This is a genomic window from Bacillus proteolyticus (assembly GCF_001884065.1).
Classification (GTDB): domain Bacteria; phylum Bacillota; class Bacilli; order Bacillales; family Bacillaceae_G; genus Bacillus_A; species Bacillus_A proteolyticus.
The window spans coordinates 1-115,343 of the sequence record NZ_MACH01000153.1; the positions used below are offsets into that span (position 1 = coordinate 1).

The 115,343-nt window shown below is 36.0% G+C and carries 120 protein-coding genes, 3 pseudogenes and 6 riboswitches (1 of these 129 running past the window's edge); of the genes and pseudogenes, 83 read left to right on the plus strand and 40 right to left on the minus strand.

Annotated elements, in window-relative coordinates:
- Positions 1-129 precede the first annotated feature (129 nt).
- Complete coding sequence (locus tag BAQ49_RS26795; RefSeq protein ID WP_071747759.1) at positions 130-549, plus strand: CBS domain-containing protein; 420 nt, start codon at positions 130-132, stop codon at positions 547-549.
- A gap of 272 nt (positions 550-821) precedes the next feature.
- Entirely contained in the window at positions 822-1,973 is a 1,152-nt protein-coding gene (locus BAQ49_RS26800; protein WP_071747760.1) for a DUF3965 domain-containing protein, read from the plus strand.
- Between the two features lie 241 nt (positions 1,974-2,214).
- Here BAQ49_RS26800 and BAQ49_RS26805 read toward each other — a convergent pair whose 3' ends face one another.
- Together BAQ49_RS26805 and BAQ49_RS26810 are read right to left on the minus strand one after the other, a co-directional pair.
- Complete coding sequence (locus tag BAQ49_RS26805; protein ID WP_071747761.1) at positions 2,215-2,547, minus strand: hypothetical protein; 333 nt, start codon at positions 2,545-2,547, stop codon at positions 2,215-2,217.
- A gap of 5 nt (positions 2,548-2,552) precedes the next feature.
- Complete coding sequence (locus BAQ49_RS26810; RefSeq protein ID WP_071747762.1) at positions 2,553-3,713, minus strand: SH3 domain-containing protein; 1,161 nt, start codon at positions 3,711-3,713, stop codon at positions 2,553-2,555.
- A 259-nt stretch (positions 3,714-3,972) separates the two neighbouring features.
- A riboswitch (TPP riboswitch) is annotated at positions 3,973-4,084 on the plus strand.
- A 60-nt stretch (positions 4,085-4,144) separates the two neighbouring features.
- Positions 4,145-4,247: riboswitch (TPP riboswitch) on the plus strand.
- An 82-nt stretch (positions 4,248-4,329) separates the two neighbouring features.
- Between BAQ49_RS26810 and tenA the strand changes: the two genes are divergently transcribed.
- The 18 genes from tenA to kdpDN all read left to right on the plus strand — a co-directional run bounded on the left by tenA (position 4,330) and on the right by kdpDN (position 19,774).
- Positions 4,330-5,025 carry a thiaminase II gene (gene tenA / locus BAQ49_RS26815; RefSeq protein WP_071747763.1) on the plus strand — a complete coding sequence of 232 codons (696 nt, stop codon included), beginning with the start codon at positions 4,330-4,332 and terminating at the stop codon, positions 5,023-5,025.
- On the plus strand, positions 4,994-5,743 hold the full coding sequence (locus tag BAQ49_RS26820; protein ID WP_071747764.1) for an ABC transporter ATP-binding protein: 750 nt from the start codon (positions 4,994-4,996) through the stop codon (positions 5,741-5,743). The genes tenA and BAQ49_RS26820 overlap by 32 nt, the downstream gene beginning before the upstream one ends.
- Positions 5,743-6,495, plus strand: a complete 753-nt coding sequence (locus tag BAQ49_RS26825) for an ABC transporter permease (RefSeq protein ID WP_071747873.1) — start codon at positions 5,743-5,745, stop codon at positions 6,493-6,495. Before BAQ49_RS26820 ends, BAQ49_RS26825 begins: the two co-directional genes overlap by 1 nt.
- Positions 6,492-7,493 (plus strand): ABC transporter substrate-binding protein, encoded by a 1,002-nt coding sequence (locus BAQ49_RS26830; protein ID WP_002201728.1) that lies wholly within the window; start codon positions 6,492-6,494, stop codon positions 7,491-7,493. The genes BAQ49_RS26825 and BAQ49_RS26830 overlap by 4 nt, the downstream gene beginning before the upstream one ends.
- Positions 7,494-7,503: 10 nt before the next feature.
- Positions 7,504-8,124: a thiazole tautomerase TenI gene (tenI, locus tag BAQ49_RS26835; RefSeq protein ID WP_071747765.1), complete on the plus strand. Its 621-nt coding sequence runs from the start codon at positions 7,504-7,506 to the stop codon at positions 8,122-8,124.
- Positions 8,117-9,226, plus strand: a complete 1,110-nt coding sequence (thiO, locus tag BAQ49_RS26840) for a glycine oxidase ThiO (protein WP_071747766.1) — start codon at positions 8,117-8,119, stop codon at positions 9,224-9,226. Before tenI ends, thiO begins: the two co-directional genes overlap by 8 nt.
- A 15-nt stretch (positions 9,227-9,241) precedes the next feature.
- A complete protein-coding gene (gene thiS / locus BAQ49_RS26845; protein WP_071747767.1) occupies positions 9,242-9,445 on the plus strand; it encodes a sulfur carrier protein ThiS in 204 nt (67 codons plus the stop codon).
- A 2-nt stretch (positions 9,446-9,447) separates the two neighbouring features.
- Positions 9,448-10,218, plus strand: a complete 771-nt coding sequence (gene thiG / locus BAQ49_RS26850; protein ID WP_071747768.1) for a thiazole synthase — start codon at positions 9,448-9,450, stop codon at positions 10,216-10,218.
- Entirely contained in the window at positions 10,211-11,230 is a 1,020-nt protein-coding gene (thiF, locus tag BAQ49_RS26855) for a thiazole biosynthesis adenylyltransferase ThiF (RefSeq protein ID WP_071747769.1), read from the plus strand. The genes thiG and thiF overlap by 8 nt, the downstream gene beginning before the upstream one ends.
- A gap of 15 nt (positions 11,231-11,245) precedes the next feature.
- Positions 11,246-12,058 carry a bifunctional hydroxymethylpyrimidine kinase/phosphomethylpyrimidine kinase gene (gene thiD, locus BAQ49_RS26860; RefSeq protein ID WP_071747770.1) on the plus strand — a complete coding sequence of 271 codons (813 nt, stop codon included), beginning with the start codon at positions 11,246-11,248 and terminating at the stop codon, positions 12,056-12,058.
- Positions 12,059-12,609: 551 nt separating this feature from the next.
- A riboswitch (cyclic di-AMP (ydaO/yuaA leader) is annotated at positions 12,610-12,757 on the plus strand.
- 93 nt (positions 12,758-12,850) lie between these two features.
- The gene (locus BAQ49_RS26870) at positions 12,851-13,237 is read left to right on the plus strand and encodes a hypothetical protein (RefSeq protein ID WP_071747772.1); all 387 of its coding nucleotides are present in this window, start codon (positions 12,851-12,853) and stop codon (positions 13,235-13,237) included.
- A 17-nt stretch (positions 13,238-13,254) separates the two neighbouring features.
- Positions 13,255-13,485: a hypothetical protein gene (locus tag BAQ49_RS26875; RefSeq protein WP_071747773.1), complete on the plus strand. Its 231-nt coding sequence runs from the start codon at positions 13,255-13,257 to the stop codon at positions 13,483-13,485.
- Between the two features lie 262 nt (positions 13,486-13,747).
- Positions 13,748-13,893, plus strand: a riboswitch (cyclic di-AMP (ydaO/yuaA leader).
- A 98-nt stretch (positions 13,894-13,991) separates the two neighbouring features.
- Positions 13,992-14,096: a SipW-dependent-type signal peptide-containing protein gene (locus BAQ49_RS26880; protein ID WP_000887889.1), complete on the plus strand. Its 105-nt coding sequence runs from the start codon at positions 13,992-13,994 to the stop codon at positions 14,094-14,096.
- Positions 14,093-14,173, plus strand: coding sequence for a K(+)-transporting ATPase subunit F (gene kdpF, locus BAQ49_RS26885; protein ID WP_000972378.1), 81 nt, complete (start codon positions 14,093-14,095; stop codon positions 14,171-14,173). The genes BAQ49_RS26880 and kdpF overlap by 4 nt, the downstream gene beginning before the upstream one ends.
- A gap of 19 nt (positions 14,174-14,192) precedes the next feature.
- Positions 14,193-15,860 (plus strand): potassium-transporting ATPase subunit KdpA, encoded by a 1,668-nt coding sequence (kdpA, locus tag BAQ49_RS26890; RefSeq protein WP_071747774.1) that lies wholly within the window; start codon positions 14,193-14,195, stop codon positions 15,858-15,860.
- Positions 15,861-15,873: 13 nt separating this feature from the next.
- Positions 15,874-17,964, plus strand: a complete 2,091-nt coding sequence (gene kdpB / locus BAQ49_RS26895) for a potassium-transporting ATPase subunit KdpB (protein WP_071747775.1) — start codon at positions 15,874-15,876, stop codon at positions 17,962-17,964.
- Positions 17,965-17,981: 17 nt separating this feature from the next.
- Positions 17,982-18,563, plus strand: a complete 582-nt coding sequence (kdpC, locus tag BAQ49_RS26900) for a K(+)-transporting ATPase subunit C (protein WP_071747776.1) — start codon at positions 17,982-17,984, stop codon at positions 18,561-18,563.
- 56 nt (positions 18,564-18,619) lie between these two features.
- Entirely contained in the window at positions 18,620-19,774 is a 1,155-nt protein-coding gene (gene kdpDN, locus BAQ49_RS26905) for a KdpD-like non-kinase potassium sensor (RefSeq protein ID WP_084667579.1), read from the plus strand.
- Between the two features lie 221 nt (positions 19,775-19,995).
- Here kdpDN and BAQ49_RS26910 read toward each other — a convergent pair whose 3' ends face one another.
- Entirely contained in the window at positions 19,996-20,493 is a 498-nt protein-coding gene (locus BAQ49_RS26910) for a DinB family protein (protein WP_071747778.1), read from the minus strand.
- A 544-nt stretch (positions 20,494-21,037) separates the two neighbouring features.
- On the opposite strand from BAQ49_RS26910, the pseudogene BAQ49_RS26915 reads away from it, so the two are divergent.
- Positions 21,038-21,250, plus strand: a pseudogene (locus tag BAQ49_RS26915) (tubby C-terminal domain-like protein); the annotation flags it as partial.
- A gap of 330 nt (positions 21,251-21,580) precedes the next feature.
- On the plus strand, positions 21,581-22,435 hold the full coding sequence (locus BAQ49_RS26920; RefSeq protein ID WP_071747779.1) for a patatin-like phospholipase family protein: 855 nt from the start codon (positions 21,581-21,583) through the stop codon (positions 22,433-22,435).
- A gap of 38 nt (positions 22,436-22,473) precedes the next feature.
- On the opposite strand, the gene BAQ49_RS26925 is transcribed toward BAQ49_RS26920, so the two are convergent.
- The 4 genes from BAQ49_RS26925 to BAQ49_RS26940 all read right to left on the minus strand — a co-directional run bounded on the left by BAQ49_RS26925 (position 22,474) and on the right by BAQ49_RS26940 (position 27,633).
- Positions 22,474-23,469: an ABC transporter permease gene (locus tag BAQ49_RS26925; RefSeq protein WP_071747780.1), complete on the minus strand. Its 996-nt coding sequence runs from the start codon at positions 23,467-23,469 to the stop codon at positions 22,474-22,476.
- Positions 23,453-24,940 (minus strand): sugar ABC transporter ATP-binding protein, encoded by a 1,488-nt coding sequence (locus BAQ49_RS26930; RefSeq protein ID WP_071747874.1) that lies wholly within the window; start codon positions 24,938-24,940, stop codon positions 23,453-23,455. The genes BAQ49_RS26925 and BAQ49_RS26930 overlap by 17 nt, the downstream gene beginning before the upstream one ends.
- Entirely contained in the window at positions 24,937-26,049 is a 1,113-nt protein-coding gene (locus BAQ49_RS26935) for a sugar ABC transporter substrate-binding protein (protein WP_071747781.1), read from the minus strand. Before BAQ49_RS26935 ends, BAQ49_RS26930 begins: the two co-directional genes overlap by 4 nt.
- 88 nt (positions 26,050-26,137) lie before the next feature.
- A riboswitch (SAM riboswitch) is annotated at positions 26,138-26,243 on the minus strand.
- A gap of 88 nt (positions 26,244-26,331) precedes the next feature.
- On the minus strand, positions 26,332-27,633 hold the full coding sequence (locus tag BAQ49_RS26940) for an NCS2 family permease (RefSeq protein WP_071747782.1): 1,302 nt from the start codon (positions 27,631-27,633) through the stop codon (positions 26,332-26,334).
- A 224-nt stretch (positions 27,634-27,857) separates the two neighbouring features.
- Here BAQ49_RS26940 and BAQ49_RS26945 point away from each other — a divergent pair, with 224 nt between their 5' ends.
- The 3 genes from BAQ49_RS26945 (at position 27,858) to BAQ49_RS26955 (ending at position 30,148) form a co-directional block, all read left to right on the plus strand.
- A complete protein-coding gene (locus BAQ49_RS26945; protein ID WP_071747783.1) occupies positions 27,858-28,724 on the plus strand; it encodes an SDR family oxidoreductase in 867 nt (288 codons plus the stop codon).
- Positions 28,725-28,947: 223 nt separating this feature from the next.
- The gene (locus tag BAQ49_RS26950) at positions 28,948-29,709 is read left to right on the plus strand and encodes a L,D-transpeptidase (RefSeq protein ID WP_071747784.1); all 762 of its coding nucleotides are present in this window, start codon (positions 28,948-28,950) and stop codon (positions 29,707-29,709) included.
- Between the two features lie 187 nt (positions 29,710-29,896).
- The gene (locus BAQ49_RS26955) at positions 29,897-30,148 is read left to right on the plus strand and encodes a hypothetical protein (protein ID WP_000834189.1); all 252 of its coding nucleotides are present in this window, start codon (positions 29,897-29,899) and stop codon (positions 30,146-30,148) included.
- 32 nt (positions 30,149-30,180) lie between these two features.
- Here BAQ49_RS26955 and BAQ49_RS26960 read toward each other — a convergent pair whose 3' ends face one another.
- The 9 genes from BAQ49_RS26960 to BAQ49_RS27000 form a co-directional block, all read right to left on the minus strand.
- A complete protein-coding gene (locus BAQ49_RS26960) occupies positions 30,181-30,396 on the minus strand; it encodes a DUF1540 domain-containing protein (protein ID WP_071747785.1) in 216 nt (71 codons plus the stop codon).
- 72 nt (positions 30,397-30,468) lie between these two features.
- Positions 30,469-30,921, minus strand: coding sequence for a thioredoxin family protein (locus tag BAQ49_RS26965; RefSeq protein ID WP_071747786.1), 453 nt, complete (start codon positions 30,919-30,921; stop codon positions 30,469-30,471).
- Between the two features lie 12 nt (positions 30,922-30,933).
- Entirely contained in the window at positions 30,934-31,353 is a 420-nt protein-coding gene (locus BAQ49_RS26970; RefSeq protein WP_071747787.1) for a disulfide formation protein C, read from the minus strand.
- Positions 31,354-31,517: 164 nt separating this feature from the next.
- Positions 31,518-31,766: a YhdB family protein gene (locus BAQ49_RS26975; RefSeq protein ID WP_001195459.1), complete on the minus strand. Its 249-nt coding sequence runs from the start codon at positions 31,764-31,766 to the stop codon at positions 31,518-31,520.
- Positions 31,767-31,887: 121 nt separating this feature from the next.
- Positions 31,888-32,397: a PCYCGC domain-containing protein gene (locus BAQ49_RS26980; protein WP_071747788.1), complete on the minus strand. Its 510-nt coding sequence runs from the start codon at positions 32,395-32,397 to the stop codon at positions 31,888-31,890.
- Between the two features lie 45 nt (positions 32,398-32,442).
- Entirely contained in the window at positions 32,443-33,552 is a 1,110-nt protein-coding gene (locus BAQ49_RS26985; RefSeq protein WP_071747789.1) for a GerAB/ArcD/ProY family transporter, read from the minus strand.
- 12 nt (positions 33,553-33,564) lie between these two features.
- Positions 33,565-34,647: a spore germination protein GerYC gene (gerYC, locus tag BAQ49_RS26990; protein ID WP_071747790.1), complete on the minus strand. Its 1,083-nt coding sequence runs from the start codon at positions 34,645-34,647 to the stop codon at positions 33,565-33,567.
- Positions 34,644-36,149, minus strand: coding sequence for a spore germination protein (locus tag BAQ49_RS26995; RefSeq protein ID WP_071747791.1), 1,506 nt, complete (start codon positions 36,147-36,149; stop codon positions 34,644-34,646). The genes gerYC and BAQ49_RS26995 overlap by 4 nt, the downstream gene beginning before the upstream one ends.
- Before the next feature lie 276 nt (positions 36,150-36,425).
- Positions 36,426-37,022: a hypothetical protein gene (locus BAQ49_RS27000; RefSeq protein WP_071747792.1), complete on the minus strand. Its 597-nt coding sequence runs from the start codon at positions 37,020-37,022 to the stop codon at positions 36,426-36,428.
- Positions 37,023-37,255: 233 nt separating this feature from the next.
- On the opposite strand from BAQ49_RS27000, the gene BAQ49_RS27005 reads away from it, so the two are divergent.
- The 14 genes and pseudogenes from BAQ49_RS27005 to BAQ49_RS27070 all read left to right on the plus strand — a co-directional run bounded on the left by BAQ49_RS27005 (position 37,256) and on the right by BAQ49_RS27070 (position 48,763).
- Positions 37,256-37,816 (plus strand): nitroreductase family protein, encoded by a 561-nt coding sequence (locus tag BAQ49_RS27005; RefSeq protein WP_071747793.1) that lies wholly within the window; start codon positions 37,256-37,258, stop codon positions 37,814-37,816.
- A gap of 184 nt (positions 37,817-38,000) precedes the next feature.
- On the plus strand, positions 38,001-38,789 hold the full coding sequence (locus BAQ49_RS27010) for a hypothetical protein (protein WP_071747794.1): 789 nt from the start codon (positions 38,001-38,003) through the stop codon (positions 38,787-38,789).
- 21 nt (positions 38,790-38,810) lie between these two features.
- Complete coding sequence (locus BAQ49_RS27015) at positions 38,811-39,407, plus strand: hypothetical protein (RefSeq protein WP_244159147.1); 597 nt, start codon at positions 38,811-38,813, stop codon at positions 39,405-39,407.
- Between the two features lie 124 nt (positions 39,408-39,531).
- The gene (spoVR, locus tag BAQ49_RS27020; protein ID WP_071747796.1) at positions 39,532-40,950 is read left to right on the plus strand and encodes a stage V sporulation protein SpoVR; all 1,419 of its coding nucleotides are present in this window, start codon (positions 39,532-39,534) and stop codon (positions 40,948-40,950) included.
- Positions 40,951-41,058: 108 nt separating this feature from the next.
- On the plus strand, positions 41,059-42,336 hold the full coding sequence (locus tag BAQ49_RS27025) for a neutral/alkaline non-lysosomal ceramidase N-terminal domain-containing protein (RefSeq protein WP_071747797.1): 1,278 nt from the start codon (positions 41,059-41,061) through the stop codon (positions 42,334-42,336).
- A 146-nt stretch (positions 42,337-42,482) separates the two neighbouring features.
- On the plus strand, positions 42,483-44,147 hold the full coding sequence (gene cdr, locus BAQ49_RS27030; RefSeq protein WP_071747798.1) for a CoA-disulfide reductase: 1,665 nt from the start codon (positions 42,483-42,485) through the stop codon (positions 44,145-44,147).
- Between the two features lie 227 nt (positions 44,148-44,374).
- The gene (locus BAQ49_RS27035) at positions 44,375-44,638 is read left to right on the plus strand and encodes a metal-sensitive transcriptional regulator (RefSeq protein WP_002063885.1); all 264 of its coding nucleotides are present in this window, start codon (positions 44,375-44,377) and stop codon (positions 44,636-44,638) included.
- Between the two features lie 73 nt (positions 44,639-44,711).
- Entirely contained in the window at positions 44,712-45,287 is a 576-nt protein-coding gene (locus BAQ49_RS27040; protein ID WP_116733511.1) for a sulfurtransferase TusA family protein, read from the plus strand.
- Positions 45,288-45,325: 38 nt separating this feature from the next.
- Positions 45,326-46,462, plus strand: coding sequence for an MBL fold metallo-hydrolase (locus tag BAQ49_RS27045; protein WP_071747800.1), 1,137 nt, complete (start codon positions 45,326-45,328; stop codon positions 46,460-46,462).
- 21 nt (positions 46,463-46,483) lie between these two features.
- Complete coding sequence (locus BAQ49_RS27050) at positions 46,484-46,714, plus strand: sulfurtransferase TusA family protein (protein WP_071747801.1); 231 nt, start codon at positions 46,484-46,486, stop codon at positions 46,712-46,714.
- 36 nt (positions 46,715-46,750) lie between these two features.
- A pseudogene (locus tag BAQ49_RS27055) lies at positions 46,751-47,106 on the plus strand (rhodanese-like domain-containing protein).
- 16 nt (positions 47,107-47,122) lie between these two features.
- Complete coding sequence (locus tag BAQ49_RS27060; RefSeq protein WP_071747802.1) at positions 47,123-47,419, plus strand: rhodanese-like domain-containing protein; 297 nt, start codon at positions 47,123-47,125, stop codon at positions 47,417-47,419.
- A gap of 72 nt (positions 47,420-47,491) precedes the next feature.
- A complete protein-coding gene (locus BAQ49_RS27065; protein ID WP_071747803.1) occupies positions 47,492-47,971 on the plus strand; it encodes a DsrE/DsrF/DrsH-like family protein in 480 nt (159 codons plus the stop codon).
- Between the two features lie 33 nt (positions 47,972-48,004).
- Positions 48,005-48,763 (plus strand): sulfite exporter TauE/SafE family protein, encoded by a 759-nt coding sequence (locus tag BAQ49_RS27070; protein ID WP_071747804.1) that lies wholly within the window; start codon positions 48,005-48,007, stop codon positions 48,761-48,763.
- Between the two features lie 39 nt (positions 48,764-48,802).
- On the opposite strand, the gene BAQ49_RS27075 is transcribed toward BAQ49_RS27070, so the two are convergent.
- Positions 48,803-49,237, minus strand: coding sequence for a YbjN domain-containing protein (locus tag BAQ49_RS27075; protein ID WP_071747805.1), 435 nt, complete (start codon positions 49,235-49,237; stop codon positions 48,803-48,805).
- Between the two features lie 148 nt (positions 49,238-49,385).
- The gene (locus BAQ49_RS27080; RefSeq protein ID WP_116733512.1) at positions 49,386-50,672 is read right to left on the minus strand and encodes an LCP family protein; all 1,287 of its coding nucleotides are present in this window, start codon (positions 50,670-50,672) and stop codon (positions 49,386-49,388) included.
- 279 nt (positions 50,673-50,951) lie between these two features.
- On the opposite strand from BAQ49_RS27080, the gene BAQ49_RS27085 reads away from it, so the two are divergent.
- A complete protein-coding gene (locus BAQ49_RS27085) occupies positions 50,952-51,950 on the plus strand; it encodes a YhdH/YhfP family quinone oxidoreductase (RefSeq protein WP_071747807.1) in 999 nt (332 codons plus the stop codon).
- Between the two features lie 34 nt (positions 51,951-51,984).
- Here the strand turns inward: BAQ49_RS27085 and BAQ49_RS27090 are convergent, their stop codons facing one another.
- The 3 genes from BAQ49_RS27090 to BAQ49_RS27100 form a co-directional block, all read right to left on the minus strand.
- Entirely contained in the window at positions 51,985-53,640 is a 1,656-nt protein-coding gene (locus BAQ49_RS27090) for a Na/Pi cotransporter family protein (protein ID WP_071747808.1), read from the minus strand.
- 432 nt (positions 53,641-54,072) lie between these two features.
- Complete coding sequence (locus BAQ49_RS27095) at positions 54,073-55,059, minus strand: NAD(P)-dependent alcohol dehydrogenase (protein ID WP_071747809.1); 987 nt, start codon at positions 55,057-55,059, stop codon at positions 54,073-54,075.
- A gap of 185 nt (positions 55,060-55,244) precedes the next feature.
- On the minus strand, positions 55,245-56,447 hold the full coding sequence (locus tag BAQ49_RS27100) for an MFS transporter (RefSeq protein WP_071747810.1): 1,203 nt from the start codon (positions 56,445-56,447) through the stop codon (positions 55,245-55,247).
- 470 nt (positions 56,448-56,917) lie between these two features.
- Here BAQ49_RS27100 and BAQ49_RS27105 point away from each other — a divergent pair, with 470 nt between their 5' ends.
- The 8 genes from BAQ49_RS27105 to BAQ49_RS27140 all read left to right on the plus strand — a co-directional run bounded on the left by BAQ49_RS27105 (position 56,918) and on the right by BAQ49_RS27140 (position 64,626).
- Complete coding sequence (locus BAQ49_RS27105; RefSeq protein WP_071747811.1) at positions 56,918-58,006, plus strand: DUF871 domain-containing protein; 1,089 nt, start codon at positions 56,918-56,920, stop codon at positions 58,004-58,006.
- 146 nt (positions 58,007-58,152) lie between these two features.
- Positions 58,153-60,093, plus strand: coding sequence for a BglG family transcription antiterminator (locus BAQ49_RS27110; protein WP_071747812.1), 1,941 nt, complete (start codon positions 58,153-58,155; stop codon positions 60,091-60,093).
- Between the two features lie 111 nt (positions 60,094-60,204).
- Complete coding sequence (locus tag BAQ49_RS27115) at positions 60,205-60,525, plus strand: PTS lactose/cellobiose transporter subunit IIA (protein WP_071747813.1); 321 nt, start codon at positions 60,205-60,207, stop codon at positions 60,523-60,525.
- A 1-nt stretch (position 60,526) separates the two neighbouring features.
- Positions 60,527-60,832 carry a PTS sugar transporter subunit IIB gene (locus tag BAQ49_RS27120; protein ID WP_002087440.1) on the plus strand — a complete coding sequence of 102 codons (306 nt, stop codon included), beginning with the start codon at positions 60,527-60,529 and terminating at the stop codon, positions 60,830-60,832.
- 77 nt (positions 60,833-60,909) lie between these two features.
- Positions 60,910-62,220 carry a PTS sugar transporter subunit IIC gene (locus BAQ49_RS27125; RefSeq protein ID WP_071747814.1) on the plus strand — a complete coding sequence of 437 codons (1,311 nt, stop codon included), beginning with the start codon at positions 60,910-60,912 and terminating at the stop codon, positions 62,218-62,220.
- On the plus strand, positions 62,196-62,474 hold the full coding sequence (locus BAQ49_RS27130) for a hypothetical protein (protein ID WP_071747815.1): 279 nt from the start codon (positions 62,196-62,198) through the stop codon (positions 62,472-62,474). The genes BAQ49_RS27125 and BAQ49_RS27130 overlap by 25 nt, the downstream gene beginning before the upstream one ends.
- A complete protein-coding gene (locus BAQ49_RS27135; RefSeq protein ID WP_071747816.1) occupies positions 62,464-63,549 on the plus strand; it encodes a DUF871 domain-containing protein in 1,086 nt (361 codons plus the stop codon). The genes BAQ49_RS27130 and BAQ49_RS27135 overlap by 11 nt, the downstream gene beginning before the upstream one ends.
- 105 nt (positions 63,550-63,654) lie before the next feature.
- Positions 63,655-64,626, plus strand: a complete 972-nt coding sequence (locus tag BAQ49_RS27140) for a HEAT repeat domain-containing protein (protein WP_071747817.1) — start codon at positions 63,655-63,657, stop codon at positions 64,624-64,626.
- Here the strand turns inward: BAQ49_RS27140 and entC are convergent.
- From entC to BAQ49_RS27160, 4 genes and pseudogenes are all read right to left on the minus strand, one after another.
- A pseudogene (gene entC / locus BAQ49_RS27145) lies at positions 64,627-66,001 on the minus strand (cell wall-binding protein EntC).
- 541 nt (positions 66,002-66,542) lie between these two features.
- Positions 66,543-67,694 (minus strand): ABC transporter permease, encoded by a 1,152-nt coding sequence (locus BAQ49_RS27150; RefSeq protein WP_425266561.1) that lies wholly within the window; start codon positions 67,692-67,694, stop codon positions 66,543-66,545.
- 26 nt (positions 67,695-67,720) lie between these two features.
- Positions 67,721-68,395, minus strand: coding sequence for an ABC transporter ATP-binding protein (locus BAQ49_RS27155; protein WP_000609098.1), 675 nt, complete (start codon positions 68,393-68,395; stop codon positions 67,721-67,723).
- Positions 68,392-69,495 carry an efflux RND transporter periplasmic adaptor subunit gene (locus BAQ49_RS27160; RefSeq protein ID WP_071747819.1) on the minus strand — a complete coding sequence of 368 codons (1,104 nt, stop codon included), beginning with the start codon at positions 69,493-69,495 and terminating at the stop codon, positions 68,392-68,394. Before BAQ49_RS27160 ends, BAQ49_RS27155 begins: the two co-directional genes overlap by 4 nt.
- Positions 69,496-69,718: 223 nt before the next feature.
- On the opposite strand from BAQ49_RS27160, the gene BAQ49_RS27165 reads away from it, so the two are divergent.
- From BAQ49_RS27165 to BAQ49_RS27175, 3 genes are all read left to right on the plus strand, one after another.
- A complete protein-coding gene (locus BAQ49_RS27165; protein ID WP_071747820.1) occupies positions 69,719-70,453 on the plus strand; it encodes a YwaF family protein in 735 nt (244 codons plus the stop codon).
- A gap of 91 nt (positions 70,454-70,544) precedes the next feature.
- The gene (locus BAQ49_RS27170) at positions 70,545-71,411 is read left to right on the plus strand and encodes an ABC transporter permease subunit (RefSeq protein WP_071747821.1); all 867 of its coding nucleotides are present in this window, start codon (positions 70,545-70,547) and stop codon (positions 71,409-71,411) included.
- A 1-nt stretch (position 71,412) separates the two neighbouring features.
- Positions 71,413-72,423: an ABC transporter permease gene (locus BAQ49_RS27175; RefSeq protein WP_071747822.1), complete on the plus strand. Its 1,011-nt coding sequence runs from the start codon at positions 71,413-71,415 to the stop codon at positions 72,421-72,423.
- Positions 72,424-72,466: 43 nt separating this feature from the next.
- Here BAQ49_RS27175 and brnQ2 read toward each other — a convergent pair whose 3' ends face one another.
- The 4 genes from brnQ2 to BAQ49_RS27195 form a co-directional block, all read right to left on the minus strand.
- Complete coding sequence (gene brnQ2, locus BAQ49_RS27180) at positions 72,467-73,783, minus strand: branched-chain amino acid transport system II carrier protein BrnQ2 (protein WP_071747823.1); 1,317 nt, start codon at positions 73,781-73,783, stop codon at positions 72,467-72,469.
- Between the two features lie 217 nt (positions 73,784-74,000).
- On the minus strand, positions 74,001-74,570 hold the full coding sequence (cotJC, locus tag BAQ49_RS27185) for a spore coat protein CotJC (RefSeq protein WP_000265283.1): 570 nt from the start codon (positions 74,568-74,570) through the stop codon (positions 74,001-74,003).
- A gap of 61 nt (positions 74,571-74,631) precedes the next feature.
- Positions 74,632-74,895 (minus strand): spore coat protein CotJB, encoded by a 264-nt coding sequence (locus BAQ49_RS27190; protein WP_000194953.1) that lies wholly within the window; start codon positions 74,893-74,895, stop codon positions 74,632-74,634.
- An 8-nt stretch (positions 74,896-74,903) separates the two neighbouring features.
- A complete protein-coding gene (locus BAQ49_RS27195) occupies positions 74,904-75,119 on the minus strand; it encodes a spore coat associated protein CotJA (protein ID WP_000357170.1) in 216 nt (71 codons plus the stop codon).
- Between the two features lie 108 nt (positions 75,120-75,227).
- Here BAQ49_RS27195 and BAQ49_RS27200 point away from each other — a divergent pair, with 108 nt between their 5' ends.
- The 5 genes from BAQ49_RS27200 to BAQ49_RS27220 all read left to right on the plus strand — a co-directional run bounded on the left by BAQ49_RS27200 (position 75,228) and on the right by BAQ49_RS27220 (position 77,622).
- Positions 75,228-75,614 carry a VOC family protein gene (locus BAQ49_RS27200; protein WP_071747824.1) on the plus strand — a complete coding sequence of 129 codons (387 nt, stop codon included), beginning with the start codon at positions 75,228-75,230 and terminating at the stop codon, positions 75,612-75,614.
- A 265-nt stretch (positions 75,615-75,879) separates the two neighbouring features.
- Entirely contained in the window at positions 75,880-76,161 is a 282-nt protein-coding gene (locus BAQ49_RS27205) for a YkvA family protein (protein WP_000733844.1), read from the plus strand.
- 11 nt (positions 76,162-76,172) lie between these two features.
- Complete coding sequence (locus tag BAQ49_RS27210) at positions 76,173-76,778, plus strand: DedA family protein (protein ID WP_000435010.1); 606 nt, start codon at positions 76,173-76,175, stop codon at positions 76,776-76,778.
- 110 nt (positions 76,779-76,888) lie between these two features.
- Positions 76,889-77,257: a DUF3992 domain-containing protein gene (locus BAQ49_RS27215; protein WP_071747825.1), complete on the plus strand. Its 369-nt coding sequence runs from the start codon at positions 76,889-76,891 to the stop codon at positions 77,255-77,257.
- A 20-nt stretch (positions 77,258-77,277) separates the two neighbouring features.
- A complete protein-coding gene (locus BAQ49_RS27220) occupies positions 77,278-77,622 on the plus strand; it encodes a DUF3992 domain-containing protein (protein WP_000525803.1) in 345 nt (114 codons plus the stop codon).
- A gap of 60 nt (positions 77,623-77,682) precedes the next feature.
- On the opposite strand, the gene BAQ49_RS27225 is transcribed toward BAQ49_RS27220, so the two are convergent.
- Entirely contained in the window at positions 77,683-78,108 is a 426-nt protein-coding gene (locus tag BAQ49_RS27225; protein ID WP_071747826.1) for an S-Ena type endospore appendage, read from the minus strand.
- Between the two features lie 353 nt (positions 78,109-78,461).
- Here BAQ49_RS27225 and BAQ49_RS27230 point away from each other — a divergent pair, with 353 nt between their 5' ends.
- The gene (locus BAQ49_RS27230; RefSeq protein ID WP_071747827.1) at positions 78,462-80,924 is read left to right on the plus strand and encodes a LamG-like jellyroll fold domain-containing protein; all 2,463 of its coding nucleotides are present in this window, start codon (positions 78,462-78,464) and stop codon (positions 80,922-80,924) included.
- An 80-nt stretch (positions 80,925-81,004) separates the two neighbouring features.
- A complete protein-coding gene (locus BAQ49_RS27235) occupies positions 81,005-81,208 on the plus strand; it encodes a hypothetical protein (RefSeq protein WP_000391508.1) in 204 nt (67 codons plus the stop codon).
- 144 nt (positions 81,209-81,352) lie between these two features.
- Here the strand turns inward: BAQ49_RS27235 and bcaP are convergent, their stop codons facing one another.
- Positions 81,353-82,756 (minus strand): branched-chain amino acid transporter BcaP, encoded by a 1,404-nt coding sequence (gene bcaP, locus BAQ49_RS27240; RefSeq protein WP_071747828.1) that lies wholly within the window; start codon positions 82,754-82,756, stop codon positions 81,353-81,355.
- A gap of 273 nt (positions 82,757-83,029) precedes the next feature.
- Between bcaP and BAQ49_RS27245 the strand changes: the two genes are divergently transcribed.
- From BAQ49_RS27245 to BAQ49_RS27285, 9 genes are all read left to right on the plus strand, one after another.
- The gene (locus BAQ49_RS27245) at positions 83,030-84,157 is read left to right on the plus strand and encodes a cation:proton antiporter (RefSeq protein WP_084667589.1); all 1,128 of its coding nucleotides are present in this window, start codon (positions 83,030-83,032) and stop codon (positions 84,155-84,157) included.
- 124 nt (positions 84,158-84,281) lie between these two features.
- Entirely contained in the window at positions 84,282-84,599 is a 318-nt protein-coding gene (locus BAQ49_RS27250) for an outer surface protein (protein ID WP_071747830.1), read from the plus strand.
- A gap of 30 nt (positions 84,600-84,629) precedes the next feature.
- A complete protein-coding gene (locus BAQ49_RS27255; RefSeq protein ID WP_071747831.1) occupies positions 84,630-85,493 on the plus strand; it encodes a MurR/RpiR family transcriptional regulator in 864 nt (287 codons plus the stop codon).
- Between the two features lie 150 nt (positions 85,494-85,643).
- Complete coding sequence (gene murQ, locus BAQ49_RS27260) at positions 85,644-86,528, plus strand: N-acetylmuramic acid 6-phosphate etherase (RefSeq protein WP_071747832.1); 885 nt, start codon at positions 85,644-85,646, stop codon at positions 86,526-86,528.
- A gap of 23 nt (positions 86,529-86,551) precedes the next feature.
- Positions 86,552-87,916, plus strand: a complete 1,365-nt coding sequence (locus BAQ49_RS27265) for a PTS transporter subunit EIIC (RefSeq protein WP_071747833.1) — start codon at positions 86,552-86,554, stop codon at positions 87,914-87,916.
- A gap of 48 nt (positions 87,917-87,964) precedes the next feature.
- The gene (locus BAQ49_RS27270; RefSeq protein WP_071747834.1) at positions 87,965-89,038 is read left to right on the plus strand and encodes a DUF871 domain-containing protein; all 1,074 of its coding nucleotides are present in this window, start codon (positions 87,965-87,967) and stop codon (positions 89,036-89,038) included.
- A gap of 152 nt (positions 89,039-89,190) precedes the next feature.
- A complete protein-coding gene (locus tag BAQ49_RS27275) occupies positions 89,191-89,595 on the plus strand; it encodes a DoxX family protein (protein WP_071747835.1) in 405 nt (134 codons plus the stop codon).
- 157 nt (positions 89,596-89,752) lie between these two features.
- Positions 89,753-90,154 carry a nuclear transport factor 2 family protein gene (locus tag BAQ49_RS27280; RefSeq protein ID WP_071747836.1) on the plus strand — a complete coding sequence of 134 codons (402 nt, stop codon included), beginning with the start codon at positions 89,753-89,755 and terminating at the stop codon, positions 90,152-90,154.
- Between the two features lie 87 nt (positions 90,155-90,241).
- Positions 90,242-90,724 (plus strand): PRK06770 family protein, encoded by a 483-nt coding sequence (locus BAQ49_RS27285; RefSeq protein ID WP_071747837.1) that lies wholly within the window; start codon positions 90,242-90,244, stop codon positions 90,722-90,724.
- A gap of 34 nt (positions 90,725-90,758) precedes the next feature.
- Here the strand turns inward: BAQ49_RS27285 and BAQ49_RS27290 are convergent, their stop codons facing one another.
- A complete protein-coding gene (locus BAQ49_RS27290) occupies positions 90,759-91,670 on the minus strand; it encodes a DMT family transporter (RefSeq protein ID WP_071747838.1) in 912 nt (303 codons plus the stop codon).
- A 205-nt stretch (positions 91,671-91,875) separates the two neighbouring features.
- Here BAQ49_RS27290 and BAQ49_RS27295 point away from each other — a divergent pair, with 205 nt between their 5' ends.
- Both BAQ49_RS27295 and BAQ49_RS27300 read left to right on the plus strand, forming a co-directional pair.
- A complete protein-coding gene (locus tag BAQ49_RS27295; RefSeq protein ID WP_071747839.1) occupies positions 91,876-92,370 on the plus strand; it encodes an Lrp/AsnC family transcriptional regulator in 495 nt (164 codons plus the stop codon).
- Positions 92,371-92,508: 138 nt separating this feature from the next.
- Positions 92,509-92,964: an N-acetyltransferase gene (locus BAQ49_RS27300; RefSeq protein WP_071747840.1), complete on the plus strand. Its 456-nt coding sequence runs from the start codon at positions 92,509-92,511 to the stop codon at positions 92,962-92,964.
- A gap of 79 nt (positions 92,965-93,043) precedes the next feature.
- On the opposite strand, the gene BAQ49_RS27305 is transcribed toward BAQ49_RS27300, so the two are convergent.
- Positions 93,044-93,814, minus strand: a complete 771-nt coding sequence (locus BAQ49_RS27305) for an SDR family NAD(P)-dependent oxidoreductase (protein ID WP_071747841.1) — start codon at positions 93,812-93,814, stop codon at positions 93,044-93,046.
- Between the two features lie 130 nt (positions 93,815-93,944).
- Here BAQ49_RS27305 and BAQ49_RS27310 point away from each other — a divergent pair, with 130 nt between their 5' ends.
- From BAQ49_RS27310 to BAQ49_RS27330, 5 genes are all read left to right on the plus strand, one after another.
- Positions 93,945-94,304: a MerR family transcriptional regulator gene (locus BAQ49_RS27310; protein WP_071747842.1), complete on the plus strand. Its 360-nt coding sequence runs from the start codon at positions 93,945-93,947 to the stop codon at positions 94,302-94,304.
- A gap of 489 nt (positions 94,305-94,793) precedes the next feature.
- On the plus strand, positions 94,794-95,150 hold the full coding sequence (locus BAQ49_RS27315; protein ID WP_071747843.1) for a DMT family transporter: 357 nt from the start codon (positions 94,794-94,796) through the stop codon (positions 95,148-95,150).
- 2 nt (positions 95,151-95,152) lie between these two features.
- Positions 95,153-95,467, plus strand: coding sequence for a DMT family transporter (locus tag BAQ49_RS27320; RefSeq protein WP_071747844.1), 315 nt, complete (start codon positions 95,153-95,155; stop codon positions 95,465-95,467).
- Between the two features lie 138 nt (positions 95,468-95,605).
- Positions 95,606-96,184 (plus strand): TetR/AcrR family transcriptional regulator, encoded by a 579-nt coding sequence (locus BAQ49_RS27325; RefSeq protein ID WP_071747845.1) that lies wholly within the window; start codon positions 95,606-95,608, stop codon positions 96,182-96,184.
- 209 nt (positions 96,185-96,393) lie between these two features.
- Positions 96,394-97,596 (plus strand): MFS transporter, encoded by a 1,203-nt coding sequence (locus BAQ49_RS27330; RefSeq protein ID WP_071747846.1) that lies wholly within the window; start codon positions 96,394-96,396, stop codon positions 97,594-97,596.
- A gap of 65 nt (positions 97,597-97,661) precedes the next feature.
- On the opposite strand, the gene BAQ49_RS27335 is transcribed toward BAQ49_RS27330, so the two are convergent.
- Positions 97,662-98,000, minus strand: a complete 339-nt coding sequence (locus tag BAQ49_RS27335; protein WP_071747847.1) for a winged helix-turn-helix transcriptional regulator — start codon at positions 97,998-98,000, stop codon at positions 97,662-97,664.
- A gap of 164 nt (positions 98,001-98,164) precedes the next feature.
- Here BAQ49_RS27335 and BAQ49_RS27340 point away from each other — a divergent pair, with 164 nt between their 5' ends.
- Together BAQ49_RS27340 and BAQ49_RS27345 are read left to right on the plus strand one after the other, a co-directional pair.
- Positions 98,165-98,704, plus strand: coding sequence for an ester cyclase (locus BAQ49_RS27340; protein WP_071747848.1), 540 nt, complete (start codon positions 98,165-98,167; stop codon positions 98,702-98,704).
- 19 nt (positions 98,705-98,723) lie between these two features.
- Entirely contained in the window at positions 98,724-99,272 is a 549-nt protein-coding gene (locus BAQ49_RS27345; RefSeq protein ID WP_071747849.1) for an NAD(P)H-dependent oxidoreductase, read from the plus strand.
- 55 nt (positions 99,273-99,327) lie between these two features.
- On the opposite strand, the gene BAQ49_RS27350 is transcribed toward BAQ49_RS27345, so the two are convergent.
- Together BAQ49_RS27350 and BAQ49_RS27355 are read right to left on the minus strand one after the other, a co-directional pair.
- A complete protein-coding gene (locus BAQ49_RS27350; RefSeq protein WP_071747850.1) occupies positions 99,328-99,846 on the minus strand; it encodes a general stress protein in 519 nt (172 codons plus the stop codon).
- Positions 99,847-99,876: 30 nt separating this feature from the next.
- On the minus strand, positions 99,877-101,616 hold the full coding sequence (locus BAQ49_RS27355; protein ID WP_071747851.1) for an SgrR family transcriptional regulator: 1,740 nt from the start codon (positions 101,614-101,616) through the stop codon (positions 99,877-99,879).
- Positions 101,617-101,770: 154 nt separating this feature from the next.
- On the opposite strand from BAQ49_RS27355, the gene BAQ49_RS27360 reads away from it, so the two are divergent.
- The gene (locus BAQ49_RS27360) at positions 101,771-103,033 is read left to right on the plus strand and encodes an MDR family MFS transporter (RefSeq protein WP_071747852.1); all 1,263 of its coding nucleotides are present in this window, start codon (positions 101,771-101,773) and stop codon (positions 103,031-103,033) included.
- 52 nt (positions 103,034-103,085) lie between these two features.
- Here the strand turns inward: BAQ49_RS27360 and BAQ49_RS27365 are convergent, their stop codons facing one another.
- The 3 genes from BAQ49_RS27365 to BAQ49_RS27375 form a co-directional block, all read right to left on the minus strand.
- Positions 103,086-103,289: a hypothetical protein gene (locus BAQ49_RS27365; RefSeq protein ID WP_001063864.1), complete on the minus strand. Its 204-nt coding sequence runs from the start codon at positions 103,287-103,289 to the stop codon at positions 103,086-103,088.
- 162 nt (positions 103,290-103,451) lie between these two features.
- On the minus strand, positions 103,452-104,651 hold the full coding sequence (locus BAQ49_RS27370) for an ABC transporter permease (protein WP_071747853.1): 1,200 nt from the start codon (positions 104,649-104,651) through the stop codon (positions 103,452-103,454).
- A 60-nt stretch (positions 104,652-104,711) separates the two neighbouring features.
- Positions 104,712-106,136 (minus strand): amino acid permease, encoded by a 1,425-nt coding sequence (locus BAQ49_RS27375; RefSeq protein ID WP_071747854.1) that lies wholly within the window; start codon positions 106,134-106,136, stop codon positions 104,712-104,714.
- A gap of 147 nt (positions 106,137-106,283) precedes the next feature.
- Positions 106,284-106,466, minus strand: a riboswitch (Lysine riboswitch).
- 193 nt (positions 106,467-106,659) lie between these two features.
- Between BAQ49_RS27375 and BAQ49_RS27380 the strand changes: the two genes are divergently transcribed.
- The gene (locus BAQ49_RS27380) at positions 106,660-107,514 is read left to right on the plus strand and encodes a GNAT family N-acetyltransferase (protein ID WP_071747855.1); all 855 of its coding nucleotides are present in this window, start codon (positions 106,660-106,662) and stop codon (positions 107,512-107,514) included.
- Between the two features lie 27 nt (positions 107,515-107,541).
- On the opposite strand, the gene gapN is transcribed toward BAQ49_RS27380, so the two are convergent.
- Positions 107,542-108,981, minus strand: coding sequence for an NADP-dependent glyceraldehyde-3-phosphate dehydrogenase (gene gapN / locus BAQ49_RS27385; RefSeq protein WP_071747856.1), 1,440 nt, complete (start codon positions 108,979-108,981; stop codon positions 107,542-107,544).
- Positions 108,982-109,615: 634 nt separating this feature from the next.
- On the opposite strand from gapN, the gene BAQ49_RS27395 reads away from it, so the two are divergent.
- The 5 genes from BAQ49_RS27395 to BAQ49_RS27420 form a co-directional block, all read left to right on the plus strand.
- Positions 109,616-111,376 carry an ABC transporter ATP-binding protein gene (locus BAQ49_RS27395; protein ID WP_071747857.1) on the plus strand — a complete coding sequence of 587 codons (1,761 nt, stop codon included), beginning with the start codon at positions 109,616-109,618 and terminating at the stop codon, positions 111,374-111,376.
- Entirely contained in the window at positions 111,373-113,373 is a 2,001-nt protein-coding gene (locus BAQ49_RS27400; protein WP_071747858.1) for an ABC transporter ATP-binding protein, read from the plus strand. The genes BAQ49_RS27395 and BAQ49_RS27400 overlap by 4 nt, the downstream gene beginning before the upstream one ends.
- Positions 113,374-113,667: 294 nt before the next feature.
- Positions 113,668-114,465, plus strand: a complete 798-nt coding sequence (locus BAQ49_RS27410; RefSeq protein ID WP_016082716.1) for an amino acid ABC transporter substrate-binding protein — start codon at positions 113,668-113,670, stop codon at positions 114,463-114,465.
- On the plus strand, positions 114,452-115,150 hold the full coding sequence (locus BAQ49_RS27415) for an amino acid ABC transporter permease (RefSeq protein WP_071747859.1): 699 nt from the start codon (positions 114,452-114,454) through the stop codon (positions 115,148-115,150). The genes BAQ49_RS27410 and BAQ49_RS27415 overlap by 14 nt, the downstream gene beginning before the upstream one ends.
- 28 nt (positions 115,151-115,178) lie before the next feature.
- Positions 115,179-115,343, plus strand: partial view of an amino acid ABC transporter ATP-binding protein gene (locus BAQ49_RS27420; RefSeq protein ID WP_071747860.1) — the beginning only. Its footprint extends 570 nt past the window's final position; 165 of the gene's 735 nt are visible here — the first part of the coding sequence; the start codon lies at positions 115,179-115,181; the stop codon falls past the right edge of the window.

The following is a 115,343-nucleotide window of genomic DNA, read 5'->3' on the forward strand; positions in this document are numbered from 1 at the left end:
AAAAAAGAGTCAGCAATGTGCTGACTCTTTTTTATTATGTGTATGCCTCTTTTTTATCACCTTATTTTCCTCAAATAAATAAAGGGATTTAGGAAAAGCTATGGTATGTATTAAAAGGAGGAGATAAAAATGACGCGAGTTAGAGACTTTATGAGTACTCATATTGTACATTGTACGCCGTTAGATAATGTATATGAGGCTGCTGTAAAAATGAAGGAAGAATCGGTTGGATTGATTCCTGTTGTTGAAAATGAACAAGTTGTTGGGCTTGTTACCGATCGAGACTTAGTTGTTCGTGGGATTGCTGAAAAACATCCTGGATCTAATAAAATTACAAATATAATGACAACAAACATTGTTTCAGTTTCTCCAGATGATTCGATTGAAAAAGCTACAGAATTAATGGCACAGTATCAAATTAGACGCTTACCAGTAGTTGAGAGTGGGCAACTTGTGGGTATGCTAGCACTAGGTGATTTAGCTATAAGAGAATCGGCTGATGATCAAGCTGGCTTTGCTTTAAGTGAGATCTCGGAGCACATGGAATAAATTATGTATAAAAATCAGATACATCATTCTAGTATATATGGATTAAACTAATATGTTAGCGTGATGTATCTGAGACATTATATAATAAATATAGCGTTAATATATTCGACAGTTTTATTAAAATTTATTATTCCTAATTTTTAATAAGAGGAAAAATGATATACTAATAGATATAAGTATTATGATAAGTTTTGAATATAACGATATTTATTGTTAATGATGTAATAATGGATTAATATTTCCTACGTAGATAAAAAGGAAAGGGGAATTATATGAGGGCTGTACAGGGCGATCCAAATTGGAATTTGGTTACAGATACATATATAGAACCAAACAATTTTGCTGAGTTATTTTCTTTGCTTGTACCTTGTCATCCAAAAGGTGGAGGGAAAGAGCGAACTATATTAGTATGGAAAGAAAAAGAGTTTTATAAAGAAGAAAATTTAGCGGCATTTATCGTATATGGAATGAATAAAGTAAAGGGCTTACCGCAGTTTCATAAAGATGAAATTCCAACTCTAGTACGTATTCTGCGTTTATGTCAAGAGATTGGTTGGTATGAAGAGGCAAATGCTTTTATGATAAGCCAGGGGCTAGATGAATTTGTCCAAACTTCATTGGAATATGAAACATGGGATCTTTTGACGCAAGCGGTTGCTTTAAACTATTTAATTATTAAATATCGTATTGGTGAATTAACAGATGGCGATGTAGAGATTTGGAATCGAGTTAAATTTAGTGAGAAATGTATAACAGATTGTAAGCATCTATTATCTCATAAAGAAGTATTGGAATTTACATTCTTTTATATGTGTAAGCGAGCTAAAATACTATCAAAAGAACAGTTAAATAGTGATATGATGAATCTAGCAATGTATTGTAATACTTTTGTGTATGATTTGTATACACACGACTTATTACGAAAGTATCGTAAGTGTACAGATTTTCTATCATATTATGGACCGAGTCAAGCAGTTTTAGCTTGTCAAAGAGCTGTGCTTTCTCAAATTTCAGACCGGTTAGATCCATTAAAGACAACGCATGTAGATGATTATTTATATGTGATGAAAGAAATGATGGAGCATATGACGATAGGGGTAATGGATCGATATGGTCATTTTATTGGAAAGTTGCTATCATATGTACCATTTTTTGAAATGATTCAAGTTCCACAGCATGCATATTATTGTGAAGAATTACTTTATATTTGTAAGGGCATTGAATACAAAGAAGAAATACTACGCAATTATATATTTATACAATTACATGATTGTTTACCATCCTTCTTTAAACTATTTCTTAAAAATAAGCGTTATGCAACGATTCATGATATTCTTTTCTATTGGTGCGACGATGAACAAAGAATGAGTTTAGAGAAAAAATATAATCTTAGTTTTATTTATGAAAAATATGCTTGTGGTTAAACCGTATTTTACATATTAAAAATTAATATAAATTAAAAAGGATCTCAAGTTTATGTGAGATCCTTTTTTTGTTAGTAAAACAAGGAGAAAGTAACTAAGATAAGAAATAACATTCCATAAAGGAGAAATTGTGCAGTATAACTTCCTTGTATACCAAAAAAAGTATTCATTTTTTCATATAAATTCAGTATATATTTCGTTGGGTTATCTTTGAAAGATTGGTACACAGTGTCTCCTCTTTCTAAGCTTCTTGTTCATGTTTTTGGTTATGAGGAACATTAACGTATCTAGCTATGAATAATAAAACACCCATAGAGAATACAGGAAGTATGGTAGATAAATAAAAACCATTACTAATTATATTTGTTATAAGAGCACTCAAAAGAAAAATTGCATTATAAATATGGGCTATTTTTTGTTTTAACCGCATTTGTAATGCTTCCATAATGATTTCTAAGGCAACAAAAGCAATAATGATAGATAAAAATACAGTGTTCGTATTATAAATGATTAAACAACAGATTAAACCTAAAAAGGCCAGGTATTCAATAAAAAGAGGTATATTACGTGGCATACAATTTACCTAACTAAATATGGCAGTGGGTTCACTGCATTTGTTTTTTCAAGATTCCATTCCCCATTATGTAATTCAAAATGGAGATGTTGCCCGTATGAATGACCTGTATTTCCCATATGACCGACTAATTGTCCAGCTCGCACCTGATCCCCAACTTGTACGGCACGATCCTTCATATGAGCATAAACTGTTGTATATAACTTTCCATTTATTTGATGGGCGACGAACACGACATTGCCGTAGCTAGCCGAATAATAAGATTTCACAACTTTACCTGCAGCAGCAGCTTGAATAGAGATGTTGCCTTGTGCTGCAATATCTATACCATAATGCATTTGTTCCCAGCGCATATCAAAAGTTGAGCTAATTCTTCCTTGAGTTGGAAATTTGAAAACAGCTGGAATTGATGAAGGTTGAGCTGTTTTAGTTTGTGATTGATTTTGATGTTGCACTATATAATGTTTTGCTACATATCCGTATCCTGTGCCAAAACGAATTTTATACCAAGTACCTACCGTTTCTACTACTTGTACTTGTGTACCATTTTGTAGCGAGCCAAGTATAGTGCTACTTGTACTAGCCTTGCTACGTACATTTAATTTTGGTGTTGCAACAGTATAAGAAGGTGAACCTTGTACAGTTACACCTTTTACTAGAGGTGTGGATCCATTAGATACAAAGTTTTTTTGTACGTATCCAATTTGACCGTTATGTAATATTTTGTACCAATCCCCTTGTTCACCTTGAATGGTAATGAATTGACCATTTGGTAATATATCTAGAATAGAAGACCCTGTATTAGGTTCAGAACGAACGTTTAATGCGTTTGCATTTACGATATATTGATTCTTTGATTGAACATTTTTTTTGAATAGAATTGCATCTTTTTTTATGTAGCCTGTTTTGTTGTTAACAGATACTTTATACCAATCTTGAGTTGTCTCAAGAATAGTAACCGGGCTATTAAATCGAATGTTTTCAATTATTGCACTGTCTGCATGGTTATTTTGATGTAGTGCAACGTTGTCAATTTTTACATATCCAGTTTTTACTTTAGATGGTTGCGTAGCAGCAGCTGTTTGTATATCGGATTCTCCCATAGAAGGAAGTAAAGAAGCAATTGCGATAGTAGTGGCTGTTAAAGCAGTAGTTTTCATATTCATGTAATAAAGACCTCCTCTAGTTGTATAGTTGTAATTTTATTATAGTATAAAGATATAATATATTGGTCGTATTCACATAAATGTAATATGAAATCAATAAAAATAATGTTAGAAGAGAGGTTCGTATATAAATATTGTATATATCATTTGTGGGATCGCATTTATATTTATTTAACACATTATTGTCTAATTAATAATTAAGAAAATTAAAACAGTTGATGATGTCTTATTACGGTGTTATACTGACAGTGATAATTTTATAGTTTGCTAGGAGAGCTGGTGTTGCCAGCTGAGAGTAGGCCGTAAGCCTTTGATCCTTTTCATTACCTGATCTAGATTATGCTAGCGTAGGGAAGCAATTCGGACACTAACAATGAGTCCCCGTTTCTTTGCGTATAGAAACGGGGCTTTTTTATTTGAAAATTTCATATTGAAACCACTAGGGGTGCTTGATGTGCTGAGAGAGGAATAATCCTTAACCCTTACAGACCTGATCTAGGTAATACTAGCGAAGGGAAGTGGACAACGAATAAATGTATAATTTTATTTGCTGTAACCACTTCTTATATAGAAGTGGTTTTTTATTTAGATACATATATCGGAAGGGGATAGAGAAATGAAATTTTGCGATAGATTATTAGAAACTGTGCAACCTGTTTGGGAGAAAAGTCATAATCATCCGTTTGTAGTAGGTATGGGGGATGGCACGCTAGAAAAAGATAAATTTCAGTATTATATTATTCAAGATTATTTATATTTGTTAGATTATGCAAAGTTATATGCGATTGGTGTTGTAAAAGCAACGAATCCACAAGTAATGGGAAAGTTTGCTGAACAAATTGATGGAATTTTAAATGGAGAAATGACAATCCATAAACAGTATGCAAAAAGACTTGGCATTTCTGTACGAGAGATGGAATCTGCAAAACCATCTGCTAAAAATTTAGCTTATACAAATTACATGATGTCTGTATCTCAAAATGGCACACTTGCGGAATTAATAGCAGCACTTCTACCATGTATGTGGAGTTATTGGGAGATTGGAAAGCGTTTAAACGATATTCCTGGAGCAAGAGATCATGAGTTCTTTGGTGAATGGATTCAAGGATATAGTTCTGAAGAATACGGTAATCTTTGTATTTGGTTAATAGATTTATTAAATGAAATGGCAATTGGAAAGTCAGAGAAAGAGCTAGACCGATTAGAGGAAATTTTCTTATATTCCAGCCGATTTGAATATTTATTCTGGGATATGTCCTATCGTAAGGAGATGTGGGGTTTTGAGGAGCAAGAACATACTACAGTTTCATAATGTTTCTTTTCATTATGATGAGAAACCAATCATCGATGAATTAAATGCTTCTATACAAGAGAAAGAGTTTGTAAGCATTATCGGACCAAGTGGCTGCGGGAAAAGTACTTTATTTCGCCTTATTACGGGCTTAGAAGAAGCAAGTGCTGGACAAATAGAGCTGACAGAAACAAAGAGTCACCCTGTAGGATATATGCCTCAAAAAGATATGCTTTTGCCGTGGAGAACAATTATTGAAAATGCTGCGTTACCTTTAGAGTGCCAAGGTGTGCAGAAGAAAGAAGCGCAAGTAAAAGCGAAAGAACTGTTACATAAATTTGGGTTACAAGGATACGAGGCGAAATATCCGAAAGACTTATCTGGTGGTATGAGACAACGTGTATCTTTTATCCGAACTTTATTAACGGGCGGGGAGATATTATTGTTAGATGAACCGTTTAGCGCATTGGACGCTTTAACGAAGGCATCTTTGCAAGAATGGTTATTTGAACAATGGAAAGAGTGGGAAAAAACAATTTTATTTATCACTCATGATGTTGAAGAAGCGTTGTTTCTTTCTAATCGAATTTTCGTTGTAGAAAATCAACCGATAGCAACTTTAACTGAGCGAATTGTACCGCTTGATTGTAACCGAACACGAAAGGATTTATATAGGCCTGAAGTATTGGCGCTTAAAGATGAGATCCTTAGTATGTTACAAAGGCAGGTACTTGTATGATGAACCGTTTGAAAGAATTAGTTCCTGCTCTTACACTTTCTAGTATTTTACTCATTATGTGGGAAGTAGGGGCAAGAATTGTAGATGAGATGTACATTTTACCGTCACCGTCTGCAATTGTAATGAAGATTTGGAAACTAAAAGACATATTATTCACGGTTCATTTACCGGCAACGTTATACGTCGTTTTAATAGGTGTTGCTATTTCTATCGTATTAGGTGTGGGGCTAGCAATGTTAATGAATGCGAGTACGTGGATGGAAAAAGCATTTTACCCATTATTAGTAGCTTCACAAACCATCCCGATTACAGCACTTGCGCCCCTATTTGTTTTATGGTTTGGATATACCATTTGGAGTAAGGTTGTTGTTACAGTTTTAATTACGTTTTTCCCTATTGCGGTCAATACGTATGATGGATTACGTAGTACGAAGAAAGAGTGGGAGGAGCTCTTAGTTACGTATGGTGCAACGAAAAAAGATATTTTTCTAAAGCTAAAGTTGCCATCTGCTCTTCCTTACTTTTTCTCAGCGTTAAAAATTGCAGTTCCGCTTAGTGTGATCGGGGCGGCAATTGGAGAATGGCTCGGTGCACAAGCTGGGCTTGGATATTTCAGTAAAAGAATGATGACGCAGTTAGATGGTGCGGGTGTATTTGCACCAATTGTATTGCTATCATTATTAGCTATTTTTTTCGTCATACTTATTTCTATGTTAGAAAAGAAATTCATTAGTTGGAGGAAGCATTCATGAAATTTTTAAAACGCATCTTTGTGTTTACATTATTAGTTGCAATGATTGCAGGGTGCTCGAGTAATTCAGCATCAGATAAAAGTAAAAAAGAGAAAGAAATAACAGTCATGCTTGATTGGTATCCGAATGCGGTGCATAGCTTTATTTATGCCGCAATTGAAAAAGGCTACTTTAAAGAAGAAGGAGTAAAGGTAAATATTAAATTCCCTTCTAATCCGACTGATCCATTAACGTTAGCTGCAGCAGGGAAAGTGACAGTTGGCTTGTATTATCAGCCAGATGTTGTTATGGCCAGAGCAAATGAACAAATTCCAGTGAAATCAATTGGAGCTGTCGTACGTTCACCGTTAAATCATGTCGTATCGCTGAAATCAGCAGGCATTCAATCACCGAAAGATTTAGAAGGCAAAACAGTAGGTTACTCTGGAACGCCTTTAAGTGAAGCGTATTTAAAAACGATGATAAAAGAAGATGGTGGTAATCCTGATACGGTGAAAGTAGTTGATGTTGGGTTTGATTTAGTGCCAGCATTAATTACGAAAAAAGTGGATGCTGTAACAGGGGCATACATTAACCATGAAGTACCTGTTATGCGCCATGAAGGCCATGAACCAGCGTACTTTAATCCAGCTGATTATGGAGTACCGAACTATCATGAACTTGTGTTTGTAACAGGTGATAAAACGTTGAAAAAAGATAAAGAAGCGCTGCAAGCATTTTTACGTGGGGCGAAAAAAGGGTATGACTTTATGAAGAAAAACCCTGATGAAGCATTAAATATTTTATTAGATCATCAAGAAAAAGAAAACTTCCCACTTGTGCCAGAAGTTGAAAAAGAAAGTATGAAAATTTTATTAGAGAAGATGGAAACGAAAGATGAGCCATTCTTATCAGATTCAAAAGAGTCTTGGGAGAAACAAAATAAATGGTTGAAAGACAAAGGAATGACGAAAGAAATCGTTCCAGCCGATGAGCTATTCGAAAATATTTTAAAGTAGGCGAATGAATATGAAAAATGAGCTCCACGTAATCTCAAATGGCCATATGCCATTCGAAGAGTTAGTGAATGTAGCGATGCAAATTGAGAGTGAGATTGATTATTTGCATATTCGTGAGCGTGAGAAAAGTACGAAGGAATTATATGAAGGTGTGGAAAGCCTTTTAAAAAAAGGCTTTCCAGCATCTAAACTTGTTATAAATGACCGAATTGATATTGCTATTTTATTAAATATCCCGCGTGTGCAGCTAGGATATCGAAGTACAGATGTAAGGTCAGTGAAAGAAAAGTTTTCGTATTTGCATGTTGGCTATTCCGTACATTCTTTAGAAGAAGCGATAGAGGCTTTTAAGAATGGGGCTGACTCACTCATTTATGGTCATGTATTCCCAACAGAGTGCAAAAAAGGTGTGCCAGCGAGAGGGTTAGAAGAAATTTCGGACATTGCAAAGAGCTTATCGATACCGATTATAGCTATTGGAGGGATTACTCCTGAAAATACAAAGGATGTTCTTGCAAGTGAAGTAAGTGGAATTGCTGTTATGTCTGGAATTGTAAGTAATAGTAACCCGTATAGCAGAGCGAAATCTTATAAGGAATCAATAAGAAAGTGGGCGGAAAAACATGTGTAAGAAGTATGATGTAGCGATTATTGGCGGAGGTGTAATTGGTAGTTCAGTTGCACACTTTCTAGCAGAAAGAGGGCATAAAGTAGCGATTGTAGAGAAGCAAAGAATCGCATCTGAAGCTTCGAAAGCAGCTGCTGGTTTACTTGGTGTTCAGGCAGAATGGGATGCGTATGATCCGCTATTTGAACTTGCTAGAGAAAGCCGTGCTATATTTCCACAACTTGCAACAGTTTTACGTGAAAAGACGGGCATCGATATTGGGTATGAAGAAAAAGGCATTTATCGCATTGCCCAAAATGAAGGTGAGAGGGAAAGAATTCTTCACATTATGGATTGGCAACAGAACACTGGTGAAGATTCCTATTTTCTAACGGGAGAACATTTGCGGGAAAAAGAGCCGTTCCTATCCGAGTCAATTATAGGAGCGGTATATTATCCGAAAGATGGGCATGTTATGGCACCAGAGCTTACGAAAGCATTCGCACATTCTGCTGCAATTTCTGGTGCGGATATATATGAACAAACAGAAGTGTTTGATATCCGTATTGAAAATAATAAAGTGACTGGAATTGTGACAAGCGAAGGTGTAATCATATGCGAAAAAGTCGTTATCGCTGGAGGGTCATGGAGTACGAAATTACTACATTATTTCCATAGTGATTGGGGCACGTATCCTGTGAAGGGTGAAGTTGTTGCAGTAAGAAGCAAGAAACCGCTCTTGAAAGCTCCTATTTTCCAAGAACGGTTTTATATTACGCCGAAGCGCGGTGGGCGTTACGTAATTGGAGCAACGATGAAGCCTCATACGTTCAATAAAACTGTGCAACCCGAAAGTATTACTTCTATATTAGAGCGTGCTTATACAATATTACCGGCTTTAAAAGAAGCAGAGTGGGAAAGTACATGGGCAGGATTAAGGCCACAATCGAATCATGAAGCTCCTTATATGGGAGAGCATGAAGAAATAAAAGGTTTATATGCTTGTACGGGCCATTATAGAAACGGCATTTTATTAAGTCCTGTGTCTGGTCAATATATGGCTGATTTAATAGAAGGAAAGCAGGGGAATCACTTGCTAGATTCATTGCTTTCTAAAACGGTTTAGAAAGGGGATGGAAGTTTGAATTTGAAAATTAACGGTAACCAAATCGAAGTGCCAGCGAGTGTGAAGACAGTAGCTGAACTACTTATACATTTAGAGTTAGATAATAGAATTGTTGTTGTAGAGCGTAATAAAGATATTTTACAAAAAGATGATCATAAAGATACATCTGTTTTTGATGGAGACCAAATTGAGATTGTAACTTTCGTAGGAGGCGGTTGATTATGTTAAACATTGGACCATTTTCATTTCATTCTAGACTTTTATTAGGAACAGGGAAATTTCCTGATTTTGATGTACAGCAAAAGGCAATTGATGTATCTGAGGCTGAGATTTTAACGTTCGCAGTGCGTCGTATGGATATATTTGATGCGAAACAACCTAACTTATTAGAGAAACTTGATGTGAAAAAATATACGTTATTACCAAATACAGCAGGGGCAAAAAATGCTGAAGAAGCTGTTCGTATTGCGAAATTAGCAAAAGCTTCTGGGCTTTGTGACATGATAAAAGTAGAAGTTATTGGTGATGATAGAACGTTATTACCTGATCCGGTAGAAACGTTAAAGGCATCTGAAATGTTACTAGAAGAAGGATTTATCGTACTTCCATACACATCTGATGACGTTGTATTAGCGCGTAAATTACAAGAACTTGGCGTGCATGCGATTATGCCAGGAGCATCACCGATTGGATCAGGGCTTGGTATTGTAAATCCATTGAATTTAAGCTTCATTATTGAACAAGCGACAGTACCAGTTATCGTTGATGCCGGTATTGGTAGCCCAGCTGATGCGGCATTTGCAATGGAATTAGGAGCAGATGGTGTGTTATTAAATACGGCTGTATCAGGAGCAAAAGATCCTATTAAAATGGCATACGCAATGAAATTAGGTATTGAGGCAGGACGATTAGGGTTTGAAGCAGGTCGTATTGCACGTAAACGTTGTGCAACAGCAAGTAGTCCTTTAGAAGGAATGAGCGTAGTTGAATAATCGATATTCTCGCCAAGAGCTATTTTCTCCAATTGGGGAAGAAGGGCAACAAAAGATACGAGAAAAGCATGTACTTATTATCGGTGCAGGCGCATTAGGTAGTGCAAACGCAGAGATGTTTGTAAGAGCAGGCGTTGGTCAAGTAACAATTGTTGACCGTGATTATGTCGATTGGAGTAATTTACAAAGACAACAATTGTATGCAGAGAGTGATGTAGAGAATAATCTTCCGAAGGCTGTAGCGGCAAAAAAACGTCTAGAAGAGGTTAATAGTGAAGTAAGAGTAGAAGCTCTCGTTCAAGATGTAACAGCTGAAGAGTTAGAAGAACTCGTTACAAATGTTGATGTAATTATCGATGCGACTGACAATTTCGAAACGCGTTTCATTGTGAATGATATATCGCAAAAATATTCTATTCCATGGGTTTACGGGGCATGTGTAGGGAGTTATGGCCTTTCTTACACAATTCTTCCAGATAAAACGCCATGTTTATCTTGTTTATTACAATCGATTCCGCTTGGCGGAGCGACATGTGATACAGCGGGTATTATATCACCTGCTGTATCTCTTGTCGTTTCTCATCAAGTAACGGAAGCTCTTAAACTGTTAGTGGAAGACTATGAATCGCTTCGCGATGGACTTGTGTCGTTTGATGTATGGAAGAATGAATATTCATGTATGAATGTACAAAAACTTCGTAAACACAATTGTCCTTCGTGTGGTGATAATGCGCTATACCCGTATTTAAATAAAGAAAACACTTCAAAAACAGCAGTTTTATGCGGGAGAAATACAGTTCAAATTAGACCACCTCATAAAGAGGAAATGAATTTTGAACAATATAAACAGCTGCTAGAAGGCCGCGTGAATGAGTTAAATGTAAATCCATATTTACTATCTTTCTCTGTTGAAGAAAAGAGGTTAGTTGCCTTCAAAGATGGCCGTGTACTTGTACATGGAACGAAAGATATAAGCGAAGCAAAGACGATTTATCATCGCTATTTTGGATAGAAAAGGATGAGTGAGATGGAAGTGAATAAAGCTTTAACAATTGCAGGATCTGACAGCGGAGGCGGTGCTGGAATTCAGGCGGATTTAAAAACATTCCAAGAGCTTGGTGTGTACGGAATGACAGCTATTACAGCAATTACTGCTCAAAACACGCTTGGCGTTCAAGGGGTATATCCTGTTCCATTAGAAGGTATTACGGAACAGCTGAATTCAATTGGTACGGATTTAACACCAGATGCTGTGAAACTAGGAATGTTATTTAGTAGTGAAATTATTCAAACTGTGGCAGAGCAGATTAAGAAATTTGGCTGGAATAATATTGTGCTAGATCCTGTTATGATTGCAAAAGGCGGAGCATCATTATTACAGCAAGAAGCAGTACAAGCATTAAAAGAATATTTATTACCAGTAGCAACCGTTGTAACACCGAATGTTCCTGAAGCAGAAGTGTTAACTGGGATGGAGATTCATAACGTTGAAGATAGTAAGGAGGCTGCGAAAGTATTGCATGAATTAGGTGCTAAATATGTGCTTATGAAGGGCGGACATGCAGAATATCAAGGGAATGAAGTAATTGATTTACTCTTTGATGGAGAAGAGTTTATTGAATTTAGAAGTGAACGAATTCCTTCGAAACAAACGCACGGAAGCGGGTGTACATTTGCTTCAGCAGTTACAGCTGGACTTGCGAAAGGGTACTCGATTGAAGAGGCGGTTCAAGAGGCAAAACAATTTATTAGTATAGCGATTGAAGAGCCATTGAATATTGGAAGTGGTCATGGACCGACGAATCATTTTGCGTATAAATTGCACAAAGTACAAGCATAAGTGAAAATTTAACCAGTGGGGATATACCCTCACTGGTTATTAATATTAATAGGGATTTAATATATGGTAATGAATTTGATTGGTTTAGCTTCTTTAAATGTGCCTTCTTAGATGAGTAAAGTGTATACAAGATGTGATGATATTAATATAAAAAATATAATGTATGGAATCATAGCTTTCTTATTATTACTTAGGTATTTACTATAAATTAATAACAAACAAGAAAGTAAAAAAATGATTTCTAATGTGGTGCGGAATTCAGTATAACTAGGAATGGTAACCAATATCGCTAGAATTATTAGTGACGAATTGCCTAGAATAGTTATTATTTGAATAAAATTTTTCTTTTTATCCTCGGTCATATACCATCCTCATTTCACCTTTAATTTTTAATCATTTCTTTATCTAGTATTATTACAATACGATTAATGAAAATTCCTATTGAATGTAAATATTTATAATACTAAACAATAAAAAAACTCCATTTTGAGGAGTTTTTTTATTGTTTACTTTTTCCAAATACAGGAGTAATATATCAGCCAGAATACATTTTTTGTAATACGCTGAGTCCAATTGTATGGAGCGGGGGAACCAATTTGTGCGTCGTCACTAGGGGTGAATCTTTCAGTTTTGAAAGTAGGGCTACTCTCAAAGCCCGAATCCGACAGCTAACTTCGTAAGCGTCTTGAGAGAGGACGGTGCCATGATGGATACATCTCTTCATCGGTCCGATTAGTATAGGGGAATATCAATCTATATTTGAGTTCTTTTATGCTAAGGAGGATGAGGTACATGGAACTAACACTTATTTGTGTTGGAGAAGAAAATAAGATAAAGAGTTTAAGAGAGCTAGTAGCATTTCAGCATGAGTTAATTATTTTTACAGCAAATGAGGAGATAGCAGCTGAAGTCAGGGGCTATGGATTTGAATCAGCTTATAGCTGTAATAAGGAGCAGGATTTTACTAGTATTTGCGAGTGTATTAAGAAGGTGATTCTGCTAGGGGATGAGCTTCCAATAGTTAGCTTTTTCGCAGAACGTATTCGCTTTTTTTTCCAAGCGCCTATTACTGTTGTTACAAGAAATAAACGATATCCAGCGAGGCTCTATGAAACGATTGGGGCTAAATTCGTGGTGTTTACAAATTGTGATAACATTTCTTTTTTATTTTTTGAATAGGGCGGAGGAGAGTGAATATGAAGGTGTTGTTACTAGGAGATATAGCGAATCGTTGGGCGGTATCGATAGAGAGAGTTGAAAAATTGATCCAGATGGATCCTCTTTTTCCAGGGCCATATATTATATTGCCATCGAAAGACGCTTTATATTTAAAAACAGATGTTATCGAATATGAGCAGCTACATGCAGAATTGTCACAAGTTTATATTCGCGGGAGAAATTTACGTGCTTTTTTACGAGGGGAATAAATAGTGAATGAAAAAAGAGTGAATGCTGAGTGCAACAAGCTATGCACTTCATGTAATTCGCTCTTTTTATTTCGTATTTAAAAGATCATTTCTGTGAAAAAGAAAGAAAAGACGAGAAAACAGATGAAAGAATATTAATAACACCTAATGTAAGCGTTTAAATAGATGGATATTTTCTTATTTTCAGTAATTTAACCCTTTACAAGTTAAATTTAGAGGAGTATATTTACTCTCATAAATCATTCATGAAATTTCCAAAAAAAACCTAAAATCGCTGAGTTCCAGAAATGGAGCGGGGGAACCAATTTTGTGCATTGTCACTTGGGGTGAATCTTTCAGTTTTGAAAGTAGGGCTACTCTTTAGGCCCGAATCCGACAGCTAACCTCGTAAGCGTTTAGAGAGGAGGTTTACTTTTTGTTGTTCATTTTTTGAACACTGAGTAGAGCTCAGTGTTCTTTTTTAATATTTTGATGGTAAATTTTAATAATTAAAGTGAGGGATTGTTATGTTAGATGTTGTGATGATCGGAATTTTTGTTGTATTAGTAGCATCGATGGCAAGTCTTGCAAGTTGGTCAGATAAAGTTGTGAAAGAAGGGAAGCAATCATGATGATTGCCTTATCGGTTATTGTTGCAGCGATTACGGTGTACTTAGTGTACGCATTATTAAATCCAGAAAAGTTTTAATTAGGGGGAATCATTCATTATGATTTGGGTTGCAGTTGTTATTACAATGCTCTTGTTTATTTTAGTAGCAAAGCCAACGGGGATTTATTTAGAAAAAGCTTTTCAAGGTAGCAAAACGCTAGATAAAGTATTCGGGCCTTTTGAAAAACTTATTTTTAAAATTACGGGTGTAAAAGAATACAATCAAACGTGGAAACAGTATGCATTATCATTAGTGTTACTCAATGGATTTATGATTGTGGTCGTATATTTCATTTTCAGATTACAAGGTGTGCTGCCGCTAAATCCAGCACACATTGAAGGAATGGAGCCTACGCTCGCCTTTAATACAGCAATTAGTTTTATGGCTGATACAAACTTACAGCATTATAGCGGTGAAAATGGTTTATCGTATTTATCACAATTAGTCGGGATTACATTTTTAATGTTTGCGGCACCAGCAACGACATTAGCGCTCGTTATGGCTTTTATAAGAGGGCTTGCTGGAAAAGAACTCGGTAACTTTTTCGTAGATTTTACGAGAGCATTAACGAGAGTGTTTCTTCCTATCGCATTTATAGCAGCGTTAGTCTTTGTCGCACTTGGCGTACCGCAAACGTTAGACGGGGCAGTTACAGCACAAACGATTGATGGGGCAAAACAAAGTATTTTACGTGGTCCAGTTGCATCATTCGTTTCCATTAAGGAACTTGGAAATAACGGCGGAGGATTTTTCGGGGCAAACTCTACACATCCTTTCGAAAATCCAGGACAAATGAGTAATATTTTGCAAATGATGCTTATGATGTTATTGCCAACAGCACTTCCATTTACGTATGGAAGAATGGTAGGAAATAAAAAACAAGGTCGCATCCTTTTCGTGTCACTATTCATGGTGTTTTTACTAGGATTTATAACGATTACGACATCTGAATTACATGGAAATCCAGCGTTAAATGGAATGGGTATCGAACATGTACAAGGAAGTACAGAAGGAAAAGAAGTAAGGTTCGGAACAGTATTTTCTTCCCTTTATGCGACAGTAACGACAGCTGCTGAAACTGGGGCTGTTAATACGATGCATGATACGTTAACGCCAATTGGTGGTCTAGTTCCACTCGTAAATATGATGTTAAATACAGTATACGGCGGCGTTGGAGCAGGTTTTGTAAACATTATTATGTATGCCATTATTGCAGTCTTTATATCTGGGTTAATGGTTGGACGGACACCAGAGTTTTTAGGTAAGAAAATTGAAGGTAAGGAAATGAAATTGATTGCGGTAACGATTTTATTTCATCCATTGCTTATTTTAGGATTTTCAGCATTAGCTCTTTCAACAAGCTTAGGAACGGATGCAATCTCTCATTCCGGTTTCCACGGTTTAACGCAAGTTGTATATGAATACACATCGTCAGCTGCGAATAACGGATCTGGATTTGAAGGCTTAGCAGATAATACACCGTTTTGGAATATTACGACTGGTTTAGTTATGTTTTTAGGACGCTATTTTAGTTTAATTACGATGCTAGCTGTGGCAGCTTCATTGAAAGAGAAGACGGTAGTACCAGAAACAGTCGGAACGTTCCGTACGGATAATGGTTTATTTGGAGGAATCTTTATTGGAACGATTGTAATTGTTGGTGCATTAACATTTTTCCCGATGTTAGTACTTGGCCCAATTGCAGAATTTCTTACATTGAAGTAATGGAGGGTAAATGATGAGACCGGTAGTAGTAAAAGAAAAACAAGTGAACGAGTCACAAATACATGCTGTAGAAGATGAGGTTAGACAAGCGAAAACGATGGATCGTGATATCGTAAAACATGCGATGAAACAATCCTTTGCGAAATTGAATCCGAAAGTCATGATAAAAAATCCGATTATGTTCGTTGTGGAAATTGGATTTATCATTACGTTAATTTTATCCTTTCTTCCAAGTAGTTCTAGTAGTGTACCAGGATGGTTTAATATAACAGTTTCTCTCATTCTATTATTTACAGTTTTATTTGCGAACTTTGCAGAAGCGTTAGCTGAAGGTCGTGGTAAAGCGCAAGCTGATTCTTTAAAACAATCGAAGAAAGATGTGTTTGCAAATGTTGTAAAAGAAAATGGAGACATTGTTCAAGTTTCAGCAACTGACCTAAGAAAAGGTGACGTTGTTATTGTAAAACAAGGAGAAATGATTCCGAATGATGGTGAAGTTATTAAAGGATTAGCGTCTGTAGATGAATCTGCAATTACAGGAGAATCAGCTCCTGTAATAAAAGAAGCGGGTGGTGATTTTTGTTCCGTAACAGGTGGAACGATGGTCGTAAGTGATGAGATTACGATTGTAATTACGAGTAACCCTGGTGAATCATTTATTGATAAAATGATTTCTTTAGTAGAAGGAGCTGCCCGTCAAAAAACGCCGAATGAAATTGCTTTAAATACAGTATTAACGAGTTTAACGCTTATTTTCTTAATTGTTGTTGTGACGTTGCCGATTTTTACAAATTATTTAGGGTTTCAAATTGATACAGCTGTACTTGTAGCATTGTTAGTTTGTTTAATTCCAACGACAATTGGTGGGCTATTATCAGCGATTGGTATTGCTGGGATGGACCGCGTGACAAAGTTCAATGTGTTAGCGATGTCGGGTAAAGCAGTAGAAGCTGCGGGCGATATTAATACAATTATTTTAGATAAAACAGGTACGATTACTTTTGGGAACCGGATGGCACATACACTGCTTCCTGTAGGAAATGAAACGATTGAGCAAGTAGGGAAATGGGCTGCAATTAGCTCAGTTTTAGACGAAACACCAGAAGGTCGATCTGTTATAGAATATGTACAAACGAAATCTATATCATATAATAGAGAACTTGCCGAACAAGGTGAATTTGTTCCGTTTAAAGCAGAAACGAGAATGAGTGGTGTTGATTTACAGGACGGAACGAAAGTGAGAAAAGGTGCTGTAGGTAGCGTGATTGAATGGGTTAGGTCACAAGGCGGAACGATTCCGAAAGATGTAAATCAAAAAGCAGATTTCATTTCAAAAGAGGGCGGGACACCACTTGTAGTTGCAGTAGGTAATCGTATTTACGGTTTAATTTATTTAAAGGATACAGTAAAACCTGGTATGCGTGAACGTTTTGAACAGTTGCGCCAAATGGGGATTAAAACGGTTATGTGTACTGGTGATAATCCATTAACAGCAGCAACAATTGCAAAAGAAGCAGGGGTAGATGAATTCGTTGCCGAGTGTAAACCAGAAGATAAAATTGCAGTTATTAAGGCAGAGCAAGATAAAGGGAAACTTGTAGCGATGACGGGTGATGGTACAAATGATGCTCCGGCATTAGCGCAGGCTGACGTTGGATTAGCGATGAATAGTGGTACGACAGCTGCGAAAGAAGCAGCGAATATGATTGATTTAGATTCGAACCCGACAAAAATTATTGAGGTTGTAGGAATTGGTAAGCAATTGTTAATGACTCGTGGTGCGTTAACGACGTTTAGTATTGCGAATGACATCGCGAAATATTTCGCGATCATTCCAGCGATGTTTACACTTGCGATTCCGCAAATGGAAGCATTAAACATTATGAAATTAACATCACCGCTTTCAGCAATCTTATCAGCATTAATATTTAATGCAGTTATTATTCCGTTACTCATTCCGCTAGCTATGAAAGGTATCGCATATAAACCGATGAGTTCGAATGCACTACTTAGCCGAAACTTACTCATTTACGGGCTTGGCGGAGTTATCGTTCCGTTCATTGGAATTAAAGTAATTGATATGATTGTCGGCTTGTTCATATAAGGAAGAGGGGAAAAAAGATGGCGAAAAAACAAAGTATACTTTCACCAATTATTCGTATTACTTTTACATTTCTAGTCTTGTGCGGCCTTGTATACCCACTGATTGTAACTGGTATAGCGCAAGCGGTAATGAAGGATAATGCAGATGGAAGTCTTATATATAATGATAAGGATGAAGTAGTTGGTTCAAAATTAATCGGTCAAAATTTCACAGACCCACGTTATTTTCATGGACGTGTCTCTAGTATAGAATATAAAGCAGAAGCATCTGGTTCAAATAACTATGCACCGTCTAATCCAGATTTAGAGAAACGAGTAGAGAAAAGTATTGCAGACTGGAAGGAAAAAAATCCAACTGTTCCAGTTACAGAAGTACCGATAGATTTAGTGACGAATTCAGGTTCAGGGCTTGATCCTGACATTAGTCCGAAGGCGGCTTCCGTACAGGTAGATCGTATCTCGAAATTAACGAATATTCCGAAAGAAAAGCTAGATCAATTGATTAAGGATCAAACGGAAGGCGCTGCACTCGGCTTGTTTGGAGAAGATCGCGTGAACGTCTTAAAGTTAAATTTAGAATTACAGAAATTAATGAAATAGTAACAGTGCTACCTCAATCTAACGGATTGAGGTAGCGTTGTTTCGAAAGAAAGGTTGTGAGTGTTTTGTATGCGGATGACTATAAACCGACGTTTCAAAGGCGAACGCCAGAAGAGTATTTAGAATACATTCGTCAGCAAAATCGCGGGAAGTTAAAGCTATACGTAGGGGCGGCTCCAGGAGTAGGGAAAAGTTATAAAATGCTATTTGATGCAAGAGAGATGAAAAAAGACGGTATTGATATTGTAATTGGTTTAATTGAAACACATGGGAGAATTGAGACGGAAGAAGCAATTGCTGATTTAGAAAAAGTTCCGTTAAAAGAAATAGACTATAAAGGAAAAGTATTTTATGAACTTGATGTAGAAGGAATTATAAAACGTGCACCGCAAGTAGTTGTTGTGGATGAACTTGCGCATAGTAATATTCCTGGGTCGAAAAATAAGAAACGTTACATGGATGTGCAGGAATTGTTAGATGCCGGTATATCTGTATTATCAGCATTTAATATTCAACATTTAGAAAGTGTTCATGACATTGTAGCTCAAATTACGAATGTAAAAGTACGAGAACGAATTCCGGATTTTATTTTGCAAAAAGCAAATGAAATTCAGCTTGTTGATGCAACACCTGAGGTATTAAGGAAGAGATTAATAGATGGAAAGATATATAAAGAAGAAAAAATAGAGCAAAGCTTACAAAATTTCTTTACGCTTAATAATTTAGGGGCACTACGGGAATTATCGCTTCGCGAAGTTGCAGACGATATGGATGAGAAAATTAGTCAAACAGTTATAGAACCCATTGGCGTGAAAGAAAAAATTCTCGTTTGTGTACAATACAGTTCAACAGCAGAGAAATTAATACGGAGAGGTTGGCGCATGGCTGATCGGTTAAACGCTGAATTGTATGTCTTAAACGTAGAAAGAGAAAATATAGATTCTATTTCAGCAGGGAAAAAGCAAACAATTGAAGAGTGGAAATCGCTAACGAATCAATTTGATGCGAGCTTTGTATTAGAAGAAGCGAAAGGAAGAAAACCCGCTGATGTTATTATTGAAGTCGCGAACAGACTACAGGTGACACAAGTTTTACTCGGGCAATCGGCGAGAACACGGTGGGAAGAAATACGAAAAGGTTCTATTGTAAATGAAATTATGAGACAAACGAAGTATATTGATATTCATATTGTTGCTGATCAAAGAGCTTAAAATAGAGACCTCCTTTCGGGAAGTCTCTAAGGTGTTGTGTATGAGTATACTACTTCTACTCATTAGGTAGCATAGTAAAAAAATTCAAATCCGTCAGGGTTTATTTGATAGCCTACTTTTATAACATCTATAAACGATAATAAAATACTACATGAAAAGACCATATTTTGTATAAAAATATGTCTTAAGTTGATGGGCATGGGATGGAACCTTATCCTTGTTTAGACCGGATATCCGCCTGTTGGCGGTGGCCAAGCACTAAATAATCTGCGAATCAGCACAATTTCTCCTAAATGGTAGGAGTTGTGAGATGCAATATTGCGTAGAACACCGCCAGGGGTTTCACCAGGCCATTCCTCCAATGTCTGGTCTAATTGAACAGTTTTGGCAATCGTACATGCCTGCTCAATCCCTTGAAGAAAATACTGAATACTCTGTTGCCACTCTTCCTCACTGGCAGGCCATTCTTCTTCAGGCCAGCTCTCTTTTACATGGGCAGGCAATGCAGGCTTCTTCCCCTGAGCGGATAATAAGAGAAAATCTTGCCAGTAGGTCATGTGTTTCACTAATTGATAAATAGAATAAGGTAGTTCCTCTCTGCGCTTTCCCGCAAGCGCCACGTCTATATCCGACAAAGCATTCTTGATGGGAAGATGTCCTCGTTCTCCTCTTAACGATTTTACTAATGCCTGGCTAAACGCTTTATTTGATTGCTCCATAATAACTGACTCCCATCCTGTTTTATTTGCTAATTTGCTGATTTTATGGTCGGTCTCTTTTATATGCACTAAATATATTAGAGAAGCTTTACGACTATTAAGAGAAAGTAAAATAAGGCAAAAATAACAAGAATCACTGACTTCTTAATGTACAGGAAATCGTTGATTTTTATTTGAATTGTACCTTAATGTACAATTGTAGGAACAGATAAATCAAAGGTTTGAATGACAACATCCAGGTCTGCGTTAATGTCAGCCACTTTTGATTTTAGGTTGTCCAATCCCTCCTGAATTTTATCCAATTGATATTATTGTGAATGAACTATGAGTTGATTATAATGATTAGAGTGAACTCTAAGTCAAGAAAAAAATAATAAAAGGATAGTTATCCTATTATGAGGGAGTTCGCGAAGCAAAAATAGCGCTACTATACTAAGGTCATTCATGTGTGATAATACATTAATTAAATATATGTATATACATAGTTTCTCAGAGTGATGTGATGTCAGGTATGAGCTGTGTAACAACTAGAGGTGATTGAAGAATATTTACCTTTACATATAAGACAGAAGAATATGTTGTTCACAAAACTTCACTTGGGATCGGAAAGTTATTACGAAAGGGCTATGTAATCGCAGATTGGAATATTCGTCTTGAGGAAGATATGTATTACATCGAGATGAATGTATATTATGATGATTATATAGAGGGTCAATACTTACTGTTAGGCGTATTTCATGCGGTTTTGTATGGGTGATAAAGTGAAACTTTAATCAGTGGGGGTTTTGTTCATCCCCCACTGATTAGCAGCCCGACTCCCAACTAACTTCTTCGCTTCAGCTGAATTTTGAGGTGGAAGTCTTACTGCCCGCAAATAGTGGGATAAATAAGAAGTACCGGTATTCTTCATGGGAAGGATGCCGGTATTTTTTATGTGGTTCTGGTGTTACTCCTAGGAAAAGAAAAAATCCCTCCATTTCAAGCCTTTTGAATATAGTTTCTGAAAGAACTCATATATAATAGAAAAAGATACTTAACATAGTGAATAATTAAAGAGTCAATATATATAGAAAGAGGAGAGAGTAACATGCTTGAAAATACGGGTTTAGTATTGGAAGGCGGCGGTATGCGCGGTGTATATACTGGCGGGATATTAGAATACTTTATGGAACAAGATTTATATTTTCCATATGTAATCGGTGTATCAGCTGGTGCTTGCCATGCAGCGTCGTATCTTTCCAGACAAAGGAATAGAAATAAGACAGTAAATATTGATTATGCATCACATCCGCAATATTTATCGTATAAAAACTTATGGAAAAAGCGTCAATTATTTGATATGGATTTCATCTTTCATGAAATTCCAGAAAAACATGTCCCATTTGATTTTGACACATACTTTAATAGTCCAGAGCGTTTCCTTGTAGGAACAACAGATTGTGAAACAGGACAACCCGTTTATTTTGAAAAAGAGGGAACGAATGATGATGCGTTAAATTTATTGCAAGCGTCTAGTTCATTGCCTTTCATTGCACCAGCAGTAAATTACCGTGGTAAGCAACTGTTAGATGGCGGGATTTCAGATCCGATTCCAGTTCGTAAAGCACAGGGAGATGGGTTTGAAAAATCAGTCGTTATTTTGACGAGAAATCATGGTTATGCGAAGAAAAAATCAAAATTTGGTTGGGTTGCAGCGAAAGCTTATAAAAAATATCCGAACCTTGTTAATGCGATGCTGAATCGTTATGAAGTGTATAATGAAACACTTCACTACATTGAAAAAGAAGAGCAAGCGGGTAATTTATTTGTCATTAGACCAGAAGTGCCTCTTCAAGTAGATCGTATGGAAAAAGATAAGGCAAAATTGCAAAGTTTATATGAGCAAGGCTATGAAGATGCAAAGAGAAAATTTGCAGATTTACAGGCGTTCTTGCAAAAATAATAATTAGGCTGCGGAGAAGAAATTCTCCGCAGCCTTTTTTATTTACGCTTCTTTTTAATAAACGAAAAGGCTAAAGCTGTAATCAAAATACTACCTTTAATAATATCTTGTGCATAATAAGGAACGTTCATCATTGTGAGGCCATTTAATATAATTCCGATTAATACCGAGCCGAGGAACGTTCCGACTATATTTGGTTTCTTGGCACCGAACATTGCATAACCGATATAGGCAGCTGCAACTGCATCCATTAATAATGGGGCACCAGCTGAAACTTGCCCTGTTCCAACGCGGCTACATAGAATAATCCCGCCGACAGAGGCGAGTAAACCGCTAATCATATAAGCGTATACACGGTAACGATCAGTAGGGATACCGGCTAGTCTAGCAGCTTCTCGATTCCCACCTGTCATATAAAAGAAACGACCGTACGTTGTTTTTTCTAAAAATAGATGTGCAATTAAAACGACGATAAGCATGATAATGACAGGGACTGGAATTCCTAAAATGGAACCTTGACCGATAAATAAAAAAGATGGAATAAAATGTCCTGTGGCACCCGACATTCCTTCATATATTGAAGATCCTTTTGAAAATGTTAAGTGTAGTCCATTCACGATATACATGATACTTAGTGTAGCTAGTAAATCTGGTAGTTTAATTCGGATAACGAGTAGTGCATTTAATAATCCAACTAATAGTCCACACAGAATAGGAACAAGGAGTGTGACTAATAGTTCTTGTCGATATAAAACGAGACAAGAAGCGGCGGCAATTGTTGCTAAACTAGCGGTAGAGCCGACTGATAAATCAAACCCATCTACAATTAATGTAAAGGTAACGCCGATTGCTAGTAATGTCACAATGGAAATAGAGCGTAAAATATCACTAATATTGTTGTATGTTAAAAAAGAATCATTGACGATAGAGAAAAAAATTGTAACACCTATAATAATAGCAACTGTACTAAATTGATAAAAAAGATGAGTAGGTAAATATAGTTTCTTAGTTTTAGTTTTATGAACGAGATTCAATGGAAAAGCTCCCTTCAGATAAATGTAAAAGCTGTTCAGGAGATAGGTCATTCGGCAAGTACTCACCTACAAATTCTCCGTTTGCCAGTATAAGAATGCGATCAGCGATATGTAGTGCTTCATCTTGTTCTCCTGTGAAATAAATTACGGAACTCCCGTTTTCTGTAATGTTGCGAATGAATTGAAAAATGTCTTGTTTCGCAGCTATGTCTACACCTTTAGTTGGCTCGTCCAAAAGAAATAGATTAGGTTTGAATCCATTCCATTTTGCAATTGAGACTTTTTGTTGATTTCCACCGCTAAGTGAATGAATAAAGGCTTTTGGGTCATTGGGTGAAATGCTGAAAGAAGAAATTGCCGTAGTAGCATTATTTAATTCGGTTTGTTTTCGTCTCCAACCTGATTGGTGTAAATTAGTGTGACTTATAATATCTTCCGAAAGAAATACACCTTGTTTTCTTCTTTCTTCTGGTACAAGTGCGATTTTCGCTTTAATCGCATCTCGCGGTGTTTTAATTGTTATGTTGTGACCATCTATTTCTGCGTGATAAGTATGACGAGCACCAAATAAAGTTTCAGCAAGTGTTGTTTTTCCACTTCCAATTAATCCGTATATCACAACAGTTTCTCCTTTTCGTATTGTAAGAGAAAGGGGAGAATGATCTTCGTGTAATTGAAGCTCTTGTACTTTAAATATTTCCTCGCTCCCGATTTTTGGTGCTGTATTAATAGGGAGTGTAAGTTGTTTTCCAGTCATTGCTTCAACAATTTGTTGATCTGTAATCGTTGTAATGGCTTGAGAAAGGGCAACTTTACCGTTATGTAGTACAGTTACATCATCCGCGAAATTTCGAATCTCTGATAAACGATGAGAAACTAGGAGGATGCCAATTCCTTTTGATGTTAAATCTTTTAATAGTTTCCCAAAGGATTCAACTTCTTTTGGTCCAAGAGAAGAAGTAGGCTCATCTAATAAAAGATAATTTGTATTGTTAGATAGGGTTCTTGCGATAAGAAGTAATTGTTTTTCATGTAATGAGCAGTTTGAAACATCTTCTGAAACATTTAAATCTACTTGTACAATTTGCAAATGTTGTTTAGCGAGTGCAACTAATTTTGACCTTGAAAATAGTACTTTATTTTGCATTGCTAAATGATCAATTAGTACATTTTCTAATACAGATAATCCGGGAATAAGTCCGTGATCTACTTCTTGTGTTACGAAAGAAATACCGTGCTTTTTTGCATCGCGTGGTGAAGTGAAGGAAACAGACTGATTATCAATTTTTATATCGCCAGCAACTGGTTGAATTTCACCAGTTGCTATTTTTAGTAAAGTACTTTTTCCCGCACCATTCATTCCTAGTAAAGCGTGCACTTTTCCTTTTTGAATATGAATAGAAACATCTTCTAAAACAGGTGTAGCTACATGATAAGAATGTGTAATGTTTTGAAGAGAGAATGTCATCATTTTTTCTCCTTCTCTAATTTTTTCATCCAAGGAGAATATGCATCTTTTGAGTCTCCCCAACCGTTTATATGTTTTGATAATTGATCCATTGTTATATTTTCTTTTGGTAAACTACTTTTCTTTACTAAATAAGGTTCTAGTGAATAAATATCTGGCGTTTGTTCACCGGCAATTTTTTTGTATAAGAATCGCACTTGAACTTTACCTACTTCAGCTGGATCAGTTGCAGCTGTAGCAGCCCAAGGTGAGTTTTCTTTTTGCATGAGTTGTAAATCTTCATTACTTAAGTCAATGCCATATACTTTTATATCTGTACGACCGGCTTGTTCAAGTGCTTTAACAGCCCCTTTAGCAAACTCATCCCATGAAGCGAAAATAGCTTGTAAATCTCCTTTTTTCGGATATTTTTTTAGTAAGGCTTCTACTTGTGTTTGTGTATCAAGCGGTGTGTTATTACTTGCAGTACCGAATCGCGCAACTTCTTTTATATTTGGATAACGTTTATAAAAGGCATCAATGATAACATTGCGACGTTCCATTGGAGCAAATCCGCCAACCCATACGACTGCGATATTTCCTTGTCCATTCAAATCTTCCGCTAACGTTTTTAATGATTTCCATGCAAGACTATAGTCATCTTGATCAATAATGGTCACACCTGGCAAGCGTAGATCGTTATCAAACGCAACTACGGGAATATTCGCCTGTAACGCTTTTTCTACTCCAGGTTTTAGTGCTTCAGAGCGGCCGTGATCAATTAAAATACCATCCACTTTTGAATTAATAGCAGTATCTAAATTTGCCGCCATTTTTGCTAAATCGTTATCAGAATTGTAGACTTGTACACTGCCGCCAAATAGCTCGACTTGTTTTTTGACGCCCTCAATATATTGAGAGGAAAAAGTTCCGATGGACATTTGCATAATTAATGCGATTTTTAATGGCTTCTTCATTTGGCTTGGAACTTCTGTTTGTAAGTGGTTTTCTACCGTTGTAGTCGCCTTTTTCACAGTTTCTTGCTTTTGTGAAGAGATAGCATCTTGTTCATTTGTACACGCTGTTAATGTAAATAAGAGAAAAATAAGTACGATGGAACATAATTTTTTCATAAAAAAATCCCTCCTAAACTAAGAAGAGAGGGGAGGGAGTGAAAATAAAAAACGTCTTTTCATATAGAAAAGACGTCCTATCATATTACTCTTATCTTTCAACACAATGTGTTGTAAGAATTAGCACCGTGCCCATAAATGGGTCGGTTGCCGGGCTTCGTAGGGCTCATCCCTCCACCTGCTCTTGATAAGACATCGAATATTTAACTATTTTGAATTATTTCACAAATGAATGGTGTTGTCAAACAGTATTTATAAAAAAAACCCTCACAAAGAGGGTTTTTAATGTGGTAAGAATACCAATTGATAAGCAAACAAAATTCCAAATAGATATACAAGTGGGTGAACAGCACGGAATTGTCCTTTTGCCATTTTCATAAGTGGGTATGAAATAAATCCAAGTGCAATACCTGTTGAAATACTTGATGTAAGTGGCATGCTTAAGATTACTAAAAATGCTGGGAATGCTTCATCGAACGTATCCCAATCGATGTGACGAACTGAACCCATCATAAGACTACCAACGATAATTAATGATGGTGCTGTAATAGCTGAAACGCCAGAAACAGCGCTCACTAACGGCCCGAAGAATGCTGCTAATGCAAACAGAACAGCTACTGTAACAGTTGTTAAACCAGTACGGCCACCAGCTGCAACACCAGCAGATGATTCAATGTAAGCTGTTGATGGTGTTGTTCCGAACATAGCTCCAATTGTTGCTGAGAATGAGTCAGATAGAAGAGCTCGTCCTGCTTTTGGAAGCTTTCCGTCTTTCATAAATCCACCTTGTTGTGCTACACCAAGTAATGTTCCTGTTGTATCAAATAGTGTAACGAGGAAGAATGAGAACACAACGCCGTATAATCCGTAATTAATTACATCAGAAACAGCAGTAATTGGGTTTGAAACGATAATTCCTTCTGGTAATCCAGGCATTGACGTAACGCCATTTGAGAACGTTAATTGCCCTGTGAAATAAGCGATAATACCAGTTAGTAGCATTCCGATAAACAGTGCCCCGTTTATATTTAAAGACATAAGGATAATTGTAATTCCAAGGCCAGCTAACGCTAGTAGAACTGGGGCAGAGTGAAGATCGCCAAGCCCAACTAAGTTGGCATCATTTTTTGTAACAATTCCTGTTAAGCGCAAACCGATAAAAGCAATAAAAAGACCAATACCAGCAGTAAGTGCATGTTTTAAGTTTTCAGGAATTACTTCCATTAATTTCGTACGGAAAGATGTGAATGATAACAAAATTAAAATCATACCTGCTACGAATACAGCAGAGAATGCAATTGCGAAAGTCATGCCTTCATGAGCTTTTACAACAGAGTAAGAGAAGTAAGCATTTAATCCCATACCTGGTGCAATTGCGATTGGTAAGTTTGTAAAGATTGCCATAAATAATGTTCCGACAACAGCGGCGATAATAGTAGCTGTAAATGCTTGTTCAAATGGAACGCCTGCATCCCCAAGGATGACAGGGTTTACGACAATGATATATGCCATTGTTAAAAAGGTAATAATACCTGCCATAATTTCAGTTTTAATAGAAGTTTTATGTTTTGAAAGGTTAAACATATAAACATCCTTTCTTTTTACGAATAATTTTCACAACAGTTATATATAATATTCGTTTTTTATCTATTTTGCAATAGTTTTGCATAAAAACTTTAGAACAATTCATATTTTATGTCTTAAATTCGAATATTAACCTTATCAATGAGTGTGAATTGCGGTTTTTTAATGTGTAAGTAGTTTTTATCATTGTGCACATTATAAGGGAAAAGGAGTTGAAGAAAGTTATGCCGCAGCAAAAAAAATTCTTAACAATGCCTGCGCAACATCAAAATAAACAGCCTGGTATTGAATCGTTAATGAATCCTCTTCCAAAGTTTGAAGATCCAAATTATAAAGGAAGCGAAAAGTTAAAAGGAAAGAATGTATTAATTACGGGGGGAGATAGCGGGATTGGACGAGCTGTGTCCATCGCCTTTGCAAAAGAGGGAGCAAATATTGCGATTGCTTATTTAGATGAGGATGAGGATGCAAATGAGACGAAAAAACTTGTTGAAAAAGAAGGCGTGAATTGTGTATTACTGCCGGGGGATTTGAGTAGTGAACAACATTGTAAAGATGTTGTCGAAGAGACCGCCCGGCAGCTGGGAAGTTTAAATGTTCTTGTGAATAACGTTGCACAGCAATATCCGCAGCAAGGGCTAGAGTATATTACAGCGGAACAGTTAGAAAAAACGTTCCGTATTAATATTTTTTCTTATTTTCATGTTACAAAAGCAGCACTCTCTCATTTAAAGCAAGGAGATGTAATTATAAACACAGCATCTATCGTTGCGTATGAAGGAAATGAAACATTGATTGATTATTCTGCAACGAAAGGAGCAATTGTCGCGTTTACAAGGTCGCTATCTCAGTCCCTTGTACAAAAAGGAATTCGTGTAAATGGTGTTGCACCAGGTCCAATTTGGACACCGCTTATTCCATCAAGTTTTGATGAGAAAAAAGTATCACAGTTCGGGAGCAATGTTCCTATGCAAAGGCCTGGTCAGCCGTATGAATTAGCGCCTGCGTATGTATATTTGGCGTCTAATGATTCGGCATATGTAACAGGGCAGATGATACATGTAAATGGGGGCGTTATTGTAAATGGATAGTTTTCATTTATAAGAGCAAAGTAAAGCTAATTGCATTTATCCCGCTATTCGTGGGCAGTAAGACTCCACCTCAAAATTTGGCTGGAGCAAAGAAGTTAGATGGGAGCCCTGCTGCCCGTAAACGCCCGATTGGTGCGGGCTGATACTCAGTTGGGGGATGAACAGAACCCCCAACTGAGTAAAGTTTCACTTTATTATGATGTTAGTGCTAGGGAGGATTTAGATGAAGAAAGTATGGTTAATCATAATCCTATTTTTCTGCCTACCAGCTAGCGTTTTTGCTAATACAGATCATTTAATATTAGTTAACCTTAAAACGAATCAGCTGTCTTTTTTTGAAGAGGGAAACTATACAAGAACATTTCCGATAACGACAGGAAGAGATAGCACCCCGACGCCTGAAGGTAATTTTTGTATTATAACTAAGTATAAAAATAAAGAATACCATCGAAAAAAAATACCAGGGGGTGCGCCGAATAATCCTCTCGGTACGAGGTGGTTAGGTCTGGATAAAAAGGAATATGCGATTCATGGAACAAATCGGGAATGGACGATTGGGAGCAGGGAGTCGAATGGTTGTATTCGCATGCATGACCGGGACATACAATGGTTATATGAACGGGTACAATTACAGACGAAAGTAATTATTTCTCGTTTTTATACGAGTCCTGAATATGAGGCGTATAAGCTTGGTTATCGTGTTGTGAGTTGGAATGGTCGTAAAGTAGAAGAAGAACAAATTGGAACACTTACGCTAGTAGACCGTGTAAATATATATTGGCAAGAACCAAATGGACAATTGACGAAAGTAAAAACGGTATTGCCAAATGAAAAATATGTAGTGTACTCCAAACGAAAAGATGGAATATATTATATAGGAAGTAATTTGTATATTGTTGATGAAACGGGAGAAAAAATTCGTTATGAGCAATTACCTTATTCGATCTTAAGTAATATATATATAAGAAAATATGATGTTCCGTAATAGCTACCGTGTATAGGCGGTAGCTTATTTGTGATGAAGTGAAACTTAATGGGGGAATTGCTATTCTTTGCTGATTATAAACTTATACTAATTAGGATTCATGTAAATAGTGGGATAAAAAAATTGAAACAGCAACTATTATGTTTTGCTGAATATAATACAGTACAGATTGGGGGGCGGTCACATTATGAAAAGTGAATTTGCATTTAAAATTTTCTTAATCACGACTTGTTTATTTATCGTGTATTTATATGCGTTACTCGTCTTCTCCTTTTATGTTCCATATATTGATTTAATATTGTTCGTCGGATTTATTTGGGCATTTGTTAAAGCGAGGGAAGGGGAGAAGAGTGTATATCGACGCATTACTTTATGCGGGACGGTCCTTCTCGTTATTTTGTACTTTTTTATGATGCATGATTTTTGGAGGGGAATGTAAAAAAGCATACGACTAATCGTATGCTTTTACGTTTAATATTTCGGTTTAAATGTATGACAACAAGTTTCTACACTCGTTGTTACAGAACTTTCTAACGTCTCGTTTGTTAAAGCTGCGCTTGTATACGAATCATTTGTATTCTGACCAGCCTCTTGTGCATCCGGTTGAACAACGATTGCACTTGCTTGACAAAAGTTACCTTGTCCCCAAAATGAGCAATTGGAAACAGAGCATTTTACTTCTGGCATAAAACCCCCTCCTTATACATTAGTGTGGGATTTTACGTCCATTTCATGTATAGAAGGAGTTTCCTTTTCTCGTTATTTTTTCGTTTGCTCAAGCCATTCTTTTAATTTGTCTTTCGATTGTTCCCCGCTAATACGGCTTACTTCTTTGCCATCTTTAAAGTGAATGATTGTTGGAGTTCCTTTAATTTTATATTCATCCCAAGGAGCATCTAGTTTTTCAATGTCCATAACTTTCATATCAACGTTCAAGTCTTTAGCCATTGGTACTACGATAGGAGATAGCTTTTGACAATGAACGCAAGATGTTTGATAAAAGTATACTGTTTCTTCTTTTTTCTCTTTTAAATTCTTTTGGAGATCTGAAAGAGAGATTTTATTTGTATAGTAGTCAGGGCCATTTGTCTTACTATCAGTAGCATTATCAATTTTCTGGCTAGTAGCGTTTTTTTCTTCCATTTGTGTTACAGCGAAAATTGCTGCGAACAAGGCGATAATAATACCACCAAATATAAGCATTTTTTTCATTCTTTCATCTCCTTATTTGTTTTTGATTACGATGAAGCTACAAACAGCGATTGTGATAAAGCCGATAAGTGCTAAAAACGGGATTGTCACAAAGCCAAACCAGTTTATGTATTCTCCCGTACAAGGTACGCGTCCGCAAGCTGCTCCAGCAGCTGAAAATGCTGCGACTTTTTGAATTGCATAGTGATATAAAGAAATACAAGCACCAATACTTGCAATTGGTAAGGAATAACTTGCAATGCGATAATCTTTTTTTACTACAGCAATGCCGAGCCATAAAACGAATGGATACATAAAGATACGTTGATACCAACAAAGTACACAAGGCTCAAATTTCATGATTTCGGAAAAGTATAGGCTACCAAGTGTAGCAATAAAAGAAGCTCCCCATGCAGCAAATAAAGCATACTCTTGCTTTTTTTCTCGTCCCATATTTTATACCTCTCTTATAATAGTTACATACTAAATTATAGTATGAAGTGGTAGGGAAAAGAAAGAAAAAATATGTTTATCAATAAAAGTTTTATAAGAGAAAACTTTTATTGATATAAACATTTTAAAAAGCGCTACTCTCTTGAAGAGAATAGCGCTATATTTTACATTTGAATTTGCTCTACTTCTTCTACATGTGACTTTTGGGATGCGTGGTCAATATATTGAAATAGGAGCTGCAATTGTTTATCAACTTCTGGTAGTTCTTTACTGTATTGATAAGCGTGTAAGAAATGCTCAATACGCTTAGAAAATAATTGATCGTTCGTTTGAACCATGAGAACGAGTAATTTATCCCAATTACAGCAATACGTGTAATAGAGAGCTTTATCATAGTCGTTATATGTTTGCACTGTGTACCCTCCTTACTGAGGAGTTATATATAGTGTGTGATAAGCGAGGAGAAATACACTTGAAAGAATTTGTTAAGAAAAAAAGTGAATGAAAAGAGAAAAACGAGGGATTTCCTCGTTTTTATGCTTTTGGCATTGGCGTAGGTGTTGGCTTACCATAGCCTTCTTTGTATTTATTGTCGATATAGTTACGAATTTCGAGCGTTGATTTTCCTTTTTGTTTCATGGAAGCCGATTCAACCGCGATTTCTAGGCAGTTGACACAAGTCGTTGCGTGAGAATCCCAAACAACTTCGCCATTCTTCTTAATTTCACGAATAAAGCAGTTTTTATTATTTTTATGTCCTACACTCTCACCGCAACCGCAGTAACATGGAATCCAATCTAATAGCTCTGCATTTTGTCCAGCGACAGTGTAGATATCTTTCATTTGCGGATCAAGCTTGTCTAGGAAGGTAGGGAGTGTGTCGAATCCTTTTGTTTTTTCTTGAATGTCAGCTTGCTGCGTGTGCGTGGCATGATCATGTTCTTCTTTTGATTCAGATGATTTTTTTTCATTTGTACTAGTAGCTCCGCATCCAGCAAGAATTAAACTCAGTACTGCAAGTAAAGAAAATACATATTTCTTCATACGCTTGTCCCCTTTACACATGTATTAATCAAATTGTATCAAATATCATGGCGTGTCGGGTGAAGATTTTTTCGACTGATTTTTGAAGCGCCATCGTAGTGAATGGAATAGAAATAAAATTGGGATATAAGCGTATACAATATATAAACCAGCTTGAGACAGTACTGTATTTAATGTATTGATACTTTCACGATTTGTGAAAAATAAGGATGAAATAAATATAGCTGCGATAAAAAGTGGCAATGTAATTTTAAACGGTATGTGAAAGGAAGTTTTACTAATGCGACAAGAAGACCAAATGGTTAAACAAAGATTAGGTAAAATAATAAGAAACCAGAGAAAAATAATAATGTACTCAAATCTTTGGATAAAAGGAACTTTAATGATTTTTAGCATCGTTAATGTTGGCCAAATTGTATGATGGAGTTGTCCTTGGCTATAGTACATAAGGGACACGATTGCTAGTATTACGTATAAAATAGTTGTAAAAGCAATACCACCGTGTGCCCATTTATGTAGTGATTTTCCTTTTTTAATGAGTGGATAAAAGATAAGAATTGCTTCAAATCCAAGAAATTCTAATGCAGATGATTTTGCTGAATATAGAATGTCTACAGGTGAATGGGTAAGAATCGGTAAAATGTTACGGACATGTGCATATTTCATAGGGAACACTAAGAAAAGTAGTACGAAAATCGGTATTACGACGCCCCAAAAACACATTCCTGTTACAGAGCGGAATCCACCTTTTATTACGTAATACGTCACGAGTAAAAATAAGAACGTTAATTTCCATGGCTTAATTGTAGGAAAGACCCATACTTGAATGACTTCAATATATGTACGAAGCACAGTTAGGCAAAATAAGAGAAGATATGCAGCAAAGCACATAGACAAAAAAGTTCCAAGCCATTTTCCGAAACATGTTGTATGAATGGCCATTAAATCATTATCTTTATCTAACATTTTTAACATACAAAACAGTACGATATGAGTTATAATACCCGCAACAATAAGAGAAATCCAAGAATCATAGCCGGCATATTTTGCAATAATTCGTTGGTATCCTAATACGCCTACTCCAATTTGAAGAGAGTGTAATAAAAGAAATGTGAAATAAGGGGAAACAGTCATTGTTTTATTTTGTTCAGCCATTGTAACACCTCACTATTCTCCAATACCAGATTGCACGACATTGATTTGAACATGAACAGCAACATCCACACTAGGGTACATTTCTTGAATTTGTTTTATCGTCCATTTTCGTGAGTGACTACGAATTTCTTCTCGTATACCTATTGGATCCACTTCTTTTTCTTGGAATTGTGTTATTAATTCGTTTAAATCTTTTTCAATTGTTTTTTCTATATGTTTTTTTACATATTTTATATTCTCTGACTTCGTTAAATCGAGCCAATCTGGAGCGTTTTTTATGAGTCCATTTAATTTGAGTTGAATATGGATTTTCGGGATGTCACCTGCATCAATCAGGTAACAAACGCTTTTTCCAGATAAATTTTGAGTGGTAATTAACCCTTTATGGTTACCTCGACGTATCGGAACTTCGTAACGTCCATTTTTAGTTGGATTAATGAGTAATTTGAATAAAAAAGATCCTTTTTTATCTGTATACATAACCACTTTATCCTTTTTTAAAAAAGCGAGTCCCTTAATGGAGGCAGACTTGTCTTCATCCACTTTAATATAAGGAAGAAATGGATCGCATCCCGATGAAAAATAGTTATATAAAAAAATATTTAAAGCGGTCCGTGGAATCGTTTCAGTTACTATATTTTGCTCCAGTAAATCAGATAAATATAGTGATCCATTTGATTTAATATGTTTGAGCAGATGTTCGGTTGAACCATCTACAAGTGCTAGTTGTACGTCTCGACCAACATTTGGATCACGTTGTAGGTTGTTAATAATGTCACCAATACCTTGTTCACCAAATGATTTTCCGAATAGGGCAACACGCATTTGTCCTACGGCGATAGTGTGTGGTGATTTGGCATTTAGAAGTGAAGAAATTGTTTCAATAGTGCCGGCAGTAGTTGACTGAGTTTCTGGTTTTGATTGAACACCTTTTGTGTAATCGGGATATAAAATCGTCCCGCGAAATTTTTTATCTTTCGTTATATCGAATCCACCTACATGAATAATTCGCTGTGTGTCTACTATATTCGGTTGTGTACATCCGGATTGGAAAATTAAAACGATAATAGCAAAGCATAATAAAATATTTTTCATTTTTCCTCACCATCAAGTTTTTCTTTCGCTTTGTTTGGATCATAGCGCCATTTCTTTTTCGGTCTTAGAAAAGAGGCACGTCCAGCAGTTTGACTAAATGGCAAGCGAAGGAGCCCCTCCGCAGTTCCTAAACCTCGAAATGGGTATAAAGGTAATAAATAAGGTGATCCAAGTGATTTTAAGCGAATTAAATGAGCTAATATGAATACGAATCCGACAATGAGACCTAGACCACCAAATGCTCCAGCTAAAATGATGAGAGGAAATCGTAATATCCGGATAGTGGAAGACATTTTTACTGTTGGTGTTGTAAAAGACGCAAGTGCAGATAACGCAACCGCAATTAATAAAATAGTGCTCGTTAAAGCAGCCTCAACAGAGGCTTGTCCAATTACAATCCCGCCAACAATACCAATCGTTTGGCCGACTTTGGTCGGTAAGCGTGCTCCAGCTTCGCGCAGTAATTCAATTGTAATTTCTAAAAAAAGTGCTTCTAACATAGGTGGGAACGGTACGTTAGCTCTAGAATAAATAATAGGGCCAAGTAAATCAGCTGGAATCATTTGATAGTGATACGTTAATACAGCTGTATAAATAGCTGAAGAGAATAGAGAGAATGCTGCTCCGAAAAAACGAACCATTCTAAGAAATGAGCCTGCTATCCATGGTAAATAATAATCTTCTGGTGAGACGAAAAAATCGAGTAATGTCGCTGGGCCAGCTAATGCATATGGTGAACCATCTGTTAAAATGACAATCCCTCCATTAAGTAATGCATAAACGGAGCGATCTAAACGCTCTGTAGGTAGTAAAACAGGAAAGGGAGAGTTACTGTTATCGCTAATAAACTGTTCAATCATAGTCGCATCGAAAGGAACATCAAAGTCAATGTCTTGTAGGCGCTGCATTGCAGTATTGACGTGCTGTTCATTTGTAATGCCTTCGATGTAAGCAACTACGACTTTTGTTTTTGATATAGAGCCAACGACAACTTCTTTGAAAACTAATTGCTCCGTTACGATATTTCGGCGAAGTAAGTGTATATTTGTATCGATATTCTCAACGAACCCGACTTTTGGACCGATGACACTATATTCATTCTCTGTATCGTTATATAACCGTGTACCTAAAACCGAACTTTCAGCACGAATAAGTGCATATTCTGCTGCTTGAGAATCATTCTTTAGCTGTATGAGTACATATCCACCTAATAATTTTTCACGAATATCATCAATAGAAGGATTGGTGATAATCTCTTCGAGTGTGACGATATTTGCTATATCACTTATATTTTCAATGTGATCTAATTCTTTTTTTATAGGTGTTAAAATGAATCGATTAATGAGGAGTGATTCGGCTGTAGATTTATAATAAAACAAACACAATGTTCCATCGTCTACTACGTTATAAGACACGAAATCACTGGATTCTTTCATAGTGTGGATAAACTCTGGAATAGAACAGAGTGCTTTTTTCTTCTTTTTAGATGATAAACGGAACATTTTCTCCCCCCTTACGTACATCATTTACTTGTGTTAGTTTTTGGGAAAGACGGGAATTTATACTTGAAAATTGAAAGTTCATAAAGTAAAACTTTAATCAGTGGGGGGTGTTCATCCCCGCTGATTATTAGCCCTCACCAATCGGGCGTTTACGGGCAGCGGGGCTTCTCCCTAACTGCTTTGCTCCAGCTGAATTTGGAGGTGGGAGTTTTACTACCCACAAATAGCGGGATAAAGAAAAGGAAGAGTATTGGATATCTCTTCCTTTTTGGCATGTTAATTTGTTTTCTGTTCTTTAATAGACTTCACTAATTTAATCATTTCTGCTCGTATATCTTCTTTTTTTACATTTAATTTTTCTGCAATTTGTTTAATATCCATGCCATCTTTTTTCATTTTTAGTACATCATCGAGAGGGGTATTACTTTTTTGAGCGATGATTGTTAACACCGCGAGATGACGTAAGCCGATGTTATACTCTTTCATTTTTTGTTTTAGCTGATCAGGTGTAGATTTGTGCATGTTTGCTAGCTCTTGTAGCAATGCTTTTTTCGTTTCTTTATTCATATGATGTTTTTTTAACTTACTTGGATCTACACCGAAATGCTCGGCTGTTTTCTCCCAAGATTTATTTTGCTTATAGTAAGCTAAAACGTCCTTAATTTCTTTTTTGCTTATTCTTGCAATATGAGCAGCTTTCCAAATTTCATGTTTGTTATAGCCGAGTTTTTCGAGCGACTGCATTTCTTCTTCTGAAATAGGATTATGATGGTGCATTGTTACTTCTTTTGGCGTGGCAGCGAAAGCGGGGAAGACTGTTGCCCCGCATAATAATGCTGCCATAGTCATACTTACTGCGATTTTTTTGTACATGTAAACTCCTCCTAGATGGATAATGTGGAAAACTTTACACATATCATTTCCATAAAATGTGAAAAACTTGTGAACAAGCTAAGTTTTTTTATTCACAGTAGAAAAAGAAGTTTTTAGATGTTTTCCAACATAAAACATTGATTAATAGTGAAAAACTAGGTTATAATCGAAATTGAAAATCAATATCAATAAAGAACTTATACATATAGATGAAAAATAAGGGAGAGAAAAATATGACTACATATACTTCCATCGCAAATGTGATTAAAGAAAGACGCTCTGTTCGTACATTTACAGATAAAGCAGTAGAAAAAGAGCTATTAATTGAACTATTAAACGACGCAACATGGGCACCGAATCATAAAAACCGTGAACCATGGAATTGTCAACTATACATTGGAGAAGGGCGTAAGCAATTAGTAGACGCAGTATTAAACTCTTTCTCAGAAGAAGAAAGAGCGAAACGCGGCAAAATTTTATCAGATCGTTTCTTAAGCACACCTGCGCAAATCGTTGTATATATGAATGAAGATCCGCGTCAAATTCAACGTGATGAAGATTACGCTGCAACATGCGCATTTATGCAAAACTTCCAACTGCTTGCTTGGGAACGCGGTTTAGGCTGTGTTTGGAAATCAGGTGGATTAAACTACAATCCATTATTTATAGAAGGAATCGGTTTAACAAGAGGCCAACGTATCGTTGGAATTCTTCATATTGGTTATTTCGATAAAGCACCAGACGGAAAAGCGCGAGCGCCGATTACGGAGAAGATGGAGATTATTGAAGGTTAAATAGAAAGGCATTCTTGTTTTGAACAAGGGTGCCTTTTTTATTTAAATAATATTTGGCAGGTTCGTTATGAGAAACGTCAAATACATATGTTTATGTGGATTTTAAATAGTCTTGTAGATAGTGGGGATGTGCAGTTACTTGCTTTAAAATAAATTCACTACGTATTTGGAAAGGAATGTCTTTATGTTACAAGCTGAACTTAAAGGGAAGTTTTATAGCAGTAGTGAAGATATATTGACGTCGTCCGTTATTGGAAGCATACGCTATTTATCTTCTCCATTGTTTTTTGTAGAGTTATTAAACAGATCGGTGAATAAGAACGGAAAGACTTTGCATGTAGATGGAACGGTAAAGAAAATAACCTTTTTATTTTGGAAAAGGTTAGAAAACAGTGAACCAGATGTTTTAGTACTCTTAGAAAATGAAGATGCTACGTATCATATTGTATGTATAGAAGCAAAGTTTTTATCAGGTAAGTCTAGTAAGGAAGATGAAACGGTTGATTTGATGGAGAGAAAGAATTTTCAACGTGATCAACTAGCAAGAGAATTGGAGGATTTACATAGCGACACTTTTTATAAACATATTGCTATTTCTCCTTCAAAAGTAAAAGATATATCGCTTATTTATCTTACAAACGATACAAGTATGCCCCTCGGAGAGTTATTGGACAGTGCCAAACATGCGCGTGTATCTGAAGAGGGAAAAAAGATATTTTGGCTTTCGTGGTCCATGATTTATAGTACGGTTTGTGAATGGATTACATATGGGACTGTACAAGATCAATGGATTTTATCTGATTTAAAGCTTTTACTAGAGAAAAAGGGATTGAATAGTTTTAGTGGATTATCAAGAATAGAAGAAGTTCAAAAAAATTGTTGGGTATATTCAAATACAAGTTCACAATACAAGTGGGATGGTTTATCTGAAGTGGTATGTGACACTTGGAAATATATGCGGAGAGGAAAATGATGAATGAGTACAAAGGACATTATGAAAATATCTATTCAAAATGTAAGGGAAGTTATTAATAATAGTATTTTGTTACTGCGAGATGTCGATAATATGGTGTCTAGGGAAGGGTTGACATCCCTGTTTGGAAATACATTAGGGACCGAAACGAGTAAGAATATAGGGCAGTCAATGGATCAAAATAGCTATACTACATTTTTTCCACAATTTATGTGTAGGGTGTATGTAAATCATAATGAATTACAAGAAAATAGAGTTGAGAAAGTGACTATTGTGAATGTGCAATTTTATCATGCGAATTGTCCATTACTATACCCTACAGTGATAGCTGGGGTTTTTAAATTGCCCCGTACTTTTACTGCGCAAGAAATTAAAGAAGAGGTAAACTATTGGTGGTTAAAATATGTTGCATTTGAATATTGTTCATATGAGAAATTAAAATTTGATGGAACATCGATTACTGTAAGGCCTTGGGTAGAAGAAAAGAATGAAACTGAGGTTGTATTTTGGTGTCATGAATTGCATACTTTTGAGAACCAAGGTGATATAGAGAGGAAAATAGTTGAGCAGATAAGAGAGTATAAGAATTTCCCCATGTACCCTAATGAGGGATGTTAATCCAGTAAGCTCAAGTATTGTTGAAATAAAAAAGGTGAATAAGTCGAGTAAGTTTGTTTAGTTCTCATGAAAGCTTGTTTCCAATCATACACTTTCTTAAGGGAAAGTGTAAGGAGGGAAAATAATGAGAGCAAGTGATGATAAAGCACTGCAATATGCGATTGCGGAAATTACGGAAATTGCGACTGGATTTGGGCTTGATTTTTATCCAATGCGTTACGAAATATGTCCAGCGGAAATTATTTATACATTTGGTGCATATGGGATGCCGACGAGATTTTCACATTGGAGTTTTGGGAAGCAATTTTTCAGAATGAAATTACAATACGATTTAGGACTTAGTAAAATATACGAACTCGTTATTAACTCTGATCCATGTTACGCCTTTTTATTAGATACGAACTCTTTAATTCAAAATAAACTCATCGTAGCGCACGTTTTAGCACACTGTGACTTCTTTAAAAATAACGTTCGTTTTTCAAATACGAAGCGAGATATGGTAGAGAGTATGGCGGCAACCGCAGACCGTGTGAAAGCATATGAGCATAAGTACGGAAAAGCAGAGGTGGAAACATTTTTAGATGCCGTACTTGCCATTCAAGAACATATTGACCCATCACTTATGCGCCCGAAACTTGCGTGGAGTATTGATGATTTAGAAGAGGAAGAAGTAGATAAGAAAAAGGCGTCGCAATACGATGATTTATGGAATTTAGATGATCGAAATAAAAAAAGGGAACGATCCAATATACGCAAAAAGAAGAAAATTCCACCACAGCCAGAGAAAGATTTACTCCTCTTTATTGAAGAATATAGCCGTGAGTTAGAAGATTGGCAGCGCGACATATTAACGATGATGCGTGAGGAAATGTTATATTTCTGGCCACAGCTTGAAACTAAAATCATGAATGAAGGCTGGGCTTCCTACTGGCATCAACGTATACTTCGTGAAATGGACTTAACATCTTCTGAAGCGATCGAATTTGCAAAGCTTAATGCAGGTGTCGTACAGCCATCAAAAACAAGTATTAATCCATACTACCTCGGTATTAAAATGTTTGAAGATATTGAAGAACGCTACAACAACCCGACAGAAGAAATGAAACGACGAGGCGTAAAACCAGGATCTGGTCGTGAGAAAATCTTTGAAGTACGCGAAATTGAATGGGACGTATCGTTCTTAAGAAACTACTTAAATAAAGAACTCGTCATGAGAGAAGATATGTACTTATTCCAGCGCCAAGGAAAAGAATATAAAGTAATTGATAAAGAATGGGAACATGTACGTGATCAACTTGTAAATATGCGTACAAATGGAGGTTTCCCGTACTTAGTAGTAGAAGATGGAGACTACTTAAAGAACGGAGAATTGTACATTAAACATAGTTACGAAGGAATTGAGCTAGATTTAAAATACTTAGAAAAGGTATTACCGTACCTTCATCAGTTATGGGGAAGAACGGTGCATATGGAGTCCATTGTGGAGAGTAAGGGCGTTGTGTTTTCTTATGATGGGAAGATGGTGCATCGGAAGTATGTGTGAGAAAAAGAACGGACATAGATTGCTATGTCCGTTCTTTCTTATTTGGAACAAAGCTAAATATGCTATTCTTGAAGAAAGGGAGTTATATATAGAAATGGAGCAATTCAAATGAGCAAAGTAGGGGGATGTAGGGTGGATATTACGCCGCCTTTAGGCATTGATTTTATCGGATATCATAGAGATACAGGAATTAATAATATTGAAGAGCGTATTTACGGGACGGTCTTTGTATTTGAAAAAGATGAAATAAAAACTGTGTTTATAAGCATTGATAACATTGGGATGTTAGTAGAAGATACGAATATTATTCGCGAGCGAGTAGGGAGTGAGCTTCATGTGCCGTTTGAGCGAATAACGGTTGTTTATACACATACACACTCTGGTCCAGAAACGGTCGGTGATGATCCGCTAGTACAGTCGTATAAAACGATTTTAGTAAATAATGTAGTGCAGGGTGCTGTTACTGCGAATAACAATTTGAAGCTATGTGAAGTTGGATGGGGTGTTACGACAGGTGAAATGGGAGTGAACCGAAGAGAGCGAACATCTGATGGAAAGGCGAAGATGGGAATAAGTATAGAGGGGATTGTAGATAAACGAATTGGTATGTTGGCAATAAGAGATGCAGAAACGAAGGATTTATCTGGGATTGTAGTGTTTTGTACTGCTCATCCGAATGTTTTAAAAGGTGATAGTGATGTATTATCCGCGGATTATCCTGGAATGACGAGAGAGATTCTTGAGAAAATAGTAAACTGTCCTGTTATTATCGTGCAAGGAGCTGCTGGTAATGTAAATGCGAAGTATCGCGGTTCAAGGGAAGCATTAAAGCAAATGGCTTACACACTTAGTGGACATGTATTAACGATGTTGCCAACAGTTACATATAGCCCAATTGTAAATTTAAGAACAGTCTCGAGTACGATGCAAATGAAGTTGAAAGATATTCCTGAAATGAATGAGATACGAAGCATGGCTCAATTGGCGGAGAAGCAGTGGGGTGTGAATACGGATGAATGGCTTACTATCGTTTTAGAGAAATATAAGCAAGGTATTCGGCAGTTACGTATTGATTTAGAAGTTCAACTGTTTCAAGTTAATGATGGTATGTTCTCTGGTATACCGATGGAACCATTTTCAGAGACTGCGTTAGAAATGAAAGAGCGTCTTCAAAATGAAATAGCTTTTCTTGGTGGATATACGAATGGATATATTGGTTATTTACCGACAAGGGAAGAATTTACATATGGTGGATACGAAGTAGAGTTAAATCCTGTTGTATATGGTCCTGTTACGAATTTATTGATGCCACCGGAGGAAAATACTGCAGATGTAATCGTACAGAAAGCTATAGAACTATACGCAAAAGAACTTAGAGGGATCTAAGTTCTTTTTTGTTTCAAATTTGTGAAAGAAAGCCATATTGATTGAAATTAAATTTTTTATAATTTACCATATACCCATACAGGTATAGGTTTTATGTTTGTGATACATGAGAAAATTAAATAATAAACAATATGGAGGTTTGAAATATGTCTAGAAAAATAGTTGTAGTAGGCGGAGTTGCTGGCGGGGCATCAGTAGCTGCAAGGCTTCGTCGTTTAAGTGAAGAAGATGAAATTATTATGGTGGAGCGCGGTGAATATATTTCATTTGCAAATTGTGGATTACCATACTATATTGGCGATGTCATTACAGAAAGACAAAAACTATTAGTACAAACTGTTGAAAAGATGTCAAAGCGTTTTAATTTAGATATACGTGTATTAAGTGAAGTGGTAAAGATTAATAAAGAAGAGAAAACAATTACAATAAAGAATGTAACTACAAATGAAACATATAACGAGAACTATGATGTGTTAATTCTTTCACCAGGGGCAAAACCAATTGTTCCACCTATTCCAGGTATTGAAGAAGCGAAAGCGATGTTTACGTTACGAAGTGTACCTGATACAGATCGTATTAAAGCATATATTGATGAGAAGAAACCACGTCATGCGACGGTTATTGGTGGTGGATTTATTGGAGTGGAAATGGTTGAAAATTTAAGAGAACGAGGACTTGATGTTACTCTTGTAGAGATGGCCAATCAAGTGATGCCACCGATTGATTATGAAATGGCTGCATATGTACACGAGCATATGAAGAATCACAATGTTGAGCTTGTTTTTGAAGATGGTGTAGATGCATTGGAAGCGGACGGGACTGTTGTACGTTTAAAAAGTGGTTCAAACATACAGACAGATATGATTATTTTAGCAATTGGTGTACAACCAGAGAGTAGTTTAGCGAAGGATGCAGGATTAGCACTAGGAGTTAGAGGAACGATAAAAGTAAATGAGAAATTTCAAACATCGGACCAACATATATATGCAATTGGTGATGCGATTGAAGTAAAAGATTTTGTTACAGAAACAGAAACAATGATTCCTTTAGCGTGGCCGGCTAATCGTCAAGGTCGCATGTTAGCAGATATTATTCATGGTCATACGGATTCTTTATATAAAGGTACGATGGGAACTTCTATAGCTAAAGTTTTTGATCTAACAGTTGCTTCGACTGGAGTAAATGAGAAAATATTAAAACGATTAAATATACCCTATGAGGTAGTACATGTACAAGCGAATTCGCATGCTGGATACTATCCGAATGCTACGCCAGTGCTAATAAAATTAATTTTTAATAAAGAGAGTGGAAAAATTTATGGAGCACAGGCTTTAGGACGTGACGGGGTAGATAAGCGTATCGATGTTATTGCAACGGCAATGAAGGCGAATTTAACTGTAATTGATTTACCGGATTTAGAATTATCATATGCCCCGCCCTATTCTTCCGCAAAAGATCCAGTAAACATGGTAGGGTATGCGGCAAGCAATATAGTAGATGGTTTTGTGGACACGGTACAATGGCATGAAATAGATCGTATTGTTGAAAATGGTGGATATCTTATGGATGTTCGAGAGCCTAATGAATTAAAGCAAGGAATGATTAAAGGTTCTATTAATATTCCATTAGATGAATTACGTGATCGCTTGGATGAAGTACCATTAGATAAAGAAATATATATTACTTGTCAACTGGGTATGAGGGGATATGTTGCAGCACGTATGTTAATGGAAAAAGGATATAAGGTAAAGAATGTAGATGGTGGCTTTAAATTATACGGGACAGTATTACCAGACCGTATTGTATATTGAAGTTTATGGGCAGTGAATCTTCCACTTTAAAAGTTGGTGGGAGATTGCTGCTCGTAAAATTCAGCTTTGTATAGCCTACAAAAAATAAGGATAGAAGTCTCACTTCATGCCTTTTTTCATATGTAGTTAAAAAATTAAAATTAAGGGGTTTACAAGATACCCTATAGGGTATAATATATTGTCATAAGATATAAATAGTGACATAATGGTAATGAGGTGATTATAGAATGGAATATAATCAAGATATGAAAAATAGATTAAAACGTATTGAAGGTCAAGTTCGTGGTGTGCTTCGCATGATGGAAGAGGGAAAAGATTGCCGAGATGTTATTACACAGTTAACTGCATCCCGTTCTGCACTTGATCGTACAATTGGGCTCGTTGTTGGAACAAATTTAGAGCAATGTTTACGTGAACAGTTTGAAAGTGGTAATGGTTCAAATGAAGAGTTAATTAAAGAAGCTGTTCAATTACTTGTAAAAAGCCGATAATCTGTCAAACATAAGTGTTGACAGATTTTCAAAAACGTTTTAATATACCCCTACTGGTATATGTATATAAAATGTGGAGGAATCGATAATGAGTATAAAAGTAGATATGAGTTTAGATTGTAAAGGTTTGGCTTGTCCGATGCCGATTGTGAAGACGAAGAAGGCGATGGAGAGTCTCGCATCAGGGCAAGTGATTGAAATGGAGGCAACAGATAAAGGATCTACGATAGATATACAAAGTTGGGCGAGTAAAGTAGGGCATCAATATATCGGGACGAAACACGAAGGTGACATATTGATGCATTATGTGAGGAAAGCACACGAGCATGAAGTGAATGAAGTTGTGAAATATCCTCATACAATTACGAATACGGAATTACAGTCTATATTATCTCGCGAGGAAGAGTGCATCGTATTAGATGTTCGCGAAGCAGCGGAGTTTGCTTTTGGTCATATTCCAACAGCCATTTCGGTGCCGTTAGGCGAATTAGACAGTGCAGCGTTAGATCAGACGAAGCAAATATATGTTATTTGCCGAACAGGTAACCGCAGTGATGTAGCTTGCCAAATGTTGAAAGAGAAAGGTTATTCAAACATGAAAAATGTCATTCCAGGTATGCTAGAGTGGCAAGGGAATATAGAGAATTAAAATTTTTTAACTGAAAACATACCATAGGGGGTAAAAAGATGAGTGTTAAATCCTTACAAGCAAAAGATGTCGCAGAGCAAGTTTTATTCGGAGAGTTGTTTATTTTAGATGTTCGTAATGAGACGGATTATGAAGATTGGAAAATTGAAGGGAAACAAATCACTTCTATAAACAAACCGTATTTTGATTTATTAGATGGTGTAGATCATATTGCAAGTGAATTGCCGAGAGAGAAAGAAATTTTAGTTGTATGTGCGAAAGAAGGATCTTCTCGGTTTGTCGCAGAGCAATTGTTAGATGCTGGTTTCAATAATGTTTATTATTTAGCTGGCGGTATGAAAGCTTGGAGTGAATATGTGAAGCCATTAAAAGTAGGAGATGTACAGGGCGGGGGAAGTATATATCAATTTAATCGCCTTGGAAAAGGGTGTTTATCTTATATGGTCATTTCAAACGGTGAAGCAGCAGTTATTGATGCGGTGAGAACAATTGAAGCATACGAAGATTTTGCAAAAGAGCACGGGGCTACTATTACTAACGTAATGGATACACATCTACATGCAGATCATATTTCTGGTGGGCGTAAGTTAGCTGAAAAAGTAGGCGGTACGTATTGGTTACCTCCAAAAGATGCGGAGGAAGTCGTTTTCTCTTACGAACCGCTTGTAGAAAGTACTGTTATTACGGTGGGGGGTACCCTGATTCATATTGATGCGCTATACTCACCAGGGCATACGATTGGAAGTACATCATTTATTATTGATGAGACCTATTTATTATCAGGCGATATTTTATTTGTAGATTCAATCGGGCGTCCAGATCTTGCTGGGAAGGCGGAAGACTGGGTAGGGGATTTACGAAATACTTTATATAAACGTTATAAGGAATTATCTCAAGATTTAATTGTTTTACCAGCTCATTATTCAAAAATAAGTGAGATGGGTGAAAGAGGTATTGTAAGTGCGAATTTACAAGATCTATTTAAGGAGAATGTAGGATTAAATATTGTCGATGAGGCAGAGTTTCGTAAAATCGTGACAGAGAACTTACCACCTCAGCCAAATGCGTATGAAGAAATTCGTCAAACGAATATGGGGAAAATTCATCCGAGTATGGAAGAAGCACGTGAAATGGAGATTGGCCCAAATCGTTGTGCAGTTCATGAGTCATTATAAAATAACAAACTGGAGGAATAGATGATGAATGTAAAACAAGTATTAGATGCGAAAGGTTTAGCATGTCCAATGCCGATTGTAAGAACGAAAAGAGCGATGGATACTTTACAATCTGGAGAAGTGTTAGAAGTACATGTAACGGATAAAGGGTCAATTAAGGATATTCCAGCGTGGGCAAACAAAACTGGTCATGACATCGTAAAGCATGCAGAAGAAAGCGATGTACTGAAGTTTTGGATTAAGAAGGCGTAGAAAGAAATAATTTTATAACTGTAGAGGGGGAGTTATATGAACACAATATTAAGTACGCTTTTCATTGTACTTGCTGCAGCGTTTGTTATTTCACGTTTTTTACCGGTGAAAGGTGTTCAAAATATAAATGGAAAAGAATTAAAGAGTATAGTGGGGAAAAAGGGGAAACAATTTATCGATGTTCGTACAGTAGGTGAATATAGAGGAAATCATATGAAAGGATTTCAGAATATCCCGCTAAATGAGTTAGTTAGTAAAGCAAATCAGCTAGATAAAAATAAAGAAGTAATCGTTATTTGTCAGAGCGGGATGAGAAGCAAGCAGCAAAAGTATTAAAGAAATTAGGATTTCAGCGCATTATAAATGTTTCAGGTGGTATGAACGCTTTGTAAGGAAAGGAATATCAAGATGAAAGAAATAACAGCAAGAGAAGTAGAGGAAAGATTGTTACGAAATGAAGAGATGGATATAATCGATGTTCGTGAAATGGAAGAAGTGATGGAAGGGAAAATTCCAGGAGTGCCTCATATTAGGTTAGGCTTACTAGAGTTTCGAATGCATGAGTTGGATAAAAATAAAGAATATATTATCGTTTGTCGCTCAGGAGGAAGAAGTGCAAGAGCAGTTCAGTTTTTAGAGAGTTACGGTTTTCGAGCGATCAATATGGTAGGTGGTATGTTAGCTTGGGAAGGTAAAGTCGTATAGTACGAAGATAAACGATTTGAGCCTTTTTATAAACAATCAAATACCCCTATAGGTAATTGGAGGGAGAACAACATGGAACAACAGAAGAAAACGACAATTGTTTTATTTAGTGGAGATTATGATAAAGCGATGGCAGCTTATATTATTGCAAATGGTGCAGCGGCGTATGATCAAGAGGTGACTATTTTTCATACTTTTTGGGGATTAAATGCCTTAAGGAAAGATGAACATGTGGAAGTAAAGAAAACTCTCATAGAGAAAGTTTTTGGAAAAATGATGCCACGCGGTGTTGATAAAATGGGATTATCTAAAATGAATTTTGCTGGTATGGGACCAAAGATGATAAAAGGTATTATGAAAAAACATAACGCCATGCCTTTGCCGGATTTAATTGATTTGGCGAAAGAACAGGGTATTAAACTTGTAGCTTGTCAAATGACAGTAGATTTATTAGGGTTAAAAGAGGAAGAGATTATGGAAGGGGTAGAGTTTGCTGGGGTAGGAGCATATTTAGCAGATGCTTCGGATGGAAATGTAAATTTATTTATTTAAATTACCTTCTTTTTAGAAGGCGAGGGGTACAATATGAGTTTAACAGTACTACTATTTATTATTGGGTTTATAGGGTCATTTATATCAGGGATGGTTGGAATTGGCGGTGCAATCATTAATTATCCGATGATCTTATACATTCCAGTATTGCTAGGATTTACTGGCTATACGTCACATGAAGTGAGTGGTATTACAGCGATTCAAGTGTTCTTTGCAACTTTTGCAGGCGCGTGGGCGTACAGGAAAAGTAATGATATGGATAAAACTTTAGTTGTGTATATGGGAGCTAGTATATTAATAGGAAGCTTTGTAGGTAGCTTTAGCGCGAATTTATTAAATGAGCATGCTGTAAACATTGTTTACACATTACTAGCTACTATTGCGGCTATTATGATGTTTGTGCCGAAGAAAAATAATAGCAGAGCAGTTAATTATAATAAATGGTTAGCAAGTATGTTAGCGTTTATTGTAGGAAGTGTTTCCGGCATTATTGGGGCTGGTGGTGCATTTCTTTTAGTCCCGATTATGCTAGTTGTTTTAAAACTACCAATACGTACGACAATAGCAACATCTATCGCTATTACATTTATTTCCTCGGTAGGGATTACGACGGGGAAAGTGATTACTGGACAAATAGTTGTTATTCCAGCCCTTATCGTTGCGATAGCAAGTTTATTTGCCGCTCCTCTTGGGGTGAGAGTAGGGAAGAGAGTGAATCAAAAAGTTTTACAATATGTATTGTCTATTTTAATTGTAGGCACCGCCATAAAGATGTGGATCGATATGATATGAATAAAAAAGGATGGTGCTGCTTGCAGCCCATCCCTTTACTTATGCCCAAATAACTTTCATTAAGTTTTTATACTCGTCATTTGCTAACTTATATAGCATTCTCGTATGTTCAAAGACAAGTGCTGGATTAAAGTTTGGTTCTGAGAATGCAAGAGATGTTGAAATATCAATTGCATTTTGCTTATTTAGCGTGAATTTTGCAAATCGGTAAGATGTGTTTAATTCATTGATGACGTGTAAAATGTCATTTGTTGAATCAGGTACGTGAGCAACATTGAAGCAGTATATATCCACAGTAGGATTTTCGTTGTCGAAAGCAGCGATAAGTTGAATTTTTGCGCCAGCTTCAGTTTCTAGTCCTACTGAGAAATGTACAGAACCATCATTTTCATCTATATTTTCTTCCATATATATATCGTTTGATTTTAAGTACTCTTTAAAATCTGAAATGTTATGTTTTACTGCAGCTTTCATGTGTGTGAGCCCCCTGATATTTGGAATAGATTACTATTATTTATTATAATTTAAAAATATTAAAAAAGATAGTTGGAAAGTTCTGATTTTTCATTTTAAAAGCATTAAAAAGAAGCAGTTCTCTACCTTCATAGAGCACTGCTTCACTTTATTCATTGTTATTAGACGATGTTTCTGTATCTTCACTGCTATTATCATTATGTTTATTGTTACTTGATTCATGTTTGTTTGTATCCTCAGAATCAGATTCTTTCGTTCTCTCTGAGTTTGTTTTTTTCGAATCGGATGTAGATTCTTTCGTTTTCTCTGAATTTGTTTTTTTCGAATCAGAATCAGAATCAGATTTTGTATATGCAGGTAGTCCAAGGTGACTACGAAGTTCGTTTGTAACATTAGCCAATTCTTTTTTATCTGGATTGTAGTAGTAAGTTCGGCCACCACCAGGAGATTTACTACATGTATCATCACCTTTTGCCATGTAACAATCTTCACCTTCAATTTGTAATTTCTCAATTGAAGAATCTGCTCCATATTTATAGAATGAAAGCATATCGTCGAATGTTAAGTTTGTAACGAATTGGCCGTTAATATCATCAATGATATTACCAACTTTTGTTACGGATCCAACGCTTGTTAGTTTCTTTAAAATGGCTTCGATAACGAGTTGCTGACGTTGACCACGCATCGCATCACTATCAATGTGCCTTGTTCTAGCTAGAGCAAGAGCCTCTTCGCCATTTAACTTTTGAACACCTTTTTGCAGGTGAATTGCCTCAGCATTATCGTTGCTATCTTGCTCAGTAAATTCAACTGGTACATCAACTTCAATACCGCCTAAGTCATCGACGATTTTTATAAATGATTTAAAGTTGAATTTTACAAAGTAATCGACAGGAACATTCATTAATTTTTCAACTGCATCAATGCTTGCTTGTGGTCCACCATCTTTTCCGTTTTTAGCAGAACCGAATGCATGAGCGTGTGTAATTTTATCTTTTTTCTTTTCTACTGGAATATAAGTATATGTGTCACGTGGAATACTTAATAGTTTAACAGTTTTGCTATCTTTATTAAAAGTTGCAAGTAATAGTGCATCCGTTCTTATAGCTTCACCGTATTCTTTCCCACGGACATCGCTTTCATCAACACCCATGATTAAGACAGATACATTGTTTGTAATAGGTTTTACAGCCTTATCACGTAAATCAGATTTATCACCGCGCGCTAAATCGTGTGCGGCATTTCGAATAGCAGAAGATGCTTTATTTGCTAAAAACCAAGTATAACCGCCGCCTACTATTAAAAAGAATAGAATAGCGCTTATAATAATTTTTGTTTTTTTCTTACCTTTTTTCGGGTTATTGCGTGTATTTTCTTGCAAAGATGGGTTTTGCTCCATTTCCTGTACTCCTTCATTTGGATTGAAATACGACACTCATATCCACTTATTATAATGAAATTTAGCGAAAAAAAACATTACAAATCATTTACATTTCGTAAAAATTCAATTTATTTATAAAAAGTCAGATTTCTATATTTTATTTTTGAGATGTAGAATAAGTATAAGTTGTTTTAGTAGAAATGAAAATATGTATTATGAGAAAGTGATAGAGAAGTAAGATTTGTTGAAATATAGCCAAGAAGATGTGATTAGCTGTATATATCTTTCTTATATAATAAAGAAAGATTTTACGGATGAAGGAGAGAGAGCATAATGAATCATACATCATTCCGAGCAATTGTCGTGAACGAAAAAGAAAATAATCAATTTGAAAGAAAGCTTGTTGAGAGAGAAGTAAGTAGTTTGCCTGAAGGAGATGTGCTAATACGGGTTCATTACTCTTCATTAAATTATAAAGATGCCCTTTCAGCTACTGGTAACAAAGGTGTAACGAGAACATACCCTCATACACCAGGCATCGATGCAGCGGGAGAGGTAGTTAGCAGTGAAAATAACGTCTTTCAGGAAGGCGACCAAGTTATTGTAACTGGATATGATTTAGGTATGAATACTTCTGGTGGTTTCGGAGAATATATTCGCGTGCCATCATCTTGGGTTGTTCCTTTACCAAAAGAAATGTCTTTGAAGGAGAGTATGATGTATGGGACAGCCGGTTTTACAGCTGCCTTATCGGTATATAAGCTCATTAGAGCGGGAATTACGCCTAGTATGGGAGATATTTTAGTAACTGGTGCTACTGGCGGAGTAGGTAGTGTAGCAGTTAGCATTTTAGCGAAGCTAGGATATAACGTAGTAGGATCAACTGGGAAAATGCAAGAGAAACAGATGCTACTACGTCTAGGAGCGAAAAAAGCTATTCATCGTGAAGAATTGAATGATAAGTCTGGGAAACCGATGTTGAAGAGTGTATACGCAGGTGTTATCGATACAGTCGGTGGGAACATGTTAGAAAGTTCTTTAAAGGTAGTTAAGTATGGAGGTTGTGTAACGACGTGTGGTAATGTAGCGGGGCAAGAGTTAAATACAACGGTATACCCATTCATATTACGAGGTATTAGCCTTTTAGGAATAGATTCAGTGCAATGTCCAGTAGACATGAGAAGAGAAGTGTGGGCATTGTTAGCGACCGATTGGAAAAACTTAGAGCTATTATCTTATACAGAAGAATGTACATTAGAAGAATTAGATGAGAAGTTTGCACTTATACTGCAAGGAAAGTTAAAAGGAAGAACGATTGTAAATATGAAATAAAAAAGAGACGCTTATTTGAGCGTCTCTTTTCCCCTTATAATGATTGTTTTAAATTGATTTTTCCTTGTTCACCTAAAACACCATCAGCGATATTTACAGCGTGATCACCGATACGCTCTAAGTTACTTACCATATCAACGAAGATGATACTTGCATCACCTGAACAGCTACGTTCGTTCAGACGTAATACGTGACGTTTACGAAGAACACGTTCCATTTGGTCAATTTTACGTTCTTTTGCAATAACAGTTTGAGCTAGTTCAGTGTCAAAGTTTGTTAAAGCATTGATTGCATCTTGTAATGTTGAAATTGTTAATTCAAGCATTTCATTTAATTCAGCTAGTGCTTCATCTGATAGTGAAACGCGGTTTGAAATTTGGAAATCTACAAGTTCTACCAGGTTTTCTACATGATCACCGACACGTTCAATATCTCCAACAACACCTGCTAAAACTGAATGTTTTTCAGAGTCTGTAGGTGAAAGTGGTTTTTCTGATAGTAAAACTAAATACTCGGTAATTTTTTTATCTAAATTGTTAATAGCTCCTTCTAATTGAGTAGCCATGTTAGCGTGTTTTTTATCTTGTGTATTTAAAAATTGGTTTGCTTCTTTTAATCCATGTAATGAGAACTCAGCCATGCGCACAATTTCTTTTTGCACTTCTGTTAGTGCGATAGCAGGAGATTGTTCAATAAAGATGGGATTTAAATGTTGCGGTTTGAAATCAATAGCAGAATCTTCGCCACGAATAAGTTTTGTTACAATCCATGCTAATACAGCGATGAATGGGAATTGAATAATTGCATTTGTTATGTTAAATGTTCCGTGGGCAAATGCGATCGTCATTTCTGGATTTAAGTTTAATGATGTTTGGAAATATTGAATTAAATTTGTAAATGGTACTAATAAAATCGTAAAGATAATTGTACCGACGATATTAAAGATAACGTGAACTAATGCTGCACGTCTTGCTGCAATAGAAGTACCAATTGCTGCTAATACAGCTGTAATTGTTGTACCGATGTTATCACCAAATAATACAGGAAGAGCAGCTTTTAAATCGATTGCACCCTGACCGAATAGTTCTTGCAAAATACCGATTGTTGCACTTGAACTTTGTACAACTAAAGTGAAGACTGTACCAACAATGACTCCTAAAATTGGGTTATCACTCATGCTAACCGTTAATTCTTGGAATGATTCTAAAGAGCGAAGAGGCTTCATACCTGCACTCATTAATTCTAAACCGAAGAATAACATACCAAAACCGAATATAACTTGACCTAAAGAATGTACTTTTTTATTTTTAAAGAAGAATAGTAAGATAGCCCCAATTGCCATAATTGGAAGAGCGTATTCTCCGATTTTAATCCCGATAATAAATGCGGTAACTGTCGTTCCAATGTTTGCACCCATAATAACACCAATTGCTTGTCTTAATGTCATAAATCCGGCACTTACAAGTCCGACTGTTAAAGCGGTTGTTCCTGAACTTGATTGGATTAATACAGTAACTAACATACCTGCTAGTACACCCATAAGTGGGTTTGTTGTAAAGCGATCTAGAATATCGCGAAGACGATCTCCAGCTGCTTGTTGCAGTCCATCGCCCATGTATTTAATCCCGAATAAGAAAATACCTAATCCACCAATGAACTGGAAGATCATATCTTGAATATTATATTCCACGCATTCCACTCCTTAAATTTCATGTACGATGTAATTATTAACTAAACCTTGAGACACTGTAAACGGTTTATCAGTAAAATTTACACTAAATTTACAAAGGGGCGAAAAGTTTACAATTCTTTAAAGAAACAGGTGGATTTAATTGGTTTTTCGGCTGATACATCTGATTGATTTGTAAAGAAGTCACATTTATCACACTATTTGTGGATAGTAAAAATAGGAGAGGTAAACTATCCAAATTGGATGCGCTAAGTAAAGTTTCCCCTTATTTATAATAATGGTTCTTTGCATATTTTTTGATTAAAGATAGAAAAATATGTAGGGAAATGGGGAGGTTTGAAATGAATGTATAATGAAAGTGAAAAAAGATTGAATTACTTACAACAATAAAAAAGAGCAATTCGCATATGAATTTGCCCTGTTCTTCTTTTATTAGGAGTGGTCGTTATGTTTCACGTTTATGACGACATTTCCCTTCTTGTGTCCTTCTTCAACATATATGTGGGCTTCAACAATTTCCTCAAAAGTATATTGTCTATCAATGACCACTTTCATCTTATTGTTCTCTACAAGTTCTTTAAGAAACTCTAGTGCTTCGGAAGTTTCAGGTGCGTTTTGACTTAATATTAGTTTCTTGCGACTTGTCAATTTCGTCCATAGCATTTGAGCACTCGGTAACGGTTCGACTATATTTATATAAGTACCATCTTCTTTTAAGATTTTAATACAATCTGAAAAGGAGCTCTTATTTACTGCTTCAAAGATAACATCATAAGTTTCGTCTGTAGTTGAAAATTTTTTTGCGGTGTAATCAATTACTTCGTCAGCTCCTAGAGATTTGACTAACTCTAAATTGGTGCTACTGCATACTCCAGTAACTGTTGCGCCGAAATATTTAGAGATTTGTACTGCATAACTTCCGACACTTCCAGAAGCTCCGCAAATAAGAATGTTTTGACCACTTTGAATGTTAGCTTTCCTAAGGAAGAACAAGGCTGTACGTGCTCCAATTGGGATGGATGCAGCTTCTTCATAGGATATATTGGAGGGCTTCATGCATACTGCTCCATCTTCGGGTAGACAAATATATTCAGCATAAGAACCGAAATTGACTTGGGTAGCTGCGAAAATTTGGTCTCCTTTTTTAAATCGTGTGACGTCTTTTCCTACCGATTCAACTTCACCAGCCAATTCCATTCCTAATATTTGTTTTTTCGGTTGCTTAAAGCCAAGTGCGATTCGAGCGGGTAGCCAAACAGAAGAGGGAACTGTAAAACTTCGTGAGCGAATATCTCCTGCTGTTACGGTTGTCGCTTTTATTTTTACAAGGATTTCGTTTTCTTTAGGACTAGGTTTTTCTACCTCGGTTAGTTGAAGAACGTCCGGGGGACCGTATTTTGTGTAAACTACTGCTTTCATCAACATTTCCTCCAATTCGTTCTATATATTAATATCATACGAACAACATGAATAAATAGAACAGCGGTTCACCTTTCAATACAATACAAAAAGCAGTGTGATTTTTCTTAGGAATCCACTGCTTTTTGCATTTGTGTATATATAATTTTTTTAGTCCAAGTACTTTGAAAAAGAATCAGTTAACATTACCCGGCGGCTTTTTCGTTTGTTTTATCTCCCTGTTTTTGTTTCCGTAAGCTTGTGATGTAAATGAAAAGGAATGCGATGAGTAATAGGGAAGAATAACGATATACAGTTGCATAGTTTGTAAAGTGTGCAATGAACCCAAAAATAATCGCTCCAGCACCAATTCCAAGATCAAATGCTGAGAAGAATGTTGCTGTTGCTACTCCTCGTCGGTGTGGTGCTACTCGGTCAATCATCCACGCTTGTAGTGCTGGTTGAATTGCTCCGAAACCACTTCCGTAACACGCTGCGGCAATAATTAAGCTCGGAATTGTAGTTGTATACGACAGCAAAATAATGCCTGTAAACGTAATAATAACTCCTGGAATGATGACGAATGTATGGCCTTTCGTGTCATATAATTTTCCTGAAAACGGGCGAGTTACAGCGATTGCAAGTGCATTAAATAAAAAGAAAAGGCTAATATCAGCAATCCCGACTTCCGTAGCAAATAATGTGATAAAGCTCCCAATTCCCCCGTACATTAATGTAATACATAATATTAATAATGAAGGAAGTAAAGCTTTGCGCTCAATAAATCCATCGAGAAAGGTACCGGATATTTGCTGTGGTGGTTGCGGCGATTTTTTGATTTGAAGTAGTTTCGTTAATATTAATGAAACTATTGTGCATGAAAGTGCACATAAAAAAAGAATTGTGAAGTTATATGTTTGCATAAGCCAAAGTCCGATAAGCGGACCGAGCGCCATGGCAATAGTTCCAGAAAGACCGAAATAACCCATGCCTTCACCGCGTCGAGCTTGCGGAATTAAGTCTGAAACGACAGTTCCATATGTAGTCGTTGTAATACCAAAGCCAGCTCCGTGTAAAATACGAACGGCAAGCAATAGGAAAACGGTTGAAGCGAAAAGATAACTGCCCATAGCGAGTAAACAAATCGCGGTACCGATCATTAAAATGATTTTTTTGTTGAATTTTTGCAAGGCATTTCCAGTCAGCGGTCTAATAAAAAGTGCTGCAACGGTAAACATACCGACAACGAATCCGATATTTGAACTTGTGCCCCCAATTTCTTTCACATAAACAGGTAAAGTTGGAATTAACATTTGAAATCCTAAAAACATACATAAGTTTGCTAGAATTAGCGCAATAAACTCTTTCGTCCATAACGGTTCTCGTTTTACGAGTATTGCCTCTCCCATATATTCATCCCCTATATAAAAGTTTTCCCGCTATTTGCGGGCAGTAAAACTCCCACCTCAAAATCCGGCTGGAGCAAAGAAGTTAGGTTGGAGTGGGGCTGCCCGTAAACGCCCGATTGGTGAAGGCTAATAATCAGTGGGGGATGAACAAAACCCCCACTGATTAAAGTTTCACTTTATCTCTGTTCTTTCGAGTATATGTATTGGTCAACATAACAGTCAAGGAAGGTGTCTTGAAAACGGATAACAATTTTCGAGGTGAAAAACTGACAAATTTGTGTAAAAGCTACACAATTATGAAAAAAAGATGTAAAGTATAGATGTATAGACTAGTAGTTATGAATGATAGAAATTGTTTTTTCTTTAAAGAAAGCGGATTCAAATTGTAGTGGAAGAGAAGGGGATACATACTTTTTCGCTACATATATTTGAAAAGGTTTACAATATGATGAAGAAAGAGGCGTGTACATATGAGACGATTAGGTATTTCTATTTATCCAGAACATTCGACAGTAGAGAAAGATAAGGAGTATGTAACACTAGCAAGTAAATACGGATTTACACGTGTATTCACATGTTTATTATCTGTAGATGGCGAAAAAGAGAAAATTATAGAAGAGTTTAAGGAAACGATCTCTCATGCAAATGCATTAGGGTTCCAAGTATTAGTTGATATTAGTCCAGCTGTGTTTGAACAACTAGGTATTTCGTATAATGATTTATCGTTCTTCCATGAACTAGGTGCTTATGGTATTCGTTTAGATGTTGGGTTCTCAGGTTTAGAAGAATCAATTATGACGTACAATCCATATGGCTTAAAAATTGAGATTAATATGAGTAACGGTACGAAGTATGTAGATAACATTATGAGTCATAGACCAAATCGTGAAAATTTAATTGGCTGTCATAATTTCTATCCACACCGTTATTCAGGATTATCATACGATCATTTCATTAAATGCTCGAAACAATTTAAAGATTACGGTATGAGAACCGCTGCTTTTATTTCATCATTCGATGCAACATATGGGCCTTGGCCAGTAACGGAAGGCTTATGTACGTTAGAGCAGCACCGTGAATTACCGATGACAACACAGGCGAAGCATCTATTTGCGACAGAATTAATTGATGATGTTATTATTGCGAACGCTTATGCTTCAGAAGAAGAATTACAAGCACTAGGTGCATTAAATAAAGAGAAACAAACATTTGATATAGGACTATATGATACAACAACAGAATTAGAAAGAATTATTGTGTTAGACGAACCACATTTTTATCGCGGAGATGTATCTGAATATATGATTCGCTCTACACAAAGTCGTGTGAAATATAAAAAAGAAGAGTTCAAACCGCATAATACGCGCGAAATTAAGCGCGGTGATCTTTTAATTGATAATGAACAGTATGGTCAATATAAAGGTGAATTACAAATTGCTTTAAAAGATATGATGAATACAGGAAAAACAAATGTAGTTGGCCGAATTGTAGAGGAAGAAATTTTCTTATTAGATTATTTACAAGCATGGGATAAATTTGGATTTACACTAAAGAAATAATGAGAGCGGGATAAAGTGAAGCTTTAATCAGTGGGAATGTAGTTCATCCCCACTGATTATTAGCATTCACTAATCGGGATAAAAGGGAAAAAACTACTGATTTCAGTGGCTTTTTCCCTTTTATATAAAGAGCGAGAGGAAGAGCTATGACAAAAGTGCATCAGCGATTAATTTCTATTTTAGAGGAGTTTTTAGAAGAGAAATCGATGTTAAATCGAGCTTTTTTAGCGAGCCGTTTACATGTATCCACGAAGACGATTCAAAAGGATATAAAATTATTAAATGATATATTGGAAGAACATGGAGCGAAAATTGAATCCCAAAGGGGAAATGGGTACGAACTAGAAGTTATACAAGCGAAGAAATTTGAAGAGTTTTGCGTAAATGTATTTCAAAAACAGACAGAAAAGATTCCCACTTCTTATGAAGAAAGAGTAGCGTACATTTTACAACGCATTTTAACGACAGAGGGATATGTGAAGCTTTCACAGTTAGCAGAAGAGATTTATGTGAGTAAATCAACTGTAAATTTAATTATGAAAGATGTTACGGATATTTGTAGTCGCTATGAGTTACAAATTGAAAAAAGACCATATTATGGTATGCGTATTGTGGGAGAGGAATTTAATATTCGTTCTTGTTTATCACAATATGGTTTACCACGTTATGACCATACCCCGTTTCATGAGCAATTTGAGCAGACTGATACATATTTATCGTTACCTCATATTTCTCTCATCCGCTCAGTTATACTAAAGTATATCGAGGGAGGAACGATATATTTATCAGATATAGAAATTGATAATTTATCAATTCATATTGCAATTGCGTTAAAGAGATGTAGGGATAGTCATTACATTCAAGCACTGCATGTGGAGGAATCTGAACTTATAATAAAGAAAGAATATAAAATTGCGAAACAGATTTTAGGGAATTTAGAGGAAGAGCTGGAATTTCAATTTCCAGAAGAAGAAGTTTTATATGTGACGATGCATTTATTAAGTACAGCTGTTACAGCGAGAAATCACTATGAAAATGTAGAAGAGTTAGTAGGAAAAGATGTATATGCATTCATGCAACATATTCTTTTCAAGGTGGCAGAAGAACGGAATCTTACTTTTTATTATGATGAGGAATTATTATTTGGGTTTGGTGTTCATTTAAAAACATTATTAAACCGTTTGAAATATAAATTAAATACGAGAAATCCTCTTTTGGCAGAAGTGAAAAAGAATTATCCATATGCCTTTGAAATTGCGGTTCTCGTTGGAGACATAATTGGTGAATATACGGGTGAGTCGATTCCGGAAAGTGAAATTGGTTATATTGCTATTCACTTCGGTGGAGCGATGAGTCGTTTACAAGAAAAGAATCAAAAGAAAAGATGCTTATTAGTTTGTGCAACTGGCCAAGGGAGTGCACAGCTATTGAAATATAAAATTCTATCACAGTTCCGAGATAAATTAGAGATTGTAGGGATTACAGGCTATTATCAATTGAAGGTAGAAGAACTTTACAAAGATAAAATAGATTGTATTATTAGTACGATTCATATACCGAGTGGTTTGCCTGTGCCAGTTATAAAAGTGAATTCAATATTTGATGATAAAGAGATTAAATCGATTGGTCAGCAGTTATTTACGCATGTGAATACTAGTGTGCAGCAATATATTAAGGAAGATTTGATCTTCTTAAATCGTAGTACCTCCACAAAAGAAGAGGTTATTCAGTTTTTATGTGAGAAAGCTGCTTTGAAAGGTTATGTACCTGCAAACTTTTATGATTCTGTTATGGAAAGAGAGAATACATCTCCGACAGCGGTTGGAAATTTAGTTGCGATTCCGCATCCGATGCAGTTATTAAGTGAGAAAACATTTTTGATGTTTTGTACACTTGATAAAGCGGTGGACTGGGGAGATAAGAAAGTACAAGTTATTATTTTATTTAGTGTAAAGCGTAATAATAATGAAGATTTACAAAAGCTTTATGATTTTTTATACGACATTATGTCTAGTCAAAATACGATAGAGAAATTAACTCAGGCTGAAGTAATTGCAGAATTCCAAGAGATATTATTATCTTTATAAGAAAAGTATATAAAAACTTCCGTTACACAACGGAAGTTTTTTATGTTTAATTGTATGCGTTTTCATAATAAGATAAAAATATAGAAAAAACATAGCTTGGGGGAATTTTAAATGACTGATATGCAAACTCCATTTGCGTTAATTTTACATGGTGGCAACGCGAGAAGCGCGGCGCTTGAAGCAATTGCTTTTGCAAGACAAGGAGATTTTGAGAATGCGAGTGAAAAAATGACACTTGCTAGTGAAGAAATTACAGCGGCCCATCGTATTCAAACAGACTTAATTCAAGAAGAAGCGAGAGGAAATCATGCAGAAATCAGTTTACTGTTAGTGCATGCACAAGATCATTTAATGAATGCAATTACAGTGAAGGAACTTGCTGAGGAATTTATTACTCTTCATAAACGAGTGGAAGAGAAAGTGACAGTGTAATATGTACATTTTATTATGTTGCGCGGCAGGTATGTCAACGAGTATGGTTGTAAGAAAAATGCAAGAAGAGGCAAAGAAACAAGGGAAGGACTATAAAATTAAAGCAGTCGATTCAGAACTTGTGAAACTGGAAATAAAAAATGCTGATGTTGTTTTAATCGGACCACAAGTGAAGTATTTGTTTCCAGCAGTAGAGTTTCTTGCGAAGTCATACGATATACCGGTTGCAATTATAGAACAACGAGATTATGGCATGTGTGATGGTTTGAAAGTACTTAAGCAAGCAGAACAATTAGTTTTAGCGTAATTATATTTTTTTAAATATAAACATTATAATGTTATAACTTTTTAATTTTGCCACATTGAACATAGGGAGGGTTATCGATGAATGGTTTTATGAGTTTTATGGAACAGAAGATTATGCCGACAACGCAAAAGATTGCGGGGCAACGACATTTATTAGCAATTCGAAACGGAGTTATTTCTACGTTACCGTTAACGATTGTCGGATCATTTTTCGTTATCTTTTTAAATTTACCGATTGATGCATATATGGAGTGGATTGCACCGTTTCGTCATATTTTAGATATTCCATTCCGATTTACAGTAGGTTTAATGGCGTTATACGCAGCGTTTGGGGTAGGGGCTTCACTCGCGAACTTTTATCAGCTCAATCAATTAAGTGCAGGATTATTATCTGTACTCGCCTTTTTACTAGCATCAGTTGAACCAATTCAAATAACAAAAGCTGTACCAGGTGTTATTGATGCAGGTAGATATATTTCAGTAGGAACATTAAGTGCAACTTCTTTATTCGGAGCAATTGTTACAGCATTAATTGCAGTGGAAATTTATCACTTTATGATTAAGCATAATATCTCGATTAAATTACCAGATAGTGTACCACCAGCAGTTGCAAACTCGTTTGCAGCATTAATTCCAACTCTAGTAGTTATTCTTTTATTCTGGGGTATTCGTTACGGTTTGAAATTTGATGTAAATACAACAATCACATACTTAATCGCACCATTAAAATCAGTATTAGTAGGAAATAATTTATTCGGTGGTTTATTAACAGTATTCTTAATCGTGTTCTTCTGGTCATTCGGTATACATGGCCCTGCGATTTTAGGACCAATTATTCGTCCGATGTGGGATTCAGCAATTCTGGAAAATATGGAAGTGTTCACAGCTACAGGAAATGCACATCAGTTACCAAACTTATTTACAGAGCAATTTATTCAATGGTTCGTATGGATTGGTGGATCAGGCTCAACATTAGCTTTAGTAATTATGTTTATGTTCTCTAAATCTAAGTTCTTAAAAGAGTTAGGTAGATTATCATTCGTACCAGGATTATTCAATATTAACGAACCAATTATTTTCGGGGCACCAATTGTAATGAACCCGATCTTAATTATTCCATTCGTTATTACACCGTTAGTTACAACGACGGTATCATACTTCGCAGTTGTTTCAGGTATGATTCCAATGATGATGGCGAAGCTGCCGTTTACGATGTTAGCACCAATTGCAGCTATTATTAGTACGGACTGGACAATTATGGCTGGTGTACTTGTACTTGTTAACTTTGTTATCTCATTCGTTATTTACTATCCATTCTTCAAAATGTATGAGAAGCAACAATTAGCAGGAGAGGAGAAAACAGAATGCTCGGAGCAATTATCATCTTAATTACATTTGTTATCGGACAGTGTATTGCGCATTATTCAAAATGGGTACAAAGTAAATCGCTATTAGTTTTACTACTTGTGTCGATATTATTTATCGGATGTTCAATGGGAGCTTATGTGGCATTTAGTTTACAATCACCGTACTTTATCATCGTACCAACGATTTTATGTGCGACATGTTTATCTGCAAAATATAGATTTACAAGTATGGCATTAATACAACGTGTGAAGGAGATGCAAAAGCATGGAGCGTAAATTAGGAATTTCTCTTTATCCAGAGCATTCAACGAAAGAAAAAGATATGGCATATATTTCAGCAGCGGCACGTCACGGTTTTTCAAGAATATTCACTTGTTTATTGTCTGTGAATCGTCCGAAAGAAGAAATTGTAGCAGAATTTAAAGAAATTATTAATCATGCAAAAGAGTACAATATGGAAGTCATTTTAGATGTAGCACCAGCTGTGTTTGATCAGCTTGGTATTAGCTATAGTGATCTATCATTCTTTGCAGAGTTAGGTGCAGATGGTATTCGTTTAGATGTAGGATTTGACGGATTAACAGAAGCGAAAATGACGAACAACCCGTACGGTTTAAAAATTGAGCTAAACGTAAGTAATGATATTGCCTATTTAGAAAATATCCTTTCGCATCAAGCAAATAAAGCAGCTTTAATTGGTTGCCATAATTTTTATCCGCAAAAATTCACTGGTCTTCCGTATGATTATTTCATTCGCTGTAGTGAACGTTTTAAGAAGCATGGTATTCGCAGTGCAGCATTTATCACATCACATACTGCTAACATCGGTCCATGGGATATTAATGACGGATTATGTACATTGGAAGAGCATCGTAATCTCCCAATCGAAGTGCAAGCGAAGCATTTATGGGCAACGGGGCTAATCGATGATGTCATTATCGGAAATGCTTATGCGAGTGAAGAAGAGTTAGAGAAACTAGGAAACTTAAATCGTTACATGTTGCAGCTGAAAGTACAATTTGTAGATGAAGCGACTGAAGTAGAGAAGAGAGCGACTCTACAAGAAGTACATGTAAGACGCGGTGATATAACAGAATATATGGTACGTTCTACAGAAGTACGTAAAAAGTATAAAGACTATGACTTCCCTATGCGCGAAAGTGTGCTACAGGAAAGAGGGCAAGTTGTAATTGGTAACAACTCATTCGGAAAGTATAAAGGTGAACTACAAATCATCTTGAAAGAAATGCCGATAGATGAACGGAAAAATATTGTCGGTACGATTGCTGAAGAAGAGGTGTTCTTACTAGATTATGTAGGAGCTTGGACACAGTTTACTTGTGTGGAATAGGAAAGGGGAGAGGATGCTATGGCATCCTCTTCTTTTTGTTGAAATAGTAGTCTATCGTATATAGAATGCAAAGAGATAGATTTAACTAGGACGGGGGAGAAGGAGATGGAAGAGTATATAGATGATTTATTAAGGCGGATGGGTGATGAGGAAGCAGGTATTCGACAATGTGCATATGAAGAGGCGAGATGGTTAAATGATTTATCGCTTTTTTCTTGTTTACAAGAGAAAGTAACGAAAGCAAGAAAAGCACATATAAAAACAAATCTATATTTTTTAATTACACAACTTGCAATAAATACTAAAGAGATGTATATTGCAGATTATTTGATAGATCGGTTAGAAAGTGAAGAAAGCAGGGTGGTGTTAGATAGTCTGCTCATAGATTTAAGTAAATTATCTGAAGCAAGCAATGTACATAAAATTATTCCTTACATATATCATAAAAATAGTGGAGTTCGTTATTCTGCTGTCATCGCTTTAAAGTTGTGTAAATCGTTGGAAGCAGAAGATGCTTTATTGAAGTTACTTACAGTGGAAGAGAAGCGAGATGATGTTGTAAATATATGTGCTACTTTATATGAGATTGGAACAAAGCGATCAATTCTACTTTTAACGAAACTTTTACACTGCGATAGTGCTTATATTCGTTCAGCGGCTATTGAGACTTTAGCGGAAATCGGAAAAACAGACTTACAAATAGTTTATATTGATGCTTTAGCTGATAGAAATGTCATGGTGAAATATGAGGCCATTCGAGCTATTTATACATATGGAGATGAAATGGCGATTAAGCCAATTTGTGAACGTGTGAATAAGGTTGCTTCTAGAAGACGTAAAAATGAAGTAGAGCCTACTGATGAATCAGAGATTGTCATCGCTCTTCGTTTCTTACATAAGTTTGCTAATCATGAAGAAGTTTTAAAGACATTTGATAAAGTGTACAAAAAACGTGGAAACTTGTTTATGTCGGAGAGGAAGTGGCTTAGAGACAATATTACTTACTTTCAAGAGAAAGAATATAAGAATCATAAAAAAGAGCCCGCCTCAACGATGAGACTGACTCTTTTTTTCTAACTAGTTTAATACTTTAACTGTAACTGTTTTACGTCCCCAGCTACTTGATGAACCTTTGTCTGGCATTAAAACGTCGATTTTATTTCCTTTAATAGCTCCACCAGTATCACCAGCAATAGCTACTCCGTAACCTTCAACCCATACTTTTGAACCTAATGGAATGACACTTGGATCAACTGCAATTAGTTTCATGTTTGGATTAGCTGTTAAGTTATGACCCATAGCTGATTTCACTTGGTCTCCTGCTTTGTAACCATTTTCAAGTGGATCTGCTGTGTAAGCTGTTGCTTCAACTCTTAACTCACGAGAAGAAGATGGTGTACTTGTTTCAGTTTCTTTTGCAACAGGTTGTTGTGTAGCTGGTTTTTGAGCTTTAGCCGCTTCACGAGCTTTAGCTGCTTCTTGGGCTTTAGCCGCTTCACGAGCTTCAGCATCTGCTTGAGCTTTAGCCGCTTCACGAGCTTTAGCTGCTTCTTGAGCCTTAGCCGCTGCTTGAGCTTCAGCATCTGCTTGAGCTTTAGCTACTTCACGAGCTTTAGCCGCTTCTTGAGCTTTAGCATCTGCTTGAGCTTCAGCATCTGCCTGAGCTTTAGCCGCTTCTTGAGCCTTAGCTGCTTCACGAGCTTTAGCCGCTTCTTGAGCTTTAGCATCTGCTTGAGCTTCAGCTGCTTCGCGAGCTTTAGTTGCTTCTTGAGCTTTAGCCTTTGCTTGAGTTTCAGCTAATTCCCCGGCTTTAACTGCTTCACGAACTTTAGCTGTATCTTGAACGTTAGTTACTTTTTCAGCTTTAACTACTGGCTGAACTTTAACTGGTGCTTTCCCTGTTAAGTAAGGAACATGTACATAAGCTGTTTGGCCGTTATATTCAAATTGAATCCAATCATTTTGTACTTGGTGTGTTGTTTCGATTACATCATCTTTTTTCAATTTACCAAGAATCGCTGAATCTGTATTTGCTCCAGCACGTACGTTTAATACGTTTGCTGTTACGTAGTAAGTATCTTTAGTGTAGTCAGCGCTTATGAAAGCTTCTTTACCACTATTTAATTTAACTTTTGACCATCCGTTTTCTGTATGTAAAACGTTAATTTTATATCCATCTAATAACTTTCCGACAACTTTTGATTCAGTAGTTGGGTTTTCTCGTACATTTAGTACATCAGTTGTTACAATCGTTTCTGCTTTAGCAGATGTTGTGAAAATCCCAAGACCAAAAACCGCTGCTGTTGCTATACCCATAAATTTTTTCATAATAGCCTCCATTGCATTTGTTTTTCGTTGTCCTCATTATAGCAACCATTATTTTCTTATTTGCGGAAAACACAAAACTACAAAGCATTCGTAATGAGGCGTTAATATTCTGTAATAATTCCATTAATATCCTGATAGCGTTTTCTTTGCGGTTTTCGGGGGGTTATAACATATGATTCATAAAATCAAGACTATTTTAATTACTAATAGATTAATAATGTATCAGTGATGTTAACTAAATGTTTCGATGGTATTACGAAGTGGAGGTATTTAACTGTTTGAATCGCAACATGGTTATAAAAATATAATGTTTTTGCGTGTGGAGTCATATATATAGGGTGAATTTTAATAAAATAGAGATATAATTGTTACAAAATAAGTTGTAGTATGGAAAAAATTACGCCTTGAATTTGTGTTATTACATAGTATTTTTGCAATAATAGGATTGCAGGATAGTTGTAATGTGAAATGGAAGCTGCAAGGATAAAAAGGTAATCACAACATGAAACGTATATAATAGAAGAAACATGATTTAAAGGGACGATATTGTTATGAATTGGTTTGCTAATTGCTGTAGATTCATATTCTTAATAAAACGTTGATAAAATTGAATTTTTCTTCAATAAAATAAAAAACGTAGGAGTGTAAACTCCTACGTTTTTTATTTACTCATATCGTAAACATTCAATTGGATCAAGTTTTGCAGCTTTGTTAGCTGGTAGTAGACCGAATATAATACCGATTAACATTGAGATACCTACTGCGAGAAGTCCAAGTTCTTTTGAGACAACGAGTGGCCATCCAGCAAAGATTGAGACGATCCAAGCGAAGAAGATACCGAGCATGAATCCGATGAAACCACCGAGTCCTGTTAAAATACAAGATTCAATTAAGAATTGTGTTAATACTTTACCGCGCGTTGCACCAAGTGCTTTACGAATACCAATTTCACGTGTACGTTCTGTTACAGATACAAGCATGATGTTCATTACACCGATACCACCAACAAGTAAGGAGATAGCGGCAATACCACCGAATACCATTTTCATCATACCGATTGATTCGTCTAGTTGTTTCGTAAATTCACCCATATCTTGCGCTTCAAATTTATGCTCAAATTTAGGAGCTTTCATTTCGTTTAAAACAGAAACGGCTTGTTTTTCTACACTTTTACGTTCTGCTGGAGAAACGAGTGTTAATTTTACAGTGTCATACTCAGTTACTCCAGAAATGACAGGGGCGTTTTCAAGTGATGTATAACCTTCTGACATAGCCATTCCAAACTCATTTTTCGTTTCGTACACACCGACTACTTTATATGGTTTTCCTTTTATATCTGTGTATAAATTTGATTCCCAACCATTAAATAATTTATTGAAAGCTTCTTCATTTAATATAACAGCAGGAATTGCTTGGTTTAATTCGCTGTCGTTTAATTCACGACCGTGAACTAATTTTATTTTTGAATCTGTCATAAAGGCGCCTGTTCCACCTTTTAAATCAAGAGAGACATCTTTTGAACCAGCAGATGCTTTTACTTTCATACTTACATCTGGATAAACATCTTTAACTCCAGGAACAGTTTGAAGACGTTTCAGCATATCAGATGTAATTTTAGCGTTATCTGGTCCATAATCAGGGTTTTTGTAGTAAATCGTTACTTCATTATCTTTTCCTTGGCCTAACTCTTTTTTAAACTTTGCGTTTGTACCATCACCCATTGAAATGATAGTAATAATGGCGCTAATACCGATAATAATACCTAGCATCGTTAAGATAGAACGCATTTTATGAGCAAAGATAGAGGAAAGGGCCATGCGTATATTTTCACTCGTGTTCAAAATTAACCTCTCCAATCTTGGACGATATTTCCGTCACGAATTACAATTTGACGTGCTGCAGCTTCCCCGATTTCACGGTCATGGGTAATCATAATGATTGTTGAGCCTTGTTTGTTTAATTCGTAAAAGAGGTCCATAATCTGTGTACTTGTTTTCGTATCAAGTGCTCCCGTCGGTTCATCGGCTAAAATGAATTTCGGGTTATTTACGATTGCACGTGCAACAGCGACACGCTGCTTTTGTCCACCTGACAATTCGTTCGGCAGGTGAGTAGCGCGATCAGCTAAACCTACTTTTGTTAAAGCGGCTAATGAGCGCTCACGTCTTTCTTTTTTATCAACTCCAGCGTAAATAAGAGGTAGCTCTACATTTTGAAGTGCTGTAAGTCTCGGTAATAACATGAAGTTTTGGAATACGAATCCGATCTCTTTATTACGAACGCGTGCAAGTTCTGTCTCAGACATGTTTGAAATATTTTGACCAGCTAGTTCATACGCACCTGTCGTCGGTTTATCTAAGCAACCGATAATGTTCATTAATGTTGATTTACCAGAACCAGAAGGTCCCATAATAGAAGTGAATTCTCCTTGGTTCAGTGTTACGTCAATTCCGTGTAATATTTGAACGGATTCTGCACCATTTTGGAAGGATTTCGTGATGCCTTTTAAGTTAATCACTGGGCGACAACCTCCATACCATCTTTTAAGTCTTTTTCAGGTTTAGAGATAATTTGTTCTCCTTTTTTCACTCCAGAAACTTTTGCTTCGCTATCAGTCTCGAATTCAACAGTAACTGCTTGTTCTTTCGCTTTACCGTCTTTTACAACGAAGACAACATTTTTGTCACCTTTTTTCACGATACTGCTTTTCGGAACAATTGTACCAGTTGCTTCGCCAGATTTACTTGTTACGTAAACGTGGAAGCCGTTTTGTAATTCTTCACTATTATCCAATGTGACAGTGAATTGGTAATTAGAAACTGTTTTATTTTCATCCATGCTCTTTAATGGTGTAGAACCGATTTCTGTTACTTTTCCTGTCCAAGTCTTACCAGCGACAGTTTTTGATGAAACAGTTACTTCTTGCCCAACTTTCATACTAGCAAGCTCATATTCAGAAAGTTGACCTTTTACTTTAAATGGACCAGCGTGACGAAGAGTAATTCCGCTCATACCTGTTTTTTCGTCAGCAGTTTTTACGATATCATCAATTACGCCATCAGCAGGACTTGTTACAGAAAGAGTGTTTACTTTCTCTTTTGCTGCTTTAATCATTTCATCAGCTTTTTCAACTTCAAACTTTTTCATTTCAATTTGTGATTCTAATTGCCCAACTTCAACTTCTGATGCTTTTAATGCTTCAGCAGGAAGGCCTGCATTTTTATCTTTTTGTAATTTTTGTTTCGCTGCATCAATTTGTTTTTGGAACAACGTTACTTCTTTTTGTGCGATTTTCTTTTGCATTTCTGCTTCTGTTACACCTTGTTTAGCAGTAGGGTCATTGTATTTAAACAGAAGCTGACCTTTTTTCACTTCATCGCCTTTTTTAACAGCTAATTCATATGTTCCTTTTGTTGGATCGAATGAAATAGTTTCAATTCCGTTTGGAATAACTTCGCCACCAAATTTTTGTGCGTTTTCAATTTGTTTTTCCGTAACTTTATAACCGCTATATGCCATTGCTACTTCTGAACTGCCTCCAGCAAATGCAAAGTATGATCCAGCTGCAATTCCGATTGCTACTACACTAGTAATTAAAACTTTATTTTTCTTCTTCATCTATTTATCACCTTTTCGTTCGTTTTAGTATCTACATTAAGTATAAAAGAGGTGAAGAATCTGACAAATCGTTTTAGCTTACAATAACCTTACAGTTTTGTAAGGTATGGATATGTAAATGTAATGTTGAGTTTGTACTATTGAAGCGTATGCTTTAAGCAAATGAATTGACTCGTTGTTTCTTTCTTACAATAATATTATATGAAGGAGAGGAGGAGAGAAGATGGAAGCTTATTTTAGTGCGCAACCATTAAAGCCATTTATTCCGTACTCAAGGCAACATGCCATTATATTATTTATTATGTTGGTAGGAATATTCTTTCTATATCAATATCAGGATTTATTACGTCAAAGTGAGTGGAATATAACGGTTCGATATGCAATTGCATTTCTATTTATAGGAAGTGAGATTGGACTTCATATGTGGGAATGGAAAGCTGGGATTTTTGAACTAGGCACCTCATTACCATTTGAGTTATGTACGATTAGTTTATTGTTAGCATCGATTATGATTGTAACGAAAAGTTATCGATTATATGAGATTGTGTTTTTTACAGGAATTATTGGTGCATCACAAGCCATTTTAACGCCAAACGTGCAATATGCTTTTCCACATTTTCGCTTTATAGAATTCTTCATTGCACATGTATTACTCATTTGGGCACCACTCTTTATGACATGGGTGGAAGGATATCGTCCGACATTACAATCTATTAAGCGTACGATGATATTTTTAAATATATTGATTCCAATTGTTTCGTTTGTGAATTACAAAACGGGCGGTAATTATATGTTTTTAGCTCGTAAGCCAGAAACAGCTTCATTGCTCGACATGTTAGGGCCGCATCCTTACTATATTATTTCATTAGAAATTGCAGCGCTTATGGGATGTTTTATTTTGTATATGCCGTTTGCGAAAAGAGAAGGGCATGCGCATAAAGAATCACTAGGATCATAAACTAGTGATTTTTTTATTTTATAAATATTTACAATTCAGAAAATTAAGAATAAAATTAGAGGGTAAATTACATATAGAGAGAAGGGAAAACGTGGTCAAAAAAGTTTTTCTGAATGGGATGGAAGTGACGATTCAATTTATTATTTCGATTTTGGGTATTATTTGTTTAGGGGCACTGCCGAAGTTATTTTATGGATTTGAGCTGCGTGCATCAACGTACATAAAGAGTTTAAAAGAAATATTTGTGAATTTAATGGACATCTCCAATTTTAAATATGTGGGAGATAAATTTTTATTTCCACAGTTGTTTGTCCATTATAAAGAAACGATTGTTATATTTTTAGCTGCTTTTTTCATTTCATTATTTGTAGCATTTTGTATTGTTTATGTGATTATGAGTAGTTCACCACGTATACAACATCGCATTAAATCATTTCTCATCTTCCTAGAATCCATTCCAGATATTCTTCTTATTTTAGGATCACAAATTTTAGTTATATGGTTTTTTAAACAAACAGGTTTTTTACCTTTTCAAATTGCGTCAATTGGAGGCGAGTCGATTAGAGGATTGCCAATATTTTGTTTGAGTATACCGACTACGATTCTGTTTGTAAAAATGCTAGTGCTTCGTTTTGAAAATGAGCTAGAAAAAGATTATGTACTATTTGCTAAGGCGAAAGGGCTGAGTCGCTTTCATATTTTAAATCGTCATGTATTACGAAATGTGTTGCTTAGTACACTTTTCTTTGCGAAAACGAATATCTTTTTTATGTTATCTAATTTATATATTATAGAATGGATTTTTAATACGGGTGGTATTTTTATGTTTTTGAAATCGTATGAGGGTATTAGGGTTGAGGTTTTCATCGTTAGTGTACTGCTTATTTATATTCCAATTTTTATTTTATTTAAATTGTTTCATTATCTCATTCCAGCTGCGATGAAGGAGAGGCTATAATATGTGGACGTATATAAAACGCGATAAAAGATTTTGGATAAGCATTGGGTTTCTTCTCATATTAGTTCTTTTGAGCATCGGAAATACGATATGGAATGATGGACAGATTAAAAAAGTTACATTGCAATATGATGCGGCTGGAAATCCAGAAGTACCACCGTTTTCACCTTCATTACAATTTTTACTCGGGACAGACCGGAAAGGATATGACCTTTTACATTTAGTCATTGAAGGCGCGAAGTGGACGATTGGTATATCTATTTTAATTGCAGCACTTAGAATGGTAATAGGTGTGTTTTTCGGTGTTGTACTCGGAACGTATGTAAAAAGAGGGTTTTCTAAGATTGAGGCTTTTTTTGATAGTTTCACAGTTATTCCGACAGTTATGATTGCGTATTTCTTTCTTCAATCTGTGAATCTATTTGGAAGTGGAGAGGAAACAACAACTTTTTTTGAAAGGGCTTCGTTTCAAGTTGTATTACTTGTAATGCTTGTGATGCCAGTTATTGCACTGTATGTTGCGAAGGAAGTTCGTAAATTACAAACGGAAGAATTTATTGATGCCGCGCGCATATTAGGTGGATCAAGAAGACACATAGTTATAAAACATCTTTTTCCGCATCTCTATATGACGTTTATACTCGTATTTCTTCAACAGTTTACTCAAACTCTTACAATTTTACTTCATTTAGGGCTACTTGAGGTGTTTTTTGGTGGGACGGTCCAGTTTGGTGGACCGATAGGGATAAAAGAAATAGATTCTTACACGCATGAATGGTCCGGTTTAATAGGAGTGTACTTTAGATCCTTAACAGTGCATCCATGGATTCCTCTTGTCCCAATTACATTTTTCGGACTTACCATTTTTTCAGGGAATATGATTGTGAAAAGTATAGAAGAAGCGATGATGAAAGTAAGGTTAGGTGGGGAGATAAAGAAGACAAATATAGAAGAGGAACAACCCGCTGTGCAGTCAAAAGAAGAGTTGTTTACGTTTAAACATACGATGTGAAAATAAAGAAGAAGCAAGCATAATCAATGCTTGCTTCTTTTCTTTATTTTGTAGAAACTTCACCTTCAGTTTCTGTTTGCGGAATAAAGTATCCGACTATACCACCAATTATTGCTGGAACAATCCAGCCAATACCTAATTCATAAAAAGGAATTGCGTGTACGATATTAGCGATAAAACTTGGTATCATTCCCACATTATCAAGTGCATGAATACAGCTAATAAGGAATGCCGCAATCATCGCTCCGATATAGACAGAAGGTTTATGTTTCGTATATTTATCAATAAAGGATACGAAAATTAAAATGATTGTAATTGGATATAAAATAATTAATACGGGTAATGTAATTTTGATTAATAAACTTAATCCTAAGTTTGAAATAACGAAACTAAAAATACAAACGTATAGTACAAGCTTCTTGTATGAAACATTTGTTAATACTGTTGTGAAATAGTTAGCGAATGCACTTACAACACCGATTGCAGTCGTTAAACAAGCAAAGATAATTGCGATACTTAATAAAACATTACCGCTTGTCCCAAAGAATTGATACATAACAGTAGCTAATAGCTGACCGCCATTTTCAAATTGTCCTAAGTTCCCGTTTGAAGCGCCGATATAGCCGAGTAAGAAGTAAACAATTGTTAGGAACAGGGCCGCAATGCTTCCGCAAATAATTGTATATTTCGCAATGGATTTCTTATCTTGTATACCGTTTTGACGAATTGCATTTACAACAATCGTTGATAATACGAGTGCTCCGATTGCATCTAACGTTAAAAATCCTTCAAGAAATCCTTTGAAAAATGGAATTTCTTTATAGTCACCAACAGGTTCTGCAAATGATCCTGGTGAAAGAATCGCTTTTGTTGCCATAATTGCAATAATTATAAGTAAAATGGGTGTTAATATTTTACCGATATGATCTACTAATTTTGATGGATTTAATGATAAGAAGTAGACGACTGTAAAGAAAATCGCACTAAAGACTAACATAGAGTACCATTGATCTGGGAATAGTGGTGCAATCCCAATTTCGTAAGATACAGATCCAGTTCGTGGAATAACAAATAGTGGGCCGATTGAAAGATAAATAATGATAGCGAATACTGCTGCGAATTTTGGATGAACACGGCTCGCTAAAGTATTAAAGCTACCACCAGCAAGGGCAACAGCGACGATAGCTAGTAAAGATAAACCGACGTCTGTAATAATAAATCCTGTAATGGAAACCCACATATTCTCTCCGGAAGAAAGACCGAGAAGAGGCGGGAAAATCATATTACCAGCACCGAAGAAAACTGCGAATAGTAGTAAACTAATCGAAAGTATTTGCGCTGGTTTTAAAGTTGTACGCATATAAAGAAAAGCCTCCTAATGAGTGTTTTTGTCGAAAATTCAAACAATTTGTCGAGTAACTGTTATTATTTTAAAGGTCTGATGACTAGAAAGCAAGAGGGAATTTTATAAATATTAAAAAATAATGCATTAAATTGAATAAATATACTATTTATATGTTAATTAGGAAAGATTTAACTTTAAATATCAAAACACACATATCGTTACGATATGTGTGTTAAAAGAAAATCTTTTTATCACGTTCTTCTTTTAAAATTTCAACCGCTTCTCGGAAACGTTGTGAATGGACAATTTCTCGTTCACGTAAAAAGCGCAAGCTGTCGTTTATGTCGGGGTCGTCAGATAAATCAATTAGCCATTGATAAGTTGCTCGTGCTTTTTCTTCAGCTGCAATATCCTCATATAAATCTGCGATAGGGTCTCCTTTTGCCTGAATGTAAGTTGCAGTAAAAGGAACACCACCTGCATTATGATAAAACAAAGCGCTATCGTGATTAGCATACTGTGCGTCTAATCCGGCAGCTTTCATTTGTTCAGGTGTTGCATCTTTCGTTAATTTATAAATCATTGTAGCAATCATTTCTAAATGGGCGAACTCTTCTGTACCGATATCGGTTAGTAAGCCAACGACTTTGTCAGGAATAGTATAACGCTGATTTAAGTAACGGAGGGCGGCAGCTAGTTCACCATCCGCACCACCATATTGTTCAACTAATAATTTGGCGAGTGCTGGATTACAAGTACTCACTTTAACTGGATATTGTAATTTTTTTTCATAAATCCACATAGTTTCTCTCCTTTATCCCGCTATTTGCTGCCCGTAAACTCCACTTGATTAAAGTTTCATTTTATATTTGCCATGGCCACGGTCCTTGGCTCCATTGCCATGGAGCGTTAGAATAACTATTTCCGAACTGCTGAAGTGGCCCGTATTTTTCTTCAATTTTTTGTTGTAATACTCTTCGTTTATATGAGAAATCGTTGAATTGATTTATAGCTGCAGTATCGTCGGGATGCGTATCTAAATAGAGGGTAAGTTCAACTAATACAAAGTCTAGTTCTTGTAGTTCTTCAATCCATTTGTAATATTCATCAGGCAATGTTTGTGTCACGTTTTTATTCACCGTCCTTTTTTGTGAGGATTTTCATAAAAATCATAAAAAGCAGGCCATAAAGTCCCTTTTCTTAAAGCTTCTTTTGGTGGGAATTGAGGTAAGTTAGGTGGTTGAAAGCCCATAAATAGGTGTGGGGGAGTTGAGTAATATTTCTTTCCAATTGGAGGACAAGGATCATTTGGACCGTGATAAGGTATGTAAGATTTCATGAATTTATCCATGTTACACGCCTCCTTTATAAATGAAATATTCATTACTACGTATTGTATTCGTACATAATTGCAAATTATGACTCATATAGAAAACTAAAAGGGGCAGGGGGAGTGCGGATGGAAAGTGCTACAACATGTATTGTCTTAGAATCCAAAAATTTAAAGGAAACATTATATTTTTATGAAGGAATTCTAGGGTTTAAACCGAGCAAGGAGAGGCCACAAATACGTGTAACAGGTGTGTGGTATGATATCGATTCAACGAGAATTTGTTTTGTTGTAAACAGGGGACTGGGAGAGCATAGAGAGACTGTTATATCATCAGTGAAGGAACTATTGTTAAAAACTACAAATATCGAGCGGTTAAAGAAAAAGTTAGCGTTTTATCAAATATCATTTGTAGAAGAGCGCCGCGGTGAAGAAGTTAGAATAATATTTCATGATCCAGATGGTTATACACTCCAATTTATTTCAATAGAGAACATGGGAGAGAGCCTTTTATAATGTAATAATCTGAATGGCGAATGAGAAAAATATTGACAAGCTTAGGTAAATATTTTAATGTGATTGTATAAAATTGTGTATATAAAGGGGAGTAACTTATTACAGTAAAGTCGTCATTACAGGGAGAAACCCTCGGCTTTATTGGCAACGTTTCGTTGTTAGTGAGACCTTTACCAGCAATGGTAAAGGCCCCTTATTGTCTTTTTTAGGACCCTTACCATATTTGGTAGGGTCCTTTTTGTATACAAAGAGAGGAGAAATAAAAATGAAAAAACTTATTAGTAGATTAAGAGTTGTATTTCATGTCCGTCGTTTTGTTCCATTTCTATTTGACTTTTTTACTTCAAAAGAGGTTTCAATAAAGAAGAAAATCTTATCTATTGCTTTTTTAGTTGGTTATGTAGCGATGCCGCTCGATTTAATTCCAGACTTCTTACCGTTCATCGGTATTTTAGATGATATTGGAATTGTGTTATTCATTTTAAATCGAATTGTAAAAATGGCGCCAGTACAATTGCAAGAAAAGCATAACGTAAACGTAGGATAGGAGTTGAAAATATGGAGCAAATTATTTTAGATATAATCGAGTTTTTAAAGCAGTTTTCTTATTTTGGAGTTGTGTTAGCATTAACGTTTGAATTTATTCCAGCAGAGGTAGTTTTGCCCATGGTTGGGTATTGGGTATACGAGGGTGATATGAATTTTTGGCTAGCTGTATTAGCTGGAACACTGGGGGGAACGACAGGACCATTAACGCTATATGCACTCGGTTATTACGGTGGTCGTCCTCTATTAATAAAATACGGAAAATACTTCTTCATTAAAGAAGAGCAAATTCAAAAGGCAGATGATTTCTTTGAGAAATATGGACCGGTTGTAGCATTTGTTGGACGCTTTGTACCAGGGGTTCGAACGCTTATTTCTGTTCCATGTGGTATGGCGAAAATGAATATATGGAAATTTAGTATATATACATTTGTAGCAATGTTTCCGTTAACGACTTTGTATATTTATTTTGGAATGAAGTTAGGTCCGCATTGGGCAAAAGCGGCGGATGTTGTTGGACAATATATGCTACCGATATTACTAGTCGTGGTTATTGTTGTAGGTGGTATTTTAATCTATAAATTTATGAAAAAAAGAAACAGAACGGAATCTATTTAGTCATTGGTACTGGAATTTGCATATTTTTTGAAAATAGATGAATAGTACAGGCAAAAGACTCTGAGGGACATACACATATAAGGAATATAAAAGAGAGAGGGGAAACAACTATGTCTTGTGAGTGCTCAGGGTCAGCATTAACTTGCTGTCCAGATAAAAATTATGTGCAAGATAAAGTGTGTAGTCCGTGGTCTGCTACTGTAGTTACAACAGCAATTGATAATGTTCTCTATACAAATAATATTAACCAAAACGTAATTGGTACTGGTTTTGTAAAATATGATGTTGGACCAGGCCCAATTACTGTAGAAGCACTTGATTCTGCTGGGGCTACAATTGATACACAAACATTAAACCCAGGAACGAGCATTGCTTTTACGTATCGTCGCTTTGCTAGTATACAAGTTGTGTTACCTGCAACACCTGCTGGAACGTATCAAGGAGAATTTTGTATTACAACACGTTATCCGCTTTCATAGCAGAATAGGAGAGGATCGAAATGGGAATGAGAAGTTCCGGTTTGTCTTGTTGTTCTAATAAAACACTTGTGCAAGATCAAGTATGTACAGACTGGTCTATTACAGGTGCTGGTACTCAAATTGTATATACGAATAATATTACGCAAGAAGTATATGGTTCAGGTTATGTGAAATATGATGTAGGTGCGAATCCGATTACAGTTGATTTTTTAGTAGGTGCAACAGTAGTTGATACAATTACTGTACAACCACAAAGTAGTGGTACTTTCACTGTACGATATTTTACGACTGTTCGAATTACTACGACAGGAACAACTGTTAATCAAGGAGAGTTTTGTATTACAGTACGTTATCCAATTTCATAAAAAAAGCATACCGTAAATGGTATGCTTTTTTTAAATTGAGGAAGTAATAAAATTGGTATTCTATAAGCAATATGTAAATTGGCAACAGTACTTGCCTTCTAAATATAGTGAAGGATTATTTTGTATATTAATAATACTAACGGATTTTAAATCTTTACCTGTGTAAGATATTGTATTGCCAGGAAACACAGTGAAAATATTGGTTACTGCTCCAATGATTTGAATTGTAATTGCTTCAGTGCTGCTAGTACTATTGTAAACCGAGACAGTACCTGATATAAGCAGTATCCCATCACTTTGCCACAGTATCATTGATTGTAGTGCATCTTTGGCAGAGGGAATGGTGTTATTAGTTATGAGGAAATTCCCTGCAAATTCATTTGTTACTCGCTCACAACTTGGATTTGGAGGAGGGGGCGGTGGACAAGGGTCTGGACAAATGATAGATAAAGGAGCGAAACAGCCAATATTTTTTTTGTTCTTCAATACAACCCCTCCTTTGTAAGTTGTCTTTTACTACTATTAAATGTAGAAGCATGGCCGATGTGTTAAGAAAAGAAGAAAATTTTTAAAATTAAGATTGTCTAATAGGCTTACAGCTTAACTTATCATTAATGTTATAGAAAAGATTATATGTGAATAGACATGGGAAAAGAATGATCAGACTCTTTTAGACAAAAGGTGGTTGTATACAATAGTACGAGTAATGTTGGACTTAACACCTAATTAACTGTATATTTACAAAAATCTAATAAAATTCATTTGTTATTTAAACGATATTAATATGTTTAAGATAAAATAGCCCTTGTAATGAATCAATTATTATGAGGAGGATTCACGTGGAAAGAACTGCTTTACGGAAAGTAAAAGGCCTTATTGGATTATTGATGGTTTTTGTATTAGCTTTTGTATCATTGCCGTGGAATACACCAGTCAAAGCGGAAGAGAAAAAACAAGAAAAGTCGCCAAGTGAGAAAAAACTTGTTTTTCCAGTTGTAAGTGATGTGCATATTAAAGATAGTGGAACAGATGATACGTTCCGCTGGAAAAGAGCGATTGAGCAATTTAATACGCTTGCACCAAAGCAAGATGCGTTTGTCATTGTAGGTGATTTTACTGATTCGGGTTCAGTAAAGCAATATGATCGTTTTATGCAAGTGTATAACGAAAATGCAAATAAAGATGTGGTACGAATGAATTCTCTTGGTAATCATGATTATTGGAACGGTTTATCTGAAGAGGGAGCGCAGAAGCGTTTTTTAGAAAAGACAGGAATGGAATCGATTTATTATCATAAAGTGGTAAAAGGTTATCATTTCCTTGTTATGTCTCCAGAGAATGGAACAACACATGGATATTATTCGGACAAGCAAATTAATTGGTTAAAAGAAGAAATGGCAAAGGCACAAAAAGATGATCCGGAAAAACCGATTTTCGTATTTTTACATCAGCATATTAAAGATACAGTATACGGTAGTCATGAATGGGGAACACAAGATAGTGCAAAAATTAATGCAGTGTTAAAAGAGTACCCGCAAGTCATTACATTTTCAGGTCACTCACATTATCCATTAGATGATCCAAGATCGATTCATCAAAAAGACTTTACATCTGTTGGTACATCTTCTGTAAGTTATATGGAAGTTGAAGGTGGTAAAGTACAAGGAAATATCCCGTCAGGAGCTAGCACGTTAAGCCAAGGGCTATTAGTAGAAGTGGATGATAAAGAAGTAACAATTAATCGCCGTGATTTCCATACGAATTCTTGGACAGGCGAGCCATGGAAAATTCAGTTGCCATCAAAGAAAGAAATATTTACGCATGTAGAAGATCGCGATAAAGAAAAGCCATCTTTCAAGAAAGATGCAAAGTTGACAGTATCAAATGTAACGGAAAACGCAGCAACTGTGACATTCCCACAAGCAGTGGATAACCTTCTTGTTCATTCTTATCGCGTACAAGCGAAGGATAAGCAAACAGGTGAAATTAAAAATAAGTTATTAGCGTTCTCTGAGTTTTATCGTGATCCAGTGCCGAAAGAGCTTACATTCACGCTTGCTGGATTAGATGGCGGGAAAACATATACACTTGAAGTAGTTGCAATTGATTCGTTTGGCAATGAAAGTGCGCAACCGTTAACTGCAGAAATCACAACGAAAAAAGATAATATTGATCCGAATGTGAAAGTACCAAAGGCAGACGTTTTTGATGTAAATTTTTTAGATGGTACATTTAAAGATAACTCACCGTTTGGAACGAAAGGTGATGTGAAAGGCAATGTATCTATTGAATATGATAAAGCTTTGAAAACAAATGCAATGAAATTAAATGGAAAAGCAAATACATTTGGGTACCTTCCATTCTCAGTAGCACAAAAAGAAAAAGTAGCAAATTCATTTACGTTGGAAACTGTATTTTCAATGAATGAAATTCGCGGACAAGGTATTTTGCAAAATACAGAGAGCGGTGGAATTGGTTTTGAGTCTACAGGAAGTGGATATGTAGAATTATGGGCTCATATTGGCGGAAGTTATAAACGTGTTGGCGTTCAATTAGAAGCGAACAAAACGTATCATTTAACAGGAACGTATAACGGAAGTGAAGTAGCAATTTATGTAGATGGTAAAAAAGTAAATAGCCAGCCAGCTCAAGGGAAAGTGTATCATCCGAACGTACCATTTGCCCTTGGTGCAGATCCAGATAGCAATGGCAATGGTGGTATTCCGTTAAATGGACAAATTGCGCTTGCGAAACTATATAGTAAAGCGTTAAGTTCTTCAGAAGTATTAGCAGCGTATAATGAGTTTTCTAACCGTACAAAGTTAGAAGAAGTAAACGCTTTATATGAAGAACTTGGAAAAGTAAAAGAAGTGTTAGCTGGTAAGTATGAGTTTGGTGACAAACCAGGTCAATATTCAAAAGAAGCATTTCAAGAATTAGAGAAGAGCTATAATAATGCAAAGCAAGCGTTTGAAAATGTAGGAAGTACTGGAGAGCAAATCGTTCAAACATATAACGAATTAAAAACAGCTAATGTAACATTTGTACAATCTAAAGTAGCAGAAGAACAACCGAAAACACCGAAAGAAAAATTACAGATCAATATTGAAACTGCAAAAACAGTAGTGAAAAAAGCGCAAGCTACAAATGTAACGGACGGTTCAGTGAAATCATTGAGTCAAAAAATCACTGTTGCAGAAGCTGTGTTAAAAGATAAAAATGTAAAAGATGAGTATGTAGAATCAATGAATCGTACGTTAGAGCATGCTATTTCATTGGTTGAAAAAAGTATCAACAAGTAAGGTATAAGAAAAAGAAGCTTATCATGATAGGCTTCTTTTTTGTTATACTAAAAGTAGTATAGAAAAAGGGAGCGAATAATTTGGAAGAGAAAAAGCTAAAAAGAATTCTTGAATATGTATGGATCGCCGTTGTGCTCCTTGTAGGATATTATTTATTAAAAGATAAAAGTATATGGGTTCTATTTCTAATGACATTTTTATTAGCGGGATTAGGAACGCTATTTATTAACTTTTTCTTTGATAGTGTAAACGCGTGGAGAAAGAAAAAGAAAGAGACGAAGTAAGGGAGAATAAAGTGAAACTTTAATCAGTGGGTGTCTTACTGACCGGCAAATAGCGGGATAAGTATACAAAAGTTGACCGGTATATTTTTCGTTTTACAGTCGTTAATGAAAATAGCTCGCCTTTATTATAGGCGAGCTATTTTTTTATGCTTCTTTTTTCTCATCATTTGTTTTTTTAGTAGCTAAATGACTATGTTTTCTAGAGTAGAAGAAGTAGACGCATAAACCGACTATAAGCCAAACTGCAAAGCTGATCCATGTTGTTTTGGACAAATTAAACATTAAATATAAACAACAAAGAATAGCGACAATTGGTAATACAGGTACGAGTGGCGTGCGGAAGCCACGTTTTAAATCAGGATGGGTTTTTCGTAAAATAAGTACAGCAAAGCAAACGAATGTGAAGGCTGTTAACGTACCGATGTTTACTAAATTCGCTAGTAAATGTAGGTCTAAAAGTCCTGCTAATAAAGCTGCAAATACTCCAGTAATCCATGTGTTTAGTAAAGGGATTTTCACTTTTTTATTTACGCGTGATAACGCTTTTGGGAGTAAGCCGTCTCGGCTCATCGCATAAGAAACACGAACTTGTCCATACATAACGACTAAAAGAACGGTTGTCATTCCTGTCATCGCACCAACTGCAAGCAGCCCCGCAATTGTATCTTCACCAACGAAATGTAGTGCAAATGCAACTGGATCAGAAACGTCTAATTGCGTATAAGGAACCATGCCTGTTAAAACGAAAGATACGATCATGTATAAAACTGTACAAATAAGAAGGGAACCGATAATGCCAATTGGTAAATCACGCTGCGGTTTTTTCGTTTCTTCTGCCGCGGTTGCGATTGCATCAAAACCTAAAAAGGCGAAGAAGACAGTGGCAGCTCCAGTAATAATACCGTCGTACCCGAATGGAATGAACGGTGTCCAATTTTCAGGCTTTACATATTTTGCACCTGCTACGATAAAGGCGATAATAACTGCTAATTTTATAAGGACCATAATATTATTAATGCGTGCGCTTTCGCGTATACCAAAACTTAAAAGCCCAGTAATGAGAAGTAAAATACAAACAGCGGGTAAATCAATGAGACCACCTTTTCCTGTACCAGGGGCCGAGGAAATAATGGTGGGAAGGTGTATATTGAATCCTTGAAGCAATGATTGTAAGTATCCAGACCAGCCAACAGCTACTGCTGCAACAGCGAGTAAATATTCGAGCATTAAACACCAACCAACGATAAAGGCGACAACTTCTCCGACAGTCATGTATGCATAAGTGTAAACACTGCCTGAGACTGGTATAGAAGAAGCGAATTCGGCATAACAAAAGGCTACACAAGCACAAGTAAATGCAGCAATAAGGAATGATAGCATAATACCAGGGCCAGAATGTTTTGCCGCTACGATGCCTGTTAATACAAAAATCCCTGTCCCAATTACGGCGCCGATTCCTAAAAACGTTAAATCGAGTGCCGTTAATGTTCGATCTAGCTGCCTTGGTGATTCAGTACTAAGCGCTTTTTTTCGTAATAATGACTTCACTTTGAGCTCTCCTCCCGTTTTTCATCTCCATAACTGCCGAATAGTGTGAATCCATTGGAAAAGAGTACGTAAATGAATGAAGGTACAGTTATGGTATGTAGTTTTTGAAATTTCTGGATTAATTTTATTATAATTCAGAATATTTTGTCAAATAAAAATGTGACAAATAAAATACGAATGAATAGGGGAAACTACTTGCAGAAATAGACGAGGGTTAACGGAGTGATAAAACCATTCATTAAAGTTTCACTTTATAAAGTAGGAGAAGATGCTATGTTATTTTATTTTGAACTTGTCGTCATTTTACTTTGTACGAAATTAGCTGGTGATATTAGCGTTAGGCTTGGCCAGCCTTCTGTACTTGGTAAGTTAATCGTTGGTATTATTATCGGTCCTGCTGTGCTTGGTATTATTAATAGCTCAGAACTTATTGATGAGCTTAGCGAGATTGGTGTTTTGCTACTTATGTTTATGGCGGGACTCGAAACAGATTTAGAAGAGTTAAATCGGAATTTAAAAGCGTCCTTTGCAGTAGCGGCTGGTGGAATTATTTTCCCTTTCATTGGTGGATATGTAACGGGACTGCTTTTTGGATTGATGCAATCCCACGCTATTTTTTTAGGATTATTACTTTGCGCAACATCGGTTAGTATTACGGTGCAAACGTTACGTGATTTAGGGAAGATGAATACGAGAGAAAGTATAACGATTTTAGGAGCGGCTGTATTTGATGATGTGATAGTCGTTATATTATTAGCGTTTGTAATGAGCTTTTTAGGAACGCAAGATGTGAATATAACACTTGTTATTGCAAAGAAAATTATTTTCTTTGTAAGTATTGTTTTTATCGCATGGAAAGTAGTTCCGTGGATTATGAAAATGCTCGTACCACTTCGCGTGTCGGAAGCGTTAATTAGTGCGGCTCTTATTATTTGTTTCTCTTTTTCATATTACAGTGAAATGATGGGAATCGCAGGTATTATTGGAGCATTTGCAGCAGGAATTGCGATTTCTCAAACCGAGTATAAACATGAAGTGGAACATAAAATTGAACCGATTGCGTATGCGATATTTGTACCAGTTTTCTTCGTAAGTATTGGGATGGAAATTACATTTCAAGGTATCGGAAGCCAACTTTGGTTCATTATCATTATGACGCTCATCGCAATTTTCACAAAGCTAATTGGATCAGGTTTAGGAGCAAGATTAACAGGCTTCAATTTACAATCTTCTATTAGTATCGGCGCCGGGATGGTATCACGCGGAGAAGTAGCGCTTATCATCGCAGCGAATGGACTTACGGCGAATTTATTAGCGAAAGAAAATTTCACAGCAATTGTTATTGTTGTTATATTGACGACGATTATTACGCCGCCGCTTTTGAAGAAGTATTTTGTATAGAGGGGGAGAGCTTATCTGATGTAGGTAAGCTCTTTTTTTATTGGCAAAAGCAATAGTCATATGGCGTGAATAGGTTGTAATTATGGTAAAATCTACGTATATGATAAGTCGAGGAGAGAAATAGGTGAAGATTACGAGGGGAAAAGTTATAGGTGTAGTTACACTTCTTTTATTGTGCATGCCATTTATTGTAGGAAAAGAATCAAAGGTAAAAGATTTTCCGGTTTCTATGTTTTCTTCTCACGTGGAAGGTCGTTATCCACAAGAATATAAATACACTGCATTTTTACCAGACTTTGCAGTTTGGACAAAAGGATGGGAAAAGAAGTGGACAGAAGGGGAAAGAACCGTTTATCAAAAAGGGAATCGCACTGTAAATGTGTTCCATCCTCCTGGTGATGATGGCTATTATCTCTATGAAGAAGGAGAAAATGCGAAATAAAAAGCAACCGTAAGAAGTGGAGGTTAAATAGTGAAAGCTTCAACATTACTATTTAAAATTGAAAGTAATATGGATCAATTTTCACCAGCTGAAAAGAAGGTTGCCATGTACATAATGGAGAATGCAGAGATTGTTCCGAACTTAACGACGAAAGAAGTGTCAACGAATGCAGGCGCAAGTGAGGCAAGTGTTGTTCGCTTTTGTAAGTCGATTGGGATTGGGAGCTTTAAAGCATTTAAAATCGCGCTCGTTCGTGAATTAACGATTGCTGATTATAATATTAATGATTTTTCAGTGATGAATACGGAAGATGGACCGTACGATTTGTTTAATAAAGTTACATATGTGAATAAAGCTGCAATTGAGGCGAGCGTTACTGCGATAGATAAAAAGGAACTTGAGAAAGCTGCAGATCGTATTGTAAATGCGGATAAAGTTATATTTTACGGAGTAGGTGGGTCAGCTACACCGGCGATGGACGGAGCTTATAAATTTACTAGACTTGGATTTACTGCGATGATGCTATCTGATTTTCATATGATGTTACCGCTTGTGACGAATTTAAAAGAAGGTGATATATTTGTTGCGATTTCAACTTCTGGTCGGACGAAAGATGTACTTGAAATGGCGCAATATGCGAAGAAGCGAGGAGCTACAGTTATTGCGATTACAAAGCTAGATCAATCATCTCCTTTATATAAAGCGGCAGATATTCGCCTTTGTATGCCGGATGTAGAGCAAGATCATCGTATTGCAAGTATTGCTTCAAGAATGACACAACTCAATATGATAGATGCTTTATATGTGATTACTTTTAATCGTATTGGTAATAAAGTGTTGGATCAATTTATGGAGACAAGAGAAGAAGCTCTTAGGTTACGGAAGTTAAAATGAAAAGATGGGGAAACCCATCTTTTTTTGCATCCTGACATAAATTCGTCATGAAAAGAAATGAAATTTCATAAAATAATAAAGTAATATTGATTTTAAATTTCTTAAAGTTATAATAAAAGTATGAAATAAAATTTCAAAGTAGGTGGTAATATGTTAGAAAATTTATCGACAGAACATCGTAATGAGAAGACGATGAATTTAGATGAGATGAGCATAAAAGAAGTTCTGCAAAGTATGAATGAAGAAGATCGAACTGTTGCGTTAGCAGTTGAAAATGAAATAGAAGAAATTGAGAAGGTTGTACAAATTGTTATTAAGTCTTTTGAAGAAGCTGGACGGTTAATTTATATTGGGGCTGGTACGAGTGGTCGTTTAGGTATTTTAGACGCAGTGGAATGTCCCCCGACATTTGGAACAGATGACAAAATGGTGCAAGGATTTATAGCAGGTGGATTGAAAGCGTTTACTAAAGCGGTAGAAGGTGCCGAAGATCGGGAAGAGTTAGCAGAAGAAGATTTAAAAAGTATTGGATTAAATGAGAAAGACACGGTCATTGGAATTGCAGCAAGTGGTAGAACACCTTATGTAATTGGCGGATTGAAATATGCAAGTAGTGTGGGAGCGAGTACAGCGAGTATTTCTTGTAATAAAAATGCTGAAATAAGTAAATATGCAAAACTAAATGTGGAAGTAGAAACAGGCGCAGAAATATTAACAGGCTCAACACGTTTGAAGGCTGGCACAGCGCAAAAACTAGTACTGAATATGATTTCTACAGCGTCTATGATTGGTGTAGGAAAAGTGTATAAAAACTTAATGGTAGATGTTCAGTCTACAAATGAAAAATTGGTAGAACGTTCAAAACGAATTATTGTGGAAGCGACAGGCGCTAGTTATGAAATAGCTACAGAGTATTATGAGAAAGCAGAACGTAATGTGAAAGCTGCAATCGTTATGATATTACTACAGTGTGAATATGGGGAAGCGCTAGAAAAATTAAAAGCGGCGAAAGGATTTGTGAAGAAGGCACTTTAAACTATGGGGAGGGGGATTCTATTATGAAGAAAGAAGAGATAATGGCCAGTAGGATTACGGAGCAGCTTGGGGGAGTAAAAAATATTCGTGGCATTGCTCATTGTATGACGAGGTTACGACTAACGCTTCATGATGAAAGTAAAGTGAACATGGATCTTTTGAAAAAGGTTGAAGGCGTTATGGGCGTGATTGAAGATGAAACACTTCAAGTTGTCGTTGGTCCAGGAACGGTAAATAAAGTAGCGGCTGAAATGGAAGTTTTAACAGGACTCAGAATTGGTGAAGTGGCAGATCATCACCTTGAAGATCTTGGGCAAGAGATGAAGTCAGAGATTAAGAAGAAAAATAATACACCAGTGAAAAACTTTTTACGCAAAATAGGAAGTATTTTCATTCCGTTAATTCCGGGGCTTGTTGCGTCAGGAATTATAAATGGGGTTGCTAACTTTGCGAAAAACGCAGGTGCTGATCCGAATGCAACGTGGTTACAAATGCTACTACTTATTGGCGGCGGTATCTTTACATTCTTAGGAATTTTAGTCGGCTGGAATACAGCGAAAGAATTTGGCGGGACACCAGTTCTTGGGGCAATTGCTGGTATTTTAATTTTTAACCCGGCAATGGCGAATGTAAAATTATTCGGTGAAGCGCTAGTACCCGGGCGGGGGGGATTATTTGCAGTTATTTTTGCAGCATGGCTTATGGTTGTAGTTGAAAGACAAGTTCGAAAAGCAGTGCCAAATGCAGTTGATATTATCGTGACACCGCTCATTACTGTGTTAGTAGTAAGTATTGTAACGATGTTAGCAATTCAACCGGTAGCTGGTTTCTTATCTGAAGGAATTACAAGCGGAATTAATGCGATTTTAAATATTGGGGGAGCGTTTGCTGGAGCTGTGCTTGCCGGAACATTTTTACCTCTCGTTATGGTCGGATTGCATCACGGTTTAACACCGATTCATATGGAATTTATTAATCAAACTCACGTAACGCCTTTATTACCAGTACTTGCAATGGCTGGTGCTGGGCAAGTAGGAGCAGCCATTGCGATTTTTGTGAAAACAAAAAACAAACGACTTCGTAATGTAATTAAAGGTGCATTACCAGTTGGTTTTTTAGGAATTGGCGAACCGTTATTATACGGGGTTACATTACCACTTGGAAAACCGTTTCTTACTGCTTGTCTAGGCGCCGCTGTTGGTGGTGCATTCCAAGCAGTTATGAAAACAGCAGCACTCGGAATCGGTGTATCAGGATTATCATTAATTCCGTTAATTGCCGATAATAAATATTTATTATATTTCCTTGGATTAGTAGTTGCATATACGTTCGGATTCATCTTTACGTACTTCTTCGGATTCAAAGAAGAAATGGCAGAAAACATATAGAGAAAGGGATTCCTTTCTCTTTTTCTATTCATAGAAAGGGAGATTCATATGATAGGAGTTTCAATTTATCTTTCAAAAGAACGAGTAACGAAACAAGAAGAGTGGCTAAAAGTAGCGAAGCAAAACGGGTTTTCATCTATTTTTACATCACTCCATATACCAGAGGATGATCCTGGTACATATAAAGAGTTGATTCAAATACTTGGGAAGCAGGCTCTTGAAAATGAAATGGAATTAATGGTCGATGTTTCTCCAAAATCGCTATACCATTTAGGAATGACGTACGAAAATGTGGAAGAGTTAGTAGAGTGGGGCATTACTGGTTTACGAATGGATTATGGCATCACACCGAAAGAAATTGCACACGTATCTCATAAAATGAAAGTAGCTTTGAATGCGAGTACGATTACAGATTCATTTTGGAGAGAGTTACTTACGGAAAATATCCGAGTAGATCGTGTAGAAGCGTGGCATAATTTTTACCCGCGTCCAGAAACAGGACTAGCAAAGTCATTTTTACAAAAACAAAATAAGTATTTACATGAGTGCGGAATAAAAACGATGGCATTTATTCCGGGAGATGGTGAAAAACGCGGTCCATTATGTGAAGGTTTACCGACATTAGAAAAACACCGCTATGTGCGGCCGCTTGAAGCGTATTTAGAACTTGTGCAAGAGTGTGACGTCGATAAAGTGCTAATTGGGGATATAAGCGGGAGCATAGGAAGTGTACAAGAAATCGCAATTGCGAGTAATGGAATTATTCCAGTGAGATATCAATCATTTATAAATGATAGCGACACTGTACAACTGTTAGAACGAGTGCATACGAACCGGCTTGATCCAGCTCGTGATGTCATTCGCTCTGTAGAATCGCGCGAAGAAAATAAAGTTGTATTACAACCAATGAATACAATTTCAAGAAAGAAAGGCAGCATTACAATTGATAATGAATTGTACGGTAGATATGCTGGTGAAATGCAAATTGTTATAAATGATTTACTTGAAGATGAGAAAGTGAACGTTGTCGGAATGGTTATGGAAGAGGACGTGTCTTTATTGCCGTATATTGATGCTGGAAAAAAGTTTCAACTTTTTCTGTGTGATAGAGTAAAAGCTTGAATTAGAGCTATTTTGTAAAAGACATTATTCGTAAAACGGATAATGTTTTTTGTTTTCTTTAAAAAAAGCATTTGACGAATGAAAAGAAATACCGTATTGTTTTGTCTTGTGAATATATGTTCACCATAACAAAACAAAAAGGAGAGTTCAAAATGAATCAATATATTGGGAATTTAATTATTCGTATCGTGTTAGGAGTTACGTTCTTTGCACACGGTTTAGCAAAGTTTCAATCAGGTATAGATAACGTAGCAGGATGGTTTACAAGCATCGGTTTACCAGGTGTTCTTGCGTATGGCGTAGCGACAGTTGAATTAGTAGGTGGTATATTATTAATTATCGGTTTAGGTGTACGATATATAGGATTGTTATTCGCTCTTATTTTAGCTGGAGCTATCGTAAAGGTAAATGGAGCAGCAGGATTATTAGGAGATGGAAAGAATCCAGGATATGAATTAGATCTTGCATTATTATCAATGGGTGCGTACTTATTCGTTGTAAAAGCAGAAGGATATGTAGATCGTTTCTTAAAAGAGAAAGTAATGAAAACGAAGTAAATTTTATTTATAAATTGTTGACTTAAAGAGTTATTGTAACTATAATAGTTACAATAACTGAATTAAGAATAAAATAATTTAAATATTTTTTTACACAAGATGTAACTAATTTAGTTACATCTTGTGTAAAAAATAAATAAACGAGGGAGGAAGTACTATGCCTAAATCAAATTTAGAAATTATTCGAAGCACATATGAAGGATCAGCTTCTTCGAATGCAAAACATTTAGCGGAAGCCCTCTCCGAAAAAGTAGAATGGACAGAGGCAGAAGGTTTTCCTTATGGCGGAACGTATATAGGTGTAGAAGCTATAATGGAAAATGTATTTAGCCGTTTAGGATCAGAATGGAATGATTATAAAGCGAGTATAAATATGTATCATGAAGTAAACGGAAAAGATGTAATTATTGCTGAAGGTGTTTATTCAGGAGTTTATAAAGAAACGGGAAAATTGTTTGAAGCAGAATTTGTTCATATATGGCAGCTCGAAAATGGAAAAATCATAAAATTTAAGCAATATGTGGATAGTTATATTGTGCGAGAAGCGATGAAGGTTTAAAATGAAATAAGGAAACAAATGGAATCGGCTGTGCGCAGGCGATTCCATTTGTTTATGTGATTATTAGGGGAATGGGGAATACATAATATGAAAAAATGGATTATAGGGACAATTACAATGATTGTAATTGCGATAGGAGCTGTATTCGGTGGTACGAAACTTCTTAATTATATAGAAGAAGAGGAGAAGAGTCTGAAAGCACAAAATGTAACGGGGCAACAAGGGAAGAAAGAAAAGGAAGAGAAGCAACAAGCTAGTGAAGATGAAATTATTTCTACCATGCATAGGATGGTACATCAAAAAGTGAAATCTTCTGAAAAATGGGGATTTATTGAAATGACAAATAAGGAAATTCGTAGTGCGAAGGAAGCAGTAGAAAGCAGTACAAATTTCAAATATAAATCAAAGCTACTTTCTACGTTGGAGCGCTGGGAGAAAGGGGATTTTTCACAAACGGTTGAGGAGCATAACTTTTTGTGGGAAATTCAAGGTGGTGATACTGGAAAAGCAACAGAACGTTTATCGCCAGAAGAAGAAAAGCAGTATGTGAAAGAAATGAAAGGTAAATAAAAACATCGCCACTTTGGTGGCGATGTTTGTTTGATTAAGAATGTTTTCGCATTAAAGCTCTAGTTGGCTGAACAGTAACAGTTTTGAAATGGGAAAATAAATAACATCCTGTAACGACGATAATTGTACCGAAAATTTGAATCCATGTTAGTTCTTCTCCAAGGAAAATAAATGCTAAAATCGCTGTAAAAATGGGATTGAAGTTTAGAAAAATACCTGATGTTGTAGCTCCTAATTTTTGTACGCCAATATTCCAAAAAACCATACAAAGAACTGTAGAAATAATTCCTGTATATAAAAGTGATGTAATGAAAGAAGAATTAATATTGGAAACAGAGAAGCTACCTATGTTAAATGGCAGTAATAAAATAACGCCAAAAATACCAGAATATAATGTTGCCATGAGTGGTGTAGTTGTTTTTGTAGCCCATTTACTGCAAACAGAATAGATTCCCCAAATACAAACTGCCGCCATCATCCATAAATCTCCGCTATTAAAATGTAGTGAAAATAAAAGTGAGAAATCACCTTTTAATAAGACAAGAACCACTCCGAAGAATGAAAGAATCATGGATAAAATTTGAAGAGTATTTACTTTTTCTTTTAGAAATAACACAGAAAATAATGCGATGGAAATCGCGTTTAATGTAGAAATAAGACCTACATTTGTAGCAGATGTTTTTTCTAATGCTAAAAATTGAAAGATGTTAAAGAGGGCGACCCCTGAAATTCCCATCAGTATTAACGGAAGTATTGCAGCGCGCGGCGGAATAATTTTCTTTTCTTTAAACCATACCATCGGTAATAAACAAACAATCGCAATCATCCATCTTAAATTTGTCAGTGTCATTGGTGATGCATGATCAACGAGCGATTTCCCAACGACGAAATTTCCTCCCCATAATAAGCTCGTTAATAATAGTAAAAAGACGTAAAAATAAGGCATGTTAAAATCCCCTTTGTTGTAATCAATATGAATTGTAAATAATTTTAGCATTTTTCTTTATTGTGTAATATATTATTTTGTATAATGATAAAAACTCGATAAAATGTTTTGTTAGAAGTATTATTTGCGGAAAAACATTCAGTTTTATATGGATTATGAGATGTTTCTTCGAATAATCATCGGTAAGAAAAAAGGGGGAATTATAATGGAGTCATCTGTTATTAAAGTGTTAGATGATTTAGATGTACAAATTTTAGATATATTGCAGAAGGAATCACAAGTAAGTAATGCAGAGCTTGCACGACGCGTTAATTTATCACCGGCTGCGATGCATGCACGCATAAAAAGGTTGGATGGGGAAGGTTTTATTGATAAGCAAGTAGCAATTTTAAATCAAGAAAAGCTTGGTTTTGATTTACTATGCTTCATTTTTATGAGTACAAATATTCATCAATCAGATAAGCTGGAAGTGTTGGAAAAAGAATTAGAAGCGATGCCAGAAGTGTTAGAATGTCACTGTTTAACAGGAGAGTATGATTATTTATTGAAGGTTGCAAATCGTGATCGTAAAGAACTGGAGCAGTTTATTAGAAAGTTGAACAAGCTTGGTATTACACGGATACAGACGAGTTTAGCACTCCGTGAAATTAAATATTCGACTGTATTGCCGATACGAAATGAGGAACCGGGCATCGATTAGATTGCTTGGTTTTTTGCTTGTATAATATTCAGAAAAGTGATTGACGGGGAGAAAAGAGAGATGTATTATTATATAAAATTATGAATTAAAATTCATTAAAAGTTATAAATATTAATACCAGAGGCAAGGGGATATAATATGAAAATCTTTAATGCGGTCACAAGTGATGTGCAAGAAATTTATAATCTCATTGAAATTTACGCAAAAGAGGGAGTTGTTTTACCGCGGTCTCTTTTGTCTCTCTATCAATATTTGCAATGTTTATATGTTATGAAAGAAGACGGGAAAATTGTTGGAGTTGCTGGATTGCATGTATTAGGGGAAGACCTTGCAGAAGTACGATCTTTAGTCGTTTCGCATACATATGCAGGGAAAGGGATAGGGCGCATGCTCGTAAATCATGTGATGGAGGAAGCTACGAAAATAAATGTGAAAAGAGTGATTTCCTTAACGTATGAAACAGTATTTTTTCAAAAGTGTGGATTTGATTTTGTAAATAAAGAAGCATTGCCAGAGAAAGTGTGGATTGATTGCAGACATTGTCCAAAGGTTGATGATTGTGATGAGGTGGCGATGGTTCGGTATGTTGGGTGAAAATTTTATAGAGAAAAAGAGCCCACTATTATGTAAATAATAGTGGGCATCTATATTTCAATAAGAAATGAGAGTGTTATTAAGAATTTGAATTCGTTTGTCTCACGGCAAAATTATAAAGAGGATCTCTAAGTTCATAGTTATACGTAAAACCGTCGACAATTCCTACAACCTTATCGTTATCATAAAGGTCGAGCATAAATTGTGCCATTTGTTTTGCAGTGTGGAATTTCGGTACAACATTATCGTATTGGAATTCATCAATATCAAATGAGCGTTTCGCAAATTCTGTTTCAGTTGCAGCAGGGGCTAAAACTTTTGCTTGCAGTTTTGCGCCTTGTTCTTTCAGTTCGTGGGACAGTCCTTCTGTAAATGCACTTACATAGAATTTCGTAGCACAATACGTAACAGCATTAGCCACAATCGTATATCCACCGCCCGATGAAACGTTAATAAGCTGTGTTCCATCAACCATTGAATAATCTCGAACGAAAAGGGAAGATAGTATTGTTAGTGCTTCTATATTTAGATGCAACATCGTTTCTATTTTATTTAAATTTTGTTCGGCAATTGAGGCGAAATTACCAAAGCCTGCGTTGTTAATCCACGTTTCAATTTGAAAACTTTGTAGACTTTCATACAGTTTATAAACTTCTTCAGTGACGGATAAATCAGTTTTTCGAATGACAACATCCAATTTCGGATTCATTTCGTTAATTTTCAATTTTAATTCTTCTAATTCTGCTTGTCTTCGAGCTATAAGTATTAAATTTTTTCCGTGAGATGCAAAGGCTAAAGCTGATTCATAGCCGATTCCTGAACTAGCACCAGTAATAACAGTATATTTCATATAAAGTCCTCCTAAATTCAAATTAATTATTATGGTTAGATTTTATTTGTTAGAGTATACTCTAAGTCAAATGTTTTTTATAAAGCAGTCAAATATATGATGGTAAATGGCATGTGGAGGGAGTATGAGTATGTACACAATTAGCGAGGTAGCGAAATTATTAAGAGTGAGCACACATACATTACGTTATTATGAAAAAGAGAACATATTAATTGCAAACCGCGATACAAATGGGAATCGACTGTATGAAGAATCTCATATAAAGTGGTTGCAGTTTGTAATGAAATTAAAACAAACGCAAATGCCGATAGCGAAAATAAGAGAATACGCTAGATTATATTTAGAAGGGGAGCATACAACAGAAGCTCGTTTACAACTGTTAGAAGATCATAGGAAATCTATTCAAACTCAAAGAGAAAACTTAGTAATTACAGAGAAGATGCTCGAAAATAAAATTATTGCATACAAAGACTCGTTAGAAAGTAAATAGCGTACAAAATATTTCGTTCTTTGTTGCATGTTGAAAAGGGAGTACAGGTCTTTGTTTTGGAGTTTATCTATGAGTATTTTATTATAATGTGCCGATAAATTAAAAAAGAGCAGTTAGCTAAAAGCAACTGCTCGATTCAAAGGGATCTCCAAGGGGGAATGGAGAAAATATTTTGTTACTACCATTATTAACAGATTATTGAGAAATATACATATGGATTTTAGAAATTTAAAATATTATTTGGTTAATAGAATCCGGGTGTTGACACTTTATCAATTGGTCATGTAGAATATTTATGAATGACATTCAGTCATTTTTATGTAGAAGGGTGTAGATAAGCAACTTTTATATGCAGTTAGCTTAATAACGGAACAAATATAAGGGTAAATGAGGATGATATTGGTTTTTTAAATAGTAGTTAGCGTGAGATTATATTTTTTAACTAAAAGTGACTGACGGTCAGTCAGTAGATAATAGAAGGTGAGAGATATGAAAAATAAAGCTTGGTTATATGTCATATTAACATGTATCTTTGAAATATTTTGGGTGTTCGGTTTTAATACAGCTCATACTTGGTGGCATTGGGTCATTATTGTAGGAGTTATCGCTGTTGATTTTCACTTCCTTTCTAAAGCGTGTGAACATCTTGCGACAGGGACAGTATATGCGGTGTTTGCTGGGGCTGGTACTGTAGGTACTTTCCTAATGGATGTATTCCTTTTCGGCGGCAGTTTCAGTGTAGGAAAACTATTCTTTATCGTGATGGTCGTAGCGGGCGTTATCGGTTTAAAGTTAGCTGATAATAAAGAAGAAACTGTGGAAGAAACTATGGAGGGAGCTGCTTAAAAATGGGTTGGTTTTTCGTATTTTGCGCTGCAATTAGTGAAATGGTCGGTGTGATAGGCCTTAAAATGTATAGTAAAGATAAGACGTTGACAAATGGAGCGATTTATATAGGTGGATTTGCAACTTCCTTCGCATTCTTATATACGTCTTTCTTATTTTTACAAGTAAGTGTGGCTTATGCGGTTTGGATTGGTATTGGAACAGCAGGCGCAGTTTTATTAAATATGTTTCTGTTTGGTGAATCGAAAAGTAAGGCACGTTTGATTAGTGTAGCTCTTATTGTATGTGGAGTTACGGGATTAAAGGCTCTTTCATAAGAAATTGATATTAAAGTTGAATCTCCTAACGATTTGTTGGGAGATTTTTATTATGAAAAGTGCACTATGATTGACAGTACAGCTAGTTATTTTATAAAATGAGTGACAGTCATTCAATACGCGTGTGAAAGGGTTTAGATGATGAATAAAAAAGAAAAAATTGTCTATGCAGCTATTGAAGTGTTTCAGGAAAAGGGCGTTGAAAAAACGAAGATTTCTGATATCGTGAAATTGGCTGGCATTGCACAAGGAACTTTCTATTTATATTTTCCTTCTAAGCTATCTGTTATGCCTGCAATAGCAGAAGTGATGGTTGAGAAGATGATACTTGCAGTGAAAGAAAAAGTACAGAATGATGCACCTTTTTCAAGTAAAGTTGAGCAAGTGATAGATGCGGTATTTAACTTTATAGCTGAATATCGTGAAATACAAGCATTAATGTATGCGGGTCTTGCATCTACTGAACATATAAAAGAATGGGAAGCTGTATATGAGCCTCTTTATATATGGCTAAGCGAATTTTTAAGCGAGGCAAAAGAAGCTGGTGAAATTCGTGATTCGGTTCACGCAGAGCGAACAGCGAAGTTATTTATCGCTCTTGTTGAATCAGCAGCGGAACAAGTGTATTTATATGATCACAAAGATGATGAGCAAGTCGAGTTACAAAAGGCAGAAGTACTAGATTTTTTAACACATGCACTACATATAAAGAAATAGTGAGATGAACCTGTCTGAAAAGGTAGGTTCATTTTTGAGGAAAACTGAATGATAGTCATTCACCTAATGCGTATGTATGGAAGGATACAGTGAAATTCTAACGAGTAGGCGGCATCTCTACTCATGATTAGCCCACAAATAGAAGGATAAAGAAAAAGCTTTTTGGGTATTATTTTTTGATAGGAATTTACGGGAAGAGGTGTTAAAAAGTGAAGAAACCGATAAAAGAACAAAAGATGGTATTGGTCATTCTTTTGAGTAATATATTTATCGCTTTTTTAGGGATTGGATTAATCATTCCGGTTATGCCGTCCTTTATGAATGATATGGGTTTAACAGGGAAGACAATGGGATATCTCGTTGCAGTGTTTGCAATGGCTCAGCTTATTACTTCACCTATTACAGGCCGGTGGGTCGATCTTTACGGTAGGAAGAAAATGATAATCATTGGATTATTTATTTTTGGTGTTTCCGAGCTTCTTTTTGGATTAGGAAAAGATGTGTGGATGCTTTATGTAGCAAGGGTGCTAGGCGGAATTAGTGCTGCGTTTATTATGCCTGGTGTTACGGCATATGTTGCTGATATTACATCTATTAAGGAACGTCCAAAGGCGATGGGATATTTATCTGCGGCTATTAGTACTGGATTTATTATTGGACCTGGGATCGGTGGGTTTATTGCAGAATACGGTATACGTGTGCCGTTCTTTGTGGCAGCAGTGATTGCTTTTGTCGCATGCGTGATTTCTATATTTATTTTGAAAGAGCCGTTAACGAAAGAAGAACTTGCAGAGATTTCCGCTAATACGAAAGAATCAAGTTTTATCGGGGATTTAAAGAAATCATTAAATCCAATGTATGCAATCGCATTTATTATTGTATTTGTACTCGCATTTGGATTATCAGCATATGAAACTGTGTTTAGCCTGTTCTCTGATCATAAATTTGGTTTCACGCCGAAAGATATTGCGGCAATTATTACGATTAGCTCCATCTTTGGGGTAGTTGTGCAAGTATTTATGTTTGGCAAATTGGTCGATATGTTCGGTGAAAAAGTATTAATTCAAATATGTTTAATTGTAGGTGCAGTATTAGCATTCGTCTCAACTGTAGTTTTTAATTATTGGATTGTACTTCTCGTTACTTGCTTTATTTTCCTAGCATTTGATTTACTTCGTCCAGCTTTAACGACGTTTTTATCAAAAGCAGCTGGAAAAGAGCAAGGATTCGTTGCTGGTATGAACTCGACTTATACGAGTTTAGGAAATATCGCAGGACCAGCGATGGGCGGAATATTATTTGATATGAATATTCATTATCCATATGCATTTTCAGGAGTTGTTTTAATAGTTGGTCTCGGCATTACATTTATGTGGAGAGAGAAACAGCTAGCTGAAAGTTTTGCGAAGTAATAAAACCCCTTACGACGGTAAGGGGTTTTTGTTTTATCCTGTAAAAGCCTGATTAAAGTTTCATTTTATAAATTTAATCCAAACCGTTTTAATTCAATAAAAATCCCCTCTAATTGCTTTCCTTTATCCGTTAAAGTGTACTCTACACGAGGCGGAACTTCTGGATATACTTTTCTCGTTATAATCCCTTGTGCTTCCAATTCTTTTAGGCGAAGAGATAATGTTTTCGGACTAATCCCGTCCATTGATTTTTGTAAATCACTAAAGCGTAATGTTCCTTCGATAAGAAGGTCGCGAATAATTAAAAACGTCCATTTTGTACTAATTACGTCAAGTGTTTTAGCGATAGGACAAGGTATGCCTGGTAAACCTTTCGTTAATACAACTGGATCTATATTGGTCATGAAAATAGCCTCCATAAAAAAATCGAATGAATTTGCTTTATAGTATCACAAAACTATACTTTTGGTAACTATATGAAAAAAATATCACTACTTCCATAAAGGAAGTTAGTGCATATACAATAGCAATACGAAACACAAAGGGTTTGTATGAGGAGGTGATTTTCATGGAGATAAAAAAGTTGTTTGGGTTCCTTAGTTTGTTTGTTATTTGTATTGTGCTTGTAGCATGTAGCGTGGAACAAAAAACGGAAATCCAGTTATTAAAAGAAATGCCACAGCCAAAAGCAATGACAATTGATCCTTCACTCAGTAAAAAGGAAGCGACAGAAAGAGTTCATGCAGCACAGCGTTTTTATGCATTTTGGGATACAGGTAAAGAGGAACTTATTCCGCAGACTGTTACTGAAAATTTTTTCGATAATACATTGCCGAAAGGGCGACCACAAGGCACGGAAGGATTAAAGTTTGCGGCGCAAAACTTTCATAAAGTTGTTCCTAACATACATTGCGAGATTGAAGATTTATTAGTCGTCGGTGATAAAGTAACAGCTCGTCTTTCTTTTACAGGCACTCATAAGGATAAGAAAATCAGTTTTTTTGCAATTGATATTTTACATGTGAAAGACGGAAAGATAACGGAGGATTGGCATTTAGAAGATAATCTTACGCTGAAACAGCAACTTGGGTTAATAGCCGAGGAATAAAATAAGGGAGAGAAAAGCGATGAAAAATATATTCATTATAAATGGACATGAAAAATATGGTACGAAAGAAGGACGATTAAATAGAACGCTAGTTGATTATATGGTAACGGTATTAAACGAGAATCATCATGTGAAAACGACAACGATTCAAGATGGCTACAATATTAAAGAAGAACAAGAGAAGTTTTTATGGGCTGATGTTGTAATTTATCAAACACCAATTTATTGGTTTAGTGTACCGGGATTATTTAAAACGTATATGGATGAAGTATATGAATACGGTTTGTTCTTTAAAGGTGCAGATGAATATGGAACTGGTGGTTTATTAAAAGAGAAAGAGTATATGTTTTCTGCAACTTGGAATGCACCTGAAAAGGCATTTGGAGATAAGACGAAGTTCTTTGAAGGAGAAAGTTTAGAATCAGCACTTAGTCATTTACATCGTGTGCAGAAGTTTCTTGGTATGAGTCCGTTAAAGAGTTTTGCTTGTTATGATGTGGTGAAGAATCCGAATATTGAGCAATATTTATTGAACTTGAAAGATCACTTAGATGGAGTAATTAAATAATAGTTTGTATCTTTGTGCGCAAGAAGGTACTACTAAGGATGTAGTACCTTCTCTTTCATGAAATACGTTGAAAATCTTTACTCATACAGGATTGTTTTAGCTTTTTTGATTTTATCAAATATTTAATATCAGAGATGTTATCATATGAAAGTTGAATATGATAATAGTTAATATACTCAAATAATGCAAAAACATAAACAAATAGTGCGAATGATAGCCCGGCTAAAGGTAATTGCGGATACCAAATTACAAAATCAATAGTAAACATAATAAGTCCTGTGATAATCAATCCGATATTTATCTTTTTTAGCATTTTTAAATATTGAATAATCCAAATAGGTGTAACAGATGTTTTTTCTTTTTTTAATCTTTTCCACTTTACGTACCAGTAAGCAGTTCCTTGTAATAAGATAAACTCTAAAAGAAGAAATGAGACCCAAAAAGAATATAGGGAATATAAATGTAACGTAGGATAAGCATAATTAAGTAAGTAACTTGTGAAAATAAAAGTAATGACTGAAAATAACTCACCTGTGTATAGATAGGAAAGTCTTTTTTCTAGGATGCGTTTCATGGTTCTCCTCCTTTTATAAAAACTCACATTTTAATACGTGGATGGCTGTATCCATAACTTCGCAAAATTTGCCCAACCGAATGAATCAATTGTTACGTTTTTTAAAGAAGAAGGGTATGTTTTTCTTTTTAAAACGTGATAGTTAAATAAAATGATGTGTTCTGCTTGTAAAAACTCTTCGATCTCATACATAAGTTTATACCGTTTTTCTTTATTGTCTTCTAATAAAAAGGTATCAAGTAAACAATTAATTTGTTTTGCATAGTGCGGGTCCATAAACCGATTTACGAAGCAACTTTTATTTTTAAATACATTTAAAAATGCAATTTCATGATCGGCAGCAAATACTTCTCCCATTAAAATAATATCGGCATGTTTATCGATAGAACGATCCGTATAATCTGAAACGAGAAATGGATGAAGTTCTACTTGTATACCTAAATTTTCACAACGTTCTTTTAGGAAGTCTGCGTCATTTGCACTATCTTTAAATGCGAAGAAGTATATATGGATTGTTTCTCCATTATATGTGCTCTTTTTTAAATGCTCTTTCGCTTTTTCAAGAGAGTAGGACCTTTTAGGAATTTGGCGACTTCTTTCAGGGAAAAAGCTCGATGCAGCAATTGTTCGTCTGCCTTCTATGTTACGAAGGATCGTTTCAACGTCATATATTTCTCTCCAAGCTTTACGAAAGTAAATGTCGTGATGGGGACCAGGTTTTGTAAAGTTGAAGCTAGCATAAATACAACCTATTTCTTCTATTTGTATATCATGCCTTTCATTTTCCTTTTCATTAGGTAGTTCATAATCAGCATCGATTTGTACATGATCTGGAATACGCCAAAACTCAATGCGGTCTAGTAAAGCTCGCTCTTTAAAATAATGGGTGAAAGCTTCAAGTATGATATTGTCTTCAGAGTAATGAGCAAGTTTAAAAGGTCCAGTACCTATATAATGATGATCTTGAATACTAGCATCACACGGCAAAATTGCTAGTTGCATGGAACTTACATAGTGTAAGAAAAATAAATTTGGTTTTGCTAAATGAAATCGAATTTGCAGTGGTGATGGTGTTTCAATTTGGACAATTTCTTCTGTTAACCATTCGAAAGGAGAATGCACTTGCTTTAATCGTTCAAATGAAAATTGTACATCTTTAGAAGTTAAAACTGTTTCGTTATGAAAATGTATATCCTTTCGTAAGTAAAAGGTCCACGTAAGCCCGTCTTCACTTAATTCCCACGTATGTGCAATGTGAGGCTCCATCTTTTCAGTAACATCGTTATAAACGACTAACGTGTCAAAAATTTGACTAGTAAGATGGCTCTCTGTTGTGACAGCCGCAAAAGCCGGATCTAGCGGCATTACTTTTCGTGATATGGGGATTTTTAATATATCATACATATCATTTGAAGGTTCATAGCCAAAATGATGATGGAGTTTACCTTCAATGTTTTTATGAAGTGCGGGAGGCAGTGGCTCTTTTAAAAGAAGAAAGATATCCTTTAATTTTTCTTGCGCTAACAGTTCATCTGTATAGAATTCAATCGCTTCTACGAAACTATGTATAAATAGAATTTCTGTTTTATTCCCGCGACCTTTCCCTGGTGTCCACTTAATTAATTGCTCCTCATTCATTTTCTTTAATAAAATCTTCACGTTTTTCGTACTGCAATATAAAACATCCGCTAATTCTTGTAAGCTATTTCGCATATGTTGTTGGTCTTGTGCATGTAATCTTAAACGAATGTAATAGTCCATAACTTTCATATATACACTTCCTTCTATAATAAAGTGAAACTTTAATCAGTGGGGGTCTTAATGCCCGTTAATGCGGGATAAAAGGGGAAACACTTTAGAATATTCTAACCTTTTTCTTCCTCTTTTTCAAAGTAAAATAAGTAAGCATAAGGAGGGGGAAACAATGGGATTTTGGAGTATGCATCGAAATATAAAAATTAGAATTATAACTTCGTTTTTAACACGTACTGTTTCCACAATGATTTTTCCATTTATGGCGATTTATTTTTCAATCAAGTTAGGTAGTGCACTTGCGGGGGCATTATTACTCATCAATGTGTTAGCTTCTTTAATTATTGGTTTATACGGTGGGTATGTTGGTGATCGACTTGGTCGTAAAAAAGTAATGATTATTGGTCAAAGTATACAAGTCATTTCCATTGCTTGTATGGGAATTGCAAACTCAGATTATGTAGATTCACCGTGGCTAACATTTGTGTTTATGTTAGTGAATAGTTTAGGATCTGGACTTATGAATCCAGCGACGGAAGCGATGTTAATAGATGTGAGTACACCTGAAAATCGAAAAGGGATGTACAGCATTAACTACTGGGCTATTAACTTATCAATTGCGATTGGAGCAATATTTGGTGGATTGCTATTTGAGAATTATCGATTGCAACTGTTTATCGTATTAACGCTTGTTGCAGTTATTACTTTATATGTGATGGCTGTATATATGGAAGAAGTGTATGTAGCGAGAAAAACGGTAGAGAAGAAACATGTATTAAAAGATATGGCAGATAGTTATAAAGTCGTGATGAAAGATAGAGCGTTTTTAATTTTTTGTGCAGCAAGTATATGTACGTTATCTTTAGAGTTTCAAATTAATAATTATTTAGGGGTACGTTTACAGAAGGAATTTGAAACGATGCACTTTTTATTCGGGAATGGTTTTACATTTGATTTAACAGGTATTCGCATGCTGAGCTGGATTTCTGCAGAGAATACAATTTTAGTTGTATTATGTTCAGCTCTTCTTATTAAAATGCTGAAAAGCTTCAATGATTTGAAAATCTTATATGTAGGTTTATTCATTTATACGATTGGCTTTACAATACTCGGAACGAGCAATAGCTTATGGATTTTATTAATTGCAGGGCTTTTCCAAACGGTAGGTGAGATGATGTATGTGCCAGTACGGCAATCAATTATGGCAGATATGGTGCCGAATGAGGCAAGAGGTTCATACATGGCGATTAATGGAATGGTCTTTCAGGTAGCAAAAATGAACGGGGCATTAGGTGTTATGCTAGGCTCATTTATTGCATCTTGGGGCATGAGTGCTCTGTACTTTATCGTTGGTATGAGCAGTATTTTATTATTTATGAAGGCGATAGGGAAAGAGAAGTATGAGGATGAGAGAAATGTTTCTCAGATTGGATGAAACTATATGAAAAGCGAACCAGTTATACTGGGACTCACTTTTTATATAATTTTTAAAACGGATCTACTTCAGCTAAATTTGGAGTGGTACTAGGCTGTAACAAAAGATTTTTTAACGTTCCTACTTCAGAAAGAGCGACTAATATGTAGCCACTAATTAGTACAATAAGCCCAATGACGCGTAACGTTTGTAAGCTCACTTCATTATTATTCGTTTCCGTTGGATTTGGGGGCGTTGAAGGTGGATTGTTATTCATAAATAAGGCTCCCATCTTTTGTATTTATATATGTGTAAAATCATTATTTAACTTATGGATAGGAATTGTATAGTCATTTTCACTATATGAGAACTGCCTATGAAAAGTGATTAGAAATTTTGGGGCGAAAAAAGAGGCTGTGATGCACAGCCTCTTTTTTCGTTAAAATGCAGAAATTCGTTTCTTCGTTTTTGGTATAATAATTAATTTGATCCAGAGTAACCCGATAATTATAATGATAAGGCTATGTAAAAATTGTACTGTAGCAATGAGTATAACACTTGAAAATACAATGAGTTGAATGCTTAGTAATATAAAGATTAAGCGAAGAAATTGGTTCATTCGTTTTTTAGTATCAATCGGATACAATGCTACAATAATATTTCCCGAAAAATATTTCCACAGGGATCGTAGCTGCATAGAGATCATATATAGGACGATGTAAGCGATAGCGCCTTTTACGTATATGTTTGGTATAAAATATAAGGCGAAGGCACCGATCAAACCTAAGCGAATATATATACCGAAATAATCATTCCCGCGTAAAAATGCTAGTGTATGTAAATAGAAGAACGTTGCTCGCTTTTTATGTAGTATAGGTTCAATCCAATTTGTAAGCCATTTTCTTTTATTTACTTGCTTATTCAGTTGCGGAACATCGGTGAAAATGCTAGCAAATTGATAGAAACGAACGTCCATTTTTTCTTCTTGCTCAATTACGTATTCCCACGGTATTCGCTTTGTGGGCTGTTTCTTCGTATATAGAAGTAGGAAAGCGAGAAGTAAGAGTAATCCGCCTAATACAATCACATTTGCAGTATAAAAGAGCATGTAAATAATCAGGGTGTTACAAGCAATACGAATGATAAACCATATACTTTTTTCATAACTATCACGCCATATCCAGTGTATGTACATGTTCCACGCTTTCGTAATCATTAAAACGATAAAGATTGTACATAAAAAAGGTACGGTTAATTGTAATGATTGCATGGCAAGCGGTACGATAATAAGGAACGTAAATACAAGCGGGAAAAGCTGAATGATGTAATTATATAGAAGAGATTTTTTAAAATAAGATGTTAATTTTTCCTCTAGTGCTAGTAAATAGACAGCGTCCGGTTTTTGAATAAATGTGCGAATGGGACATCTCGTTATAATGAATGTAAGTACGATTGTGATGAGTAATAAAGATATTTCTTTAGAAGGATCAGTTTTAAGAAACTTTGCGTAATAATATGCACCTATACATGAGACGAAGATGAAGCTATATAGCAAACCGTTAATCATACGTGCAAAGTATGTGATGGCATTTTGAATATGTTGTTGAAAGCGAGAGCTCCATAGTGATTCGATTGACATGTTTTTCACCTCTTTGTTCTATTATATATGTTTTATTAAGCAAAAAACGAGCAAATTGCGTTACGCAACTTGCTCGTTTTTCTTTTCGTTATTTTTTTTCTGATCACGATTCATTAATGGATAGAAGGCAAAGCCAATTACGAATAAACCGATTCCGAGAAGGAACGTTTTTATATCAGATGCGCCTGTTTTAATAACCCATAGTGCATAGCAAAGCGCGATCACTGCGACTATACCATCTGTAATTCTTGCCCGCATTTCATTTTTATACGTTTCACCAGTTGCGACTAGTTTTAACTGGAAGATTGGTGAGACGAGATATGGAATGAGGTAGGCCAGTGTTGATACGGTAATAACGAATGTATAAGCTTCTGCAATTGTTCCTGATAATGTTGAGAATAAGAACACTTGCGACATAATGTTTGTTAATCGTAGTGAATGAATTGGACTTCCTTTTTTATTTGTTTTCGCGAAGAAGGAAGGGAAGAAACCTTCTTTTGCTGCTTGATAAGGTACTTCTGAGCTTAATAAAATCCAGCCTAAGATGGAACCGAATAGGGAAGTAAGAGCAAGTAATGCCATAAGTTTCCCGCCGCCATGACCCATTGCAGCGTTTAATGCATCTGCTAATGGACGTTCCGAAGCTTGTAATTTATCAACGTGAAGTACACCCATTGTTAAAATTGTAATTCCTAAGTAAATGGCAACTGTAATTAGTAACCCTGCAACTGTTGCACGTTTTACTGTTTTTGGAGAAGTAGCACGATTTGATAAAAGAACTGCTGATTCAATTCCGATAAATGCCCAAAGCGTTGTAAGAGCCGCTAAATTCACTTGTGAAAGGAGACCGTGTGATACGCCTTCTTTATCGATCATCGGTGTGTACCATTGTCCAAACTTTGAAGCTTCGAACGCAAATAACGTAACGACAATGAATAGAAGGAATCCAGTTACTTTCGTTGTTGTTGCTAAGAAGTTCAGTTTCCCAGCTCCGCTTACACCGTTTGTTAATATTAAATGAGTTCCCCAAAGTAAGACGGAACAAATAGTAAATGTAATGAGCTTTCCAACTTCTATATCGAACGAGCCGATTGAAAATAATAGTCGCGTATCTTTCATAATCGGGAAGAAGAGTGATAAATATCCCGCGAAAGATGTAATGATGGCAACGTTACTTGCCCAGTTTGCAACCCAATATCCCCATACCATGCTGAAGCCAGCCATTTTCTTTCTTTTTGGTGTTGAGAATAAAGCATATGCATGACTTTGTGGTCCTGTCGTTAAATCAGGACGACGAATTGCTAAATTACCGAAAACAAGAGCTAGCATTAAAACACCAAACCCTGTTGTTAACCAAGCTAAAGTGACACCGAGTGGGCTTGCTGTTTGTGCCAACGTACTTGGCACCATGAAAATACCAGCGCCAACCATGTTACCGACAACGAAAGCTGTTAGTACCCAAAAGCCCCATTTTTTTTGTTGCATAGAAAATACCTCCAAAGTTAGTATAACCAAGTCAAGCGAGGAGATATGTATGTCTTCCGAAGTCAGGAAGAGAAGTCCCAAACAAAACAAAAAAAGCACGTAATTTGCCGCTACATGCTTTCTATCTTATAAGAAACCCACGACATACCTCTCGATAGCTCTCCACAAACGGAAACGTTTGTGACAGTTCTGCACTTATTAAATGCAGACCCAGCAAGCGTGCATGGTGGACACGACTTACTTCGGCAATCATTCCTTTCTCATTTCTTCATCAATGCCACTACATCTCCTGAAATGATACTCTTAATGACTGCAACCTCTACCTCACCGAGATACGAATGAGGATTTAAATATTAAATTAACGTATTTAAGAGTAACAAATGTATTTTTATACGTCAATGGATATAGCAATAATCAGATTATAGAGAAGAGTTCGTTATTGAGGGATTGGAGGGTTTGAGACGGATTCATTGAATAAATTCCAGTAGAGAATTTACTTTTAATGGGAATGGAGATTATTTAAATGATACGTGCTTATAGTGAAAAAGAAGATCGGATCAGGACATTGAATTTAATAAAAAGTATGGGGACAGAAGAAGAGATAGGTTCTTTAGATGATATTGTATCGAATTCCACGCATTTTCTTTTATATAACCAAAATGGGATTGGAGGATTCGCATATTCATCCTTTTATAAAAATAGTGATGGAGAGTCTATTGGTCAAATAAGTGTGTATGTGGAACCTGGTTCTCGCTTGAAAGGTATTGGTTCTGGATTATACAAGGCAATAGAAGAGTTAATTTCTAAAATAAAACCGGATTTTGTGTGCACTTATATGAGAACAGAATCAGAAAATTGTATTGGCTTTGCTAAGAAAATGGGATTTGAAAGATGGTGGGGATCGCTTGAATTGATATATAAGGGAGGGAGTTTTCCAGAAACGGATATCACGTTTATTAAGTATGAAGATAGATTTTTCAACCAGTTTGTAAAAATGGTACAGGAATGTTATTACGAATTGCATGAAAGGAATGATATGAAGCCTTATCTTGCTCCAGAAGATAGTATAAAAAAATACAAATTGAACAATGAAAGTAATGTGTATGTGGTTTTTAAAAATGAACAGTTGGTTGCATCAGTTACGGTAGGGGAAGGGACAATAGAGAATTTAATGGTTGCACAAAGTCATCAAGGAAATGGATATGGGCGTAAAGCCTTGCAATTTGGTATGAACAAGTTGTTAGAAGACGGGTACGAAGACATTAGGCTATGTTATATAGAAGGAAATGAAAGTGCTGAGAAGTTATACAATTCTGTCGGATTTAAACCGCTTCATAATACACAAGTGTTTCGGAAATTTAAAAAGCAGCTGACCTAAATATTAGATCAGCTGCTGAATATAAGATTAAACTAAGTTTAATACAGTTACTTTTTCACGTGTCATAGACTCAAGGCTCTTACGAATACCTTGTGCGCCCATACCTGAACCTTTTACACCGATGAATGGGAAGTGGTCAGGGCCGCGCTCTGTGCGTCCGTTAATTTGAACAGAACCAGTTTCGATTTTGTTAGCAATTGCAAATGCTTTGTTAATGTCTTTTGTGAAGACACTTGCTTGCAAGCCGAACTCTGATTTGTTAGCAATTTCAATTGCTTGCTCATCTGAAGAAACACGGATGATTGGAAGGATTGGGCCAAATGGCTCTTCCCAAGCAACTTTCATTTCTTCTGTTACGTGGTCGATTAATGTTGGGTAAATTAAGTTACGCTCACGTTTGTTACCGATAACGATCGTTGCACCTTTTTCTACAGCATCATCAACTAAACCTTGAACGAAGTCAGCAGATTTATCGTCGATTAATGGAACGATTGTGCTGTCTTGTTCTGGAGATCCAACTGATAGTTCAGCTACTTGCGCTTTTACTAAGTCAACAAGCTCGTCCGCTACGTTTTCGTGTACAAGTACACGTTTAATAGCTGTACAACGTTGACCAGAGTAAGAGAATGCACCGTTTACGATATGGTTTGCAGTATCTTGTAAGTCAGCATCTTCACGAACGATACCAGGGTCTTTACCACCAAGTTCTAATACAAGTGGAATCATTGAAGCTTTTTTCGCTAAGTGTTTACCTGTGTTTGTACCACCTGTGAACGATACCATATTGATACCTTCGTGTTCTACTAAGTAGTCACCAATTACAGAACCGCGTCCTGTAGCTACATTTACAAGACCTTTTGGAAGGCCAGCTTTATGAAGTGCTTCAACCATTTTAATACCGCTAATTGCACCTTGAGTTGCTGGTTTGAAAATAACAGCGTTACCCATAATTAATGCTGGTGCAAGTTTTGCAGCAGATAAGTTTACTGGGTAGTTAAACGGTGCGATTGCTAATACAACACCAAGTGGTGCGCGTTGGATAATCGCAAGTTTTGATTTTGTTCCGCCAGGGAAGCTATCGCCCATCATGCTTTCTCCGTGCATATGTAGAGCTTCTTCAATTGTGTAACGAATGAAGTCCGCTGTACGAACAACTTCTTTCTTCGCATCTTTATATCCTTTACCGACTTCTTTCATAATAATATCGGCAATTTCATCTTGCATATTTACGAGCTCATCAGCCCATTTATATAAAAATTTTGCGCGATCTTGTAGAGAAGCTTCAGCCCATGATTTTTGAGCTACTTTTGCAGATGCAATTGCTTCATCTACTTCTCCGCGAGTAATTGCTTGTACTTGCCCAATTACTTCGTGTAAGTATGGAGATGGAATGTCGATTGTTTGTCCTGAAGAGCTTTCTCTCCATTCTCCGTTTAAATAAAATTTGTACGTATTGCTAGTTGTCATGATTAGTCCTCCTAAAATAGCAACTTGTAAGAGTGAGTATAAGGTGATTGTAGGGGGTTTGATAATATTTTTCAAATGAAATATTTGTGAAAACGATTTCTTATTATTTTTTTATTTTGTATGCCCTTTCTTGCAGAACATTCCCTCATTTCAAACTGTAAGTAGAATGCATCACTTTCATTTTTTGTGATAAAAGATTATTTTAAAACGAAAAAAATAATTGACAGAATACTCAATAAAGTTGTAAGATTATAAATGGAAAATAAATGAAGGGGGTGTGCGTAATGATTGTAATCGTAAATGTAATGGGCTTAGCTGTATTAAACGGCGGAAAACATTCATATTATTACGCAACCCGTGCGGATATATAGGACTTTTTTGTCTTATGAGAAGCGTACGTTGCGTATATCGTAACGTACGCTTTTATGCATTTTTGTGCATATCGTCAAGCGACGGTATGCTTTTTTTTGTCCAATTTGCTTGTTTCCATACTTTATATGGTTACTATAAAACTGAAATTTGGAAGGTGGAAAAATGTGATGAGATTGTATGGGTTACGAAATGTAAATGTGATGGGTTTGGATAGCGGATAAAGAAATGAGGGTTAAACGAAAACGAGAAGGGAGAGGTTACGTTGTTTTCAGTATTACTAAAGTTAAGATGGTTTTTTAAAGAGCATTGGAAGAGATATAGTATCGCAATTGGTGCGCTTTTAATTGTAAATATAGTTGAAGTCATTCCCCCAAAAGTACTAGGGGTTACGATTGATAATATAAAAACAGGAACGTTAACGAATGCAGCAATTATGGAGTCTATTCTTATTTTAATAGGAGTTACGATAGTTGGATATGGCCTTACTTTTGTTTGGCAACATCAATTGTTTGGAGGTGCGTTCGTACTTGAGAAGACGATGCGCTCGAAATTTATGGGGCATTTGCTCAAGATGACACCGACGTTTTATCAAAAAAATCGTACTGGCGATTTAATGGCGAGAGCAACAAACGATTTAAAAGCAATCGCTATGACAGCTGGTTTCGGTATATTAACGCTTGTAGATTCTAGTTTATACATGCTTACAATCGTTTTTATGATGGGATTTACAATAAGTTGGGAGCTTACATTAGCGGCCCTTATACCGCTTCCGATTATGGCATATGCGATGAATATATATGGAAAGAAATTGCATGAAAGATTTACAGTTGCGCAAGATGCGTTCGGTGATATGAATGATAAAGTACTTGAATCAATTGCTGGCGTGCGCGTGATTCGTGCATACGTACAAGAGAATGCAGATCAGGAAAGATTTCATCATTTAGGAGATGACGTCTACGAAAAAAATATGAAGGTAGCAAGAATTGATGCGTTATTCCAACCAACTGTGAAAATGCTTGTCGGACTTAGTTATTTAATTGGTTTAGTGTACGGTGCATACCTTGTATTCCAATCAAAGGTGACACTTGGTGAGCTCGTTTCCTTTAACGTGTATTTAGGGATGATGATTTGGCCAATGTTTGCAATTGGTGAATTAATTAATGTTATGCAAAGAGGAAATGCGTCGCTCGACCGTGTGAATGAAACGTTAGCGTATGAACCAGATGTAAAGAATCCGAAAAATCCAAAGCTTGTACAAGAGCCTGATTATATTCAGTTTGATGAAGTTTCTTTTTCATATCCTTCATCAGCTGAAGAAAATTTAAAAAAGGTTTCTTTTACATTAAAACAAGGAGAGACGCTAGGGGTTGTCGGAAAAACAGGAAGCGGAAAAACGACGCTTGTACGTCAGCTTCTTCGTCAATATCCGCTTGGAGAAGGGGATATTGCAGTTTCTGATGTGACATTAGATAAAATGACGAGTGAAAATGTACTCGGGTGGATTGGATATGTACCTCAGGAGCACATTTTATTCTCAAAAACAGCGAGGGAAAATATTTTATTCGGAAACAGGGAAGCGACTGAAGAAGAGCTCGAGAAAGCCATTGAAATTGCTGCGTTTACAAAAGACTTAGAGTTTTTACCAGAAGGATTAGAAACGCTCGTTGGAGAGAAAGGTGTTTCGTTATCAGGAGGGCAAAAGCAAAGGATTTCGATTGCGAGAGCGGTTATTCAAAATCCAGAAATATTAATTTTGGACGATTCGTTATCAGCTGTTGATGCTCGTACGGAAGCGGCGATCATTGAAAATATAAGAACGGAAAGAAGCGGAAAGACGACGATTATTACGACGCACCGTTTATCTGCAGTACAACATGCAGATTGGATTCTCGTTATGGATGACGGCGAAGTTATGGAAGAAGGCACGCATGACCAGCTTCTTCGAAACGGAGGCTGGTATGCTGAGCAGTTTGAAAGACAACAAGGTGAAAATGAAAGTACGGATAGTGGGGTGAAAATATGAGTGTTTCAAAACGATTGTTTCAATATGCGATGAAAGTAAAAGGGACGATTTTTGCAGCGATGGCGATGTTATTTATTTTCGTTATCGCAGAGCTTGCCGGTCCGTTCGTCGCTAAAACGATGATTGACGATCATATCGTTGCGATAGAGAAATCTTGGTATGAGACAGAAAAGAGTGAAGATGCTGTTTCATATAATGGCGCCTATTATAAGCGAAGTGATCGCTTTGAACAAGGTGAGAAAAAAGGAAAAGAAGTACGCGTGATGCAAGTCGGTTTTCAATATTACTTTGTACCAAATAAAGTGAATATTGAAGGGTCACGTTCTGTAAAAGGTGATATGATTACCGTTCAAAATGGTAAGGCGGTGCAAGTGTATAAAGCGAAAGCATTAATGAAGGAAGAAGTGTTTGCGTTTTATAAGCCAGAAATAAACCCCCTACTATTACTTGGTGGAGGCTATTTTGCTCTATTAGTAATTGTGTCATTATTTGCATATGGAAAGCAGTTTTTCTTACAGAAGGCAGCGAACAAAATTATTCAAATTATGAGGGAAGATGTCTTCTCTCATATTCAAACGTTACCGATCAGGTACTTTGATCATTTACCAGCAGGGAAAATCGTTTCGCGTGTAACGAATGATACAGAGGCCATTCGGGATTTATACGTAACAGTACTTGCGACATTTGTCTCCAGCATCATTTATATTATCGGGATATTTGCTGCGCTATTTTTACTCGATGTGAAACTTGCGTCGTTCTGTTTATTAATTATCCCGATTTTAATTGTTTGGGCGATTTTATATAGAAAGTATGCATCTGTATACAATCATAAAATGCGTTCACGTTTATCCGATATTAACGGTACAGTGAATGAATCGATTCAAGGGATGCCGATTATTCAAACGTTCCGTCAAGAACGTGAAACGAAAAAAGAGTTTGAAGAATTAAATGGCGATTATTTTAAGTATCAAAATAAAATTTTAAATTTAAATGCAGCAACTTCGCATAACTTAGTGTCTGTATTACGAAATATCGCTTTCACGGGTGTGATTTGGTATTTCGGGGGAGCTTCATTAAGTGCTTCAGGCATCATTTCTCTAGGGATACTGTATGCGTTCGTTGATTATTTAACGAGATTGTTCTCACCTATTACAAATATGGTAAATCAGCTTGCTAACTTAGAACAATCGCGCGTTGCATCAGAGCGTGTCTTCGAATTGCTAGAGGAAAAGGGAGAGGCAGTGGAAGAAGATCGTATGCCTCGCTTAAACGGAAATGTGAAATTCGAAAATGTTTCGTTTTCTTACAATGGAAAAGATGAAGTGTTAAAAAATATTTCTTTCGAAGCGAAACAAGGAGAGACGGTGGCACTTGTTGGTCATACTGGATCAGGAAAAAGTTCCATTATGAATGTGCTCTTTCAGTTTTATGAATTTCAAAAAGGAAAGCTTACGATTGATGGTCACGATGTAACAGAGATGCCGAAACAAGCAACTCGTGAACATATGGGAATTGTACTACAAGATCCGTTTCTATTTAGCGGGACAGTGGCATCCAATGTTAGCTTAGAGAATGAAAAAATTTCAACAGATCGCATCGTAAAGGCGTTACGTGACGTTGGTGCTGAAAGGTTTGCAAACAATATAGATGAAGAAATTACGGAGAAAGGGAGTACACTTTCAACCGGAGAACGTCAGCTTATTTCGTTTGCTAGGGCACTCGCTTTTGATCCAGCTATCTTAATTTTAGATGAAGCAACGTCTAGTATTGATACAGAAACAGAGGCGATGATTCAACAAGCACTAGAAGTTGTGAAAAAAGGAAGAACGACGTTTATTATCGCTCACCGACTTTCAACAATTAAAAGCGCAGATCAAATTATTGTGCTTGATAGAGGAACCATTTTAGAAAAAGGCTCTCATGATGAGTTAATGAAAAAGCGCGGACGTTATTACGATATGTACAAAACGCAAATGGAAGGAAACCAGAGCGCTTAATATGTAGAGGGGAGAACTTGTGATTTTCACAAGTTCTTTTTTATTGATGAACATGTCGACTCTTTAGCGAATTACGACAGTTAAATAAGAAGTATTGTTTTACCTTTTTCTTTATAAATGCTATATTAAAAAATGTTACTTATTTTTTGTATGTAGCGTTATTTTTCCCTTTTGTTTGATTATGAAGAAAAAGGATAAACTAAATAAGAACATTTTCATTGAAAAATTGCTCAAGATTGCATACAATCAATATAGTTTTTAAATTCCTATCAGAATACTTGGAGGATTACCATCATGAAAAAATTATTTTCAGTGCTTGCAGTAACTACATTAGCGATCGGGATTGTAGCCGGCTGCGGTAAAGAAGAGAAAAAAGATACAGCTAGTCAAGACGCGTTACAAAAGATTAAACAAAGCGGTGAACTTGTAATTGGTACAGAAGGTACATATCCACCATTTACGTTCCACGATTCAAGCAATAAATTAACTGGATTTGACGTTGAACTATCGGAAGAAGTTGCAAAACGTTTAGGTGTAAAACCTGTATTTAAAGAAACACAATGGGATAGCTTACTTGCTGGCCTAGACGCAAAACGTTTCGATATGGTTGCAAACGAAGTTGGTATTCGTGAAGATCGTCAAAAGAAATACGATTTCTCTAAACCATACATTTCATCTTCAGCGGCATTAGTTATCGCAAAAGATAAAGATAAGCCTGCTACATTTGCTGATGTAAAAGGGTTAAAAGGAGCACAATCTTTAACGAGTAACTATGCAGATATTGCTAAGAAAAACGGTGCAGAAATCGAAGGTGTAGAAGGATTTAGCCAAGCGGCAGAATTATTAGCTTCAGGACGCGTTGATTTTACAATTAATGATAAGTTATCAGTATTAAATTATTTAGAAACGAAAAAAGATGCAAAAATTAAAATTGTAGATACAGAAAAAGAAGCTTCACAAAGTGGATTCTTATTCCGTAAAGGTAGCGATAAGCTTGTACAAGAAGTAGATAAAGCGTTAGAAGATATGAAAAAAGACGGTACGTATGACAAAATAACGAAAAAATGGTTCGGTGAAAATGTTTCTAAGTAGTGTAGTGGTCTCAGATCGACTGTCTACTTGGATAGATATTATGCAGTCTTCCTTCATGCCTATGCTGAAGGAAGCTGTATTTACGACAATTCCATTAACGCTTATTACATTTATTATCGGTATTATACTTGCGACGCTAACAGCGCTCGCTCGTATTTCAGGTAGTCGTATTTTACAATGGATTGCTCGTATCTATGTATCTATCATTCGCGGAACGCCACTTCTTGTACAGTTATTTATTATTTTCTATGGTCTTCCAACTCTTAATATTGAGGTTGAGCCATATACAGCAGCAATTATTGGTTTTTCATTAAATGTTGGTGCATATGCATCTGAAATTATTCGTGCTTCTATTCTTTCTATTCCGAAAGGACAGTGGGAAGCAGCTTACACAATTGGGATGACATATCCGCAAGCATTAAAACGTGTTATTTTACCGCAAGCGACGCGTGTATCTATTCCGCCGCTTTCGAATACATTTATTAGTTTAGTGAAGGATACTTCATTAGCGTCGTTAATTTTAGTAACAGAAATGTTCCGAAAAGCGCAGGAAATTGCGGCAATGAACTATGAGTTTTTAATTGTTTATTTTGAAGCAGGTCTAATTTATTGGGTAATTTGCTTCTTATTATCTATCGTGCAACAAATATTAGAAAAACGTTCAGAACGTTATACTCTAAAATAACCCTTTCATAAAAGGAGTTTTTGTTTTTATGATTTCAATTCAACATTTACAAAAAAGTTTCGGAGATAATACCGTACTAAAGCATATAGATTTATCAGTTGAGAAGGGCGAAGTGGTTGTTATTATCGGGCCATCTGGATCTGGTAAAACGACATTCTTACGTTGCCTCAACGTGTTAGAAACGCCGAATGCT

What these genes read in the sequence shown, in the direction of transcription:
- BAQ49_RS26795 (WP_071747759.1), top strand. Translation starts at nt 130, where the DNA reads ATGACGCGAGTTAGAGACTTTATGAGTACTCATATTGTACATTGTACG.
- BAQ49_RS26800 (WP_071747760.1), top strand. Translation starts at nt 822, where the DNA reads ATGAGGGCTGTACAGGGCGATCCAAATTGGAATTTGGTTACAGATACA.
- BAQ49_RS26805 (WP_071747761.1), bottom strand. Translation starts at nt 2,547, where the DNA reads ATGCCACGTAATATACCTCTTTTTATTGAATACCTGGCCTTTTTAGGT.
- BAQ49_RS26810 (WP_071747762.1), bottom strand. Translation starts at nt 3,713, where the DNA reads ATGAATATGAAAACTACTGCTTTAACAGCCACTACTATCGCAATTGCT.
- tenA (WP_071747763.1), top strand. Translation starts at nt 4,330, where the DNA reads ATGAAATTTTGCGATAGATTATTAGAAACTGTGCAACCTGTTTGGGAG.
- BAQ49_RS26825 (WP_071747873.1), top strand. Translation starts at nt 5,743, where the DNA reads ATGAACCGTTTGAAAGAATTAGTTCCTGCTCTTACACTTTCTAGTATT.
- BAQ49_RS26830 (WP_002201728.1), top strand. Translation starts at nt 6,492, where the DNA reads ATGAAATTTTTAAAACGCATCTTTGTGTTTACATTATTAGTTGCAATG.
- tenI (WP_071747765.1), top strand. Translation starts at nt 7,504, where the DNA reads ATGAAAAATGAGCTCCACGTAATCTCAAATGGCCATATGCCATTCGAA.
- thiO (WP_071747766.1), top strand. Translation starts at nt 8,117, where the DNA reads ATGTGTAAGAAGTATGATGTAGCGATTATTGGCGGAGGTGTAATTGGT.
- thiG (WP_071747768.1), top strand. Translation starts at nt 9,448, where the DNA reads ATGTTAAACATTGGACCATTTTCATTTCATTCTAGACTTTTATTAGGA.
- thiD (WP_071747770.1), top strand. Translation starts at nt 11,246, where the DNA reads ATGGAAGTGAATAAAGCTTTAACAATTGCAGGATCTGACAGCGGAGGC.
- BAQ49_RS26870 (WP_071747772.1), top strand. Translation starts at nt 12,851, where the DNA reads ATGGAACTAACACTTATTTGTGTTGGAGAAGAAAATAAGATAAAGAGT.
- BAQ49_RS26875 (WP_071747773.1), top strand. Translation starts at nt 13,255, where the DNA reads ATGAAGGTGTTGTTACTAGGAGATATAGCGAATCGTTGGGCGGTATCG.
- BAQ49_RS26880 (WP_000887889.1), top strand. Translation starts at nt 13,992, where the DNA reads ATGTTAGATGTTGTGATGATCGGAATTTTTGTTGTATTAGTAGCATCG.
- kdpF (WP_000972378.1), top strand. Translation starts at nt 14,093, where the DNA reads ATGATGATTGCCTTATCGGTTATTGTTGCAGCGATTACGGTGTACTTA.
- kdpA (WP_071747774.1), top strand. Translation starts at nt 14,193, where the DNA reads ATGATTTGGGTTGCAGTTGTTATTACAATGCTCTTGTTTATTTTAGTA.
- kdpB (WP_071747775.1), top strand. Translation starts at nt 15,874, where the DNA reads ATGAGACCGGTAGTAGTAAAAGAAAAACAAGTGAACGAGTCACAAATA.
- kdpC (WP_071747776.1), top strand. Translation starts at nt 17,982, where the DNA reads ATGGCGAAAAAACAAAGTATACTTTCACCAATTATTCGTATTACTTTT.
- BAQ49_RS26910 (WP_071747778.1), bottom strand. Translation starts at nt 20,493, where the DNA reads ATGGAGCAATCAAATAAAGCGTTTAGCCAGGCATTAGTAAAATCGTTA.
- BAQ49_RS26920 (WP_071747779.1), top strand. Translation starts at nt 21,581, where the DNA reads ATGCTTGAAAATACGGGTTTAGTATTGGAAGGCGGCGGTATGCGCGGT.
- BAQ49_RS26930 (WP_071747874.1), bottom strand. Translation starts at nt 24,940, where the DNA reads ATGATGACATTCTCTCTTCAAAACATTACACATTCTTATCATGTAGCT.
- BAQ49_RS26935 (WP_071747781.1), bottom strand. Translation starts at nt 26,049, where the DNA reads ATGAAAAAATTATGTTCCATCGTACTTATTTTTCTCTTATTTACATTA.
- BAQ49_RS26940 (WP_071747782.1), bottom strand. Translation starts at nt 27,633, where the DNA reads ATGTTTAACCTTTCAAAACATAAAACTTCTATTAAAACTGAAATTATG.
- BAQ49_RS26945 (WP_071747783.1), top strand. Translation starts at nt 27,858, where the DNA reads ATGCCGCAGCAAAAAAAATTCTTAACAATGCCTGCGCAACATCAAAAT.
- BAQ49_RS26950 (WP_071747784.1), top strand. Translation starts at nt 28,948, where the DNA reads ATGAAGAAAGTATGGTTAATCATAATCCTATTTTTCTGCCTACCAGCT.
- BAQ49_RS26955 (WP_000834189.1), top strand. Translation starts at nt 29,897, where the DNA reads ATGAAAAGTGAATTTGCATTTAAAATTTTCTTAATCACGACTTGTTTA.
- BAQ49_RS26960 (WP_071747785.1), bottom strand. Translation starts at nt 30,396, where the DNA reads ATGCCAGAAGTAAAATGCTCTGTTTCCAATTGCTCATTTTGGGGACAA.
- BAQ49_RS26965 (WP_071747786.1), bottom strand. Translation starts at nt 30,921, where the DNA reads ATGAAAAAAATGCTTATATTTGGTGGTATTATTATCGCCTTGTTCGCA.
- BAQ49_RS26970 (WP_071747787.1), bottom strand. Translation starts at nt 31,353, where the DNA reads ATGGGACGAGAAAAAAAGCAAGAGTATGCTTTATTTGCTGCATGGGGA.
- BAQ49_RS26980 (WP_071747788.1), bottom strand. Translation starts at nt 32,397, where the DNA reads ATGAAGAAATATGTATTTTCTTTACTTGCAGTACTGAGTTTAATTCTT.
- BAQ49_RS26985 (WP_071747789.1), bottom strand. Translation starts at nt 33,552, where the DNA reads ATGGCTGAACAAAATAAAACAATGACTGTTTCCCCTTATTTCACATTT.
- gerYC (WP_071747790.1), bottom strand. Translation starts at nt 34,647, where the DNA reads ATGAAAAATATTTTATTATGCTTTGCTATTATCGTTTTAATTTTCCAA.
- BAQ49_RS26995 (WP_071747791.1), bottom strand. Translation starts at nt 36,149, where the DNA reads ATGTTCCGTTTATCATCTAAAAAGAAGAAAAAAGCACTCTGTTCTATT.
- BAQ49_RS27000 (WP_071747792.1), bottom strand. Translation starts at nt 37,022, where the DNA reads ATGTACAAAAAAATCGCAGTAAGTATGACTATGGCAGCATTATTATGC.
- BAQ49_RS27005 (WP_071747793.1), top strand. Translation starts at nt 37,256, where the DNA reads ATGACTACATATACTTCCATCGCAAATGTGATTAAAGAAAGACGCTCT.
- BAQ49_RS27010 (WP_071747794.1), top strand. Translation starts at nt 38,001, where the DNA reads ATGTTACAAGCTGAACTTAAAGGGAAGTTTTATAGCAGTAGTGAAGAT.
- BAQ49_RS27015 (WP_244159147.1), top strand. Translation starts at nt 38,811, where the DNA reads ATGAAAATATCTATTCAAAATGTAAGGGAAGTTATTAATAATAGTATT.
- spoVR (WP_071747796.1), top strand. Translation starts at nt 39,532, where the DNA reads ATGAGAGCAAGTGATGATAAAGCACTGCAATATGCGATTGCGGAAATT.
- BAQ49_RS27025 (WP_071747797.1), top strand. Translation starts at nt 41,059, where the DNA reads ATGAGCAAAGTAGGGGGATGTAGGGTGGATATTACGCCGCCTTTAGGC.
- cdr (WP_071747798.1), top strand. Translation starts at nt 42,483, where the DNA reads ATGTCTAGAAAAATAGTTGTAGTAGGCGGAGTTGCTGGCGGGGCATCA.
- BAQ49_RS27035 (WP_002063885.1), top strand. Translation starts at nt 44,375, where the DNA reads ATGGAATATAATCAAGATATGAAAAATAGATTAAAACGTATTGAAGGT.
- BAQ49_RS27045 (WP_071747800.1), top strand. Translation starts at nt 45,326, where the DNA reads ATGAGTGTTAAATCCTTACAAGCAAAAGATGTCGCAGAGCAAGTTTTA.
- BAQ49_RS27050 (WP_071747801.1), top strand. Translation starts at nt 46,484, where the DNA reads ATGATGAATGTAAAACAAGTATTAGATGCGAAAGGTTTAGCATGTCCA.
- BAQ49_RS27060 (WP_071747802.1), top strand. Translation starts at nt 47,123, where the DNA reads ATGAAAGAAATAACAGCAAGAGAAGTAGAGGAAAGATTGTTACGAAAT.
- BAQ49_RS27065 (WP_071747803.1), top strand. Translation starts at nt 47,492, where the DNA reads ATGGAACAACAGAAGAAAACGACAATTGTTTTATTTAGTGGAGATTAT.
- BAQ49_RS27070 (WP_071747804.1), top strand. Translation starts at nt 48,005, where the DNA reads ATGAGTTTAACAGTACTACTATTTATTATTGGGTTTATAGGGTCATTT.
- BAQ49_RS27075 (WP_071747805.1), bottom strand. Translation starts at nt 49,237, where the DNA reads ATGAAAGCTGCAGTAAAACATAACATTTCAGATTTTAAAGAGTACTTA.
- BAQ49_RS27085 (WP_071747807.1), top strand. Translation starts at nt 50,952, where the DNA reads ATGAATCATACATCATTCCGAGCAATTGTCGTGAACGAAAAAGAAAAT.
- BAQ49_RS27095 (WP_071747809.1), bottom strand. Translation starts at nt 55,059, where the DNA reads ATGAAAGCAGTAGTTTACACAAAATACGGTCCCCCGGACGTTCTTCAA.
- BAQ49_RS27100 (WP_071747810.1), bottom strand. Translation starts at nt 56,447, where the DNA reads ATGGGAGAGGCAATACTCGTAAAACGAGAACCGTTATGGACGAAAGAG.
- BAQ49_RS27105 (WP_071747811.1), top strand. Translation starts at nt 56,918, where the DNA reads ATGAGACGATTAGGTATTTCTATTTATCCAGAACATTCGACAGTAGAG.
- BAQ49_RS27110 (WP_071747812.1), top strand. Translation starts at nt 58,153, where the DNA reads ATGACAAAAGTGCATCAGCGATTAATTTCTATTTTAGAGGAGTTTTTA.
- BAQ49_RS27115 (WP_071747813.1), top strand. Translation starts at nt 60,205, where the DNA reads ATGACTGATATGCAAACTCCATTTGCGTTAATTTTACATGGTGGCAAC.
- BAQ49_RS27120 (WP_002087440.1), top strand. Translation starts at nt 60,527, where the DNA reads ATGTACATTTTATTATGTTGCGCGGCAGGTATGTCAACGAGTATGGTT.
- BAQ49_RS27125 (WP_071747814.1), top strand. Translation starts at nt 60,910, where the DNA reads ATGAATGGTTTTATGAGTTTTATGGAACAGAAGATTATGCCGACAACG.
- BAQ49_RS27130 (WP_071747815.1), top strand. Translation starts at nt 62,196, where the DNA reads ATGCTCGGAGCAATTATCATCTTAATTACATTTGTTATCGGACAGTGT.
- BAQ49_RS27135 (WP_071747816.1), top strand. Translation starts at nt 62,464, where the DNA reads ATGGAGCGTAAATTAGGAATTTCTCTTTATCCAGAGCATTCAACGAAA.
- BAQ49_RS27140 (WP_071747817.1), top strand. Translation starts at nt 63,655, where the DNA reads ATGGAAGAGTATATAGATGATTTATTAAGGCGGATGGGTGATGAGGAA.
- BAQ49_RS27150 (WP_425266561.1), bottom strand. Translation starts at nt 67,694, where the DNA reads ATGGCCCTTTCCTCTATCTTTGCTCATAAAATGCGTTCTATCTTAACG.
- BAQ49_RS27160 (WP_071747819.1), bottom strand. Translation starts at nt 69,495, where the DNA reads ATGAAGAAGAAAAATAAAGTTTTAATTACTAGTGTAGTAGCAATCGGA.
- BAQ49_RS27165 (WP_071747820.1), top strand. Translation starts at nt 69,719, where the DNA reads ATGGAAGCTTATTTTAGTGCGCAACCATTAAAGCCATTTATTCCGTAC.
- BAQ49_RS27175 (WP_071747822.1), top strand. Translation starts at nt 71,413, where the DNA reads ATGTGGACGTATATAAAACGCGATAAAAGATTTTGGATAAGCATTGGG.
- brnQ2 (WP_071747823.1), bottom strand. Translation starts at nt 73,783, where the DNA reads ATGCGTACAACTTTAAAACCAGCGCAAATACTTTCGATTAGTTTACTA.
- cotJC (WP_000265283.1), bottom strand. Translation starts at nt 74,570, where the DNA reads ATGTGGATTTATGAAAAAAAATTACAATATCCAGTTAAAGTGAGTACT.
- BAQ49_RS27195 (WP_000357170.1), bottom strand. Translation starts at nt 75,119, where the DNA reads ATGGATAAATTCATGAAATCTTACATACCTTATCACGGTCCAAATGAT.
- BAQ49_RS27200 (WP_071747824.1), top strand. Translation starts at nt 75,228, where the DNA reads ATGGAAAGTGCTACAACATGTATTGTCTTAGAATCCAAAAATTTAAAG.
- BAQ49_RS27205 (WP_000733844.1), top strand. Translation starts at nt 75,880, where the DNA reads ATGAAAAAACTTATTAGTAGATTAAGAGTTGTATTTCATGTCCGTCGT.
- BAQ49_RS27210 (WP_000435010.1), top strand. Translation starts at nt 76,173, where the DNA reads ATGGAGCAAATTATTTTAGATATAATCGAGTTTTTAAAGCAGTTTTCT.
- BAQ49_RS27215 (WP_071747825.1), top strand. Translation starts at nt 76,889, where the DNA reads ATGTCTTGTGAGTGCTCAGGGTCAGCATTAACTTGCTGTCCAGATAAA.
- BAQ49_RS27220 (WP_000525803.1), top strand. Translation starts at nt 77,278, where the DNA reads ATGGGAATGAGAAGTTCCGGTTTGTCTTGTTGTTCTAATAAAACACTT.
- BAQ49_RS27245 (WP_084667589.1), top strand. Translation starts at nt 83,030, where the DNA reads ATGTTATTTTATTTTGAACTTGTCGTCATTTTACTTTGTACGAAATTA.
- murQ (WP_071747832.1), top strand. Translation starts at nt 85,644, where the DNA reads ATGTTAGAAAATTTATCGACAGAACATCGTAATGAGAAGACGATGAAT.
- BAQ49_RS27265 (WP_071747833.1), top strand. Translation starts at nt 86,552, where the DNA reads ATGAAGAAAGAAGAGATAATGGCCAGTAGGATTACGGAGCAGCTTGGG.
- BAQ49_RS27270 (WP_071747834.1), top strand. Translation starts at nt 87,965, where the DNA reads ATGATAGGAGTTTCAATTTATCTTTCAAAAGAACGAGTAACGAAACAA.
- BAQ49_RS27275 (WP_071747835.1), top strand. Translation starts at nt 89,191, where the DNA reads ATGAATCAATATATTGGGAATTTAATTATTCGTATCGTGTTAGGAGTT.
- BAQ49_RS27280 (WP_071747836.1), top strand. Translation starts at nt 89,753, where the DNA reads ATGCCTAAATCAAATTTAGAAATTATTCGAAGCACATATGAAGGATCA.
- BAQ49_RS27285 (WP_071747837.1), top strand. Translation starts at nt 90,242, where the DNA reads ATGAAAAAATGGATTATAGGGACAATTACAATGATTGTAATTGCGATA.
- BAQ49_RS27290 (WP_071747838.1), bottom strand. Translation starts at nt 91,670, where the DNA reads ATGCCTTATTTTTACGTCTTTTTACTATTATTAACGAGCTTATTATGG.
- BAQ49_RS27295 (WP_071747839.1), top strand. Translation starts at nt 91,876, where the DNA reads ATGGAGTCATCTGTTATTAAAGTGTTAGATGATTTAGATGTACAAATT.
- BAQ49_RS27300 (WP_071747840.1), top strand. Translation starts at nt 92,509, where the DNA reads ATGAAAATCTTTAATGCGGTCACAAGTGATGTGCAAGAAATTTATAAT.
- BAQ49_RS27305 (WP_071747841.1), bottom strand. Translation starts at nt 93,814, where the DNA reads ATGAAATATACTGTTATTACTGGTGCTAGTTCAGGAATCGGCTATGAA.
- BAQ49_RS27310 (WP_071747842.1), top strand. Translation starts at nt 93,945, where the DNA reads ATGTACACAATTAGCGAGGTAGCGAAATTATTAAGAGTGAGCACACAT.
- BAQ49_RS27315 (WP_071747843.1), top strand. Translation starts at nt 94,794, where the DNA reads ATGAAAAATAAAGCTTGGTTATATGTCATATTAACATGTATCTTTGAA.
- BAQ49_RS27320 (WP_071747844.1), top strand. Translation starts at nt 95,153, where the DNA reads ATGGGTTGGTTTTTCGTATTTTGCGCTGCAATTAGTGAAATGGTCGGT.
- BAQ49_RS27325 (WP_071747845.1), top strand. Translation starts at nt 95,606, where the DNA reads ATGATGAATAAAAAAGAAAAAATTGTCTATGCAGCTATTGAAGTGTTT.
- BAQ49_RS27335 (WP_071747847.1), bottom strand. Translation starts at nt 98,000, where the DNA reads ATGACCAATATAGATCCAGTTGTATTAACGAAAGGTTTACCAGGCATA.
- BAQ49_RS27340 (WP_071747848.1), top strand. Translation starts at nt 98,165, where the DNA reads ATGGAGATAAAAAAGTTGTTTGGGTTCCTTAGTTTGTTTGTTATTTGT.
- BAQ49_RS27345 (WP_071747849.1), top strand. Translation starts at nt 98,724, where the DNA reads ATGAAAAATATATTCATTATAAATGGACATGAAAAATATGGTACGAAA.
- BAQ49_RS27350 (WP_071747850.1), bottom strand. Translation starts at nt 99,846, where the DNA reads ATGAAACGCATCCTAGAAAAAAGACTTTCCTATCTATACACAGGTGAG.
- BAQ49_RS27355 (WP_071747851.1), bottom strand. Translation starts at nt 101,616, where the DNA reads ATGAAAGTTATGGACTATTACATTCGTTTAAGATTACATGCACAAGAC.
- BAQ49_RS27360 (WP_071747852.1), top strand. Translation starts at nt 101,771, where the DNA reads ATGGGATTTTGGAGTATGCATCGAAATATAAAAATTAGAATTATAACT.
- BAQ49_RS27365 (WP_001063864.1), bottom strand. Translation starts at nt 103,289, where the DNA reads ATGAATAACAATCCACCTTCAACGCCCCCAAATCCAACGGAAACGAAT.
- BAQ49_RS27370 (WP_071747853.1), bottom strand. Translation starts at nt 104,651, where the DNA reads ATGTCAATCGAATCACTATGGAGCTCTCGCTTTCAACAACATATTCAA.
- BAQ49_RS27375 (WP_071747854.1), bottom strand. Translation starts at nt 106,136, where the DNA reads ATGCAACAAAAAAAATGGGGCTTTTGGGTACTAACAGCTTTCGTTGTC.
- BAQ49_RS27380 (WP_071747855.1), top strand. Translation starts at nt 106,660, where the DNA reads ATGATACGTGCTTATAGTGAAAAAGAAGATCGGATCAGGACATTGAAT.
- gapN (WP_071747856.1), bottom strand. Translation starts at nt 108,981, where the DNA reads ATGACAACTAGCAATACGTACAAATTTTATTTAAACGGAGAATGGAGA.
- BAQ49_RS27400 (WP_071747858.1), top strand. Translation starts at nt 111,373, where the DNA reads ATGAGTGTTTCAAAACGATTGTTTCAATATGCGATGAAAGTAAAAGGG.
- BAQ49_RS27410 (WP_016082716.1), top strand. Translation starts at nt 113,668, where the DNA reads ATGAAAAAATTATTTTCAGTGCTTGCAGTAACTACATTAGCGATCGGG.
- BAQ49_RS27415 (WP_071747859.1), top strand. Translation starts at nt 114,452, where the DNA reads ATGTTTCTAAGTAGTGTAGTGGTCTCAGATCGACTGTCTACTTGGATA.